Genomic DNA, 113,975 nt, shown 5'->3' with positions numbered 1-113,975 from the left:
GACGCCTTCGGGCACAGGCTTCCGGTCTACACGTTCCGATACAGGGCGGAGGAAGACAAAAATATACTCATGAACGACGGGACGGTCAACATCTTTTTTAACGCGACTATGTATGATAAAATGCAGTCAGAAAATCTGCGTTCATTTTTCAGATATTTATGCGGAAAAAACTCGGACGACAACTTTACAGACAGATTGTCCGCGTTGGTTGAGCGTGTAAAAATGAATGCCCAGTGGAGGCACAGATATATGACAATCGAACAGGAGATTAAGCTGCAGGCAAGATATTTGGCGCAAGATATGGCAAAGGACATGGCTCAAGGTATAGCAAAGGATATGGCTCAAGACATTGCAAAAGATATGGCTCAAGACATTGCAAAAGATATGGCTCAAGACATTGCTAATGAAAAAACTCTTGAAACTGCCAAAAATTTGCTTAAAATAAACATTTCGCCTGAACAAATTGCCATGGCTACAGGGCTTTCTTTGGAGCAGGTTACAAGTTTAAAAACCGACAAAAACTAAATCAATTCTTCAGAGCGTCTGTTTTTCGCATTTCAAAAAACAGGTGATAATATTTTTAATATCACCTGTTTTGCAGTCATTTTTCTACGCTTTTGATCATTTCTTTTCCCCACCATTCGCACAGTTCTTCGTAGGCCTGCGTTTGAAGTTCTGGGATTACAGTTTTTTTTAACTGCTCAAGATTGTTTTTTGCGTAATACCGGCAAGTCTTTCTCAATTCTTCAATTTCGCTTTCTGTAAGAGTTTTGTTTTCTATGTCTTTTTCCTGAACAAAATCCAGAAGAACAGTGCTCGCGCTTGCAGCAGAACAAACTTTTTTCCATTGTTCAAGGCTGTAAATTTTCTTTTCTGACGAAATTCCGGTATCAACACAGTAAGAATACACTTCGTTTTTTATACCAGCATATTTTTTTGCATAAAAGGCAAGAAAAAAATAAATCAAAAAATCTTCCGCAAAAACACAATATACTGGCGGAATTTTTTCAAACGCATTTAAACACAATTCCCGCTCAAAAAGTTTTGCCCATAAAAAACCGCAGTGATTGCGCTGAACCAAAAAGCCATTTAAAATTTCATCTTTGCATAAAAACCCTTCGGAGCCGCCATCTGCTCCAACAAAAACATTGGTTATTTTTTTTGTAATTTCCAGAATTCTATTCTCTGAAAATTTTTTATCCTTTTCAGAAAGATTTTTTAACTCTCGCCTAGTTTTGACTTTTGCCATTCCATGAACAATGTCCGCTCCTTTTTTTTCGGCAATGTCATACAGAGTGCTTAACGCGTCTGGCAAAAGAAAGTCGTCGCTATCAACAAACATTATGTATTTTCCAGCCGCCGCATAAACGGCAGAACGGCGGGCTTCCACAAGACCTTTATTTTTTTCGTGCTGAATAAACCTTATACAAAAATTTGAACTTTTGTGCTTTTTGCAAAATTCCTTTAATATCTGCCCTGTATTCAATTTTTTTTCTTTTAGACGCTCAATTCCTTCGTCGTCAACAACAATGACTTCAAAACCGCAAAAACTTTGAGCACAAATGCTTTCTAAACAGGCAGACAAAAATTTTTGCGTGCCACAGACAGGCACACAGACAGAAATTTTTATCGATTTTTTTTTGAACAAATTGAACATATAAACAATTATATCATAAAAAAAACGGCCTGCTCCTTGCAATATGCAAAAGAACAGACCGCTTGTTGTTAGAAAACTTTAGTTTTCAACTATTCCACTATAATAATCAGTTGCACCAATATTAAACGATGCCGAAATGCTGGCAGCTCCTCTCGTAAGCGTTGAGCCTGCAATATCAAACTCAACAATGGAGTCTTTATTTTTTATTTTTCCGTCGCCGGTATCTCCTGCCTTCCAATAAAATCCATCGTCAACAACCACAATCTTTTTTGGAACAACAGCGCAGAATTTTTCAGGTCCAAAAAAGGCAGTAGTGGCTAAATCGGTTGCGTCAGGAATGTAATAGTAATCCGTATAAGGATTACCATAATAATTGTAGCTAAGCGTTGTTTGCGCATATGTCCAGCCAAATATATTAGTAGAGTCATCTGTTGTATTGATTTGTACCAGCGCGCCACGGCTATAAAAATAATCTGATTGAGTAAAACCAAGTCCCCTAGAAGACTCTTTTACAAGCGCATAAACATGCTCAGTGCCATATCCAAGGCCGTCTCCAAACTGCAAATCCGTTATCGAAATCGAATCATAGGTACCATCATATTTAGAAGAATCATAGTCTTTCAAAATATCACTCGAAGCAAGATTATTTACAAGAGTTGGAGTTTCTATCTCAATAGTGTCAGAAGTTACGGTTCCAGTTGCTTTATAAACATTGCAAGAGCTGTCTGCAAAATAAAAATCATTTCCGTTGACTGCGATATTGGTAAAAGTTCCGGCATTTTCGAGAGTCGAAATACCAATCTGCGTGCTTGCAACTATAGCAGGCTCAGATCCTGTAGAAACAGCATAAACGCCTACCGAAGCGTCTCCACCCGAAGCGTCTCCACCCGAAGCGTCTCCGTCTCCACTCACAAGCAGATATATATAGCTGTTTACACAGTCATAGCACATATCTGAAAGGCTTGTAATTTCTGAAAGTTGGTTTGTTAAATCAGGAGTATCAGAATAAGAACCGGTAGAAACTTTCATCGAGTACTTATTCAAAGTTAAAACATCTCCAGGAACCGCAGTCCAAAGATTGTAATTTTTGTCAAAGCAATAATACTTAGAAGTTAAGTTTCCTTTTATGATGCTTTCTGTGGCCGTTGAATCAGTATAATCATAAATCTGCTTCATAGAATAATTATTGCCTTTTTCGCTACCCCAGACAGCCGCACTACGACTTGGTGTCTTAAAAGTAAAATTAAATTCGCAAAGATAGAGTTTTTCTCCAACAGACGCAAAGCAGCTTATAACATTTTTACCGTCAACGTTTAGGCTGCTAGCCTGCTTAGGATCAAATCCTGTAAGTTCGCTTACACTGTCATCAAAAGACTCTCCGTTCAAATACCATAAACAGTTTTTGATTTCTATGCCTTCAGGGTAGTTAAGTTTAATTTCAAGAGAAGAAGATTCATACGGAATAGCACTGCCAGAAGCATAAACATTATTATCACTGCCGCTTGAATAATACGCCTCAATAGAAAAATTATCGCTTGACTCTGCCGTTATGCCTTTCATGCTTGCAGGTTTTATACGAAATTCGACACCAGCCTCTTTAGGAACACTGATTATCGTATTGTGCTCCGAAACCTTCTTCGAAGCATATTCGCGAAGAGAAAAACTGTCTACACCAGTATTGTTGAACGACGAAAAGAAAGGTGTAGCTATATATGAAGCAAAGTTGTCTTGAACAGTTCCGTCTTCGCTATCTTTTATTGCATAGATATTCAAATTGCCAGAAAACGGCATCTCGCCGGTAACATCAAGACATGCTCCGTTTTTAAGGGTAATATCAATAGAATTAGCCTGCTCTTGACCTACGCTAAGATCGGTTATTTCAAAATTTTTATTTCCGTCGTCCGTTGCAACAAGCCAAGCAGAGCCCGAAAGAACGGTATTAACAGCATTTGTATCAGATGAATTAGCAGTTATAATTGGCGAGGTGCTTTCTCCTAAATAAATCGAAAGATTTTTTGAATTTCCAAGTGTTTTCTTTAATTCATTGAAAGTTTTTATGTCAATTTCAGGAACTTTGTCCATAAAAATATCAACTTCCGGCACGCCAGGCCAGTTTTTTGTCAAAGTTTCCAAAAGCGCCGTAAGATTTTTTCTTGAAGATACAGAAAGACCATTCATCTTCTGGTAGCTTTCAGAATTGTCATTTGTCGCATAGTATTTTTTTACGGACGTACCAGAAAGCTTTATATCAGAATCTGTCGTTTTTATTCCAGAAGCAATTTCCACCATCATTTTGTCGCTTGGAATCTCTATTTTTACACTGTCACTATGATAAAACTCAAGTTTGTACCAGCCTGGAGCAATATCTTTTCCAGTAAGAGTATATACGCTGTTACCGGAAGCTGAAAAAACAAGATTTTTTTTATCAGTTGAATACTCAATATTGCCTGTTTGAATATTTTTAAGTGTAACATGCAAGGCAGAAGCATAATCTGGTATACCGGTTGTATTAAAATAAAGCTCAAGACTACCGCTGAGAGAACTGTCTTTTTTAAGTCCGACAATCACTGTTATATTATTTTTTGCAGTTTCCGAAGAAACTGTAACATCTTCTTTTGTTCCGCTAACGGCTACTGTGCTGTTTCCTTCAGAATAGCTTCCTTCGAGAGTAATATCGTATATTCCAGTCGGAATCAGTTTTGCATTAAGAACACCTTCGCTATAATTAAGGGACGGACTGCTTGAATTTGAGCTAGAATCCGAAGTTTCAGAAGACCATGCAAGCTCAATGTCTTTTTCGCCAGAATCGCTTTTAAAAATTACTTTCCACGAAGTTATTCTATGTAGTTCAAAACTTCCAGCCGAAATATATCGTCCGTTTGCATTAAAATTAATTGAAACAGAAGTGTTTTCTTTAGATTTTTCAGCAGTTTTTGAATCCAGAATGTTCGTACATCCTGCAAAAAGCACAATTATTGCAAAAGCCGCAAGTCCTTGTAAAAAGCGTTTAATTTTCATAGATTTTTCTCCAAACATTTAGTTTTTTAAGATAATTTGACAGATTTTTAGCAGATTTAAGAGTTTTCGTTTAAAACAAAGATGTATTCAATTTCTATAAGCTCCTCGCCAGAACTTATAAAACACGTAAGGCTATTGTTTTCTTGTTCTCCACCTTTTTCTGTCAAAACAACATCATCATTCTGCATCAAGTTAAACTCAAAAGAAGGCTTATCTTTTGCAGAAACAACTTCTTTTCCGTTCATATACCAGCTGTAAGAATACGAATCAAAGTCGAATTCTTTTTCGCACAGAAGAGAAAATTCAATTATTTTATTCTCATAAGTCAATTCTGGAACATTGCCGTCAGAATAATTGTATTCGACTGAACCTTTTTTTGCACAGATACTGAATTCTTTTGTCTCGATTCCAGCAATATCTGCATTTGTTCTTATTTTTTCCAGTTCAACTTTAAGAAAATTATCTCCTGTCTCAAGTTCAACGGAATAAGGCTGAATATTTTTGTATTTTACAAGATTTCCGTTCAAAATTTTAACATTCACTTCGAATTTTGAGCCAGACTTCAAATCTTCTATCGTAAATACAGCAGGCTCAGCAGAACCATTTTTAGGCTCTGTTATCGAAAATGGCTTCAAAAGATTTAAATCTCCGCTCAGCTCTACATCCAAAGTCCAGTCTCCTGCACTGCTCTCTTTGATTGAACGCGCAAAGTCTGCCGGAACAGAAAAACTGACAGAAGAAGTCTCGCTTGCAGCACAAGAAAAAAGCAAAGCACAAAAAAGCGTTGCCGCAATACAAGAAAAAATTCTTTTTATCATAAAGTCCTCCACCTTAAAAATCAAAAACAACCAGTGTAAAGTATAACGTGCAAAGTGTGTATTTTCAATTTTTATAATGAAAAAAAACAGTTAAAAAAAGCAAAAACAAAAGTAATTTTAAACAACTTTAGTAGAATAACGACTTTTTATCAAGCACAAAAAAATTAAAAAAACTGAGCACCAGCCTTGCGCAAAAAAAACGGTGCGGACATAAAAAAAACCGGCAAAAATTCAATTTAAGCCGGTTTTATCATACAAAATATTTTTAAATTCTATTCAAGAATTGTCGCTTCGTGGGAGCCTTTTAGGTCTGTTCCCAAATCGTGCTCAGCGGCTTTTACATAGCCGATTTTATAAGCCTTCATATCTGGAATTCCAAGCTTTTTGTGAACATCTGTCGCAAAATCAGCTGCTTTTTTGTTAAAATGCTCAACAATTGCATCAGCATCTTCTTTTTTAACAGCAAGAACAAGTCCGATTCCCATGTTGTATGTTCCCCACATGCCTTCCGGATCCGCACCGCGGCGCTCAAGCTCCGCAAATATCGCAGGTTTTTCCCAGCTGTCTTTTTTGATTACGCTTACAAGGTTTGCGCCTTTTTTGTACATTCTAGGAACATTTTCGTAAAAGCCGCCGCCTGTAATATGAACCATTCCGTGGATTTTTTCGCCAAATGTTTCCAAAGCATCCATAACTGGACGAACATAAATACGTGTTGGAGTAAGCAAAGTCTCTCCAATCGGTTTTCCGTTAAAATCCTCGTTAAAATCCTTTACGAGCTTGCGGACAAGCGAATATCCGTTTGAGTGGCAGCCTGTCGAAGAAAGACCGATCAAAACATCACCGTCTTCGATTTTGTCGCCAGTAATAACCTTTTCTTTTTCGCCAAAACCTACGCCAAAACCGGCAAGATCGTATTTTCCGTCGTCGTAAAATCCAGGCATTTCGGCAGTTTCTCCGCCCAAAAGCGCACATCCAGCATCAACACAGCCGTCGGCAACACCTTTTACGAGTTGTCCGGCAACCTTTGCATCGAGTTTTCCGCAGGCAACATAGTCCAAAAAGAACGAAGTTTTTACGCCGGAACACAAGATGTCGTTTACGCTCATCGCAACGCAGTCAATTCCAACAGTGTCGTATTTTCCCATCTGAAAAGCAATGTCGAGTTTTGTGCCTACACCGTCAGTGCCAGAAACAGCAACCGGCTGCTTTAAGCCGGCAGGAATTTCAAACATTCCGTTAAAACTTCCCAAATCCGTCAAAAGTCCAGGAATGCGGGTACGTTTTGCATGAACCTTGTATTCGTTTACAGCGTTGTAACCTTCTTCAACATCAACGCCAGAATCTTTGTAGTCAATTGTCGCCATATTTTTCCTCAATAATTTTGGAGCACATTTTTCGTTCTCGACCGCACTTGCGCAGTTCGGTAACCCTCAGTCCTTCGGACCGGCTAACGCCGCTGCTCCACCGCGGGCTAAGACTTTTTTTATCATATCAATTTTTCGGTCTTGTGTCATTATGCGTTAAAATGCAACGTCAAGACCAGAAGCCGCGGCGTCATCCGCAAGCTTTTTGCGGAAAGCCACGAGTTTTTCCTTTAACTCAGGATATTTTATCGAAAGGATTTCTGCCGCAAGGTAAGCCGCATTTTTTGCAGAATTTATTCCGACTGTTGCAACAGGAATTTGCGGAGGCATCTGCACGATAGAAAGAAGCGCGTCCATTCCGCCAAGACCGTTAGAAACTCCGGGATTTACACATTCGAGCGGAACTCCAATAACAGGAAGAGTCGTTTCTCCTGCAATAACGCCTGGCAAAGCTGCCGCAAGTCCGGCTCCTGCAATAATCACTTCAAAACCTTCTTCTTCAACTTTTTTTACAGTTTCGTGCAAAAGCGCGCCTGCACGGTGAGCCGACAGAATAAAAGCCTTGTATTCAATTCCAAATTCTTTTAAAACGTCTGCCGCTTTCTTCATAGTATCTTTGTCAGATTTAGAGCCAAAAAAAATCGCAACTTTCATAAAAAATCACCTCGGATTCATCGTACCTTAAAATCAAAACAAATTCTATAAAAAGCCGTTTTTTGTCAAAACGCGTTTTTATTTTGTAACCGTAATCCAGCGGATTTTATTTTTTGACTCTGGCGCTATGTACTTTTTGTATGCAGAACAAACCTGTTTTGCGCTTACGTTCTGCACCTGAAAAGAGCGTCTTAAATACGTGTCCGGTTTTCCAGAATATTCAAGCGAAGTAATAATATTTGCAGCAACTCCAGTTCCGCTCTGACTCGAATCGAACAACGTCGTAATGTATTTGTTTTTGTATTGCCCGAGTTTTTCCTCAACTTGTTTTTCGTCCGGAAAACTTTCAATCGCCTTATAAATCAATGAATGAATATTTTCCGTATCGCTTATTTTGTAGGCGCTTATCGCTCCGAGCATCTGCTTTCCGCCAAGAACACCAGTTCCAATTGAGTAAACTGCCCCGGCTTTTTCGCGCACCTGATCAAAAAATATATCATCCAAATACATAAGAGAAATCGCAAAAGGCACATAATCCGAATCATATCGCTCTGGACAGTTAAAAAATCCGATTGAATAGCCAGAAGTTCCAGCCTGCTCATTTTTTAGGAAAATATCTTCGCCTTCGACAAAAATTTCTCCAACTTCCGGAGCTTTGTAGCTTCCTTTTTGAATCGCTCCAAAATAAGAATTGAGCTTTTCGACCAGTTTTTTCTGTCCGTCCAAGTCCATATTTGCAACAACGACAAATTTTATTCTTTTCGCATCCAAAAGTTTTTTATGGTGATTTTTTATTTCGTCCAAAGTAATAAGTCTTAACGACTCTTCGGTTACAGAAGTTGAACTTGCATAGGCGGTTTTTCCAAACGCCGTTTTTTCAAGTTCAATTCCAAGCTGGCCGCTCGGATCTGATTTTGAGCGCACAAAAGAATCCTCTTCGTTAAGCATCATCTGCTTAAAATCATTTTCTAAAAAAGCCGGCGAATTTATTGAATCGGCATAGATTTCAAGGACGGCATCAAGGTCTTTTTGAAGGCATTTTATTCCGGCGACACTGTAATCTCGTCCGCTCGAACTGTTCATCGAAAAAGAAATTCCGTACTGCATGTTTTGAATATCTTCGTACGAAAAATTTTTGCTTCCGTGGAACATAAGCTCAAGGGTAAGACCTTCAATTCCTGCCATTTTTGGACTTACAAGCGGAGTTCCGCCTTCAAAAACAGTGCGCAAAACAAAAACCTGTCCGCCGTTCGTCTTTTTAAAAATCACCGGAATTCCGTTTTTTAATTCGTATTTCGAAAAATCTTTTACATTTTCTTCATAATAAGCGTCTTTTTCGTTTTTTGGAGACGAGGCGCAGCCCGCAAGAAAAAATATTCCTGCCGTAAACAAAACAAAAAATGCTTTTTTTATAATCTTCATAATTTTCCTCCGAAAAATGCCTTTTTAGAGCGGATTTTATTTCCACCAGCGGGCATTTTCTGCATTAAGTTCCTGCCAGCCGTCTTTTTCAAATTCTTTTTTATTTTCCCTGTAATATTCCGGATTTACAAAAAGAACGGCAAGCCCTTTTTTATCTTTTATATATTTTTCAACAAAAGAGCGGACATCTTTATTTTCAACTTTTAAAATATTTTCGTCATAAGAAAGAGCATAATCCGCACCAGAAGAAGCCCATTCCGAAGAAAAGCCCCGTAAAAAAAGAGAGGCGGTTTCCATTGAATAGGTCCGGCTGTCTTCAAGCCTGCCTTTTACGCTTTTTATGTCTTTTTCGTCGTATCCAGTTCCGCTTTTGAGCATATCGTCCACTGCCTGCGTGTTCCAGTAGTCAAGAATAAGCTGTGCCCTTTTTTGCGGTGAAATTTTTTCATCATTCATAAAAGCCGCAGAAAAACTTATAATTCCGCTCGCCCGCATTGTCGAATACGAGCCGCCGATATAATCCGCATCGGGAATATTCAATTCTTTATTCTGTATTGCCTTGGAAATAAAATTTCCAGACGGATTTGAAAGAAGATATGACCAGACATCTGCCGCATAAGTGTCATTTTCGTCGCTCTGGGCGTCAGGTCCGCGAAGATAAAAAACAAGCCTGCTTATTCCCTTTGAATTTTGTGGATCGGCGAAGACAAGTTTTTTTGTAGCCGAAAATGGAGTTTTTGACGAAGTTTCGATTTTCTTTCCAGTCTGGGCATTTTTTCCGTTCTGCCAGTCACCGTAAATTTCTTTTACGAGGGAATAAACTGCCTCGTGCTTTACATCGCCTCCGACAAAAAGAGCGGTGTTTGCAGGAACATAATATTCTTCCTGAATTTTTTTAAGGCTTTCCGCAGTCGCATTCTTTATGATTTTTGGATCGCCGGAAGTGTCGGTTTTCCAGGGACATTCAAAAAAAAGATTTTTAAAAACCCCTGCGCCAAAAATTCTTCCCGGCTCGCTCATTCCGCCCTCGATTTCCGACAAAACAACAGATTTTTCGTTTTCGAGCTCTTTTTCGTCAAGGAGCGGAGTGCGGATTGCGTAAGACCAGTATTCAAGTCCGTCTTTTAAAAGTCCCGACGGCACCGTAAAAAAATAATTTACGCGGTCAATCGAAGTCGTTCCATTCCACTCAGAAACACCCATTTTGTTCAAAGCGGCATACGCTTCCTTTTGATTTGCATATTTTGCATTTCCCTTGAACATCATGTGCTCGTAAAGATGAAAAAGTCCCGCATTTTCCGGTGTCTGGGTAACGGCTCCGGCTTTTACGGCAATTTCGATGTAAACAAGCGGAGCAGAATCATTTTCCATTACAAAAAGTTCAAGTCCGTTTTCGAGCTTATACTTAAAAAGTGACGGAACAGAAGTTTTTTGGGCAGGCAAAACAAAAACCGCGCCGCACAAAAAAACAGTCGTTAAAAAAAACTTAAAAAATTTTCGAGTCATATATTCAATATAACAACATTGCGATTTCTTAGATACAGTTTTTTAGGACAAGCCTATTGACACATACCCCATAGAGGTATTATATATTTTCCAGAAAAATATAACAAAATAAGGAAACTATAATGGAATCAAAAGACGAATGCTGCTGTTCAACAAGAACAAAAAAAAGAAGCCCGGAAGAGTTTAAGATTCTTTCAAACAGGCTCAACCGCATCGAAGGCCAAATCCGCGGAATAAAAAAAATGCTCGAAAACAATGCCTACTGTCCGGACATTTTGATTCAGGTTTCGGCGGTGAATGCGGCATTAAACTCGTTCAACAGAGTTCTTTTGGCAGAACACATAAATTCCTGCGTAGTAAACGACATTAAAGACGGAAAAACAGAAACAGTCGGCGAGCTTGTAGAAATTCTTCAAAAACTTATGAAATAACAAAAGGAAAATTTATGGATAAATACATAGTAACAGGAATGTCCTGCGCGGCCTGCGTTGCAAGAGTTGAAAAAGCGGTTTTAAAAGTTCCGGGAGTCAATTCCTGCACAGTAAGCCTTCTGACAAATTCCATGGGAGTTGAAGGAGAAGCCTCTTCCGAAAAAATAATAAATGCTGTCGAAAAAGCCGGCTACAAAGCGCAGAAATTTTCATCAAAAAAAAGCAATTCAACTCAAGGCCAGGCTCCGACCGAAGACAGCGAGACTCAGCTCTTGAAAAAAAGGCTCGTCTGGTCGGTTTTGCTGCTGTCAGTCCTAATGTATTTTAGCATGGGACACATGATGTTAGACTGGCCGATTCCAGCCTGGTTCACCAAAAACGGCGGAAATCACGTTGCAATGGGAATTTTACAGATGATTCTCTCGGCTCTCATAATGCTCGTAAATAAAAAATTCTTCGTTTCCGGATTTAAAAGTCTTATACATCTTGCGCCAAACATGGACACTCTCGTCGCCCTTGGTTCCGGAGTTTCGTTTGTCTACAGCGTTTTTGTGCTTTTTGAGATGACGGATTCGGTTTTACTGACGGACAGCGCGCGCACTCTAAAACTTATGAACGGTTTTTATTTTGAAAGCGCGGCAATGATTGTAACTCTTATAACAGTCGGAAAACTTCTAGAATCAATTTCCAAAGGAAAGACGACAGACGCGCTCAAAAGCCTCATGAAGCTTTCTCCAAAAACCGCAGTTCTCCTAAAAAACGGCGCAGAAAAAACCGTAAAAATAGAAGAAGTTCAAAAAGGCGATATTTTTGTAGTCCGCCCTGGAGAAAACATTCCTGCCGACGGAATCATTATTGAAGGAAGTTGCTCCGTAAACGAATCAGCTCTCACAGGAGAATCAATTCCTGTCGACAAAAAAAACGGCGATAAAGTCTGCGCGGCAACGCTAAATCAGACAGGCTTTATAAAATGCAGGGCCGTAAAAGTCGGAGAAGACACAACTCTTTCGCAGATAATCCAAATGGTAAGCGACGCTGCGGCAACAAAAGCTCCGATTGCTAAAATTGCGGACAAAGTTTCCGGGATTTTCGTTCCGGCGGTAATTTTAATTTCGATTTTTACATTTTTAGCCTGGGTTTTTGCAGGTGAAGAGATTTCATTCGCCCTAAACCGCGCAATAACCGTTCTTGTCGTAAGCTGTCCTTGCGCGCTCGGGCTTGCAACTCCAGTCGCAATAATGGTCGGAAACGGAATCGGCGCAAAAAACGGAATTCTGTTCAAAACTTCCGCAGCGCTTGAACAAGCAGGAAAGTCAAAAATTGTAGTTTTGGACAAAACCGGAACAATCACAAAGGGAGAGCCTCTTGTAACCGACATTTTTGCATTTGAAGTTTCTGAACGCGAACTTTTGGAAAAAGCCTCTTCTCTCGAATCAAAAAGCGGGCATCCGCTTGCAAAGGCAGTGCTAAAAAAAGCCGGAGAAGAAAAAATTGAATTAAAACAAACTTCGGACTTTACAGCCATTCCCGGAAACGGACTTTCGGCAATTCTTGAAGGAAAAAAACTTTACGGCGGAAACTTGAGCTTTATTCAGTCAAAAATTTCCAATGTAAGCGAAAAATCAAAAATTCTTGCGGAAAAAGCCGCAAATCAAGGAAAAACTCCGCTATTTTTTGCAGAAGAAGACAGGCTTTTGGGAATTATAGCCGTGGCAGATGTGATAAAAAGCGACAGTTCAAAAGCCATTGAAGAATTAAAGAATCTGGGAATTTTTGTCGCGATGCTCACAGGCGATAACGAAAAAACAGCCCGTGCAATCGGCGCCCAGGCAGGTGTTGATGAAGTGATTGCAGGCGTTCTTCCAGACAAAAAAGCAGAAAAAGTTCTCGAATTCAAGAAAAAAGGAAAAGTCTGCATGGTCGGAGATGGAATAAACGATGCTCCGGCTCTTACAGCGGCAGACACGGGAATGGCAATCGGCTCTGGAACAGATGTTGCAATCGATGCGGCAAATGTTGTCCTTATAAAAAACAGTCTTCTGGACGTAAGCTACGCAATCCGGCTCAGCAAAAAAACTGTAAAAAATATTCACGAAAACCTTTTCTGGGCATTTTTTTACAATATTCTTTTAATTCCAATTGCCGCAGGCGCATACATAAAACTTTTTGGCTTGGAAATGAATCCGATGTTTGGAGCGGCGGCAATGAGCCTTTCAAGTTTTTGCGTTGTGACAAATGCGCTCAGATTGAATTTTTTCAATTTACGGAATTCAAAACATAAAAAAAGCAAAAAATCCGCTTTAACTGCACAAAATGAGGTTTCTGCGGAAAATAAAAATAAACAGGAGGCCACAAAAATGGCAGAATTAACAGAAAAAACATTAAAAGTCGAAGGAATGATGTGCTGCAACTGCGAAAACCACGTAAAAAAAGCACTCGAAAAAATCGAAGGCGTAGAAACAGCCTCTCCAGACCACAAAACTTCGCAGGTTACAGTAAAACTTTCAAAGGACGTTTCAGAAAGCGAATTTGAAAAGGCGATTACAGACGCCGGTTACACTTATGCCGGTTTAAACTTGTAAATAAGAAAAAAAATCTTTAAAATGTGGACAAAAAATTTAGAAAGCCGGTTTTTATCGCTTATGAAGACGGTAAACGCTGAAGAAAACTTTCATTTTTTTAGTAAAAACTCAACAGGATGTAAGATAAAAACAGCCGAAAATGGCGTCTGTTTTTATCTTTAGAAGTTTGCGTTGCAAACTTACTAATCAACTGCAATTTCTCACTTTGCTACGAAATTGCAATAAAAAGTCAATCCTAAAACTGAAGTTTTAATCTTGACTTTTTATTAGGAGAAAAATAAAAATGAACGAAAAAATCGAAAACAGCACCATAAACAGTGCTCTCTTCACCGACTTTTATGAATTGACAATGGCTCAGGGCTACTGGAAAAACGACATGAATCAGGACGTTGTTTTTGACATGTTTTTCAGAAGACAGCCATTTAACGGCGGTTTTTCAATTTTTGCCGGTCTTGATACGCTTTTAGACGCAATCACAGATTTTACTTTTAGTTCAAGCGATATTGAATTTTTAAGGCAGCAGAAAATTTTTGAACCGGATTTTCTTGAATACCTGAAAACTTTCCGTTTTAGCGGCGATGTTTACGCTTTTAGAGAAGGTTCGGTTATATTTCCTCAGGAACCGATTGTCAGAATCCACGCAAAACTTATTGAAGCGCAGATTGTCGAGGCGCTGGTTTTGAACCACATAAATTTCCAGAGCCTTATTGCAACAAAAACAGCAAGAATCTGGCTTGCAAGCAAAAAAGGCGCAATAATGGAATTCGGTTTAAGACGCGCGCAAGGACCAGACGGCGGAATGAGCGCAACACGCGCAAGTTTTATCGGCGGAGCAGCAGGAACTTCAAACACTCTGGCAGGAAAACTCTACGATATTCCGGTAATGGGAACAATGGCTCATTCCTGGATTATGGCTTTTCCGTCTGAACTCGAAGCGTTCGAAGCATACGCAAAACTTTATCCTCAAAAGGCGATTTTCTTAATCGACACCTACGACACTCTCCGCTCTGGCATAAAAAATGCAATCAAAGTCGGAGCAAAGCTCGTAGAAAAAGGCTACAACTTCGGTGTAAGGCTTGATTCTGGAGATATTTCCTATCTTACGGCAGAAGTCCGCAAAGAACTGGACAAGGCAGGATTTCCGCAGGCAACAATCACAGTCTCAAACGAACTTACAGAAGAAATTGTCGAGACTCTTGTTCAGCAAAACACACCAATCAACAGCTGGGGCGTTGGAACTCACATGGTGACTGGAGGAAACGAGGCCAGTTTTACAGGCGTTTACAAGCTGGCTGCAAGATTTGACAAGACTTCCGGCAAGAATATTCCTGCAATGAAATTTTCAGACAATCCTGAGAAAAACACAAATCCTGGAATAAAAAATGTATATCGTCTGTACGATGAAGAAGGCAATGCAAAAGCCGACATAATCGCAACAGAAGATGAAAAAATCGAAGCCGGAAAAGAATACCGCTACTACCATCCGATGATTGACTACCGTCAGTTTACATTTACGGCTGCAAAAATCGAGCCGCTTTTGCACAAAGTTGTAGAAAACGGCAGCAGGATTGAAGCAAAACAGCCTGCTGGAAAAGTAATCCGCCTTGCGCACGAAACAGCACAACAGCAGCTCGAAACGCTGGATGCTTCTTACAAGCGGATTTTAAATCCTCATATTTACAAAGTAAGCCTGTCAAAAGCAATGAAAAATCTAAAGTTGGACTTTATTGAAAAAAGAATAAAATAGTCCGAATCAATCCACGGTCAAAACAAACAAAAAGTTTTACAACCGTGGATTTTTTTTGTCTTTTTGGAAAAAAAATGAAAACAAAAAAATTTAAAAAAAATTAAAAAATTTTTAAAAATGCTATTGACGTAAATAATTCGTTTTGCTAATATAAATACATCACGCGGGCATAGCGAAGTTGGTTATCGCGCTGGCCTGTCACGCCGGAGATCGCGGGTTCGAGCCCCGCTGCTCGCGTCAAAAACCTTCCTCGATGAGGAAGGTTTTTTTATTAAAAAAAGAAAAATCGGGTATTAGCGCAGCTGGTAGCGCACTAGCTTCGGGAGTTAGGGGTCGGCGGTTCGAATCCGCCATACCCGATATAAAAAAAATCTGTCGTTCTGACAGATTTTTTTTTGCATTTTTTTATTTGGCGCCGGATGGTAGCGGACACGCGGAAGCGTGTGTGTGCAAACACCGAAAGCGCGTAAGACGCTGTAGCCGCGGACAGCCGTTTTTACAAAAATTTTTTGCATAACCGGCAAGTGTTTTTTGAAAGAAAAGTTGTGCGCCTCCTTATAAATAAAAAATTCTTTAGTTTTTTTGGAAAAAGTCGAAAATCTTAAAGACTGGTAAGACAAATTTGGAGAGATTGTCTATGGAAATCTGCTTTTTGACTCGTGAAAAGAATGTCTGCCGCCTTATTATGGAAAGGCTCGAAAATTCTGGCTGCCGTTGCTATCTGCAGGACGACTGGAGTTTGTTGTACAAGAGCATTCAGGATTTTAATTGTCAGATTGATATGATTGTCTGCGATTTTACCCTTATAAGCGGCTGCTGCTTTAATCTTTTTGAATCGATTTTTGAAATGGGAAAGAAAATTCCCATAATTTATTACAATGACCCTTCTTCACCCGACGATGAACGGATAAACCACTGGATAAGCCAAAATGAGCTTTATTACCAGTTTAATTTTCCGAAAAACTGTATTCCGACGCTCAAAAAATTAAATGAAATAATCTGCGATCCGAGCGTAAAACGGCATATTTCGCTTTTGCAGCCGGCAGTTCCGGTCGGATGGGAAAAACTCAGGGGCAGCGAAACTCAGCGCGAAATTGACCTTCTGGATTTTAGATTCAGGAACAATCTTTCGCCTGTGCTTTTTCAGCTTTTTGAATACATGTACAAAAACAGAACAAAAGACATGAGCTTGTCCGAACTCGAAAAAGTTTTGTTCAGAAACAAAAAGAATTTTTTTGACCATAAATCGTCTGTCTATTCGTATATTTCAAGATTAAAAAACCAGATTGAAACTGATTCCGCGACAAAAATAAAAATTTTCCGTTCAAGCCGGGGCTGCTACAGGATGGTCGTTTATTGAAAAATCAGAAACAAAAATAAAAAAAATCCGCACATATCGCGCATATCGGGCATATATAAGAAAGGAAAAACCGTCAATTGACAGCACCACGCTCTGAATGATAAAATTATGTTACTGTTTTTTAAAAAAGTTTATGTTTTTTTGAGCAAGGCTTTTTTAAATACTCGAAAAAATAGTAAAAAAGGACGTTTTTATCATGAAAAAAACAATGCTTTTCATTGGCTCTGTAATCATTTTGATTTTATCTGCCATCACCTTTATTTTTATTCCAGCAATGGCACAGGGAGCAGGTCAGGACTCTCTTGTTTTTGGAAAATACGGAAACAAAAAAATTGAATACAAACAGGGAAGCGAATTTGCAAATGCAGTTGCAAATTACACCGAAATGTACAGAAGACAGGGAATTGACTTAAAAGATTCTGACTACTACACAATCTATAATTACGCTTTTGTTTCGGCTGTTCAGGCCATTGCATATGCAGACAACGTAAAAAAATCAGGCTGGGAACCTTCAAAAGAAAGCGTGGCTCGCCAGATGTACCAGTATTTTACTGATGAAAAAGGCAACTATTCTCCAGAAATCTACAACAGCTACAGCGCAGATGACAAAAGCAAATTGCAGCAGGACCTTACACGCGGCTTAATCTGGAACAGATGCGGCGAAGACTTTTTGGGAACTCAATCTAAATATGCGGGCCATACTCTTTACGGCTTAAAATCTTCTGACGCAGAAAAAGAATTCTTTGAGAAAATGGCTTCAGAAAAGCGCTCTTTTGACCTTGCAGTTTTTGACAAAAAGGACTATCCAGAGTCTCAGGTAAAAGCTTTTGGCGCAGAAAATAAAGACAAGTTCACAAAATACAATTTTTCTGTAATCACAGTAAAAGACCAGTCAAAGGCAAAATCAATCCTGAACCAGCTCGCAAAAGAAGAAATCACTTTTTCAGATGCAGTTTCTGAATATTCTGACAAAGCATATTCTGGAGCAGACGGAAAACTTTCTTCAAATTATGGTTATCAGATTCAGAATATCGTTACAAAAGAAGACGATGAAAAGGCTCTTTTTGCTCTCGAATTGAACCAGACTAGCGGAGTTGTCGAAACTTCTGCCGGATATTCAATTTTCCACAACGATTTGATTAAAACTGAACCAGACTTTACAGATTCAGCTGTTATTGCCACAGTCCGCTCTTACATCAACGAAAACGAAACTTCTTTAATCGAAAACTATTTTATCGAAAAAGCAAAGGCTGTCGCTTCTGACGCTGAAAAGAAAGGTTTTGAAGCTGCCGGCAAATCTAACGGTGCAAAAGTTGTAAAAGTTCCAGCTTTTGCGCTCAACTACGCAAACGACTCAATGCTCGGCTCTCTTCCAGAAGAATTTGCTTCGATTTCTGGCGCTTCTACAAACGAAAATCTTTTGAAAAAAGCATTTGCCCTCAAAAACGGAGATGTTTCTGAACCTGTTGTTTCAGGAGATTCAATTCTTGTAGTAAAAGCAACTGGTACTCAGAAAGACAATTTGACAGATTCGAAAAAAGAAGAACTTGCCGGCGCAGTTAATTCTATCGATTCTTATTCGCTCCAGATGGCATTGCTTTCCAGCGACAAAGTAAAGAACGACGTTGCAAATGTTTTCTTTACAAAAATGATGAAAAACTAAAAAAAATTGAACAATTTACAATCCGGTATGATTGAAACTGAAGAGCCCTGTCTGGTAAAAGCCGGTCAGGGCTTTTCTGTTTTATACAAGAACAGATTTCTTTACTCAAAATACTCTCCGCAAAAGGCAATTGAGCAGACTATAGCTAATCTGGACATTCTGCCCCAAACTCTCATCCTTTGCTTTTCTCCATGCCTGTGGTACGGCTTAAAAGAGCTTTTGGGTAAGCTTCCAGAAAATTCTCTTATTCTCGGAATAGAAGCAGACAAAAAACTTTTTGAACTGGCAGAAAAAAATTTGAACGAAATAAAAAAGAGCTGTCCTCAAGATTCCAAAAAAATTCTGCTCACCTCGCCTTCAAAAATAGAAGAGCTTATAAAAACTCTGCCGCATTTTAGACGGACGGTTTTGATTGAAATGAGCGGAGGAACTTTTTTTTACAAAACCTTGTATTCTCAGACCGCGCTTTTTTCTCAGAATTTTATCGCTTCATTTTGGAAAAACCGGATTACTCTCGTAAAAATGGGCAGGCTCTTTTGTAAAAATTTTTTTAGAAATTTAAGGGAAATTCCCGCAGAGCAGAGCATTCCTCATTCCTCGCCATTTTTTTTAAGACCGTTTATAGTCTTTGGAGCCGGCGAAAGTACAGAAACTTTTCTGTCAAAAATTTCAAAAGAAACGCTTCAAAAATGCACGGTTCTTGCGGTTGATGCTGCGATTTCTGTTCTTTTAAAACACAAAATTCAGCCAGATTTTATAATTGCAGTTGAATCCCAGCTGGCGATTGAAAAAGCATACATCGGCGCAAACAGGACAAAGGCTACAATAATAAGCGATTTGGCTTCAAGGCCGGCAGTTCTCCGCCATACAAATGGAAGGCACCTGTATTTTTATTCGGAATTTTCGGAAAGTGAATTTTTAAAAAATGCTGAATCAAAAAATATTCTTCCTGCAAAAATTCCGCCGCTCGGTTCTGTTGGACTTACAGCAGTCTATCTTGCTCTTTTTATGCGTTTTGATTCAAATGTGCCGGTTTTTGTTACAGGACTTGATTTTTCGTACAGTCTTGGTTTTACGCACGCAAGAGGCGCTCCTGCCCACACGGCAAGGCTGATTTCTTCAAACCGCTTTAAGCCTGTCGAAAACTACGATGCCGCTTTTAAGGCAGACGCAAAAACTGTTCCAGGAAAAAATGGACCTGTAATAACGGACACCGCGCTCAAAAACTACGCTACGCTCTTTGTAAATTATTTTCATGATTCAAAAAAACTCTACGATGCAGGATTTTCCGGCTTAAACTTAGGTCTTCCATCCGTAACCGCAGAACAAATCGAAAAATTCTGCCAGCCGCTCATTCAAAAAAAAGAAGGCGAATTTGACGCCCTGTACGAGCAAAATAAAAAAAACAGTTCCAGTTCCGGCATCAAAATCAAAACAAAAGCATATCTTTTGGAAGAAAAAAATGCGCTTTTGAGAATAAAAGAGCTGCTTTCAAAAGGAGAAAAAGCCCTTCCAACTCCAAAACCAAACCTAAGCGCAGAAATAGAAAATCTTCTGTCAAAAAGAGAATATCTTTATCTGCACTTTCCGGACGGATACAGGTTTGAAGCCGGCAATCTGAGCTTTTTAAAAAGAATCAGCAACGAAATCGACTTTTTTCTAAAAAACTTTGAAAACCTATAAAAAACTAGTCTTCTTTTTCTTTTAGAACTGCAAGGAACGCGCTCTGTGGAAGCTCAACGTTGCCTACCATCTTCATGCGCTTTTTGCCTTCTTTCTGTTTTTCGAGAAGCTTGCGTTTTCGTGTAATATCGCCGCCGTAACACTTGGCAAGAACATCTTTTCGCACAGGATTTACGGTTTCGCGGGCAATTATTTGACTTCCGATTGCTCCTTGAATAGCAATTTTAAACTGCTGGCGAGAGATTTCGTCTTTTAAGCGTTCGCACACTTTTTTTGCGCGGGCAACGGCTCCAGGGCGATAAGCAAGGAAAGAAAGGGCATCCACAGGTTTTGAATTTATCAAAATATCAACTTTTACAAGGTCTGTCGGACGATATTCAATTACTTCGTAGTCAAAACTTGCGTAACCGCGGCTGTAACTTTTGAGCCTGTCATAAAAGTCAAAAAGCACTTCAGAAAGCGGCATTTCGTAAATCAATTCAACGCGTTTTTCGTCAAGATAAGTCATATTTTTTTGAATTCCGCGTTTTTCAGTACAAAGGTTCATAATCGAACCGATAAATTCTGACGGAGTGATGATTGAAGCGCTGATGTAAGGTTCTCTCGCTTCTTTTATTTTTGTTTCCGGGAATTCAGTCGGATTGTCAACAATCATTTCCGTGCCGTTCGTAAGAGTACAATTATATTCTACTGAAGGTGATGTAAAAATAACTGCCTGATCATAATCGCGTTCAAGACGTTCCTGAATAATTTCAAGATGCAAAAGTCCGAGGAATCCACATCTAAAACCGTTTCCAAGCGCAATGGAATTGTCTTTGTCGTAAGTAAGGCTCGCGTCGTTGAGCTTTAATTTTTCCATGCTGTCTTTAAGTTCTTCGTAATCGTTTGAATCCATCGGATAAATAGAAGAAAATACAACCGGCTTAACTTCCTTAAATCCTGGCAAAGGCTCATCTGCCGGATTATCTGCAAGAGTTACAGTATCGCCAACACGGACATCGCTTACAGTTTTGCAGCCTGCAATAATATAGCCAACATCGCCTGCTTCGAGATACGGTTTTTCTTCATAATTTATTTTAAAAATTCCAATCTGCTCAACCTTGTAGTCAGTACCATTGGACATAAAGCGGATTACATCGCCTTTTTTAATCCGGCCTTCCTTAACGCGAATATGAATTATAACTCCACGATATTCATCATAATGGCAGTCAAAGATAAGAGCCTGGGCTTTTCCTTCCGGATTACCAGACGGAGGAGGAAATTTAGAGACAATGGCTTCCATTAAGTCGTCGATTCCTTCGCCGGTTTTTGCACTTACCAGAACCGCATCTTCCGGATCAAGTCCAAGGTCGTGCTCAATCTGTTTTTTTACCGAAGGAATATCGGCAGACGGAAGGTCAATTTTGTTTATAACAGGAACAATAGTCAAATCATGCTCCATTGCCATAAAAAGGTTGGACATTGTTTGACTTTCAACACCCTGACTAGCATCAACCAAAATCAGAGCACCTTCGCAGGATGCAATCGCACGGGAAACTTCATAAGAAAAATCGACATGTCCCGGAGTATCGACAAAGTTAAGCTCATAGTCGTGTCCGTCTTTTGAATGATATGGAATTGTAACCGCCTGACTTTTTATCGTAATTCCGCGTTCACGCTCAATATCCATGTTGTCGAGAATCTGGTTTGTCATTTGACGGTCGTCAATGATTTTTGATTTTTGAATAAGACGGTCAGAAAGAGTCGATTTGCCGTGGTCAATGTGTGCAACAATACAAAAATTGCGTTTATATTTCATTTCTGTCATAGAGTGCCAATTTTATTAGAAATAGTTAGGACTGTCTAGCGGAGCCGCAATTCCTACATTTATATCTAAATATCCTTTTTTTCTATTTTTTGCATATACTTCCGTATACAAGGTTGTATTTTCTTTATCAAAGTTTATGTTTTTTACTTCGACAGGATCGTTTTCCGAAAAACCAGATTCGTCCGCAATTGAACCTTTTACGACCGATTCAATCTGATATTTTCTGCGTCCCTCAGAAAGAGGAGTGAGCTTCATGCCGAAAATTGCCGTAAAAGAGCTTGAAATTACATCGTTTTTATAAAAAGTATACCCAGGATTCAACGGTCTTGAGGAAACATAAACTTTAACCTCATTTTCTGCCGAATCTTCGCCCCGGAGATATTTTACTTTGATTATAAATCCAGAAGAAATTCCAAGCATTTTTTTCTTTAAATCTTCAAGATTTTTTATCTTTGAACCTTCAATCGAAGTAATCAAGTCGCCGGCCTTTAGCCCTGCCCTGTGTGCGTTTCCGCCCGGCATTACATAATTCAATTCAACGCCCAAATCTCTGCCGCCAGCTCTTTTTGTGCGTCCGTTTGCTTCCAGCCAGCTGTGGTCATATTTTCCGCCATTCAACAAGACAGGAAGTTCCGAAATTAAGTATTCGACAGGAATTGCAAAGTTTAGTCCAGAATATTGAAGCATTCCTGCAAAAACAATCGCCTGAACATTTCCATTTTCGTCAACACAAGGACCGCCGCTGTTTCCTGAATTAACGGCAGCATCAATCTGCATAACTGGTCCTGCGCTAAAAAGAGAACGGTCGCTCGCACTTACAATGCCGCTTGTCAAAGTGCGGTCAAGCCCAACCGGAGAGCCAATACAATAAACCTTATCGCCAACCTCAAGGCTTCCGCTCGAACCAAGATTAAACACATAAGGAGCGTCAACTTCGGCTTTTAGCACAGCAAGGTCAACGCCGCTGTCCCAGCCCACAACTTTTGCCGGAATACGGGTTTCTGAATCCTCAGCAAGTTTTACATATAGCCGCGCATAACCTTCATATTTTGGGTTTACGAGGTCTGCAATTACGTGATGGTTTGTTACAATATATCCGTCTTTAGAAATAAAAAATCCCGAACCTATTACACGGTCAGCGTACCCCATTCCGTTTTCAACTTTTATTCCCTTGTCAACCCAGACAGTTACAGTTCCCTTTATCAGTTCTGAAACTTTTTTTCCAGAATTTTTGTCCGAACCAAAAGATTTTAATGCTTCCAGACAAAGGGCATCCAATTCATCGGTATTTTTTTCGAGTTTTTTGCTTTGTGCTCCGCCAAGATATTCCAAAGCATAGCACAATCTTCTAGCTTCCAGCCATTTTTTTTCTTCAATAGCCTTTTTATATTCAGAAACAACATTTTCTTCACATTTTTCGAAAGTTTTCTGGTCTTTTAGCAAAAAAGCGCGCCAATAGGCCTGAACACAGTCAGTTTCGCCAATTTCTTCAATTCTTTTTATTTCTTCTTTTTTTACGTCTTCAATCGTGTAATCTGGCAATTCAAAACTTTCGGAAATTTCGGTCGATTTACAGCCGTTTATGCAGATAAAAAGCAAAGAACAGCCAATGGTTGCAATAATTTTTTTTCTTAATTCAATTTTCTTCATTTTATTCATCTTTTCTTATTTTATTTTTCGGACAAACTGCGTTCCTTAGTAGAATTCGGATTATCCGGTATAATCTGCGCAAAAATACACAGTCCGCTTTTTACGGCGAACATTCTTTTTGAGTCATTTTCTACAATAATATAAACACTTTTGCCTTCGTTTTGGTTAAACGTTTTTAAAATTTTTTCCGCATCGTCTTTAGAACCGGCATTTTCAATCCAGTAAACTTCGGAAACAGAATCTTTTATCACATTCAATTTTTTTTCGTTTTCAAGAATACCGGCAGGTTTTCCATTTTTTATGATTACAGTAACTGGAACATTAGACCATGGCCTGTAAAAAGTGGATTTTTCGACCAAAGAACCGTCTTTTTCCGCCGGACATTTTTCGTAACGAACGTCCCACTTTCCGTCTCCATCCAAATCCCACAAAGAAATTTTTCCTTCTCCGCCGGTGTATTCTTCTGTGTAGTCAGCAATTGTGTCACCGTTCATATCAATCTGAATCATCTTTACAGGCGCATTCAAGGCTTTTGCCAAAAAAATCGGCTCGTATTCCAGTCCATTTTTTTTGATATTTTGAATTTCAGTCCCGTAAGTTTCCGTAAGTTCAAAAAAACCGTCATTATCCATATCGACCGTGCGGCTTTCCGGAAGTCCGTCCTTAAACTGCATCTGCGCATACATTTTTTGATTTTCGTAATAACGTGCAAACACAGGTTTTCCGTCGAGAAAGTTAAAGACAACCACAGCATTTTCGCGCTCAGAACAAGGAATCGAACAATTAGAAGAAGAATCAATCAGTTTTTGAACTGAAATATTTTCAACTTTTTCCAAAACGGAAGGAATAAAAAAATCTGTTCCAGTCAACTTTTTTATATTTTCATCCGCAACAATCGAAAAAGGCGTCCAAAAAAGAGTTTGAGGCACAAGGAAGAAGGAATATTCGCTTTTGTCTTCGCATTTGTAAATGGCGCTGACAACAGCAGGCCAGTTTCCGTATTCAATTTCAATAGATTTTTCTGGAATCTGAAGTTTTACAGGTTCTCCAAAATCACAACTAGCGCTCCAATCAGGCATTTCGTCCTGATTTTCGTCATATATGATTTTTTGAGGACGGCCGCGGGAATATTCAACCTTAAGGTTAAAATCCAGATCGCCGTCGGTATCCTTGTAAATCGTTCCGGAATACTGATTTAAATATTCACCAAGTTCCTGTCTGGATTCTTCTTTTTTTAAGGCTGAAACAAATTTTTGCAAAAACGCAAAATCAATTTCTTTATCGGCAAAAGAATAAAAATAGTCCAAAGCCTTTTCTTCCGGCAAGAGTTCCACGCCTTCTTCAAGAGAAGCAATCAAATAAAAAGGCGAACGCTGATTTTTTGCGTTAAATGATTTAAGCCGCCGGATTTTGTTTTCGCCAGTCGAAAAAACAGCAAGATAAATTTCAAGTTCCGCAGAAAGCGAAGGATTTTTGTAAAGAAGATTTATAAAACTGTCGGCAAGTCTTGCATTTTTGTCGTTCCGGCCGCCAAGCGCATATTCGTGCTCAAAAAAAAGTTTTGGAAAACGGAGATCATCAGGATAAATTCTTCTTGCAGAATCTATTTTATCTCTTGCTTTTTCAAGAAACGTTTCAGTTCCAAGGTTGTAAAAAATTTTAGAACGGATAAATTCGGCATCTGCTGAATATAAAAAATTCTCACCGTCCAGGACCTCAAGCGCCTGCTCAAATTTTCTGGTTGAGCACAAAATGTCTGCATAGAGAATTCTTGCAGTTTCCTTGTTGTAATCGACCCACAGTTCACAATCAAGTGCCTTTTCAATCAAAGGAAAAATTTGATATTTAGGCGCATTTTGGGCGCTTTTTGCAACAGAACGCATATACCAAAGGTCAGAAATAGAATCATCAAAGGCAAGACCAAGTTCTGCGCTCGAATCGGCGGCATTCCAGTTTTTAGAAGCGGCATACTGCTCAGCAACCTTCAAATAACGAAGAGCCGTTTTTCTGTTTGCTTCACCGGCAGAAAGCCCCTGAGCATAAAGACAATTTGAACAAAAAAAAGAGAGGCAAAAAAATACAGCGCAAAAACTTTTTTTTAAAGACGAATTCATAACTATATTTTATCGTCTTTTAAAGCAAAAAAAAAGTCCTTCCATTGTATTGCAAACGGAAAGACTTTTATCAAGTTTTCAAAAAAAACTAGCGTGCTGGAGCTACTGTAATTACCTCAGCATCTGCTGGAGTAAGAACTGTAACTTTGTCGCCAAGGTCAATGTCTTTTACGCGGAAAACATCGCCAATGTTGATTTTTGAAACGTCAATTACAACGCGAGCAGGAAGATCTTTTGGAAGAGCCTTAACCTTGATTTCAGGAATGTGCTTAACCATAAATCCGCCCTTAAGAACGCCGGCAGCAGTTCCTTTGTACTGCAATTTGAACTGGCGTGTTACAGGCTTTTTGTTGCTTACAACAAAGAAATCTGCGTGAAGAACTGAATCTGTGATAATATCATATTCTGTGTCGCGGATAAAAGCATCGTAATCTTTGCCATCGAATTTAATAGTAATAAGAGTTGTGGCAGTAATATTGCGCCAAACTTTGTTAAACTGAACTGAATCTACAGTAACAGATGTTGCTTTTCCTTCTTCGTCATAAATAACAGCCGGTATTTTTCCTGCTGCACGAAGAGCTTTTGCTGCTTTTTTACCTGTCTCGTTGCGTACAGATGCTTCAACTACAAACTGTTCCATTTTATAGAACTCCTCAATTTTGAGCGGTCTTCAAAACAATCATACAAAAGTTTTGCCAGCCCCTCTTAATTTTTATCGGAAAACATATCCGACAGTCCAAAAAGTATCTCAAAAACAGGTCAAAAAGTCAATATATTTTGCCGGGCGGCTTTTTGCAGGCAAAAACCAGGCTGTCCACACTTCCGGCTTTCGCCTCCATTCCTGCGCTGCGCTCCGGAACGCCTCCGGCGGTATTTCCATCCTTGCCGCAAGACACCGGGGACGACAGGATTCGGCATCCAGTCGAAAACCTCCTGTTTTCTCCTTCCTGCCGGCTGCGCTCACTAAGTTGCCTTCCCTGGCAACTTTCGTAAAAACCGCTCCAAGTCTTTGCGTTTTTTACGCCGCTCGCTTCGCTTCGAATCCTTAATCATTTTGGGCAAAAAAAATCTGGATTCCAAAAAAAACATTGAAACCCAGATTACATCATCTGCTGGGACGACAGGATTCGGCATCCAGTCGAAAACTTCCTGTTTTCTCCTTCCTGCCGGCTGCGCTCGCTAAGTTGCCTTCCTGGCAACTTTCGTAAAAATCGCTCCAAGTCTTCGCGTTTTTTACGCCGCTCGCTCCGCTTCGAATCCTTAATCATTTTGGGCAAAAAAAATCTGGATTCCAAAAAAACATTGAAATCCAGATTATATTATCTGCTGGGACGACAGGATTCGAACCTGTGGAATACCGGCACCAAAAGCCGGGGGCTTACCGCTTGCCGACGTCCCAAAAAAATTGACTATAAAAAACTAATCTTCGCCTTCGGCGGCTTCTTCTACGTGTCCGGCATTGTATTCAGCCAAGATTTTATCCTGCAAAGCCGCGCGGAACTCTGGACTGATTGGATGCGCTACATCCTTGTATTCTCCGTTTGCCGTTCTTCGGCTTGGCATTGCAATAAAAAGACCTGTTTTGCCTTCGATAATTTTTACATTATGAACGACAAATACACCGTCAAAGGTTACTGTTACATAAGCTTTAAGCTTGCCTTCGGCCGTTACTTTTCTAATACGCAGTTCTGATACTTCCATATAAGTACTCCTCCGTTGCAAATAATTAAAAAGAAGGTTTTATGCAATTACACAGTTTGACCAACTTTTTTTTAACAATGAATAAGCATTTTCGGCACTTTGTTTTGTTTCAAAAACACCGAAAACTGTTGCTCCAGAACCAGACATATCCGCCCAAAGAGCACCACTGTTTTTTACATCCCGCAAGGCAAGGCCTATTTTTGGGTATTTTTGCAATAACGCAGAAGTAAAACTGTTTACAAAAGTCCAGTCTTTGACAGGACTCCGGTATATGGTTTCTAAATCTGCCAAATTCGGACAATCTAAAATACTGCCCGCCTCATATGTTTTATCAACAAGCGAATAAGCCTCTTTTGTAGAGCTATGAACGCCCGGAAAAACCAGTAAAAAGAACAAATCGTTCCGCGGTAAAATCTGCCTCACAAATTCTCCACGGCCAGTAACGACAGCACAACCACTTTTGTCTTGATCTTCTCCACTGTGAAGAAAGAAAAAAACATCACTTCCAACCTGCGAAGCAACCTTGTCTGCAAGTTCACTGCTTAAATCAATTTTGTTGATTTTTGCCAAAACCTTTAAGAAGTAAGCCGCATCCGAAGAACCACCACCAAGTCCGCCTCCACTGGGAATGTGTTTTTCTAAAAAAATCTTTACGCCAGTAGAACAGCCAGTTAAGGAACAAAAAGAACTGTATGTTTTTGTCAGCGTATTTTCTGCAGGAAGGTCGTTAAAACCAGGCGCAAAAACCGCACAAGTATTTTTTTCCGGCAATACAGAAACAGTAAGTTTATCGTACAGCCTGACAGTTTGAAAAATACTTTCGATATTATGAAATCCGTCTGCCCGCTTTGGAAGAACCTTTAATCCAAGATTTACCTTTGCCGGAGCCAGAATTTGAATATCTGACATAATTTAATTTTATACGTTTTTTTTAGGCTCGTCAATTAAGTTTTAAAAAAATGATTTTTGCGGTAACGATTGCAGCAGCGGCGAGGCCGTTCCGGAGCAAAGCGCAGGAATGAAGCGGCAGCGGAACTGCGGAAAGCGTGACCTGCCGGAAGGCAGGGACCGCCCGTAAAAATAAAGAAATTTTCTAAAGATTTCAATTGACTGACTGGGCTGTAAAAATTTATGATATGGTACGCGTTGAGCGGGGGAAGGCAAAATGTTCACAAGTGACTCTTTCATTGACTCATTTTCGGGCTCTGGCTTTTCGTACTCAGACGAATACGACGACGATTCGACAGATTATGATGATTCTGCGATTTACGACGACGATTCTCTGAACGATTTTGAGGACGACGATATTTACGATGAGTCTTTTGATGATGATCTGGAGGAAGATGACGCTTCGAGCGAAGATTCCTCAATGGACAATAGCTTTAATGACGATTTTGAAGAAATGTAGGAATCGCTTTTAAGGTTATTTTAAGTTAAAACGGGAAGCAGGAAAATATGTCACACACACATATTCTCCGGCCTCCTTTTTTTTTGCCAAATTCTGTTTGCAAAAAAGCAAAATCTGGCAAGCCAAAACTGAACGCTCAAAAAACTTATGCGTTTTCTGACTGAGAGCCTTTTATAAAGTTTCCTGCGTGCCAGAGTTTTTCCAGTTCGTAAAAATTGCGGGCATCTGCCGACATAAGATGCACAAGAACTGAGCCGATGTCGATTACGTTCCAGTCGTCGCCGCCTGCTGTTTTTGTGTGCGTAAGGTGAATCTGCATGTCATTTGCCTTTACGTAATCTTTTATCTGCTTTGCAAGTCCCTGCCAATGTGCTGAACTGTGAATTGTTGCAATTACAAAGAAATCTGCGCAACTCGTGAGTTTTGTAACTTCAATAACCGTAACATCGTCGGCCTTGCCGTCTTCGAGAAGCTGCGCAAGTTCGAGCGCCTGTTCTTTTGATGTTTTTTCTGCCATTCTATTTTCCTCCAGTATTTTTTACGTAGCGTCCGTCAAAGTCTTTTCCAAGAATAATCGTAAAATCGACGTTTGAACTGGATTCGTATCCGTTATCATAGCTGTCTTCCGAGTCTGGTTTTATTTCTTCGTCAACTATGTTTGTGCAGTGAATAAAGTCGCCAAGGTTTTTTGCAATATCCGCGTTACCTATGTGATTTATAATCTGCGTTTTTTCTATATCCTGCCGCTCCGCATTCAAAGTACTCAAAACGTCATATCCGGCACTTTTTAGCAAGGCTGCTGTATTTCGCGCCAATCCCTGAACCAGAGTTCCGTTTTGAATTTCCAGCACGTAAATGCGGTTTACAGACATATCTTCCAAATCCACAAGAGCATTTGAAGCCTGTTTTACAACATCTTTTATGAGCTGACCGTCGTAAAAAGGAAACAAAAGTTCTTTTCCGTCGACCATTCGCCTTGAACCGGTTATTGATTGAGGAATAAGACGCTCATAATCGACATTTGAAATTTCTGAAAAAAGCTTATGCAAGTCTTTTTCTTTTAAATTTGAACTTATCCGCTTTTGATAAAACCGAAAATTGTTTTTGTTGAGGAGTGTTCTTGAATCGCGGTTTATTGCGCTCAAAAACGCAAGAATTACGTTTTGTCTTCTGTCCACAACCTCAGATTCTGTCTCCTCTGGCTTTGTATAAGTCAGATAAGTATTGATTTTGCTTCCGTCAAGAGTTACAGAACCGCTCGGTAAAAGCCATCGCTCTCCGTCGTCTGTTTTTACATCGACCGGCGCAGGAACAAATACTTTCAAGCCGCCGAGCATATCAGTAAGTTCGCTGAAATTTGAAAGGCTCATTTCGAGATAAAATGGAACCGGCTGGCCGATCAGATTTTCAATTTCGGATTTAAAAACATCAATTCCCTTTTCGGTGTAAATCGCATCGATTCGGTCTACACGTCCAAGGCTTTTGAAAATCGCGCCGGTGTTCCCCAAAATGTTTATCAATGCTCCACGCTTTGAAACCGGATAATAAATAAAAACGTCCGAAAAAAGAACCTGCTTTTTGTCTTCGAGAACGATGAGAGTTTTTATTACGCTGTCGTTTTTCAGGCTTTCGTCAACAGTATCAACTTTTAAGGAAAACGCAATAAATGTCGTCACCGCAACAAGAATGACAAAAATCAAAACAAGAAAAAGCCCGCCTTTATTTCCTCCGCCGCTGCGTCCCATTGATTTCATCTCTTTTCTCCCATAAAAACTCAATTTTGCCTTTTGAACAAATTTTACGTTTTACGGCTTTAATTTTGCCTCAAGCTCAGCCATAAGTTCGTAAGAAGGCTTTGCAACTTTTTTTCCGCGTTTTTCGAGATAATCGATATTTTCCTTTAAAACGCAAAGTGTCAATTCGTCCAAAGATTTTGAAAAAAGATTTTTGCGGTATTCGTCGGTTGACTGCGGTCTTCCCGGTTCGATTTTGTCCGCTGCAAAAAGTATTTTTCCCAAATCAGAACTTCCGGCAGCCGCAAAGGTGTGGTTTGCAATTGCAGAAACGACATTTCTGTCTATTACTCCGAATTTCGTCTGAATTAAAACCGCCGCTGCCCTTCCATGCAAAAGTCCAGGTCTGTTCTGTTCAAGCAACGAAACAGGTTTTTGGTCTTCCGAAACGAGCTTTAAAACTTCGTCGGTGGAAAATTCTTTGCACATATCATGCGCAATTCCTGCCAAATAGCCGATTTTTGGCTCCAATCCATAAAGAGCGCACATTTTTTCGGCAGTCCGGGCTGTCCGCACTGAATGTTCGTACCTTGATTCAGAAACCACTGTTTTTACATAGTCTTCAATTTTTAAAATAACCTGACTGAGTTCTTCGGGATTATTCAGATCCACCGTTTTTACAGCCATATAAACCTCGTTTTTTAATATATTCAAAAACGGCATCGCTTACAAGATAACGCCAGGCTTTGCCATTTTGAATGCAACTGCGGATTTCTGAAGAAGAAATTTCAAGCTGAGGATTGTGCACTTTTACATGCGGAAACTTAAAATCTCTGATAGAAAATCCGTTTTTCTCAATTTTATATTCGCCTATCGCCTTGTTCCGGCTCTTTCCGGCATCCTGTTCCAATTCGTTTTCGCGCACGGCAAGAATCAGCCGGCATTTTTCCGCCAGAAGCTCTGCATTTTTCCAGTTTTCAAAATGAGATGCCAAGTCAAAACCAAAAATCAGACCGATTTTGTCCGTAAGCTGGCCTGCATATTTTTTTTCAAGCGCACAAACCGTATCCCAGGTATAAGAAATTCCTTTTTTTTGAATTTCGTAATCTTCCGCTTCAAAACGGGAATCGCTTTTTACAGCAAGTTCTACCATTTTTAAGCGTTCCTCTGCTGGAGCGGCATCTGCCATTTCTTTGTGCGGCGGCAAAAAACACGGAACAAACAGGACTTTATCGTATCCAAGCTCCTGGCAAACGCAGTCGGCAAGAACAAGGTGTCCTATGTGAACCGGATTAAAACTTCCGCCAAGGACAGCTATTTTCAATTTTCGCTTCCTGGAAACTGAATTTCGGCATCTTCGTCAACCGAACGTGTGCTCATAAAATCAGGATTTATGCTGGTTCCTTCTTTTTTATTTGTAAGAAAAGAACCTGAACTTATACGAGTTCCGTCCGAATTGAACTGTTCCGGCGCTCCGTCAAGTTTTGTAACCAAATCAAGGATTGCAAGGCGAATTTCGTTCATTCCGATGTGGGCTGCAACCGAAACCGCAAGAACTTTTGTGTCCTTTTCTGTTTTTTTAATCGTTTCTGCAATCTTTAAAGCGCGTTCCTTTGCACCTTCAAGGTCGATTTTATTGCAGAGAACTATATGCGGTTTTTTGAGCAAATCGGAAGAAAAGCCTTCAAGTTCGCGGCAAAGTGTTTCGTAAGCCCCGAAACAAGAATCATCCGAACAGTCGATCATAAAAAGAAGTCCGGCTGTACGGCTTATATGCTTTAAGAACTGGATTCCAAGCCCTTTTCCATCAGAAGCTCCTTCGATAATTCCAGGAATATCCGCAATAATCACATCGCGCTCGTCGCTCGCCTGCAAAACTCCGAGATTCGGAATTTTTGTCGTAAACGGATAAGGCGCAATTTTCGGTCTGGCATTTGTAAAAGCATCCAAAAGAGTTGATTTTCCAGCATTTGGAAAACCGACAAGTCCAATGTCCGCCATAATGCTCAGTTCTAGGCGAAGTTTTTTATATTCGCCTTCCTGCCCCTTGTTCGCAATGCGAGGAGCCTGGTTTGTAGGAGTTTTAAAGTGAACGTTTCCCCAGCCGCCATTTCCACCGTGGCAGGCTACAAAATTTTCTTCACTTGATTCAACGGTAAATTCTTTTAAAAGTTCGTTTGTTTCAAAATCCCTGATGGCAGTTCCTGGCGGAACAGCGATTTCTATATCTTCACCGTCACGGCCGTACTTGTTCCAGCCTTGACCGTCGCCACCAGACTTTGCCCTAAAAAAATGCTTGTAGCGAATATTCGCAAGAGTGCGCACATTTCTTTTGCAGATAAAAACTACATTGCCGCCATCTCCGCCATCTCCGCCATTAGGACCGCCTCTTGGAATATATTTTTCGCGTCTGAAAGAAATACAACCGTTTCCGCCTTTTCCAGCCTGACATTCAATCACGGCTTCGTCAGCAAATAAATTCATGTGCACCTCCAAAAAGAATTTTTTTTATAAAAATCAATAAATACTAAAAAACCCGGACACAGAAAACTGAAATCCGGGCTTGATCAAGTTTATTTTTTATTAAACGTAATCTTTACAGCATTTTGTGCTGAAGTTTATTTTGCTTCTGCAACAACAACATTTGCATATTTTCTGTTGTTGTGTTCGTCAAACATAACTACACCGTCAGCTGTTGCAAACAAAGAATCGTCACCAGCTTTTTTTACATTGTTTCCTGGGAAGATTTTTGTTCCACGCTGTTTAATAATAATAGAACCAGCTGTTACAGCCTGTCCACCATATACTTTAACGCCCAAGTGTTTTGGATTTGAATCGCGACCGTTTTTTGCGCCGCTACCACCTTTACTGCGTCCCATAGTAAGCCTCCGCTCAAATTTTCAATTTAGTTTCCCGCTTCGGCAATTTCTTCAAAACTAATATTTTTTGAATAATCTTTTGAAAGCGAATTAAAACCAACTCTCAAAAAATCTGCCGTAAATTTCAAGCAACATTCCGTTTCCAGACTGCTTTTTTTTACTTCCACACAAAAAGCGAGATTTCCGCGGGAAGATGTGTCAGCTTCTAAGGTAACATCTTTATTCCGTGAAAGAAACTGCATAGCCGTCTTGAGCAATATTGTAATCGCAGAACAAACTATGTCGCTTCCCTTCCTGGAAAAATCAGCATGTCCGTTAGCTTTGCATTTTTTTAACACGCCGTTTTTGCCGGTAAAAAGGGTTACTGCTGTCATAGGCTAAAATTAGCCCTGGATATTTTTTACACGAATATTTGTGTATTCCTGTCTGTGTCCGATAAGGCGATGATAGTCTTTCTTAGCCTTGTATTTATAAACAAGAACTTTCTTGTCGCGGAAGCTGTTTTCTACTTCTACTTCTACTTTTGCACCATTAACGTATGGAGTACCAACTTTTACTGCATCTCCATCGCTAACCAAAAGAACTGAATCAATTGTGATTTTAGCACCGTCTTCAGCATCGATTTTGTCTACCTGAATGAGTGCGTCTTTTTCAGCCTTGTACTGTTTACCTTTGTATTCAAAAAGTGCGTACATTAAATACCTCTTCTACGCCGCAAAGTGTAACGGAAACTCTAACGACTAATATAAAAATTATGAGTACTAGATTTTATCAAATTTTTTGGAAATTGGTCAATAACACCAAAAAATCAAATTACAGTTTATAATGGCTTGTGCTCAATGTATGTCCGTCGTCGTAAACATCAAACCAAATTTCTTTTTTAGAATTCAAATTAAGGGCATCATAGAATTCCTGAATATTCGAAACTTTTTTATCGTTTACGGCAGTAATAACATCTCCGTTCTGGATTCTCATAGCAGCCGCCGGAGATTTTTCCAAAACATTCATTACAACAACACCCTTAACTTTTTTGTCTTCAAGGTTGAGTTCCTTTTTAAACTCGTCAGACAAAGGAGCGGCAATAAAGCCTGGCCAAAGTTTTGTATTGTCCTGAGTTATTTTGTCCGTGCGCTCTTCAATTTTTACAGAAAGCTCAACGATTTTGCCGTTTCTGATTACTTTGAAAGCAGCTGTTTTTCCGGCAGGAAGATAGCCAACTTCGCGCATAAGTTCATTTTGATTTTTTATAGCCTTTCCATTTACTTCGATAATAAAGTCGCCGGCCTGCATTCCGCCTTTTTGTCCAGGAGAATCGAGGAATACCTGGGAAGCAAGAGCTCCGTTTTTGCCGGCTACGCCAAGTTCTTTTTTATAATCATCTTTTACATCGAGAAGACTTACACCAAGCCAGCCGTATGTAATTTTTCCGCTCGAAATAAAATCTTCGATTGATTTTTTAAGAGAGTTAATTGGAAGAGAAAAACCAAGTCCCTGACTTCCGCCGCTCGAAGAAGCAATCCATGTGTTAATTCCAATAACTTCTCCGTAAATATTTACGAGCGGACCGCCTGAATTTCCCTGGTTGATTGCAGCATCAGTCTGAATAAAATCGTTCATATTTCCAATCTGATCGCCAGAACGTCCTGTTGCGCTTACAATTCCCTGAGTAACCGACTGACTGTATCCAAGAGGCGCGCCCATTGCAAGAACAATGTCGCCAACCTTTACATTGTCGCTGTCGCCAAGAGCCGCAACTACAATATTTGAATCTTTTTTTGCCTCAAAAGAAACAAGGGCAATGTCAGAACGCTCATCTGCGCCAACAAGTTTTGCATCAAATTTCTGTCCATCGTTTAAATTAACGGTGATTTTTGTCGCCTTGCCCGCAACGTGATTATTTGTAAGAACATAAACAGTATCTCCGGTACGGCGAACAATTACGCCAGAACCAAGACCTTTCTGTTCGTATTCACGGGTGCGGTCTTTTTTGTCAGAACCGTTTGGATTTCCAAAGAACCAGAACGGAAAATCATCAAAAGGATTTGTCTGAGTGACAGTTGTTTTTTCTGTAACGTCAATCTCAACGACAGAAGGAAGAACTCCGGCAGAAATTGAATTAAAAGAATTCTGCAAAGCTTCAATCACATTCAAACTGTCTGCTGGAATTGCAACTGCCGGTTTTGACTCAGCAAATACCGTATCGGCAGTTCCCTCAACCTTTATTTTGCTGCACGAAAAACTAACGGCCGCAAAAGCAAGAACTGCGGCAGAAACACCGCAAACTATTTTAGATGTAATATTTTTCATATTTTCAAGAACCTCCAAAAAAAAGCAATTTTTTTTCGATATTGTCTATATACAAATATAATCAAAAAAAATCTGGATAGTTACAAAAAAAAACTAGCAAACAAGGTCGTCGCAAAGTGTAAGAATTTCCGTATGGTCTTCAAAAACAGCAACCGTATGCTCTTCGTGGCAGCTCCACTTTCCGTCATTTGTAAGGACAGTCCAGCCGTCATCTGCCGTATGGACATCTGCCGTTCCCAAATTTATCATCGGCTCAATGGCAAGAACCATTCCCGGCTGGATTCTCGGATTCGGACCGCTCATCGGGCAATTTGGAATGCTCGGATCTTCATGAACGCCAAGACCTACTCCGTGCCCGCAATAATCGTAGACAACTCCATAACCGTATTTTCCGTTTGCAACATCGTTTACAGCATTTGAAATATCGCGAATTCTGTTTCCAGCAACACAGGCTTCGATTCCAGCGCGCAAACTCTCCCTTGTCGCCTTTACAAGTTTTTTATATTCGCTTTTTACATTTCCAACCTGAACAGTATGACAAGAATCAGAAATATAACCGTCAAGGTCAATTCCAATATCAAGAGAAACCAAATCTCCGTCGTGAATAATCTTCTTTTTTGAAGGAACTCCGTGAATAACCTGCTCGTTTACGCTGATGCAGGCTGCTCCTGCAAAATCTTCGGAATACCAGGCAGGAACTCCTCCGATTTTTTTTATAAATTTTACGACTAAATCATCAACGTCTTTAGTGCTCATCCCCGGCTCAACCTGAGGAACAACTTCTCTAAAAAGGTCTGCAAGGGCATGACAACTTTTGCGAATTCCATCGATTTCTTTTTCATTCTTTAAGCGAATCATTATATTTTCCTTCTTGTTGTTATTTTATTCTGACAGCTTCTTCTTCACAAATTCTGGCAGTCCGTTCATCTCCAATACGGCGGTAAGCAGCGGCCATCTTATGCAAAAAAAACGAGTCATCACTATTTCCAAAATTTAATTCAAGAGCGCGTTCCCAGGCGTCCAGGCACAGTTCATCAGCAACATTTCCTTCAAGGCGATATTTTAAGACAGTCCGCGCCAAATCCATCACTTCTGGAAAAAAAAGTCTGAAATACGAAAAACTGTATTCCATGCGGATAATCTGCTCCAAAAGAACAAAGGCATCGTAATATTCCTCGTGCAAGACAAGTTCTTCGCAAAGAATAAAACCGTAATCCATAAAATCTTCGCGGGTAAACCAGTCTGAAAGCTTAAAACGTGAATGACTTTTACAGGTTTCGACAAATTCGCGCACCGCATCTTCTTCGCGGGAATGCAAAAGGTCAAAAAATATCAGTTTTGCCCGGCTTTCTTCATCATTTCTCTGCAAAAGCCAGGTTCTATAATCAAAAGAATTAGAAGACCGGGTTGAATGAGAACGGTAACGATAAAAATAAGACTCGTCAAAAAGCGAACGCTGCCTTACATCAGATAAAATTTCGTACGCTTTAACAAGTTCACGAAAAGCCGCTCCGTCCGAAAGATTTCCGGCAGTGTCAGGATGTAAAAGTTTTGCTTTTTTTCTATAGGCACGGCGGATTTCTGCGACAGTTGCGCCAGGCCGAACACCCAAAATTTTATAACAGTCTTCCAAAGTTCTTCAATTATATTCACAATCAAATTTTTTTACAATTAAAGAATTTATTATAGAAAGAGTTAAAAAACGCAAGGCTTAAAAATTTCTTGTTCGCCCTGTAAAAAACACATTTAAAATAAAAAAGACTGCCAAAAAAGGCAGCCCTTATTTTACTTTGCCAAAGTTTTAAGAAGTTCGTGGTTTGTACGAACTCTCTTTGAATTTTTCTTGCTGTTAGCTCTGATAGTTTTATTCCAGCGGAGCGGTCTGATTCTTCTCGCAAGTCTCATAAAATACCTCGTTGAATGGATTTTTTGCCATTATATCAAAAAAAATAACAACTCGACAAGTATAAAATTCTTTAAAGACTGAATTTTTTCATCTGCTTGACAAAAAGAAACCTTGCATAGAAAATTAAAAGATGTTATTTAATAATAAAAAAGTTAAAAAATCTGTTATTTTTCTTACAGCAGCATTATGTTTTTTTTCGTGCTCGCTCAATTACGAAACTGAAAAAAACTCTGAAGAATCAGTTCCGGAATTTTCTTTTACAGGAGCGGTTTTTAACAGATACAAAGACAATAAAATTTCAATTCAACTTGAAGCAGACAAACTAGAACAATACAAGGCGGACGGCTCTTCTTACGCCCAGTCTGCGCAGTTTAAAACTTACAAGGACGACGGCACCCTTGATACAGACGGATATTGCAGCCTGCTTGCTTCCAACACGAATGACGAAAAATATTCGCTTTTTGACGGAATTTCGATAAACGTTTACAGCCAGGATTTAAAAATCACAGCACAGTCGCTGCATTTTAACGGCAAAACAGAACAGCTCACTTCCGGCCGGAACGAACAGGTTACGATTGCAAGAAAAGGCACAACTGTAAGCGGAACGGGATTTTCCGCAAGCGGAGTAAGCCGAAAATTCAGCTTTGAAAGACAGGTTTCCGGTTCTGTAGTTGACAAGGAAGACGACGGAGACAAAGAATGAAAAACCTCATTTCGATAATTTTTGCCTTGGTTCCGGCAATGATTTTTTGCGAAGAAATCACTTTTACGGCAGATTTTATGTCCGGAACGGCAGGCAGCAAAACTGACACGACAACCCTCGAAGGAAACGCAACAGTCCAGACTTCCAGCATGAACATAAGCGCCGACGCGATCGAACTTTCGGGCGAAGATTTCAGATTCATTACGGCAACAGGAACGGTAAGCGGAAGCATAACAGAAAGCCAGATGGATTTTACCTGCGGAAAACTAAAATACGACAGGCAGACAAAAGTCGCCCAGCTCGAAGATGCGGTTCACCTTGTGGACGTTGCAAATGAAGTGACTGCGGATGCTCAAATTATCGAATACAACCAAAACAGCGAAACCGCCGTCATGCAAATTGAAATAACCTTGACGCAAAAAGACAACGTCTGCACCTCGGCATTTGCGATTTACAAAAAAAGCGAACAGAAGCTCGAAATGAGCGGAAATCCAAAAATTCAGCAGGGAACAGATTCTTTCAGAGCGCAGGAAATCACCTTAAACCTCGAAACCCAGGAAATTACACTCGACGGACGCGTAAAAGGAACCGTTTCGGACAGCAAACCGGCAAAAACAGAAACTGACACGGAATCAGCCGAATCAGAAACCGCTTCTCAGACCGAAAATCCGCCGTCAGAAAGCGAAATTTCTTCTCAAACAGAAAACTCTCCGTCAGACGGCGAAAGTTCCCCGCAAAACGAAAACTCTCTGTCAGAAAGCAAAAATTCCGCGCAAAACGAAAACCCTTCTCAAATAAAAAACATCCAGGAAGACAGCCAGCAAACTTCCGAAAAAAACACAAAATCAGATTCGGAAAACGATCCTTCCGCAAAAAGCTAAAATAAGGAAAATTAAAAACTAATGTCAGAAAACAGCAGCGAAAACAATATCGAAGAAAACACAATTTCCTCTCAGACCGAAAATCAGCTGTCAGACAGCGAAATTTCCGCACAGACCGAGAATCAGCCGTCAAACAGCGAAATTTCCGCACAGACCGAGAATCCGCCGTCAGAAAGCGAACTTCCCTCTCAGACTGAAAATCAGCTGTCAGACAGCGAAATTTCCTCTCAGACCGAAAACTCTCAAAAGATCCACACGCTCAAAGTCAATTCACTTTACAAATCATTCGGCAGAAAAAAAGTTGTCCAGGGCGTCGATTTTCAGATGCACACAGGAGAAGTCTTGGGACTTTTAGGACCAAACGGAGCCGGAAAAACAACATCTTTCTATATGATTGTAGGTTTTTACCAGCCGACAAGCGGAGAAATTTTTCTGGACGACGAGCGAATCACCGACCTTCCAATGTACAAACGCGCCAGACTCGGGATTTCTTATCTTCCTCAGGAACCTTCCGTTTTTAGAAAACTCACGGTCGAAGAAAACATCTGGTCAATTCTCGAAACCCGACAGGATTTAACAAGGGCCGAAAAAAGACAGCGCCTCGAGGAACTGATCGAAGAATTTTCAATCGGAAGAATCCGGAAACAGCCGGCATTTACGCTTTCCGGAGGAGAACGCCGCCGCACAGAAATTGCCCGTTCCCTCGCAATTGAACCAAAATTTCTTCTTTTGGACGAACCTTTTGCCGGAATCGACCCGATTGCAGTCGCCGACATCAAGGCCATGATAAAACTTCTTGCGAAAAGAGGAATCGGAATCCTCATAACCGACCACAACGTCCGCGACACCCTCGAAATTACCGACCGCGCGATAATCATTTCGACAGGTCAAATTCTAATCCAAGGAAGCCAGCAGGACATTATCGACAGCCCGGTTGCAAGAGAAATCTATCTCGGCGAAAATTTCCATATGTAGGATAAAATTCCGGAGCGCAACTTCCTCTCTAACCGTCCCTGCACAATTCCGCTTCCGCTACATCTTTTTGCCTTGCAAAAAGACGCGTTCGCGTTGTTCCGGCACGGGCTAAGTTTTTTCTAAAAAACACAAAACAGAGTTTTTATTCTGAATTGTCTTTATTTTTTCAAAAAAGCAAAAAAAATCCTGCCCCGTAAGACATTTTCATTCTTCGGTGCAGGATTTATTTTTATCTTGCGTATTCAACAATTCGTGTTTCGCGAATCATCGTCAACTTTATGCGTCCAGGATAACGCAAATCGGTCTCAATCTGTTTTGCAATCTTCTGCGCAAGCTCTTTAACTTCGCCGTCAGGAATCTTCTCGTTATTTACAAGAATACGAAGCTCACGTCCAGCCTGAATTGCATAAGCCTTTTCAACACCCTGGAATTTTTCTGCAATTTCTTCAAGGTTTTCAAGACGTTTTACATAATTGTCCGCAGTTTCTTTTCTTGCGCCCGGACGAGCCGCAGAAATAGCATCTGCAATCTGAACAATAACAGCTTCGAGTGTCGCAGGCTCACAATCCTGATGGTGGGCGGCAATAGCATTGATAACTTTCTGGTCTTCGCCAAACTTTCTTGCCATTTCTGCGCCGACTTCTGCGTGGTTTTTATCGCTGTCGTTTTCCGCGCCCTTGCCAATATCGTGTAAAAGAGCCGCACGTTTTGCAAGCTCGCGGTTTGCTCCGACTTCTCCTGCAATAAGGGTCGCGATTTCTGCAACTTCTTTTGAGTGCGTAAGAACGTTTTGACCGTAGCTTGTGCGGAAATACAAACGGCCCAAAGCACGGACTCCATCCTGGTTCATATTGTGAATTCCAAGATCAAAGAGCGCCTTTTCGCCTTCTTCGTAAATTTTCTGCTGAACTTCTCTTGTTACTTTCTGTACAATTTCTTCGATTCTTGCAGGATGAATACGACCGTCTGTCACAAGTCTTTCGAGGGCCTGCTTTGCAATTTCCTTGCGGACAGGATCAAAACAACTGATTACAACGGCTTCCGGAGTATCATCAATAATAATATCCACACCTGTCAAAGTTTCCAATGCGCGGATATTGCGTCCTTCACGGCCGATAATACGGCCTTTCATCTCATCGCTTGGAAGAGAAACTGTCGCAACTGTAACATCGCTCGTAACCTCGGTTGCAAGCCGCTGAATTGTTTCTACAAGAATTTTCTGGGCTTTTTTATCTGCCGTCAACTGAGCTTCCTGCTCAATTTTGTTCAAAAGAGCCTGAGCGTCATGGCGCGCGTCATTCTCAAGATTTTTGATGATTAAATCTTTTGCTTCCTGCGCAGACAAGCCAGAAATTCGTTCCAGCTCACGGCGATAAGTTTCTTCCTGAGTTGCAATCTGCTGCTCACGTTTTACCATAGAGTTTTCGCGTTCAGCAAATTCCTGCTCTTTTTTGTCCATTTCGCTATTGCGTTTGTCAACGAGTTCTTCTTTTTTGGCAACTCTTGCTTCGTAAACCTGAATTTCCTTCCGGCGTTCACGATTTTCCCGTTCCTGCTGCTGACGTTCCCGAAGGAGTTGATCTTTTGTTTCTAGCAAATATTCTTTTTTCTGGGCTTCTGCTTCTTTTAATGCGTCCTGTTTTACACGTTCAGCTTTCTGCTCTGCCGAAGATAATTGAAATTTGGCATATAACCAACGAATAATCCATCCAAGAACTATACCAGCAACAGGAAGACTTACGAATAATACAACATTCATAAAATTCTCCTATGCTTCTATTAAGGAGTTGGATTTTTACTGCGGATAAACGTCATCATCGTTCAAAATTCCACAAAAAAGCCGTCCCCAAAATATCCTTTATATTTTAATCTAAGAATATTTATATGTCAAACAAATAAATCCGAGTGTGCAAAAATCCGGGAAAAAGTTAATTAAAATCAATTGAATTCATGTATCTTTCCTGAAATTCAGGAACTGCGGCAAGGTTTATCTGAATCGAATGTTTTTTAATTTCCATTGCCTTTTTTCTCAAAGCTTTAGAAAAAAGCATTGCGGACGCTCCTGCAAGGGCCGCATTTCCGAGTGGAACACAGCAATTTTTAAGTTCGTCGGGAATAAGGCCTATTGCGCAGGAATCTTCTATATCAAGATGCGAACCAAAACCGCCTGCAATACAAAAAAGCGGAAGAAAAGGAGAACGCTCAAGCATATAGCGCAAGCCTGTATAAACCGCGGATTTTGCAAGCTGAAGATTTCTAATATCCTGCTGGGAAAGATAAACGGCAGGTGTCAATTGAATGCAAACAGAACCGTCGCCAAGCTTGGAAACATTTTTCCGTATTACGCCAGATTTATCGATAAAATTGTTTTTTAAGAACGTGCTTCCGGCACTAACAAGTCCGGAACCGCAAATTCCTTTCGCATTGCCACCGCCGATTACAGAGCAGCAGAGTTTTCCGTTTTTATATTCGATTTTTTCAATCGCACCGTCAACAGAACTCATTCCGCAGCTGATATTCGCCGCCTCAAACGCAGGACCTGCGGCCGCCGAAGTGCACAGAATTTTTGCAGGCTGTTCTTCAGTCTTTGGAATAAAAAGAGCAATTTCTGTATTTGTGCCAATATCCGCGAGCAAGAGCGGAGTTTGAACAGGAGTGTCCCAGCAAGAATTTTCATTGCTTTCCGGAGAAGGAAAACCTGCCGAAAGCATTGCACAGACAGTATCCGCGCCAATAAAAGCCCCGACACAAGGAGGAAAATAAACCGGCGTATCGGAATCAACGGAACTTGCGGCAAAAAGCTGTAAAATTTCCGGAGTCGGGAGATCCAGATTTGAACATTTTTCGTTGATTTTTCCACTGCGAACCTTATCCCAGCTTGCCGTAAAGCCAAAATGAGAAACTGGAGTAAAAGGAGCGGCGGCAAGACCTTCGACTGGAAACGCGCAGACAAAACTGAGCATTGTCGTGTTTCCGGTAATTACGATTTTAGAAACATTTAATTGAATTCCGCGCATTGTTTTTTGAGCGGCAAGCGCCAGCGCGTGGGCAAACATTCTTTCTAACTGGGAGATAATCGCATAATGAAGGGCTGATTCTCCGGTTTCTACGACAGCAGAAGAACCTGTCAAAGGAGGCCGAGTTGCAAAAGAAATACGGCGGATAATATCGCAGCCATAGCGGGACTGAAGATTTTTTTCCGCAATGACAGAAAGGCATTTTTTTGAGGAAAGCGACCAGATTTTTACAGCAACAGTTGTCGTTCCGACATCTACTGCAATTCCAACATCTGTGATATTAACCTGTTCCGGCTGTTCTTCTGGAATTTGCGGTAAAAACCCCTGTGTTTCAATCTGCATCGATCTGTCCCATAACCATAAATAAATAATAAAATCTGTATTTTACAGGATAAACCAAAAATCTCTTAAATGCAATTTTTTTCTTAGTTTTGAATCCTAATTTTTTGAAAGGCGGAACTTTACTTCCAAAATATTGTCGCTCGAACCGCCTCTCGGCATGTGCCGCCAGTTTGCGCAGACTTCCGGTGCGTAGCCTTTTTTTCCATAACCAAAATCGTAGGAAATACCAAAGGCAAATCCATTTCCAAAATTTGTGCTTTCGATATAATCTTCAATGTCCTGCAAACTAACAAAATCTGTGCGTCTGCCAAGACAATACTGAATAGTTGTGCAAAGGCCTGCAAGTCCAGGATAGATTTTAAAACCTGCAAAACCGCAGTAATCCCAAAGAATAAAGTGCTCGCTGCCTTTCCAGCGTGCGTCCATTATAGAATCCATTCCAAAAACAAGTTTTACAGGTTCGGCAACTGGGAAATCAACGGAAAAATCTCCGCACAAAATAACCTGGCTTTTCTGGTCAAAATCAGAAAGCAAATTTTTTAAATCTTTGTCACCGTAAAAAACGTAGCCAGAACCGACACCAAATTCAAACTGTGGCTCGGCAAAAACTGCAAATACTGAAAAAAAACATGCAAAAAGGAAAAAATATTTTTTCATAAAGATATTATCGGAAAAAAGACGTAAAAGGTCAATTTTTTAGTTTTCAAGAAAATCCTAGCCCGTGCCGGAGCAACGCCGAAGGCGTCTTTTTGCAAGGCAAAAAGATGAGCGGAAGCGGAATTGCGCAGTGGACGGATTGACGGTTAGTTGCGCTCCAAAATAAAAAAGCTGGAACTCACTTTACACAATTTATGTATATTTTTACAATGTGCTTTGTACCGGGGTGGGAAAAACTTTCCCTGAGATTACACCCGCAGGACTTCGTATGAGGTTCCAACCTGATCCGGATAATGCCGGCGGAGGAAGATATGCTTAGACACATCTTTAAAATTTTTCTTTTTTCTATTTTAGTTTCTATTGGTTTTTCTGGCTGCTCTAAAAAAGCAGGTGATTCTGCACGTCAAAATGAAGTTGTTGTTTACACTTATGACAGTTTTTGCGGTGAATGGGGTCCTGGAGCGGCAATTGCTAAAAAATTTACGGAAAAAACCGGATTAAAAGTTACTTATGTTGATTGCGGCGACGGAGTTGAAGTTCTTTCGCGCGCGGCCCTCGAAAAAGGCAATGTCCAGGCAGACGTAATTTTGGGTCTGGACAACAACCTTGCAAAAAAAGCGGCTGAACAGGATATTCTCGAAGCATACAAACCGGCCGGTTCTGAAGCGATTTCTGAGGAGTTGAAAAAAGCTCTGGGCTCAAAAAATCTTTTGACTCCTTTTGACTATGCTCCTTTTGCAATCGTGTTCGATACAAAGGCAGATGTTCCTGCTCCAAAATCGCTCGACGACCTTACTAAACCTGTCTACGCAAAAAAAATCATTTTGATGAATCCACGGACTTCCACTCCTGGACTTGGTTTTGCCGCATGGACTTGCGCTGTAAAGGGCGAAAAAGTTCTTGACTACTGGAAGGCCTTAAAACCAAATATTCTTACGATGGCTCCTGGCTGGAGCGCAGGTTACGGTCTTTTTACAAACGGAGAAGCTCCTCTCGTTTGCAGTTACACAACAAGCGCGGCTTATCACTACGAATATGACAAAACCGACAGATACCAGGCTTTGATTTTTGATGACGGACACATTCTTCAGGTTGAAGGCGCCGGACTTGCAAAAAATGCTCCGAACAAAAAAGGCGCCCAGAGTTTTCTGGACTTTTTAATCAGCGAGGACGCACAGAACGAACTGCCGCTTACACAGTGGATGCTTCCTGCAAACAAAAATGTAAAACTTCCGCAGTCTTACATTGACGGAACTCCTTCTCCTAAAAAGCTCTTGTCTTACGATACAGAAAAAGCCAACGTCGCTATCGAACAGATTATGGCTGTTTTGGGCGAATAAAATTTTAGAAGGTTTTTGAAAAGATGAACGCAGTCCTGTCTGCAAATGTTTTTTTTCGCATTGCCGGTTTTTCGGTCTTTCAGGCACTGCTATCGACTTTTACGGCCCTTTTAATCGGACTTCCGGCTGCTTTTTTTTGCGGCCGGAGAAAATTCTTTTTAAAAAACTTTTTGCTTTCGCTTTCTTCTGTTCCGTTCTGTATTCCTTCGCTTTTAGTCGCTTTGGGCTACGTTAGTTTTTTTGGAATGAACGGAACTTTGAACAGTTTTTTGATGTTCATTTTTGGCAAGGATAAACCGCCTGTCACTTTTTTGTACAGTTTTCTTGGAATCATAATCTGCCACGGTTTTTATAATTTTCCGCTCGTAATGAGCACTGTAAGTTCTGCCTGGGAACGGCTTTCGAGAGCAGAATCGGACGCGGCAATGCTTTTAGGAGCCGGGAATTTTAAGATTTTCCGGTCAATTACGATTTTTCAGCTTTTGCCTTCAATAATATCAGCCTGTATTCCAGTTTTTTTGTACTGTTTTTTTAGCTTTATGATTGTGCTTCTCTTTGGCTCAGTCGGAACAACAACCCTCGAAGTTGAAATTTATCAGCAGGCAAAGGTCAATTTAAATTTTGGAGCAGCATTAAAGCTCGGCTTTCTGGAAACGACGATTGCCCTTTTTTTGGTCACGATTTACACGTTTATTGAACAAAAATCGAAAGGTCTAAAAGGCATTTTTTTTAACGGCGAATCCCTCGAAAAAACGAAAATCTGCGGATTTGAAAAAATTTTTACATCCATTCTTTTTTTCCTGATTTTTTTGTTTTTTATCTGCCCTCTTTTTTCGATTTTTTACAACGGATTGAGCTCAAAACGGCTTGATTCGAATTTTACTTTCTATAATTTTATTCATCTTTTTAACTCGCAAAGTTTTTGGAATGCTTTTTTATGGACGTTTATAACAGCCCTGCTCTCCGGATTTTTGTGCGCGGCAATTGCCTTTTTTTACGCAGCCGTTCTCAAGATTTTTGATCCGACAGGCCGTTTTTTTATTTTCAGGATAATTCCGATTGCGCCAATGGCAATTTCGAGCGTTGTAGTTGGAGTTTTGATTACGATTCTTGTCCGAAAAGGAAATTTTTTGATTCTTGTTTTTGCTCAATCACTTTTAAACTGGCCGGTTGCGTTCAGGCAGATTTATGCAGAACTTGAAAAACTTCCTCGGACAACAGTTGAAGCTTCTTCGATTTTAAGCCGCTCTCCGTTCGACACGGTTTTTAGAATTTTTATTCCAGTTTCAAGACGTTCTTTTTTTAGGGCGACAGCTTTTTGTTTTGCCCTGAGTGCCGGTGATGCAACACTTCCGCTCGTGCTTGCAATTCCCCGGTTCAATACGCTTGCGCTATACACTTATCGTCTTGCAGGAAGGTATAAATTTAACGAAGCCTGCGCTTCTGGAGTAATACTTGGAATTTTATGCGCGGTGATTTTTTCGCTCGGCAAACTAGCCTCTAGCAGAAAATTTAAAAAACAGGAAGGCTCAGAAAATGGCATTCTTTAGTGCAAAAAATTTAAAAAAAGAGTGGGAAAATTTTTCCCTAGATGTTTCCTTTGAATGTGAAAAATCCACAATGACGACGATTTTGGGACCTTCCGGCTCAGGAAAATCTTCCGTTTTGCGCCTGATTTGCGGTCTTGAAAAGTCGGAAAAGGCAGAAATATGCCTTGACGGAAAAGACATAACAAAGACCGCTGTGCAAAACCGAGGAATCGGCATGGTTTTTCAGAGCGCGAACCTTTTTGGGCATTTGAGCGTAGAAGACAACGTTTCGTACGGACTTGTCTGCCACGGAACTAAAAAAAAGGAAGCCAGAAAAATGGCTTGCGACTTCTTAAAAAAATTCAACCTTGAAAATTTTGGAAAACGCTCTCCAGAAACTCTGAGTGGCGGCGAAGCGCAGAGAGTGAGCCTTGCAAGAACCTTGATTGTAAAACCGCAGCTTGTACTTTTTGACGAACCGCTTTCGGCACTGGACGCGCCTTTAAGAAAAAAACTCGCCGCAGAAATCCGCAGACTGCAAAAAGAAATAGGCTTTACAGGAATAATGGTTACGCACGACCTGGCCGAAGCAAAAGCCGTAAGCGACAAAATTATTTTAATGAAAAAAGGCCGCATAATCTGGCAGGGAGATGCCAAAGACTTTAACGAAAATATGCTGGAATAAACCAGCGACAATAAGCCGTCTTGAGCGAACGCGACTAACGGCGAATTGGAGTGTTTTTGGAAAAAAGGTTCAATTTTTAGACAAAAAAAACGTTTATGAAACTTTACCGTCAATCAATTGAACCTGCGTAGGAAAAACCAGCGACAATGAGCCGTCTTGAGCGAACGCGACTAACGGCGAATTGGAGTGTTTTTCCGGGAGCAGGTTCAATTTTTAGACAACTAATTTTTTATGAACAATTTTTTATCAGTCTGAAAATTGAAAACCAATTGTAAATCAAAACCCCTCTCATTAAAATTACGGCTTATGGAAGTAAAAGGCAGACAACTTTTTCAACTGCTCGTTCCTCTTATGGTCGAACAGCTTTTAAACTCATTTATGGGAACAGCAGACACCGTAATGATTACAAAATGCGGTTCGGCTGCAATTTCGGCAGTTTCTCTTGTCGACTCGATAAATGTAATGGTTGTTTTGATTTTTTCAGCAATGGCTACTGGCGGAGCAATTCTTTGCAGCCAATATCTCGGTCGAAAAGACATAAAACAGGCCTGTCACGCTGGCAAGCAGCTAATTCTTTCTGTAACCTTTGTTTCTATTGTTGGAACTGCAATCCTGATTCTCTTTAAAAAATCAATTCTTTCGCTTATTTTTGGTTCTGTAGAAGCGGAAGTCATGTCAAAATCCGAAATTTATTTTTTTATAACGGCGCTTTCCTACCCTTTTATTGCAATTTATAATTCGGGAGCAGCAATTTTTAGGGCGGATGGCAATTCAAAACTTCCGATGGTTGTCTCTACAATTTCAAATATTCTGAATATTGTCGGAAACGCCATTTTTATTTTTGGATTTAACATGAGCGTTGCAGGAGCAGCCTTAAGCACTTTAATTTCGAGAATTTTCTGTGCTGTTGTAATTTTGATTCTGTTAAACCGGACAAAACAGCAGATCGCGATTGACTCTTATCTTGCAAAACCAGATTTCCGCGAAATTTCTCAGATTTTGAGAATCGGAATTCCTTCAGGAATCGAAAACGGAATGTTTCAATTTGGAAAACTTGCAATTCAATCTTCGGTTTCGACCCTCGGAACAGCCGCAATCGCCGCAAATGCGCTCACTTCGGTTCTGGAAAGTTTTTCAAGCCAGGCTCCAATCGGAATAGGAATTGCGCTTATGACGCTTGCAGGCCAGGCTTACGGCGCCGGCAACTACAAGCTTGCAGAAAAATACATTAAAAAACTCACTTTTTTCAGTTTTATCGCAGTGGCAATTTCTTCGGTAATTGTAATCGGAATTGTAAAACCGCTCACTGTTCTTTCTGGAATGGATGCGGACGTTGCGCTTTTGACAATCCAGCTTTCTGTTTTTGTGCACGTAATAAAGCCTTTTGCCTGGAGTTTTTCTTTTATTCCTCCGTACGGAATGCGTGCAACCGGAGATGTGCGTTTTCCAATGCTGGTTTCGACAGTCACAATGTGGACTTGCCGGGTTGCGCTCACGATTTTCCTTATCCGCGTACTAAAAACAGGTCCGCTTGGAGTTTGGATCGGCATGAGCAGCGACTGGGTTATCCGTTCCGTAATTTTCTTCTTCAGATTTAAATCTGGAAAATACATTCACAGAACGGCGGTATAAATTCAAAAATTTTTGATTTTTTTATCTATAAACTTTGCGGACAGTTTCTACTTTTATCATGTTTGTATGGCCGCTGTTGACTCCAACCTGTCCGCCGGTCAAAACCACTGTATCACCGATTTTAAGGTTGAGTATTTTTACGGCACGCTGAATTGCATGGAACAAAAGAACGTCGAGAGAATCATATTCCTCGCACAAAAGCGGAATTACACCCCAGGAAAGAGCCAGTTTGCGGTAAACCTTTTCTGATGTAGTTGAACCGATAATCTGCACAGGCGCGCGAAAACGGCTTACCATTCTTACTGTCAAACCGCTCACAGAATTTACAACAATACACTTTGCGCCAACATCAATTGCCATCTGACAGGTTGAATGAGAAATTGCGTCAAGAATATTGCGGTTTACAAATTCCGTATAATTGAAGCGTTTTTTGTAATTTATGTGCTGTTCAGTATATTCTGCAACGCTGGACATTGTCTTAACTGCTTCGACAGGATACTTTCCAGCGGCAGATTCTCCAGAAAGCATGATTGCAGATGTTCCGTCGTAAACCGCATTTGCAACGTCAGAAATTTCGGCACGGGTCGGACGAATATTGTTAATCATAGACTCGAGCATTTCCGTTGCAATAATAACACGTTTACCGAGAAGACGGCATTTTTGTTCGATTTCTTTCTGAACGACAGGCACTTCCATAAATGGAATTTCGACGCCCAAATCTCCGCGGGCAACCATAATTCCGTCAACAACAGAACAAATTTCTTCGATATTTTCAACGCCGGCACGATTCTCGATTTTTGCAATAATATCAATTTCTTTTCCGCCGTTAGCGTTTAAAAATTCACGGACATCCTGGGCATCCCTTTTTGTAGAGACAAACGACGCGGCTACAAAATCAACGTCCTGCTCAATTCCAAACAAAAGGTCGCTCTTGTCCTGTTCGCTCAAAAAAGCGCTGTTTAAAAGTTTTCCAGGAAAGTTCATGCTTTTTCTGTCAGAAAGCGCGCCGCCAACCTTAACTTCTGTAATAACATCGTGGCCTTTTACGTCTGTAACTTCGCAGATTACAAGTCCGTTATTCACAAGAATTCTGTCGCCAGGTTTTAAATCATCGGCAAATCCCTTGTAATTTACAGAAACCTTGCTTTCGTCGCCTTCGATTTCGTCAGTTGTAAAAGTAAAAGTCTGGCCTTCATTTACGACAATTTTATGTTCTTTGAAAGTTCCGATTCTGTATTCAGGTCCTTTTGTATCAAGCATAATCGCCAGAGGAATTTTTAATTCGTTGCGAACTTCTTTAATAAGATTGATTTTTTTTAAATGCTCTTCGTGTGTTCCGTGCGAAAAATTAAGCCGGGCAACATTCATTCCAGCCTTGCACATGTCAATAAGAACTTTTTTAGTCTCGCTCGCAGGTCCAATCGTACAAATAATTTTTGTTTTGCGCATTTTTTCCACCTTTCCAAATTTTGAGCAAGTATACAGAACTTTAAGGATTTTGAAAATAGAAAAATGAATTTGTAAAGTCGCGCAGTTACGGTTAAAAAGGCAATTTTCAGCCCGGACATTAGCCAAGCCGAAGGCTGTGCGAAGCACCGCGCGTGAGCAAGTGGCGGTTGGCCGGTTTGAACAAAAAATCTGCTCCATAAATAAAAAATCCCGGCGCTGTTTTTTTTTACGGCCAGGATTTTTTGTAAGTTTTTTTATTTTTTACAGACGGATTGTTTCGACCATGTAGCGGATACACGTGCCTGTCTTGTTTTCGACCTGTTTTTCGACTACGAACACAAAATTGCGGCCGCTTTTGTCGCTGAAAATCCGGTTGATTGTGTAGCCTGTTACGCCTTTGCGCTTTATGTCAGGATTTCCGACAATGTTGTGGCTGATCACGTTGCCGTTTTCGTCCTGCTTTTCCACTGCGATAAAGAACGAAGACTTGCAGTTTTCTCCTGTGCCTTCGACATTTTTTATGAGTTTAATATGGTAAAAAATGCTGCGTTCTGTGCTTGAACCTTCAAAATCCTTAAAAACGATTTCGCCGGTTGAAGACGGAATTTCGCGTGTAAAAAGGAGATTGTCGGCTTCTGATTTTTTTAAATTGTATTTTTTGAGAACCCAGCTTGCTTTTTTGAGAAGTTCCTCGTAAACTTCGCGGCCTGTTTTTTTTGCAGTTGCTTCAGATGGATTTATGCGGAAAACTTCGCCGTCAATCCAGTCGTTTTTTTCAATATCAACGCAATAAATTTCTGCGTAGCCCTGAAAAGTTTTATCTGTTTTTCCGTATTCTGCAAAAACGTAAGTTTTGCCGTCTTCGGAAAGTCCGAGATCAACAAAAGCCGCAGCATCTCCAGCAAAAGAAAGTGAAACCGTTGCAAAAATTGTGAATAAAATCAAAAGATGCTTTTTCATTTTTTTTCTCCCATTCAATGCGCATAAAAAGGCTGATTTTTGTATGCTGTCCGTTCCTGCTTTTTTTAAGCGCCTGTTATGTTCTATATTTATTTTCGGATTTTAAATGCTCTCTCTTTACTTAATTTTTGTTTGCTTTTAATATTTTTTTATGACTTTAAAGACTCGCAACCGAATGATGCAGATTTTCTTTTATTTTTCGCTTGTCTGCATTGCAAGCGCCCTCTTTTTTTTCATTATCGCGCTTGTAAACAAAGCTATTACTCCACCGCCTAATCTGCGGATTCCAGCGTTTATGGAAAAAATCGGATTTTTAAAATACAGTTTTATTGCGACGATGATTTCAATTTCGCTGGTTGTTTTTTTTGCGCCGGTTACTGTTTTTTATGCGCTTAAACTTTTTGAAAACACTCAGTCAAACGAAATTATTTTTTTTCTTGCTTTTTTGACCGGCTGTCTTTGCGAAGGAGTGCGCTTTTTAACTCCGCTTTTTGGTTTGTGGTCAACTTTTTCCGACCTTCTGTTTTTTTGTGGAAGAATTATTTTTATCGGGCGGCTTTTGTGTCCGCTGAGTTTTCTTTTTGCGGCCCTTGCAAGTTCTGCAGAACAGCGTCAGGACATTGAACGCAATATTACGATTCTTTTTGCAATAACTGTTGTTTTTGCGATTATTGCGCCTATCAACACGGCAAGAATCAGTTCCGCTGGAACTGTCACATGGGGATTTCCAAGACTGTTTTTTTGTTCACGGCTTGCATTTACTGCCTTGAGTTTTATTTCGTTTTGGATTATGGCAATCGATCAAAATACTGATGAATATAAAAAAATTGCCTTTTCAATGCTGTTTATTCTTTCGGGTTACGGATTTCTGGTAATTTCGGACAACTTCGTCTTTATGATTTTGGGACTTCCGCTTCTTCTTTTGGGAACGTACGGATATTTGAGGGCTTTGCATTCACTTTACATGTGGAGATAAAAAAACTGGGAAAGTCCGCCGATTACAACGGGAATCAGAACATTGTCGTAATCCTTTAGAGGCAATCCTTCAATCAAAGTTGCAACAAGGGCAAGAAAAAAACACAAAATTGAATTGTTCAAGACAAAAAAGCCCGAAATAAAAACTGCGGCAAAACAGGTAAGGCTTCCAGCCGCGGTCTTTCCTCCTGTCAAAGGAACTTCGACCCTGCCAAATGTTTTTCCTGCAAGGCTTGCAAGTCCGTCGCCAAAGGCAAGAGAAAATATTCCGACTGTAGAAAATGGTTCTTTCCAAAGAATCGAACACAAAACGATTCCCAAAACCAAGGTTACCGGACCAAGAACAAATTTATTGTCGTCACGTTTTCGGGCGGCAGCGACAGTTATTGAACTTATGAGCGGAACACAGACACCTTTTAGCCTTAAAATTTCAGAAATTGAATACAGAACGGCGGCACAAACAAGGCAAATTATCGCCGGAATTTTGTAAAAATGAATAAAAAGCGGCACAAATGCCGTACAAATATGAATTGTTTTTCGGAAAACTTCTTTTTTGAGCGAAATAAAGTGTTTTTTTAAGTCAATTCCAATTCTAGTGCAAAACATTTTTCAAAAATCCCGGATTTTAAACTCTTTAGTTTTAACGGTTTTATTCTATTTTAACACTTTTTCTCCGACCAAAGTGCGGGGAATGTCTGTATAAATTGCAGGTTCGAATTCCGCCATCGAAGCCGAAATATATTTTGAATTTTGCAGGGCAAGGTTACTTCCACCAAGCCGAACCATCGTTTCCTGATTTCTTGTAAGAGCATCCCAGGCACGAATTGATTCGACAAAACATTCAAAACTTTTTCCGTTCATCTGGCTGTTGCCGGTCTGACGAGCAATTTTATTCAAGACAACCCCGAGGTTGTTGTTTGTTTTTAAAATCATTTCTACAAGCTGAGAATCTTCTTCCTTAGCCTGAGGAAAAAGAAGCGCGTGATGCGCTTTTTCTTCGTTTAAAAGGCTTAAAAGACGGTTGTAATAACCTTGAGCCGCAAAATTATCTCCGCGGAGAGCAAGAGTGTTCCCGGCCGCGAGAAGAAGGTTTTGATCTGCATCTTTTTTTTCTAAAGCCTTTATAAAAAATGTGAGCGCATTTTCGTAATTCTGCTTGTTATAATTTATAACACCGATTCTGTAATTTACAGTCGGAGTTGAATTTTTATTTAAAACTGAATACTCATAATTTTTCAAGGCAGCATCCATGTCGCCAGAAATAAAGTATTCAATATCTCCCATATCAGCGTATAAAATTCCTGTATTTAAATCGCCTTCAAGTCCGTTTTTTTCGTTTTCGCTTTGAAAAAGGTCAATTCCGCGGGTATATGCTTCCTGGGCTTTTATGTACTGGCTTAAATCAGTGTAAAGTTCGCCCAAAAGACGGCAGGCATCGATTTCGCTGTAAACGCTTTTTTTTGTGCGGACAGCAAGCTTGTCAAAACAATCAAGGGAAGCCAGGAGTTTTCTTCTTGCAGATTCAAAATTTGAATTGCGGATAAAATAACGCGCAAGATTGTAATGGGCAAGAGGATTTTTTGAATCCTTTTTTTCTGCAATATCAAGCATTGCCTTTACATCTTCAATTTTTGCACGTAAATATTCATCGGAACGGCTCAAATTTCCATAAAGCTTGTCCAAAAGATAGCCCGAAAGTTCAGTCCAGTCTTTTGCCTCCAGAGATTTTTCGCGCGGATAAAAACGGTTTTTAAGCTCTATGACATTCTTTAATTTGTCAGTGCGAATAAAATAGCGGAGCATTCTCGACATATAGAGGTCTGTAGCTCCATAAAGCTGAATCAAATCTGAATAAGTCTGCCTTGCCTGCTCATATTTTGCAAAATCTGTTTCGCCCCATTCAAGAAAAACATCTCCCAAAAGCAAAATTCCGTCAGAATCGTTTATGTGCCAGTCTAAAATTTCGCGGCGGACAATTTCTTCAGAACGCTCATAGTTTGCACGGTCATAAAGTTCCATTTCCGCCCAGTCGAGTCCTGCATTTTTATCGTGCTTAAAAACTCCAAGAATATTTTTGTACATTTGAGCCGCACGCTCAAACTGCTTGTGTTCGCGGTAACCTTCGGCATATTTAAAAAACCATTTTTTTATAGGTTTATATTGAACCGCATCAATAAATTTTGATTCTGACTGAGGATATTCGTTGTTTTGAAGAAGGGCATAACCCTGCTTGTAAATAATTTTTGCCATTATCGGCTTGTAAACGAACAAAACTCCCGCCTGAAAAAGCAGAGAGACCACAAAAGCAATCACAATTCCTGCAATCGTGCCCGGAATAATTCTGTTTTTTAACTGATACTGAAAAGACTGCTTGTACGCTTCGTACTGGGCAAAAGAACGCCTCTCGTAATCCCTTGGAACGTCAATCGAAATGTCGAGCATTTTTTCCAATTGAGAAGCAATCTGCCTTGCAGGCGCCTTGTTGAGAATTTTTTGAATTATTTCAAAAACAGCGTCGTCGGTAAATTCGTTTTTTACGACCAAATCTTCAATCGCAAGACGGAGGTTGAGCGGATAGTCGGAAAGATTTTTTCTAAAAACCGCATATTCTTCTTCAGTAAGAGTGTTTTTTGGCCTTCCGTTCTTTGCCTGAGAAAAATCAACATTATCAACCTTTGGCCGTCCACGCTTGTCAAAGGCGGCGGTCTGAGTGTCCGAAAATCCAGGAATTTTAAAATCATCGTCAAGAAGAAAGTCATCGTCCGGCAAATTTTTACCGATTCCAGGCAATGAAGTTTCCGGAAATTCATCTCCACCAGGAAAAGAAGCGCTTCCTGCTCCAAAATCAATATTTTCGTCGCTTCCAAGTTCTTCGATTGAACTCGAAAAATCTTCCGCAGGAACATCGGCCGAAGCGTCAACAGAACCGGAAAGCCCTTTTAAAATTTCGGCAGCCGCAGTGTTGTTTTCTTCTTCCGTAGTCTGAGCGCCAGAATTTTCCAAAAAATCAGAATTTTCCGAACTTGCAGAATTTTCCGGACTTTCCATAGAAAATGAATCAAAATCCGGGAGGCTAAAGTCGTTCAAACTAGCGTTTGGACTGGCGTCTGGATGGGTGTCCGGACTAGCGTTTGGACTGGTGTCTGGACTAGCGTTTGGACTGGAATTTAAACCTCCGTTTAAATTTTCATCAAAATTTTCGTCCGCTTTTTGAGCTTCTGAAAACCCAAGAGGATTTTCAATATCCTTGATTTTATCATCAAGCTCAAAATCCGAAGAATCTGGCGTATCTTCAAGATTTTCAGCGTTTTTAAGCTCATTTTGTTCTTTTTGTGCGGAATTTTCGGCTGGCAAAGGAGAAAAACCGTCTTTTTCGACAATATCTTCCGGAAGGTCGGCATTTAAGTCGATAGCTTCGCCGTTAAAAGCAAAATCGTCATCGTTTTTTGAAGCAGCAGGTTCTGTTCCAAAGTCCATATCTTCCGGCAAGTCCGGCATTTGCATGTCTTCAAAATCGTCAGACTTTTTGTCCGGCTTAGAAAGATTTTCTCCAAAAGACTCGTCAAACGGAACATTTTCCTGTTCAGCCTCAGTTTGCGCGCTTTCTTCAGGAGCGGATTTTAAAAGCGCCTCCAAATCAAGATCTTCCAAAGGAATTTCTTCCGGCTCTTTTTTTTCAGGTTCATCAATAAATTCGCTCAAATCCGGCTCATCGTCCGACTGCGAGGCATTGGCATTTAAAATCGAATCCAAATCTGGAACCGCATCGTTTTCTTGTGCCGGAGAACCTAAATCCGTATCTTTATTTTCTTCGCCAGAGTCAACGGCAGATTCGGACTCTTCAGGAGCTGCATCCGTTTTTTCGGGAAGACCGAGAACAAAATCTTCAGAATCGTCTGCTTCAGAAATTCCTTCCGGGAGAGAAACAACGGCAGGTTTTTCACCGCGCTGGGCACGAATTTTAACTTCGTCACCGACATTCCGCATATCACTGGCAAATTTCTTTAGTTGATTTAATCCCGGCATTTCGTTTTTTTACTCCAGACAAAAATTGGCAGTTTTCTCTAAAAATTCTAGAGCCCTGATTACAATTCAAGATTCTATTCTACACTCATTTTCGGAAAATCAGAACCCTTGCTTTAATAATTTGGGTGGCTTTTTTGCGCCGGCAAAAAACCGGGCTATCCGGAGTTCCGCGCTAACCGCGCTGCATTGGCGTTTGCAGGCAACCGCCAACGGTTCCCGCCCCTTCTATCCCTGCCACAAAACTTAATTTTAAAAATCTAAACTACATTCAAAAAATACCGAAAATTCCAGTATGAAAAAGTTTGCTGTTTTTACATTTTTTGCATTTTTTGTTTTAATTAGCGCTTCTGCAAAAAAAGATGAACCAAAAAAAGACACTTACGATTACGACAATCTTGTAACTTCTGTAAGAGGAGTGCGTTCACCTTTGATAAGCGACGAATACATTCTCTTTACAGCAGAAAAAAACGCCCGTAACGTAGGAATTGCCTTCGATTTTGAAAATTTCAGCAAAATTCACGCATTTTCGATGCGCAAGCTTTTCGACTACGAAGGCGAACAGACAAATTCATGGTATTTTTACGTCCTGAAAATTCCTCCAAAAACACAAAAAATTTCCTATAAGCTCGTAATCGACGGACTGTGGACAATCGATCCGACAAATCCAAACACTCAATACGACTCAGAAAACGGAATAGAGTTTTCGTGCATAGAAATTCCGCAGACAAAAAAGAATATAACCGAAAAAACGCCCGACGGATTTACAAAATTTACCTGTAATTTTGAGCCAGGCAAAAAAATCAGGCTGGCAGGCACATTTACAAATTGGGACAGCTGGATTTACGAAATGACAGAAACAACACCAGGAAAATACGAAATTTACCTGCCGCTGCCGCCCGGAACCTACTATTACGCCTATTTTACCGGCCTAAAACAGTTTATCGACACAACAAACCCGGCAAAAGCCTACACCACCGACGGAAAAACAGTATCTTCGATTGTGGTTAAATAGAAAAAACGAATATTTTTATATAAACAGGTCAATACTTTAAAAAAGTGATAAAATTTATTCTGTTCAAAAAAGAGGAAGATAAAATTCCAAGTCTGAAAAAAAAACATGGATACAAACATTTCAAGAATAATAATAAGAAAAGCGACACAAAAAGACAGCGTAGCAGTCCAAAGAATTTACGATAATATTCACACAGAAGAGGAAAACGGACGAGCAACAATCGGCTGGATAAGAGGAATCTACCCTGACGCACGCACAATCAAAGATGCTCTTGAAAGACAAGATCTTTTTGTCGCAGAAACTGATGGGAAAATTATCGGAACAGTCATATTCAACCAACTACAAGTAGACTCATACAAAGATGCTCCGTGGCAGTATGATGCGCTGGACAGCGAAATTATGGTTATGCACACACTTGTCATAGACCCGTCAGAAAAAGGCAGAGGGCTTGGAAAAGAGGTTGCAAAATTCTACGAGCAATATGCTCTTGACAACGGTTGTCACTATCTAAGAATAGACACAAACGAAAAAAATTCCACCGCCCGCTCATTCTATAAAAAACTCGGTTATAAGGAAATCGGGATCAAAGGTTGCACGTTCAACGGAATAAAAGGCGTAAACCTTGTACTGCTTGAAAAGAAAATATAAATTCCACGGTGATGCTCATACACAAATTCCGTGCAAAACGAATTTTCTCTCCATATTTTCAACACTTTAAAAAAGTGATAGACTCGAAATGTTTTAGAAAGACAAAACGCAACCTTATAAAGGTTTCTTTTTTTCTTTCAAACTTTTTTTCTTCCAAATATAAATCCGCATTCAAATCTGTGGATAAAAAACGAGGTCTAAATTATGTACCCATTTCAGAACATTGAACCAAAATGGCAAAAATTTTGGGACGAACACAAAACTTTTAAGGCTGTCGAAGACGAATCTTTTCCTAAAGAAAAACGCCGCTATATTCTTGATATGTTCCCTTATCCAAGCGGTGCGGGACTTCACGTAGGCCATCCTGAAGGCTATACAGCTACTGACATTTACTCAAGATTTTTGCGAATGAACGGATTTAATGTGCTTCATCCGATGGGTTACGACGCGTTCGGCTTGCCTGCTGAAAATTATGCAATCAAAACAGGAACTCATCCTGCAGAAACGACTTTTAAAAACATTGCTCACTTTACCGAACAGATTAAAGCCCTCGGTTTTAGCTATGACTGGGACCGCGAAATCAAAACCTGTACTCCTGACTATTACAAGTGGACCCAGTGGATTTTCCTCCAGCTCTACAAAAAAGGCCTGGCTTACGAAGCCCAGACTCCAATCAACTGGTGTCCTTCGTGCATGACAGGTCTTGCAAATGAAGAAGTTAAAGAAGGCCACTGCGACCGCTGCGGCGCTCAAGTTACGCACAAGGTTATCCGTCAGTGGATTCTTAAAATTACAGCTTATGCAGACCGTCTTTTAAAAGACTTGGACGAGCTCGACTGGCCGGAAAGCGTAAAGGCAATGCAGCGCAACTGGATTGGACGCTCTGTCGGTGCTGAAGTTGACTTTGCCGTTGCTGACAAAGACGGAAAAGCTACCGACCAAAAACTCACAGTTTACACGACAAGATGCGACACTCTTTTTGGCGCGACTTACATGGTTGTTTCTCCTGAGCATCCTTTAATCGAAAAACTTACAACGGCGGAACAGAAAGAAGCTGTTGAAAAATACCGCGATGAAGCCGCAAAAAAATCTGACCTTGAACGCACTGACCTTGCAAAAACAAAAACCGGTGTTTTCTCAGGAAGCTACGCGATAAATCCTGTAAACGGAAAACTCATTCCAATCTGGGTTGCCGACTACGTTTTGATTTCCTACGGAACAGGCGCAATCATGGCAGTTCCTGCACACGACACACGCGACTGGGATTTTGCAAAAAAATTCGGACTTCCAATCATTGAAGTTTTAAAATCGGAAGTTGACGTTCAGAAAGAAGCATGGACTCAGGATGGAATTCACGTTAATTCTGAATTTTTGGACGGTCTTAACAAAAAAGACGCGATTGCAAAAATGCTCGATTTCCTCGAAGAAAAGAAAATCGGCCACAAAGCTGTAAATTACAAGCTCCGCGACTGGGTTTTTAGCCGACAGCGTTACTGGGGAGAGCCAATTCCGCTTGTTCACTGTCCAAAATGCGGAACTGTTCCGGTTCCAGAAACAGAACTTCCTCTTGAGCTTCCAAACGTAAAAACTTATCAGCCTACAGGAACCGGCGAAAGCCCTCTTGCGGGAATTGAATCTTGGGTTAACTGCAAATGTCCAAATTGCGGAGCAGATTCAAAACGCGAGACAAACACAATGCCTCAGTGGGCAGGAAGCTGCTGGTACTACCTGCGCTATCTCGACCCGAAAGACAGTTCAAGTTTCTGCACTTCGGATAAAGAAAAATACTGGATGCCTGTAGACCTTTATGTCGGCGGAGCGGAACATGCGGTTCTTCACCTTTTGTATGCGCGATTCTGGCACAAAGTTCTTTATGACTGCGGAGTTGTCTCGACAAAAGAGCCGTTCCACCGCCTTATCAACCAGGGAATGATTACTTCTTTTGCCTTCCAGAGAAAATCAAAATCTCTCGTTGCCGTTGATGCAGTTGAGGAAAAAGACGGCAAATATTACGCAAAAGACGATGGAGAAGAACTTGAGCGCGTTGTTGCAAAAATGTCAAAATCGCTCAAAAACGTCGTAAATCCTGACGAAATGATAAAAACTTACGGGGCCGACAGCGTGCGCATGTACGAAATGTTTATGGGACCTCTCACAGTTTCTAAACCATGGAACACTCAGGGCTTGGTTGGAATCAACCGCTTCCTCGACAAAATCTGGAATTTGTCAGAAAAGCCGATGAACGACATTGATATTACAGGAAAACTCGACAAAGACCTTGCTTCCCTGCGCAAAACTTACGCAAAAACCGTAAAAAAAGTAACTCAGGACACAGGCAACCTCGACTTCAACGTTGCAATCAGCCAGATGATGATTTTTGTAAACGAAGCTGCAAAATTCGACAGCCTGCCAAAAGCAATGTGGGAAGGATTTGTCCTCATGCTCTCGCCTTACGCTCCTCACCTTGGAGAAGAACTCTGGCAGAAACTCGGACACACAAGCACAAACGCCTACGAGAAATGGCCGACATTCGATGAAAGCTACTGCAAGGACGACACAAAAGAGTTCCCGGTTATGATAAACGGAAAGCTCCGCGCAAAGTTTGAAGCCGCAGCCGACTCAGACAATGCGACACTCGAAGCCCTCGCAAAAGAAACAGACGGCTTTAAAAAGTTTACAGACGGAAAAACAGTAGCAAAAATCATTGTAGTTCCAGGAAAACTCGTAAACGTCGTTATAAAATAAAAAAAGTCGCCTTAGCGCGGCTTCTTGCGATAAAAAAAATCTGTTTGCCTAAACGCAAGCAGATTTTGGACGAACCTATCAAAGTTTATCTTCCCATGCATCCAAGAATTCCATCATAAACTGCTGGACATCTCCAAACCATTTTTTTTGAAATTCGCAGGCTTCAACTCCTATGTAGCGGAAATGCCAGCTTTCCCAGCGATAACCTGTTATATCTTCATATCCGTGCGGAAAACTCAGGCTCCAGCCGTATTTTGCGGCATTTTTGTAAACCCACTGCCCCGGAACTGTATCTGCAAAAGCGTCATCAACCGGAGCAAAATCCAAGGCCATTCCAAGCTGATGCTGGCTTGTTCCTTCGCGCGCACTTTCGCGTTCCGCCTCTTCAAGTCCGTCAACTTTTACCCAATATGCAAAAAGATTTTTCTGATATTCGTAGGAACGGTAAGTTGAACTTACAGTCAGCGTAATTCCATCATTTTTTGCAGCCTGAGCAAGAACTTTTAAAGCCTCATAACTTTCTGGACGAAGGCTCAAATTGTTTTTATTGATTGCAAATAAATCGTTTTTTTCAAGGTGAACTAAATTCTTCGGTTCATAATCAGCACCAACCGTATGATTCTTGTCGATTAAATAAAAAGGACTTAAATCTTCCGAAGAAAAATTTTTTCTGCTTTCGAGAACGCGATGCAAATCTGCCAGAAATTCTTCAGGATTCCCATTTGGAATTACATTTTTTGCACGTTCGCTCATCGAAGAAAGAACCCTGTTCAATTTTGCAAGATCTGGATTTTGAACCTGCAAATTTTCGGTTGCTGCAGGTTTGTTTTTTTTCTGTCCGCAAGAAACAAAACTTCCACAAAAAAACATCAAAATTGCGCACAAAGAAGAGAAAACTGATTTTTTCATAAGAGCTAAATAACCTCGGTTACAGAATGTATAAAATAGAAAGTATCGCTAAAACCTGTGTCATCTAGAGCCTGGCGCACAACTGGCGAAGGATTCATGATGTAAAGACGGTGGTCAAATTCTTCAGCTTCGTTAAAGCCACCCATTATAAGACCGACTCCAGCAGAATCAATCGCTTCAACAGAAGAAAGATCAAGCACAAGGTTAGAATCGACAACAATTGTATAAACCTTGCCTTTTAATTCGTCAAGAGTATAAGAATTTACGACGCCGACAAGTTCATAAAGAACGTAATTTGCACCGAATTTTTCAACAACTTTTAAGGCATCCATTTAGATTCTTCCTCCGTTAATTTTTATTTGCAAGACGCTTGATTACAAGAATCGAAACGTCGTCATCAAGTTCTTTTGCAAGAAAATCAGCCGCAGAATTGTATATTGTGCGTGCCATTACATTTGCCATGTAGGAAGTATTTTCTGTAATCGAACGCTGGATTCGCTCTTTTCCGTAAGCTTCGCCACGGAGAGATTTTGAATCGATAAGACCGTCGGTACAGGTAACGATAACATCGCCCGGATTCAACTTTACTTTTTTTACTTTTATGAGTTTTCCAATATCCTTTGCAAAACCAAGGACACGGCCTTCACCTTGAATTTCAATTACGTTGTTATAAGATTTTGTATACAAAAACAGGGCTGGAACTCCGCAGTTGATGTAATACATTGTGTCATCATTAAAATCAAGCAGCGCAAAGACGCCTTCAAAGAACGTTCCTTTTGGCAAATTGTAGCGAATAAAACTGTTTACTTTTTCAACAAGAAGTTTAAAATCGCGGGTTTCCTGCAAGAACGTGCGGATAATCGACTTAATAATTACCATGCTCATCGAAGCAGAAATTCCTTTTCCGCTCAAGTCGCCCAAAACAAAAATATGACGCGAATCTGAAAGGCGGATTAAATCGACAAATTCGCCTCCAATATTGTGCGCATGCTCCATAATGTAGCCGGTATCGTATTTTGGATTTTTTATCGGATCCATATTTTCCTGAATGGAAGTAATAATCTGGCTCGACATACGGATTTCGCGGTTTACAGTTCCGACAATTGCCTGATTTGAAATATTGCGCATGTAATAACCGAATACAAAAAAGTAAGAATAAAATTTTGTAAACGTGTTAAAGTCGTAGTCAGCGTAGATGTTTCCGCCGGCTTTTTGACCAAGAGTAATAAGACCGACAATGCGGCGGCCTTCTGCAAGAAGAATTATGGCTTCCGAAGAAGTGTCGGCAAAAAGTTTTAACAGTTCATGTTTGTTGCGCTCAAAAAGATGTCCGTTATCAACCTGACTTTTTAAAACAACCATGCGGTTTTGGTTGAGCATTGCGTCAAAAACAGCATTTTTTATGTCGAGAGTGAGTTCCGGACTCCCGTTTTGCTCATAAATCGTCTTGAGAATATTTTCGCTTTCTACAAAAACGTGCATCTGCGAAAGACCGAGGTTGTGAATAAAAATATTCTGCATATCGTGAACAATTTTTTCCGGATCTTCAGCATAATCGAGTTTAGAAAGCTGTTCTTCAAAAACCTCAGCATACTGGAAAGAGCGGAAATACTGTTTTCGTGCAAGGAATTTTGAAATTTGATAAGAAATTATAATACAGACTACGATTACAACGCCGATTTCTAAAAAGAAGATTAAGTGCGACATGGCGAATTCCGGCCATAAACGCGGAAAGAAAATTCCAACGACAGCGGCAGGAATAAGATAGCAGGAAATAAAAGTAACAAAGACACCGACTACATATTTAAAGTCATAAAGAAAGTTCTGGTGCGAATTATAAGAAAGAAGTACCTGAATAACCGCAACTGCAACAAAAATAAGAGAAGAAAACATCGGAACGCGTCCGCAGGCCTGCTTGATTACCCAAAAAGAAATCCAGCCGGCAACAAGTGCAAGCACGTTCAAAAGAGACTTCTGCATGTTAAGACGGTCATCGCGGTTTTCTGCACGCAAAATCATAATTAAAACAGAAAGCGCAGGAAGCCCAATCAAAAGAATCGTCCTAAAAACTTCAAACCAGGTTACAGGAAAATAGTTTGTAAGCTGACCTTTAAAAAGCGGTTTAGAGTCAACGCTCAAACCAAGAAATTCTGTAACAGTAATTCCAGTAACCTGAGTAAATACAAACCACACAGAAACAAGGACCAAACCCCATTTTACCGTCTTTACAACAGTCGGGCGGTTATAAGAAGGAAACAAAATACAGTAAATGCAAAAATCAAGTGAATAAACAGTTGCCGCAATAAGCCCAAGACGGAAAAACATGAGAGGCATACGGTCAGATGCATAAAAAGTAGACCAGAGCATGAGAGCTATAGCAACACAAGAAACTGCAAGGTAGACGCACATTGTCGTAAGAGGATTATTTACGTTTTCCGCAGAACGATGATCGATATAAAATGCAAGACCAACGGCAAAAGCCGCCATTACAAGGTTTAGAACAACATAAATCATAACAATTTCTCCTTATTCTCCTTAACCCTAGCCCTGAATTTTTGCAACAAGCATTGTAAGGTCATCGTGAAGGCGAGTATCTGCGTTATAACTAAAAACAAGATCCGTAATATCTTTTATGAACTCGCGCGGCTCTTTAGAAGCACTTTTTTTAATCGTATCGGTAAATAACTGGGTATCGCCCAATTCAACCTTGTCCGCATTCATAACTTCCGAAACACCGTCACTTGCCATCATGATAAGGTCGCCAGAAAAAAGACGCTGTTCGCTCACTTCAACTTCATCAATAGGAATAATTCCGACAATCGGACAGTTTGAAGAAAGAGATTTTATCCTATAACCGTCCGGAGAACGGGTTACAATAATCGGATCGGACATAGAAGCGTTTACATAGCGAATTGTCATTTTTTGAGTGTCGATAATTCCAATGAACAAAACAGTATATTTATCCTGAAGGTGCATGTCCTTAATGGATTTGTCGATTGCCATAATCATGCCCGGCAAATCTTCCTTGTTTTCCTTGATTTTTACGGTATTCATTACAAGTCCCATGACAAGGGCTGCGGCAAGACCTTTTCCGGAAACGTCACCAAGCATTACAAGAGTTTTGTGCTCATCAATCGGAAGAACCGTATAATAGTCTCCCGAAACGTTTATCAGCGGACGGAAATATGCGGCAAGTTTAACCCTCTCGACTTCCGGCATTCTCTGCGGCAAAAAGGCGCGCTGAGTTTCTGCAAGCTGTTCCCATTCCTTTGAAAGTTCAGAAATTTCAGAAAGGCTGGAAATAGTTTCTGCACGCAACTGAAAACGTCCCAATTCTTCGTAAAGCCTTGGAAAAACTTCCATATCAAAATATTTTGTGTAACGGCAAAAAACAAAAAAATGAAATCCCTTAGACGAAATAAAAAAACCGCGCGACTTACGGCTTTTAGAAACAATACCGAAATTCTCGCCCAAAAAGAAAGTTCCTTCTCCCCAGTCAATCGAATAATTTCTTTCGAGCAGTTCCATTCTCGCAGGGTCTGAACTAAGCCGGTTTGGAGAATTGTAGAGAACGTAATTTGTCATACGGTTAATGTACAAAACAGAACAGTCGGCCTTTACTTCCAAAACATCTGCGATCAAGTTATAAAAATCTTCCATTGAATAACACAGACGCAGCTTATCGGTAAATTCCGTCAAAAAAGCAGTTTCTCCGCTTCTCATCGTGCTTTTTTCAAGATGCAGACGAACCATCGAATAAAGCGTACTTGCAATCATGATTAAAACACAGAACAAAACCGCAGTTACGGTCGTAGGAAAAGTATTTGAATAATCAACAAAGTCGTTAATTTTAGTCTGTGGCACAAGAAAAACAGCCAGAGAAAGAAATATCAACGAAAGAAGAATATAAACCAGAGTAAGACCAATTCGTCTACGCGCTTTAAACATACAACCCTCTTTTCGACCAGACAAAAAGCCCAGAGTTTCTATTTAATTACAGAGCAACCTCAAAATATAAATTTTCAGAAGTTTTCTATCGTCAGTATCGGCAGATTCTTACAGAATCATAACTTACACAAGCATCGATTTTGGAATTTTATAAGCTGAACCGCAGTTGTGGCAGACAATTTCCAATGGATCAGGATCGTTTGCAAGAATATCGGCAAGTTCTTTTTTTGGAAGAGCCTTAATCTGCCGTGCATAATACTCTGCGCTACAAGGACAGTCAAAAATAATTTCGCGGTTCAAAACCGCAGTCGGCTTAAATTCTCTGAAGAGTCCGTAAATCACGTCTTCCATGTCGCCACCGTCGCTAAACCATTTTCCAATTGACGGCATTGCGCTAAAGGCATTTTCAACCCTCATAAGAAGTTCTTCATCCTCATCGTCTTTTGAGTCAATGTCGTTTTCAACCTGCTCGGTTTTTACAGAAGATTTTCCGCCTGCCTTTGGAAGAGCCTGAAGAAACATTCCACCTGCCCCAATTACGCGTCCCTGTCTGTCAAACTGAATGCTAGTGTTAAAAGCGGTGTGAATCTGCTCGCTCTGGGCAAAATAATGGGTCAAATCCTTTGCAATGTTTTTGTAGAGAATTTCTGTCATTCCAACCTGAGGAGCCTTCATTCCCTCGCCCATTCTTCGGACAGTCAAAGTGCCTTCTCCAAAAAATGGAGCAAGATCCCAGTTTTCAAGAGGTTTTTCGACAGGAATTGGATTTTGAAGCAAATGTCCACGCACATATCCAGAAGAATCCGCTTCAACACCAAAACCAACGGCAGGACCGTTAGACTCGTAGTGAAGCGAAACGCGTTCCCTGCCTTTCATCGTAGGAATCATAAGCGCCGCACAAAGTTCAGCCTGACCAAGCACGAGAGTTTCAAGAATTCCAAGATGCTGGTTGGCTCGCATTTGGTTTACAAGCCGGGTTCCATTCAAAAAAGCGCCGCGCACACGGCCGTCAGCCATAACAAAAATAGTCATTTCGTCTTTGTGAATAGACTGCAAATGTTTTAACAATTCTTCATCTTTAATTTCTTCTCTAATCATAAGATGTATTATATCAAGAACAAATTTCTTCCGCATCACACAAAAGATAAATAACATTCGGTTTAAATAAAACCAAAGCATTTTTTTAACAGTTTTTTGCAAATAATTTTTTATAAAAACTTCAAAGTCTTCAAAAAAGTGATACACTATAAAATAACGAGGTAACTTTTATGCTTAACACAAACAACAACATGGCAATTCTTAAAAAAAATATCCTTGCCGAAATTGTAAAATTGCAGTTAGAAGGAAAACTTTCAGATTCAAAAACAGTCAGCCAGATTGAACTTATTCCAGAAAAAGTTGTTCCAGACGGAACGATTCCTGTGACAGGCTCGCTCGAAAACGACAGGAGCATTGTCCGCGCCCGCATCGTTGCAGACCTCGGGTTTTCACTCGAAGACTACAACCCTCAAAAACCGCTCGCAGATTACGTAAATCAGGCATTCGGCCGCCAAAAACCAACCTGGCCGGTTTTAACAATGTACAAAAACGCCTGCAACGCCTGTGCAAAACCTCATCACTTTGTGACAGACGCCTGCCAGGCCTGCCTTGCCCGTCCATGCAAGATGAACTGCCCGCGTCAGGCAATTGAAGTTACCAGCAGGGCAAAAATAGACCCTTCAAAATGCATAAACTGCGGTCTCTGCCTAAAAAATTGTCCATACCACGCAATCATAAAAACAGTTGTTCCTTGCGAAGAAGCCTGCCCGGTCGGAGCGATTACAAAAGATTCGGAAGGAAGGGAGCAAATCGACTACGAAAAATGTATTTTCTGCGGAAAATGCATGGCAAACTGTCCGTTCGGCGCAATGATGGCAAAATCCCAGCTTTTTGACGTTATAAAAAACATAATGGAAGGCAAAAAAGTAGTCGCCATGTACGCGCCTGCAATCGGAGCTCAGTTCAAAGGTCTAAAACCCGGACAACTCGACGGCGCTCTTTTAGAGGCAGGATTTAGCAAAGTCTGGGAAGTTGCCGCCGGAGCAGACATGACAGCCGACAACGAAGCCGAAGAATTTTCAGAAAGAATGGAGAGCGGAGACAAAATCATGACGACAAGCTGCTGCCCGGCCTATGTGCGCGCCGTTCAAATCCATATTCCTCAGCTGGCAAAATGTGTTTCCGAAACAAAATCTCCAATGATTTACACAGCAATGCTTGCAAAAAAAGCCGATCCGGACTGCGTTACAGTTTTTGTCGGTCCTTGTCTTGCAAAAAAACGCGAAGGCATGGATTCGGACACGGTGGACTACGTTCTTACAGTTGACGAAATAAGCTCTCTCTTTGCGGCAAAGCAAATTGAACCTTCAAAAGCCCCGGAAAAACCAGAAAAATACGTTCCTACAGTTTCCGGCAGAAATTTTGCAAAAACTGGCGGCGTTGCACAAAGCGTAAAACTTCGACTCAAAGACCAGTCAATTCTCCGCCCACTCGTAATCAACGGACTAACAAAAGACCAGATAAAAATTCTTTCAAATTACGGCAAAATCAGCGCAGGAGAACTTCCTCAGCCGGAAAACTGCCCTAATTTAATCGAAGTTATGGCTTGCGAAGGAGGTTGCATTGCAGGTCCAGGAGTAATCACAAATCCAAATCTTGGCAACGGACTTTTAACGCTTTATGCAAATTCCGGCTCAAAACCAGATGCCGACGGAATTCCGCAAAAGGCAGACATGGAAAAAATCGCAAAAGAGCAAATTTAAAATCTGGACGAAGACTTCCTAAAGTACCGCACATTTTTTTGCTCCGAAGTTCCAGTCCAGCCAAAAACCGGCTTTTCGCGGTTCCGCTTCCGCTGCATTTTAAGGCTGCGTTTTCGCAAAAGCGCAACCGCAGCCTTAAAACGCCTTGCGCCGCTACAATCCGGCGTACATTTACGGAGTTTTTTATGAAAATATTCAAAAACCTAAATTCTCAAAAAATAAAAAAAATTCTGACAGTTTCAATTATTTTAACATCAGTTTTTTCAACATTTGCAAAACAAAAACAAGTGCGCATAGGAATTCTAAACGGACCTTCTGCAATTCCCTGCGCTTATTTAATGGAAAACAAAAACAGTCCCGAAGTCAAAAACCTCGCCTTTGAAAACTTCGCTTCTGTTCAAACCGAACTTCCAAAACTCTTAAAAGGAGAGCTTGACATAGGTTTTCTTCCGCCAAACATTGCGGCAAAAGTTTTTAATTCTTCAAACAAAAAAATCGTCTGCCTTGGAGTTACAGGAAACGGAAACCTTTATCTTCTCTCAAAAACAGGCTTTCCGCAAAATTTTTCTCTGGAATCGCTCAAAGGAAAAACAGTTCAATGCGCAGGACAAGGCGCAACTCCCGAATTCATTTTTAAATATCTGCTTTCAAAAAACGGACTGCAAAATCAGGTAAATCTGGATTTTTCAATTCCAAACGCAAACATCGCCGCAGCCTTAATCTCGGACAAAATCGAATTTGCCCTCGTTCCTGAACCATTTGCAACTGTCGCCCAGACAAAGTCTCCGCAGGTCAAACGCATTTTAAATATTCAGGCAGAATACGAAAAACTTACAGAAAAAACTTTTCCAATGACGCTTTTAGTTGCAAATGCGGATTTTGCAAAAAACAACAAAAAGCTCATAAAAAAAATTGCCGCCCTCTACGCAAAATCAAACGAGTGGACTGTAAAAAATCCAAAAGAAGCTGGAATTCTTGCAGAAAAAGCAAATTTGGGTTTAAAAGCGGCTGTCGCAGAAAAGTCAATTCCGAACGCAAATTTTATCTGGCAGGATTCGCTGACGGCAAAAAAGCAAATCGAATCAATTCTTTCTGTTTTTTTGCAGGAATCTCCGCAGTCAATCGGAGGAAAACTTCCTGACGACGATTTTTATTTTTCTCTAAAATGAACAAAAAAACTGTAAATTTAATTTCAATCCTGACTTTCGCATTTTTGTGGCAAATTTTTGCCGTTCTTGCAAAAACCCCTCTCGTTTTTCCGACATTTACGGCAACAGTTTTTAAACTTTTTGAACTGTGCGCAACACAAGAGTTTTGGCAGAGCACGCTTTTTTCTTCGCTCCGCGTTTTTGCAGGATTTTTTATCTCTGTTTTTTTGGGAATTATTGCCGGAGTTCTTTCCGGAATTTTTCCGCTTTTTAAGGCATTTATAGCTTTTCCACTTTCCTTGATTCGTTCAGTTCCGGCAGTTTCGTTTATTTTGCTCGCAGTTTTTGTATTTAATTCGGATTTTGTGCCGGTTTTTAGCGCAGTTTTAATGGCTTTTCCGGTTATGACCGCTGCTGTAAGTTCGGGACTTGATTTTAGCGAAGACGACAAAAAACTTTTTTTTATGGCAAAAGTCTTTAAGCTCACAAAATCTCAAAAAATCCGTTTTATCGTCCTTCCAAAACTCCAGAATTTTGTCGAAAGCGGAATTTTTTCAACTTTTGGAATGAGCTGGAAAGTTGTCGCCGCCGCAGAAGTCTTGAGCATTCCCAAAAAAGCGCTCGGAGCAATTTTGCAGAACGCGCAGGTTCAACTCGAAAGCTCAACTCTTCTTGCAACGACAATTATGCTCGTTTTTCTTTCGTTCGCCTTTGAAAAAATTTTGCATAAAGCGTCTGGCAGACTTTTTTTAATCCTGACTTCTCCAGATTTTTCAAAAAAAGTACAAAAAAACAAAAAAACAAAATCTTTTCAAAAAAAATCTTGCGAAAAACTAAAATCCGAACAAAATTCAGATTCTGTCAAAATCCAAAACCTTACGATAAAAAAAGGCAATAAACTTTTATTTGAAAATTTCAATTATGAATTCAAAAAAAATAAAATTACGGCAATTCTCGCGCCAAGCGGAAGCGGAAAAACAACGCTTTTGACGCAAATTGCGCTTACAAATCAGGAAGTTTCGTTTTTGTTCCAGGAACCGCGGCTTTTGCCTTCTCTCACGGTTTTTCAAAACGTTTTTCTGCCGCTTTTTAATATTTACAAAGCAAAAAAAGCAGAAGAAATTGCAGAAAAATATTTAAAAGCCACAGGATTATTTGAGCGCAAGGACGAAAAAACTCAGAATTTGAGCGGCGGCGAAAAGCAGAGAATTGCAATGGCACGCTCGTTCGCTTTTCCGTCAAAAATTTTGCTTTTGGACGAAGCTTTTCAGTCGCTGGACGAAAAAATCAAAAAATCCCTCGGACAAACCCTAAAAAAACTCTTGAGCGAAAGTCCAAAAACCGTAATCTTTGTAACGCACGAAAAATCCGAAGCAAAGGAAATTGCAGACATAACCGTCGAAATGGAAGGTGAACCTTTAAAAATCAGTTCAAGTTTTTCTTAATAACATTTATACTTTAACGGAAAAATTTTATTTTAAGGTAAAAACGAATGGCAAATTTTATTGACGAAAACACAGTTTTTATTCTGGACAGTTACGGTTTAATTTTTAGAGAATATTATGCTTTTTTTAGCCGGCCGCTGACGGATTCAAAAGGACAGAACATAAGCGCAGTTTTTGGTTTTTTTAGAAATTTAAGCATCTTAATAAAGAATTTTAAACCAAAGTATTTTATTGCGGCAATGGACAGCCGGACGCCGACATTCCGCCATCTTGCCTACAAAGATTACAAGGCAACAAGACAAAAAACTCCAGAAGATTTAAAAGCGCAGTTTCCAATGATTGAAGAATGCTTAAAAGTGCTTGGAATTCCGGTTTTGAGAGTCGATGGTTACGAGGCAGACGATGTAGTTGCAACAATTGCAAGACAGTGCGACAAAAAAGGACAGCATTGTCTAATTTTGAGCGCGGACAAAGATTTACAGCAACTCACAAACCAAAATATCCACATGCTGAAGCCGGACAAGGTAAAAACCTGGGCAGAAGCAGATGCTCAGGACGTCGAAAACGAATGGGGCTTAAAACCAGAAAAAATACTTGATCTTTTAAGCCTTACTGGCGACAGTGCGGACAATGTTACTGGAGTAAAAGGCATCGGACCAAAAACTGCGGTAAAACTTTTAAACGAATACGGAAGCCTCGAAAAAATTTACGAAAACGCTGGCTCGATAAAAGGAAGCATTGGCGAAAAAATCCGTTCAGACAAAGAAAACGCCTTTCTTTCAAAAAAACTGATTACTCTCGAAGAAAATGTTCCAATTGAAGAGCTAAAGCCAGAATGCGAAGACTGTCTTGAAAGGTTCAACATAGAAAAACTTAATCTGGAAGAATTTTGCAACGAAATGATAAAACGCGAACTTCCGGCCCTGGCAAAAATTTATTCTGAACTCAGCGGAAAACCAGCAAAACCCGAGAAAACTTCCCCAAAAAGCGAAAAAGTTTCCGAACCAAAAGAGCAATTTTCGCAGGTTGCAACGGAAATCAAAAAAAATGAGGGCGATTATTCCGCCTGCACAGATTTGCAGACATTAAAAAATTTTGTGGACGAAGCGATTAAAACAGGAACAGTCGCATTTGACACAGAAACCGACAGCCTCAACACGCGAGAAGCAAATTTGGTGGGATTCTCTCTTGCATACAAAAAAGGAAGCGGAATTTACGTTCCTTTGATATTGAACGAAGATCCTCTCTTTGCTCCGCCAATAATCTCAAAAAAAGACGCGTTTGAACAGTTAAAACGAATATTTTTTTCGGAAACGACCGTCGTAATGCACAATGCAAAGTTTGACATTGAAGTGCTTTTTTGCAACGGACTTAATCTTTTAGGAAAAAATGCGTTAGGGATCGCCGCGAGCGCCCCCGTCGAGCAAGAGCCCGACCCGGCGCAAAGCGCCGGGAAACGCCCAAATTTTAAACTTTGCGACACTATGGTTGCGGCCTGGCTTTTGGAACCTGACAGAACCGGAAAATCTCCTTTTGCGCTGGAAACTCTGGCGGAACAAAAACTGGGGCTTAAGGGCACGGAATTTGAAGAGATTGTCGGAAAAGACCAGACTTTTGCAGATGTTAAAATCGACGTTGCGGCAAAATACGGAGCGGAAGATTCTGATTTTACACTGCAGCTTTGGCAACTTTTTGAAAATGAGTTAAAAAGCTCAAATCTCTGGGAACTTTTTGAAAAAATGGAAATGCAGGTTCTTCCGGTTCTTGCAAAAATGGAAATCGACGGAATTCATTTGGATTCTGACTGCCTTGCAAACTACGCAACTGAACTAAAAACCCAGATTTTAAAGGCAGAAAAAGAAATTTACGCCCAGGTCGGACACGAATTCAATATTGCTTCGCCAAAACAGTTGAGCGCGGTTCTTTTTGACGAAAGAAAACTCAAGCCGGGCAAAAAAACAAAGACCGGATACTCGACGGATACGGACGTCTTGGAATCTTTGCGCGAATTTGACTGCGTTCCGGGAATGATTCTGGATTATCGGGCAAAGGCAAAACTTCTTTCGACCTATGTTGAAACTTTGCCGCAAATGGCAGATTCGTCCGGAAGAGTTCACACAACTTTTATGCAGACTGGAACTGCAACAGGAAGACTTTCTTCAAAAGACCCGAATTTACAGAATATTCCGGTCCGCTCGGAAGAAGGACGAAAAATTCGTTCGGCATTTACAGCGCCTCAGGGAAAAGTCTTGATTTCGGCAGATTATGCTCAGATTGAACTTGTAATCCTCGCCCATTTAAGCGGAGATGCAAACTTGTGCAAGGCGTTCAACGAAGGAACCGATGTTCACAAGTCGACGGCCGCCCTGATTTACGGACTTCCGATGGAAAGCGTGACGGCAGAAATGCGTCGAAATGCAAAAACCTTAAACTTTGGTTTAATGTACGGAATGGGCGCTTTTTCGCTGGCAAAGGACTTGAAAATTTCAAGAACCCAGGCCGCGGAATTTATCGCAAACTATTTTATGGTCTATTCAGGCGTGCGGAATTTCTTTGACAAAAACGTTGAACAGGCAGAAAAAAACGGTTTTATCGAAACGATTATGGGACGCAGACGGTGGATCCGCGGAATAAATTCCGCCAACAAAATGGAAAAAGAAGGCGCAATCCGCATTGCAAAAAACAGTCCAATCCAAGGAAGCGCGGCCGATATTGTAAAAAAAGCGATGATTGACGTTTCCAAGGCGCTCGAAGAAAATCCGACAGGAGCAAGGCTTTTGCTTCAGGTTCACGACGAATTGATTTTTGAATGTCCAGAAGGCCAAAAGCCGGTAAGCGACACAATCGCCCTTATAACCGAAAAAATGGAACACGCAGTTCAGCTGAATGTTCCTTTGAGAGTAAGCGTGGAAAGCGGAAAAACCTGGGGCGAATTCCACTGATTTATTAAAATTTACGAATTTTTATGAAAAAAATTGTAAAACTTTCTGACAAAAATTTTTTTTCAAAATTGATTCCTGACTCGCCGGAAATAATCTGTCTTTGCGGACAGATGGCGGCAGGAAAAAACTTTGCCACTCAAAAGCTCTGCTCGCAAACTTCGGATAAAAAATGCGTTTCCATAGACCTCGACAAGACAGTGCATCTTGCAATCGAAAAACTCACGCCGCAAATTCTCCAGACCTTTGAGAAAGACGCAAAAAAAGCAAAAATCGAACTGCAAAACAAAGACGGCAGCCTCAACAGGCGTGAGCTCGGCGCCCTGATTTTTGCGCGCCCCGACTTGCTAAAAAAACAGGAAGACCTCGTTTATCCGGAGACTGTCCGCCTTGTAAAAGAATTTATCGCTCAGAATAAAGACAAAACCGTTTTTCTAAACGCGACAGTCCTTTACAAGACGCCACAACTTTTGGAGCTTTGCTCAAAAATCTATTTTGTCACTTCACCATTCATAAAACGCCTTGTACGCGCAAAACGCCGCGACAAAATGCCTCTCAAACAGATAATAAGACGTTTTAAAACCCAGAACAAGCTTCTTTCCGAATATAAAAAAACAAAACTTCCACTCATCTTCATAAAAAACTAAACATTTTTTTTGAAATTCCGATAAAAACTATAGTGAAAAAATTGCACTGTATCGGGAGCTAAAATATTATGGAACAGAAAAAAACTTTATGGATTGTCGCTGCATCAGGTGTATTTTTATTGGTAGTCGCAGGCGCCGCCCTTTTGCTTTCCTTTCAAAAAACAGGCACATCTCAAACTTATTCGAATCCTGCTGACGGCTGGGTTTCTTCTGCAAAAGTTCCGGATTCATCAATTTTTGCAGAAAACAATCAGGCATTAAACAGCAGCTCGCAGACCGCAGAGCAGAATGCAGTTCAGCCTTTGCCGCAGTCAGACGCAAATACAATTGCACAGACCGGATTTGAACCTCAGAACCAGTTTGCTCAAAACACAAACCAGCAGAACGAAAGCGCTACTCCAAACGAAAATCCAATCAATGCAAAAAATGTAACCGTAATTACAGACAGCGCCCTAGTTTACGGAACAGGAACAACCACAACAATCGACTTAAATGCGCTCAAAACAAATCCAAATGCCGTTTCTCAGGTTACGCCGAAAAACACTTACACGGCAGACCAGATAAACGAAAATAACAGAAGCGAAAAATCAGAAAAAACATCTGCTCCGCAGGCTAAAACAGAATCAAAGCCAAAAACAGCTGCAAAAACAACCGCCGTTTCAAAAACACTTCCAAAAAAAGAAACTCCGGCAAAAACAGTTACAGCAACTGCAAAAACATCTTCAAAAACCGCAAAATCAGCAAAAACCACGGCGCAAAAACCGGTTTCTTACTGGATTCAGGTGGGCTCATACGAAGCAAAAAAATCCGCGGACGAAGCGCGCACAAGCCTCGAAAACAACAAAATTCCGAACGAAGTGTTCACTTACAACGACGCAAAAGGAAAATTGTTCTACCGTGTACGCGTTGGACCTTACACAACAAAAAGCGAAGCCGAATATTGGCAAAAACGCATTGCTTCGACAAACGAATTTGCAAAAGTAAACAGCTATATAGTTCAAAATTAAGGGCGGCTGGGGCAATTCTTGCCCCACCATGCTTTCCGGGGCTACGACCAAACGCAGGCGTTTGTTTGCCTCCGGCACCCCTCCAATCATTGCCGCAGAATAAAATTCCCGCTTTTGTTCAAAAATATTTCCAAAAAATTGTCAAAAATTAACATTCATCTCAACTTATATTGTGATGAAAAAATTATTTCTATTATCTTTTATTCTTCAAATATTTTTTCCGTTTTTCGGAAAAGAGTCGCAATTCAACTTTGAATTAAAATCCAGCGGAAATTTTTATTTTTCTGCAAACGAACAAAATTCTTTTTCAGGCTCAGGCGGAATTCTGCTTAACTTCGGCTCAATTTTTTTGAGAGGTTTTGTTTCTGTTCCAAAAAGCGAATTTTCAGAAATTTCTTCTGCCTTTAAATCGAAAAATTTTAATTCAATTTTTTCAGACAGACGCTGGAGCGCAAATTCAACTCTTTTTAAAAACACAATTCCTTTAACGCTTGCCGCAGGTTCAATCAGTTTTTCAAAATCGATTGGACGCTTAAAAAATCCTGTGCCCGCAATTTCGTCAAATCCTGTTCAAAAAAGTTTTCCGGTTTCGGCAGGAATCGGTTATTCACTTCCGGGAATTTCTTCAACCGAAAAGCCGCCCGCCTTTTTCTGCAGTCTGGATTTTTTTAAGAAAAACATTCCGGTTTTAGTCCAGGCGGCATTCCGAAACGAAGACCGGGCGGCTTTTTTTAGCTCAAAAACAAAAATTCATTTTTCAAAAAAAGTATTTTTACAAAGCCACATAACTTTTTCTTCAACAATTCTGGAAAACAATTCTGCGTATCTTAAAAAAAACAACTGTGATTTTACAAGCCAAAGATGCAATTCATTTTTCTGGGAAAACTTTTTTATTTCGCCCTTTTTTAAATTCAATTTTTATTCATGTTTTCAGCAAAATCCTTACGGAATCAACGTTTTTTATTTTAATTCAAAAGTAAGGCTTTCTGCGCAAAATTTTATTCTGGACGCTTCGTTTTTTGCAATTCCTACGACAAAAATTTCTCCAAAAGCAGTTCCGCTCATTTCGTCAGATTCTTCAATTATCAAAACGGTTGAGCAGGCTTCCTTAAATCCGCAGCTTGTTTTTCTTACGAACGGCGGAAATTTGCTCAGGTTCGGCGTAACTGCCACAGAAACTTGGAAAATTGCCGGAACAAGCGAAGTTTCTTCGATAAATACTGCAAAAATTGCGGCAGGTTTTATCTTTGAAAAACCAAATTTCTCGTTCAAATCAAATTTTACCGGCGGAAACCTCCTTATTTCTGGAAATCCGCCTTCAAAAAGTTCAATTCCAAATAAATTTTACGAAATTCTGTTTGGAATATCAAAAACTTCTCCGGCTTTTTCAGAAAATTTTACCGTAAAAGGAAGGCAATATCCGTCTCAAACCGAAAATGACAGCGTAAAACAGGAATTTTCGCTGGATTCTTCAATATCTGTCGGAAAAAAGCGCAGCATAAAACTTTCAGGTTCGCTAACTTCAGTTTTATCAAACGGAACAAAAGACAGCAGCACTTATTCTCTGTCCGCTGTCTGGAAAATCAAAAAAAAGCACTTTTCATCATCAATTAAAATCACATTCAAACAAAAAAACTAACAAAAAGTGATTATTTTTTAAGGGCAGGCTTCTGTTTTTAAGGAATTAAAGTAATTTTTACTTTTTACCAATTGAATAACGTACAAATTTCAGTTATATTGTTTTAATCTACCGTTATCTTGAAATCATTATATATGATGAATTTTTAAACGGTTTTAAAATTGTAAACTTTTTTTTGAGAGGTAACAATATGGCTTTTGATATTACTAAAGTACGTAATATCGGTATCAGTGCCCACATTGACTCAGGCAAAACAACAACTTCTGAACGTATTTTGTTCTATTGTAACAAAATTCACGCTATTCACGAAGTTCGTGGTAAAGACGGTGTTGGTGCTGTGATGGATAACATGGAACTGGAACGCGAACGCGGTATTACAATCCAGTCAGCTGCAACACAGGTTCAGTGGAAAGACACAACAATCAACTTGATCGACACACCGGGACACGTTGACTTTACAGTAGAAGTTGAACGCTCTCTTCGCGTTCTTGACGGTGCAATCATGATTCTCTGTGCTGTAGCAGGTGTTCAGTCACAGTCTATTACAGTAGACCGCCAGCTCAAACGCTATCATGTACCTCGCGTTGCATTCGTAAACAAATGTGACCGCCAGGGTGCAAATCCAGTTCGTGTATGCGGTCAGCTCCGCGACAAGCTCGCCCTCAACGCACACATGGTTGAACTTCCAATCGGTCTTGAAGACAAACTTGAAGGTGTTGTAGACCTCGTTGGAATGAAAGCAATTTACTTCGACGGCGAAAACGGTGAAAACCTCCGCTATGCAGATATTCCAGCTCACATGAAAGACGATGCTGCACGCTACCATCAGGAATTGATTGAAGAAGCAGCAAACTTCGATGACGCTCTTATGGAAAAAGTTCTCGAAGGCGAAGAACCAACAGAAGAAGAACTCATCGCTGCAATCCGCAAAGGAACTCTTGCAGAACAGTTCGTTGGTGTATTCTGCGGTTCAGCTCACGTAAACAAAGGTATCCAGCCACTTCTCGACGGCGTTGTTCGCTACCTTCCTGATCCAACAGAAGTTCACAACTACGCTCTCGACCTCGACAAAAACGAAGAACAGGTTGAACTTTTCAACGTTCCAGACAAGCCGGCTGTTGCACTCGCATTCAAACTCGACGATGGTCAGTTCGGTCAGCTCACATACATCCGTATTTATCAGGGACGTATTCCAAAAGGATGCGAACTCACAAATACCCGTACAGGAAAAAGATTCAAGGTTGGTCGTCTTGTACGCATGAACTCTGCCGAAATGGAAGATATTAGCGTTGGCGAACCAGGCGACATCTGTGCATTGTTCGGTGTTGACTGTGCTTCAGGCGATACTTTCTGTGCAGAAGGAATCAACGTAGCAATGACTTCTATGTTCGTTCCAAAACCTGTAATTTCTCAGGCTATCAAACCAAAAGACAAGTCAATGGCTGCAAACTTTGCTAAAGCCCTCAACCGCTTTACAAAAGAAGACCCTACTTTCCAGACAGAACTTGATCCAGAATCAAACGAAACAATCATCAAAGGTATGGGTGAACTTCACCTTGCAGTATACGTTGAACGCATGAAGCGTGAATACAAATGCGAAGTAGAAGTAACTCCACCAAAGGTTGCTTACCGCGAATCAATCCAGGCTCGTGCAGACTTCAACTACACACACAAAAAGCAGACTGGTGGTTCTGGTCAGTACGGACGCGTTGCAGGATTCATGGAACCTCTCGCTGACAAAGACTACGAATTTGTAGACGCAATCAAGGGTGGCTCAATTCCTAACGAATACATTCCTTCTTGTGATAAAGGTTTCCGCCGTGCAATGGAAAAAGGCTCTCTTATCGGAGCTCCAGTTGTTGGCGTAAAAATAACAATCAACGACGGTCAGTATCACCCAGTTGACTCTTCTGATATTGCATTCCAGACAGCTGCTATCGGTGCATTCCGCGAAGCTTACGAAAAGGCAAAACCAGTTATCCTTGAACCAATCATGAAGGTTTCTATCGAAGGACCTACTGAATTCCAGGGAAATATGTTCGGTCTTATCAACCAGCGCCGTGGTGTAATTCTCGAATCAACAGATGAAAACAACATCTCAACTGTAAACGCAGAAGTTCCACTTTCAGAAATGTTCGGATTCTCAACAATCCTTCGTTCTTCTACACAGGGAAAAGCTGAATTTACAATGGAATTCCTTAAATATGGAAAAGTTCCAAACGCTGTAGCTGATGAACTTATCAAAAAACATCAGGAAGCAAAAAAGAACGGTTAATTCGATTTAAGTAACTCAAAAAAAGTCCGGTATTTTGCCGGACTTACATTTCCTATAGGAGAAACACATGGTAAAACAAGATCTTTACAATAAAAGCCCAGTTCGCCTTTTTGATGCTGCAACAGAAGGTGGTCTTAAAGAAGGTGGCCTCGGTCTCGTTACTTCTAAAAAAGGTTTGGGAAAAACATCAGTGCTTGTTCAGTTTGGAATGGACACTTTGTTAAAAGACGAACAGCTTGTTCACGTAACTTTTGACCTTCATTCTTCAAACGTAATTTCATGGTACGATGGAATTTTTGCAGAAATTGCAAAAAAATCAGCAGGAAACAGCGCAGAACTCAAAACAGATGTAGTTTCTAAACGCACAATCCTCAACTTCTCTCTCGATAATTTCTCTGTTACAAAAGTTGTAAACACACTCAAAGCTCTTTCTGCAGCAGGAATTGCTGTAAAAGGCGTTGTAATGGACGGAATCGACTTTACAAAAGTTTCAGAAGACGATGTAAAGGCAGTTGCAGACTATGCACAGTCAGAAAAAGTAACTGTATGGACTTCTGCAACATCAGAAGGCGCTAAACTTGCAGACGTAGTTCCTGCAAACTTGGAAAAATACTTCGATGTTGTTGTAAACCTCGCTCAGACAGGTTCAAACGTTGCTGTAGATGTTCTTAAACTCGGCGACAAAAAAGACGTAGAATCTGGTCTTAAGCTTGACTCAAAAACATTGCTTATTTCTAAATAAACATAATCTTTTGAAGCAACAAAAAGCCCGTGGCATCCGCCACGGGCTTTTTGTTGTATTTTCGCGAGCCAGTAAAATCTTATTTCCACGGACACAAAAACGAACTTAATTTTCTTTGACCGAGAGATTCTTTATCATCCGCAATCAATTCATCCCACGGAACAGAAGTGCGCTTTTCTTTATCTTCCAGATACTCAGGATGCTCTTCAAACCAATCATATTTGTAAAGACGCAGACGGCAGGCATTCGTACAGCTGAGCGTAATTCCATTCAACCCTGGAATCAGCCCGAATGTAAGAATTGTCAGAACACAAAGCACAAGATTATGCAAAAGCATTAAAAACGAAAAACCTGCATTGTCAAAATATACAATAAACGATTTTTTCAAATTTTTTCCAAAAGTATTGTCTTCCTGCAAAAAATACAACGGAACAAACCACTGCAAAGCCATAACAACAATAAAAAAGAACCAGGCAAGAACCGCAGCAAGCAAAATGCTCATCAAACTTCCGTTTTTAAGATACATTCCAAGATAAAAACTAAAGGCAATTCTTACAACCAAAACCAAAACCGCAAGCAACGCTCCAAAAATAAAGCCTGTCAAAAAGCATTTTTTTAAGGAAGCAAGGAACAAGCTCCATTTAGGCGAATTAAAATCGGCAATTTTACGCGCATTTGCTCCCCATGCAAACAAAACGCTCATCAAAACTCCGGCACACAGAACAAAAACTGCGTTTGGAAGATAAGGATTTATTGCAGCAGAAGCAGAAATTGCAAAATAAGAGCCGACTCCAATTGCGACAGGCAAAACATTTGTCAAAATAAGATAAAAAAGATTATCCCAAACATCGCAAAAATTTTTTTTCAAAAAAAATCCGAACATTTTTTCTCCAGCAAATTTTATTTTTAATCAGAACAGTTTTAATCCTAGAATAATCCAGAGATTTTTCCATCATCGTCTACATCGATATTCAAGGCAGCAGGCAACTTCGGAAGACCAGGCATTGTCATAATATCTCCGGCGAGCACAACGACAAAGCCTGCACCGCTGTAAAGCTGACAGTCGCGCACAGGGAAAACATAATCCTTTGGAGCGCCAATCAATTTTGGATCATGACTGATAGAATTTTGGGTTTTTGCAATACAAACAGGAAGTTCCTTAAAACCACGCTCCTCGTATTCACGCAACTTTTTAAGAACGCTAGGAGGAAATTCAACGGATTTTGCACGGTAAATTTCTGTGGCAATAACGCGAACCTTGTCTGCAAGCGAAAGATGAGATTCGTAAAGGTAATGAAACTTAGATTTTCCAGATTCGGCAATTTCGACAACTGCATGGGCAAGATCGGTCATGCCTTCTCCACCTTTGCCCCAGCCTTCGCACAAGACAGCCTTTGAGCCTTTTTCCGCGCAAAGTTTTTTCAAAAGCTCGATTTCCTCTTCAGTGTCCGTAACAAATTTATTTATTGCAACAACGGAAGGAACTCCGAATTTAGAAATATTTTCAATGTGAACGGCAAGATTTTCAAAACCTTTTCTCAACGAGTCGGTATCTGGCGTAGAAAGATCGGCTTTTGCAACTCCGCCGTGCATCTTGAGGGCGCGGACAGTAGCAACAATTACAACTACGTCAGGGCTCAATCCAGCAGTGCGGCACTTAATGTCCATAAATTTTTCTGCGCCAAGGTCAGCGGCAAAACCTGCTTCTGTAACGACATAGTCGCCGCAAGCAAGGGCACTGTATGTTGCATTGATAGAATTAGTTCCCTGCGCAATATTTGCAAATGGTCCTCCATGAACAAATACCGGATTTTTTTCCAAGGTCTGCACAAGATTAGGACGAATCGCATCTTTTAAAAGAGCGGCAATCGCTCCAGTACATTTTAATTCACCAAATCTTACTGCCCTTTTATCGTAAGTCTGACAGATTGTAATATTGTCAATTCTCTTTTTTAAGTCGGAAATCGAAACCGAAAGGCAGACAATCGCCATAAGTTCCGATGCAACCGAAATTACAAAATGATCTTCTCTCGGAACACCGTCTGTTCTTCCGCCCAAACCAATTGTAATATTTCGCAACGCCCGGTCATTAAGGTCAACACAGCGCTTCCAGATAATTGTGCGCGGATCAAGGTGGAGCGCATTTCCCTGCTGAATATGATTGTCGATTAAAGCCGCAATCAGGTTGTTCGCAATCGAAATCGCATGAATATCGCCTGTAAAATGCAGATTGATTTCTTCCATTGGGACAATCTGTGCATAACCGCCGCCGCACGCACCGCCTTTAATGCCAAAACAAGGTCCCAAAGAAGGCTCGCGCAAGGCAATGACAGCTTTTTTGCCAATTTTATTCAAACCGTCGCCCAAACCAATCGAAACAGTAGATTTTCCTTCGCCGGCAGGAGTCGGGGTTACGGCCGTAGTCAAAATCAACTTTCCGCGATTTTTAGGATCAAGAACTTTTTTCTGAAATTTGCGAAGTTCAGGCATGGTAATTTTTGCTTTGTATTTTCCGTAAAAATCAAGACAATTTTCGTCAATCCCAATTTTTTTTGCAACATCTGCAATCGGAGCCATTTCATTTTTCTGAGCAATTTCAATATCTGAAAACATTTCAAAACCTCGCAAAATAATATTCTCACATTCTAATAAAATTCTACCGTATTTACAACAAACAAAAAAAACAATAACAATCTGTTGTTTTTCAAATTTACTACTTGTTTTTTCTGTAAAAGGTTATAATTCATTCAATGATTTACGATCAAAATTCAATTTTAAGCCTAATTTCGCACATTCACTCTCAAAGCCAAAATTTTCTGCAAAAAAAACTTTCTGCTCTTGGCCTTACAAAACTTGCAACTAGCCACGGAAACATTCTTTTTTGCCTTAGCCGCACAAAAAGCCTTTCTCTCAGCGAACTTTCTCAAAAAATAAACCGCGACAAATCCACAACAACAGCCCTCGTAAAAAAACTCGAACAGTCAGGCTTGGTTGAACAAAAAAAAGATCCGCACGACAGCCGCAAAAAACAAATCCAACTGACTCAAAAGGGAAGCCAATATAACGAAAAAACAAACGATTTATCAAATGAGCTTATGCAAAACAGCTGGAAAAATTTTACCGTCCAAGAAAAAACACAGCTTGTCTCTCTCTTAAACAAGCTGTCGGCAAATCTGGAAGAATAATAATCAGTTAAAATAAAAAATTCAGCGCTCAAAATCAAAAAAAACGGCGGTTAATTTTCTTGTGCCTTATGACAACAAGTTTAACCGCCGTGTTTTAAACGTCCAAAAAACTTACTTCACCTTTCCGTCTTTGTATACTTCTACGGTCAGGAATTTTCCGTTTGCTCCGATTTTCTTTCCGTCGATTTCTACAAAACCTGACTTTGTGTGCAGTCCCATTTCTGCAAACTTGTCGGCCTTTACAAAGCAAAGCTCTTCTTCCGGCGCGCTAAATCCTTCTGGTTCAAGAATTGTTCCAACTTCAAACTGAGGTGCAAAAATAACTTCGCAGGTCTCTTTGTCAGTAACAGCCGGGTCAGAAGCGGCAAGAAGCATTCCATTGCTACGAACTCCGCGGAAATTTGCAGGCTTTAAGTTGTAAACCAAAACAATGTTCTTTCCTAAAAGCTCTTCCGCCTTATAGAACGGAACAATCGAACTTACAATCTGCCGAGGCTCTGAGTCTCCTGTGTTGAGAGTTAAAATATAGAGAAAAGCACCACCCGGATGCTGCTCAACTTTTTCAATCTTGCTTACTTTTAAGATTACACGTCTGCTGAATCTTTCTGCAGGAGGAAGTTTATCAATCTGCTCTGGAGTAAGTTTTTTTTCGGTAGTCTTTTTCTGCAATTTTGATTCGTCAACACCTTCAACGCTTGCTAAAAGACGCTCAAGCTTGCCAGCTTCGATTATGCGCATAAAACTTCCAAGACGCGGTCCCTGGTCTTTTCCGATAATAACTTCGTAAAGAGCGGTAAAGAGCTGTTTTGCGTCAATTCCAAGAGAAGTTGCAACTGCGTAAATTGCTTCCTGACAATCCCTGTCTGTCTGGAACGAAGAAATTTTCGGAAGAACTTCATCGTGAACTTTTTTAACAGCATCTGCCAATGCATGCGGAAGTTTTGCTGTTGTTCCGTCATTGCGGATTTTAAAGCAGAAGTCCGGTGCGCAGTCAGGGGCGCTTTCGTTAATCCAGTACCATGCGCAAACACAGCGGCGGCGCAAAACTTCTTCCTGTTCAGGTTTTACATCTCCAAGGCTCTTGATTACAGCATCAATGTCGCCCGAATAAGTCTGCAAAAGTGTTGTCAAAAGGCGGAAACCAATCTGATAAGGCTCAACTTTCGGGAATCCCGGTTCAACCTGGCTCAGTTCATAAATGCGCTTTTCGTGGTTGATTATTGATTCGCGCTTTTTCTCGTCTTTTTCCTTAGGAAGCTCTTTTCCCCAGGCAATGCGTTCAGTACGGTCATAAGCCTCGTAAACAGTAACAACGTCAAGGTCAAAACTAATAGAAAATTCGTGGTCTACCTTGTTCTGAGCAAAAATGTAGCGCAAAACTTCCGGCTGGTAAACTTCGAGAGCGTCAACCAAAGAAATTACCTTTCCCTTTGAAGAAGACATTTTTCCAGGAACGCCCTTAAGTTTTACAAAGTCGTATTTCATTGTGACAGGAGCGTCCCAGTTATAAAGGCGCTTAGAAACAAGTTTTGCAGTATCATAAGAACCGCCCGGAGAAATGTGGTCTTTTCCGCCCGGTTCAAACACAACTTTTTCTTCGTTCCATCTCATCGGCCAGTCAACACGCCAGCCGAGTTTAAATTCTTTTGAAGTGCGCAAGTCGCCTTTTTCCACATGGCCGCAACTTGTACATTTGTAAGTAATTCCGTATTCACCGTCATAATCCAGAATTTCGGTTGTGTCTTTGTTACAGTTACAGCAGAAAGCGGCAACAGGCCAGTAAACATCTTCCGGCTTCATTTTGTGTTCGTCGTCACGGTAAGTGTTAAGGCATTCTTTAATTACATCGCGATGCTGCATTGCAGTTTTCATGCCTTCAGCGTAGCGGTTTGCACGGTAACGGCTCGCCTGATACAAAAATTCAGGATGAATTCCAACGCGAGGAAGCTGGGTCTCAATGTCCTTTTCGTGATGGCGCGCATAGTTTTCGTCACGCTCAAAAGTATCAGGAACCATAGTGATTGGATAGCGCAGATATTTTTCCAGAACTTCCGGTTTAGGCATATTTCCCGGAACTTTTCTAAACACATCGTAGTCGTCCCAAGAATAAATAAAACGCACATTCTTGCCACGGTCGCGGAGAGCACGGACAATCAAATCAACAGTAATAATTTCGCGGAAGTTTCCAATATGAACAGTTCCGCTCGGAGTAATTCCCGAAGCGCAGGTATAAAGGTCAAGTTCGCCTTTCTGCTTGATAATTCTTTCTGCCTGCTGGTCAGCCCAATGGCAGAGTTCTGAAATGTTTCTTTCTGACATTTTTCGTTCCTAGAAAAAAATATATATCTTCCACCGTTTTTTATTCGGGTGGCTTTTTGCTTTGCAAAAACCGGGTCTTTCAGGGTTACGGCGTCCCGGCGCCTCCAGTATTTTTGCTGCGCAAAAACACACGCTTTGCGTCCCTTACAGCCCCTGCCACAAAAGCAGGAATTTGCCAATATTCACCTTAATTTTACAAGAAAAAAGCGGTTTATACAATAAACCGCTTTTTTCAGTTCAACTTACAAAATTACTTTTCAAGCCGTTCAGACTTTCTTTTTAACAGGAAGTTTACGACAGAAATAACAATCATTACCGAAGCATTTACCAAAAGAATGCAAATTGCTCCTACAAGTCCGATTTTGTCGGCTACGATTCCAACTATCTGAGGAGTTACAATTCCTCCAAGAGCAGCGATTGCCAAAAGCATAGAAGTTCCAAGGTCAGAACCTACAATTGCATCAGAAGCATTGGAAACTGTGGTCGGATAAATTCCTGCAAAGAACAGACCAAGTCCGATAATCGCAAAAGTAATAATTCCCAAATTCTTTGTCGAAATCAAAAGAATAAAGAAAATGGCAGTTATAATACAGTCAAATAGAATTATATTCTGTTTTTTTATTTTTCTCGAAATATATGCTGTCAAAAGACGTCCAAACAAAACTGCAAGCCAGGTAAACGAAACCAAAGAATTTGCAAATGCCGGCGACATAATTCCTGTGTTTTTAAAATATGTTACAAACCAACCATTTACGCAGTTTTCAAGTCCCAGATAGAAAAACAGAAGAAATCCCGAAAGATAAAAAAGAGGCTGCTTCCAGAACGGAGATTTTTTTGCAAGGCTTTCTCTTTCTGTTTTTTCAGCGGCAACAGTTTTTGGAGTCAAATCCAAGGTCAGCATATAAACCGCAGAACAGAACGAAGCAATGGCAAGTGTGTAAACAATTGCGCGCCAAGTAAAATCAAATTTAAAGAACAGCGACATTACCATTGGAGCCAAAAATGCACCGATTGCAAAAACCATATGCAAAATATTGAGCGCAACCGGAGTTCCATCAGAATTTTCATTGATGTAAGCATTGTTTATAACGCTGTAACAGCCGCGGCTTATTCCAAGAAGAATAAAAAGCAAAAGCATTACAGAAACATGCGGTAAAAAGGAAAGTCCCAAAAGCGACAAAGGCATAAAAAGCGAAGTTATGAATATCGAAATTTTTCTTCCTACAAGTCTAGTCAAAAACGGATTTACAAAACTTGCAAGAAAATTTCCGATTGCAAAAAACGAAAGCAGAGAACCTGCAACTGCAAAACTGATTTTTGCCTCATCGATTACATAAGGCAAGATTGCGCCGACAATCAAAACGACTGAACCATTTACAAAAAACGAAAAATAGTTTGGCAAAAATTTTCTAAAATTTACTTTTTTTTCCATTTTTCTATCCCAATGTCTCCATGTAAAAATGTGATATTATAATTCAATTTATTCTATCATTTTTCAGAGAATGATTCAAACTCAATAAAAAGATATAAAAAATAATTTTGATTTTATAAAATATACTCAATATAATTATTCCGAAAATATCTCAACAAGCAGGACAAACCCTTTCTTTACGCTTACCTGCGCGGTTTGCTCCGGCAAAACTTCATTGCTCGTCGTGTAAATGTATTCGGGACTTACTTTTCCATTTTTTAGCGGATACTTTGCGCCCAAAATATTCAGTCCTTTAACTTTTCCGCAAACAGGAATAATCGAAAAATATCTGCAATTTTTATTCACAAAAACGGGATTTTTTCCAACAATCTGCATTTTTGAAAAATCATCGAGGACAAAAGCGCTGCACTTCCGCTCAAAAAGCCAGATAAGCGCAGAAACATTGACCATAGAATGGTCAAACCGGCCGCCAGTCATTCCAGCGAGCATAAAATTTCTAAAGCCCCGTCCAAACGCTTCTTTTACGGCAAAAAACGAATCCGTGTCATCTTTTTCACAAGGAAGAACAATTGTTTCCGAATTTGTATCAGGTTTTTCAAAAGAATCAAAATCTCCGACAATCAAATCCGGCTCGATTTTCAGCTCTTTTGAATGAGCAAGCCCGCCGTCACAAAAAACAAAAAAATCATCAGGAAGCAAATTTTTTTTTATCTGCTCATAATTTTGAATTTTTGCAGCCCCGAAAATCACGCAACGACTTTTTTTTAAAATATTTTTTTTCAAACCATTCATCTTTCGCCGAAACTTTATTCAAAAATCGGATAACATTCAAAACCGGCATTGCGCAATTCGTTTCCGATTGAGCCTGCCTTATTTTCATCAACTACGACAAGATAATATTTTGTTCCGCTCGGGCGTATTTCTTCGGTAATATGAGGCGAAAAACCTTTTTCTTTCAATTTTAAAACCAAACCCTCTGCATTCGCCTTGTCCTTAAAAAGTCCAAGCTGCTGACGAAGAATTTTCTCATTTTTTGAATCGTTTTCGCTTTTTTCTGAATTCTCATTTTTTGACTGATTTTCCGTTTCAGAACTCTGAACACTTGCAATTTCTGGAACGGAATCTGTTTTTCTTGGAACAAAATACCAAAACGGAGCCGGCAAAGTCTGAATTTCACCTTTTACGATTGCCGATTCCAGACTTTTGGGAAAAGATTTTTTTAATTGAGCTGAATATGTTTCTTCTCCGGTTATGTGCCACAAAGTAAGCAAAACCTGAGGCTGAACTGATTTCATTGAAGGCAAGGATGAATAAGTTTTTAGAATTGCAACAGGTTCTGTAAGCTCAGCAGAAGTTTTTGCCTGGCACAAAATGCTCCACTGTTCATAAAGTTTTATAAAAGCGATTATTTCGGAATCAGAAGAATTTCTGACGGCAGAATTAAGATAATTTTGAGCAGTCGCCCAATCTCCTGCGCTCAAGGCGCAACGCACCGCGTCAAGAACCAGCTGTTCGCTCGATTTTTTCTGCATTCCTTCGGCATCGCCTGCGGCAATTGCCGCCGCCTGAACATAAAAATTCATCGCTTCCTGAAAATTTCCGCTCTGCTCCAAAACGCCGGCCAAAAAAGCATAGCCCGAACGTTTTTCTGCAAGATTTTGCAATGCCGGAACATTTTTTTTAAGATAGATAACAGACTGCTCGAGAGTTTCTTTGCGTGCCGCCTCTTCAGCAATTTTTCTTGCAGTATTTGAATTCTGGGCAAAAACAAAAAAAACGAGGTTAAAAATAAAAAATACTGTAAAAAAACGCTTCATAACTTTCCTCACAAACAGTTTTTCAGGTCGCCGGAAAATTATTTTTCTGTCTTGGCGTTATCAGTTTCCGCAGCAGGTTTTGGAACAGAATTCACGCTGCTGTCGTCTTTTACAGCTTCTTTTGGCCTTGCAGATTTTTTTTCGACTGGACGGCGGATTTTAAAATCAAAAATAGTCTTTTCTTCTTCATGCTGCGCTTTTTTTTCGGCTTTTTCGGCAAGCGATTTTTGTTTTTCCGCTTTTTTTGTTTCCTTTTCGTTTATTTTTTCTGCCGCCTGAGAAATTTCTTTTTTCGACATTTTCTTTTTGAACAGGGCAAAAGGCAACATTACGACAATTCCTGCCAAAAACGACGCAAGAACCGTCAAAAAAACAGGCACGTTGTGAAAATTATAAAAAACAAGGTTTACGTCGCATTTATTCACATCTTCAAGGTTAAAACCGCAAAAAATCGTCACGATTACAAGAAGAATTATTGTTCCAATCAATTTTAAAGGCATATTTTCCTCCATGTAAAAAAGTTTGCAACACAAACTTTTAATTCCCTAATTTATCATAACTCCCTTAAACGTATTCCCGTTCAAGGCTGTCAATTTTACAGTCACAAATGAGCCTATCAGTTTTTTGTCGGCTTTGAAGGCGACTCTCTCGTTTTGCTCAGTTTTGCCCAAAAGTTCATTTTCGTCGTCGCGGCTCACAATATCGGCAAGAACAGTTACGGTCTTTCCAACGCGGCCGCTCATAACTTCGGTCGTATGCTTTAACTGAAGGTCAATCACTTTTTTTAAGCGTTCTTTTTTTACGGCAACATCAATCTGATTTTCAAAACTTGCAGCTGGAGTTCCTTCTCTTGGATTATAATAGTACATAAACGCGCTTTCAAATTTTATTTCGTTCATAAACGAAAGAATGTCTTCAAACTGCTCTTCCGTTTCGCCCGGGAATCCAACCATTAAGTCCGTAATAAGTTCAACGTCCGGCATGGCGCTGCGCAGTTTTTTTACAAGAGCCAAGAATTCTTCGCGGGTGTTTTTTCGGTTCATTCTCCGCAAAATCTCGTTGTTTCCGTGCTGGGCGGCAATATGAAAACCGTGGCAGACATGACTGTCGTTCGCAATCATCTCAATCAATTCGTCGCTAAAATCGTTCGGGTTTGAGGATTCAAAGCGAATCCATCGAATAGAAGAAGCTGTCTCGTCAAGATGAGCGCTGATTTTTTTGAGAAGCTTAGGAAAATTCAACTCTCCGCCTTCTACAGACTCGTCTTTGCAACGGTAAGCGTTTACATTCTGTCCCAAAAGCGTAATCTCTTTTACGTTGCGTTTGGAAAGAAAATCAATTTCCGAAAGAATCTGCTCAACCGGCCGGCTCACTTCGCGTCCGCGCACATACGGAACAATGCAGTAAGTACAAAAATTGTTGCATCCGTGCATGATCGGGACAAAGGTGCTAAACGCCTGTTCTTCGTAACTGATTTTTGGGAAAGTATATTCAGAATCTTCTTCGATTTTAAAACCTTTTTTATGTTCTTCCGCGGCAGAAATTATGTCGCCAAATTTGCTTTTTCCAAAAGTTCCTACAACAAAATCAATAACCGGAAAATCTTTTTTAACGCTGTCCAAAAGACGTTCGGCCATGCAGCCCATCAGGACAACATAAAACGGAACAACACCGTTTTTTTCAACAAACTCAACGGCTTTCTGCATTTCTTCAAGGCGGGTTTTAGCACCAGGCTCTTTGTGACGAATTTTTTTTACGCCGGAATAATATCCGAGCCGGCCAAAAATACGATTTTCGGCAGAACCGCGCACAGAACAGGTATTTATAACAACCATGTCCGCAAGTTCCGGCTCCTCCGCCTTCGACCAGCCTCGGCTAATAAAAAGCTGCTCAATTGCGGCAGATTCCGCAATATTCATTTCACATCCATAAGTTTCAAAAAAATAAGTCATAATCCTAATTATTTTAGTAAATTTTCATCAACTTGAGAATACTAAAAAAAATACGTGGCAGAGCGCACAAAAAACACTCAAAACCACGTATTTCCTTCCAAAACACAATTTTTATTTTAATCAGCAGCTTCCAAATTCTGCGCAAGCATAAGCGTCATGAAAATGAATGCTTTCGTAATTCGTGCATTCAACCTTAAACCAGGCAAATCCCATTTTTTTAAGTCCAAGATAAACTTCCCGAACCATATCTTCTACAAAACGCGGATTTTCGTAAGCATGTTCGGTCACAAACTTTTCATCCTGACGCTTCAAAACAGAATAAAGCGGTGTCGAAGCGCAATTTTCAATCATTTCGATGATGTCTTCAATCCAAAAAAAATCCGAATACAAAACTTTTACTTTTACGCAGCCGCGCTGGTTATGAGCGCCAAATTCGCTTATCGCCTTGCTGCAAGGACACAAAGTTGCCACAGGAACTTCAATTCCAACAAAAAATTTAGAATCCACTCCTTTTTCCAGCCTCTCGCTTTCGCCTTCGTAAGTGCAATTGTACTGCATAAAACCGCTGGCACCGGTTACAGGGGCATTTTTTTCAATAAAATACGGAAAACTTATCCTTCCAAAAGCTCTCTGCGCATCAAGTTTTGCACGAATTTCTTCGAGCATTTCCAAAAAATTCTTCATCGAAATGTCAGAATGATATTTATGGAAAACTTCTATGAACCGGCTCATGTGGGTGCCCTTAAAATCGTGCGGCAAATTAACAAAAAGATTCACACAGGCAGTTGTATTCTGCACTTTGTTGTTTTTATCCAACACCTGGACAGGATATTTTACATTTTTTACACCAACTTTCTGTAACGGCACTTCCCTGGTGTCAGGCGAGTTTTGAACATCAATCATATTCTTTACCATAATTTTTTATTTGGGCACTACCGGCAGAGCCGGTCGCTACGTTCCGGGTTCCGCTTCCGCTCCATGGGGCTGTAAAAAACTTATCAAAAAGCAAGAACGGTTTTAAACCAGCTTTTTATTTTTAAGACAGCCCCACGCTGCGCGCCCTGCACATCGCTAGTGCAAGTGCGGGTTCCGAAAACGGAACCCGCCGACAATTGCTTCGCAATTCTCGTTTTATTTTACTGAAGCTGCTCACTTCGTTCCGCAGCTTCAAGAGTATTGGCGGGATTTCGCTTCGCTACACCACGCGGGATTTCGCTTCGCTACACCACGCCGACAATTGCTTCGCAATTCTCGTTTTATTTTACTGAAGCTGCTCACTTCGTTCCGCAGCTTCAAGAGTATTGGCGGGATTTCGCTTCGCTGCACCACGCCGACAATTGCAGAGCAATTGTCGTTTTATTTTACGTCGGCAGCGTTTTCCGCTGCCTCCAATGTATTGTACATGAGCATGGCGATTGTCATTGGGCCTACGCCGCCTGGAACCGGGGTTATAAAGCTTGCTTTTTCTTTTATTGCTTCAAAATCTGTATCGCCAATCAAGCGGAAACCGCTCTTTTTTGTCGCATCTGGAATTCTGTTTACACCTACATCGATTACAACAGCTCCTTCTTTTACCATGTCGGCTGTTACTGTATGCGGATGTCCAGAAGCGGCAACGATAATATCAGCCTGCTTTACGATTTCTGCCATATTTTTTGTTCCAGTATGGCACATTGTAACTGTACAGTTTATTTCGCGTCTTGCAAGCAAAAGAGTTACAGGTTTTCCGACTATATTTGAACGTCCGATTACAACGGCATGTTTTCCAGAAGTTTCGATTCCCATTCTCTTGAGCAAAACAATAATTCCGTGCGGTGTGCATGGCAAAAATGCCTTTTTTCCAATTACCATTTTTCCAACATTCACCGGATGAAAACCATCAACGTCTTTTTCAGGACTGATTGCCATAATCACCTTATCTTCATCAATATGCTTAGGCAAAGGCAACTGAACCAAAATTCCATGAACAGAACTGTCTTTGTTCAGTTTGTCAATCAAAGCCAAAAGTTCCTCTTCTGTCGTATTTTCTGGTAAAATTTCGGAGCGGTCGGTCATGCCGGCTTCTGCAAGTGCCTTGCGTTTTCCAGTTACATAACTTACTGATGCAGGATTTTCTCCAACGAGGATAACGGCAAGACAAGGCGTTATTCCTTTTGCCTTCAATGCGGCAACTTTTTCTGCAACACCAGCACGAACTTCAAGCGCAATCTGTTTTCCATCAATAATTTGAGCACTCATTTTTTACCTCCAAAAACTCCGTAAAATTTTTCGTAACCTAGCGGCACAAAGACGGTTTTTGTACTGTTAATTAAATATTGAAAAAAAAGCCTTATTAGGTTAATCTTTTCGATAAAACTATATATATTTTTTAGCAATTTTTCTATTAAATTTGGAGCATAAGATGAAAAAATTCATTGCAATTTGTTGCACTGTTTTTTTATTTTCAACTGCGGTTTTTAGTCAGGAACAAGACGAAGATGATGACAGATTTGCCGTTGAATATAGAATGAACGAACCTGGCGATCAATTCATAAATATTGGACTTATGGTAACATTTCCGCTCAATTTTGGCGGCGATTTTCCGCTCTACCGCGAAGGTCAGCTTTCGACTGGAGGAGCAGGAACAATCGGTTACCACAGATTTTTAACTTCATGGTTTGCAGTCGGTCTAGATGTAAGCTTTGGATACAATCCGACAATCGGCGAGAATATGTTTACTTACGTACCGTTCGTATTCTGCTTTACCGTACAGCCAACTATAAAAAAATTTGAATTTCCAATCACAATGGGAATCGGAGCAGCTGTCGAAAGTTATCTTAACCGCACGTATTTTCCAGGTCTTACACTTAAGCCGGAAGCAGGAATTTTTTACCGCGTAACTCCAAGCTGGTCATTCGGCATAAAAGGAAATTTTATGTATCTGCCTCAGTGGTATGAAGATTCAGAAAACAACGACCACGGCAATTTTTCTTCTGTCGTAATAGCAGCAAGATACCACTTCTAAAAAAACGGAAATAAAAAAATGAAAAAACTTTCAAAAAGCATAATTTCAGTATTTATTTTTTCTGCCATCTCACTTTTTACTTCGTGCAACGGTGTAGTTTTTGACACAATCCGCGAAGAAGTAAAACTTTCGGACGCACAGATTCAAGGCACGATTCATTCTCTTATCCGCGTAACCGACAGTTCTGATTCAAAAGAATATCTTTACTTGTCGGCAAACCCTGTCGTATGGAAAAAAGATATAGACAATGCCGTAAAAAATGGCGGAACATACGTGGCAGACGAAACAGATCCGACAGACTACACAACTTCCGAACACGGACACTGGAGCACAACTTCAAGACCGGGAAATAATTATGTAAGACTTGCCGCAAACCGCAATGGAGAAATCTATTCTCTCTCGTCAATTGTAAAAGAAGTTACAGACGACGGCGAAATGGAAGAAATTTCAAAGGAATTAAAATACCTCGACACTTCAGACAAAGACGCACTCTGGCAGACTGTTACTTTTGACGACGAATCCATCACAAGCGAAATAAGTTTGGCTTCATCGATTTTCTGTACAAACACTCCAAAAAACGAAAACCGCTACGCTTTTATAAGAATCGATGGAAAAATTTACAAGCTCGAGGGAGGAAAAGCAACCTTAATAGAAGAAAGCAGTGAATATAATTTTACGTCAGGAGACAATTCAACTTCAATCTACTCAAGTGCAAGCGGAGTTTCTACTTTTGACGGAATCCACTTCTTCTTTACAGAGTCTGCCGCAATCACTTCCAACGAATCTTATAATTCAGGCGCAACAATGATTTACTACGCAAGCAGCACAACAGTCTACTACAGGGCGGCCGGAGATTCAGGATGGACAGCGGTATCTTGCGACTCAAGCGCAATCCGTTCCATTGCCGTTACAAAAGACAAACTTTTGCTTGGAACTACAAGCGGTTTAGACAATACAGCTCTTAACGGAGGAAAGCCGACAGGTTCTGCGACAACAATCTCTGCCAACGCAACTTCGACCCTGTCTTCTTCGTACACTGTTCCGATACTTTTGACAATCGACCCGACAAAATCAGACACAGCCACAGATATTTACGCCGCATCGAATTTTGAAGGAAACCCTTCTAGCACTTCTGCCACACGCAAAAATGCAAGTTTGTGGTCTTATTATCCAGCAAGATCAAAGTGGAACCGCGAATAATTTTGTGCTAAACTCTCTTTATGAGTGATTTGTTTGACGCTTCAAAAACACAAAAAGAACCTTTGGCTGCAAGGCTCCGTCCCAGAAATTTGGACGAATATATCGGTCAGGATCATATTGTCGGAAAAGGCAGGCTCCTGCGCCGCGCAATTGCAGCCGACCAGTTAACCTCTGTAATTTTTTACGGACCGCCCGGCTGTGGAAAAACAACTCTTGCAAGAGTAATTGCAAATCACACAAAATCAAACTTTATTACGCTAAATGCCGTTTTGACCGGAGTCGCAGAAATTCGCTCAGCAATAAAACAGGCAGACGATTATTTTAAGCTTTACGGAAAACGTACAATTCTGTTCGTTGATGAAGTTCACCGCTGGAACAAGGCCCAGCAGGACGCTCTTTTGCCTTGGGTAGAAAACGGAACGATTATTTTAATCGGCGCAACAACAGAAAATCCGTTTTTTGAAGTAAACAAAGCCCTTGTTTCGAGAAGCCGTGTCTTTCAATTAAAGCCGCTCACAAAAGAAGACCTTTTTAAGGCCGCAAATTTTGCCTTAAACGAAGTTGAACGCGGATACGGACACTGGAACGTTGAATTTGAAAAAGGCGCTCTTGAGCATCTCGTGGACACTGCAAACGGAGACGCACGCTCTCTTTTAAATGCCCTGGAACTTGCCGTAGAAACAACGCCGGAAAAATGGGATCCTTACAACGCAAATCCTGTTCCAGCCTGGGGTTCGACGATTTTTATCTCAAAAGAAACCGCAGAGGAATCGATTCAAAAAAAAGTTGTCCTGTATGACCGCGATGGCGACTATCACTACGACATAATTTCCGCATTTATAAAATCATTGCGCGGAAGAGATCCGGATGCGGCAATGTACTGGCTTGCAAGAATGGTGCGCGCCGGAGAAGATCCGCATTTTATTTTCAGGAGGATGCTTATTTCCGCCTGCGAAGACACCGGACTTGCAGATCCAAACGCAGTCTGCATTGTCGAAAACTGCGCCCAGGCTTTTGACCGTGTCGGGCTTCCAGAAGGACGGTATTTTCTGGCTCACGCAGCGCTCTATCTTTCGACCTGCCCAAAATCGAATTCGAGCATGGCATTTTTTGACGCGCTTTCGAGCGTTGAAAAAGAAGATGCCGAAGTTCCAAACCACTTAAGGGATTCTTCGCGCGATGCAGAAGGTTTTGGACACGGAAACGGCTATCTTTATCCGCACGCTTACCGCGACCACTGGGTTGCCCAGCAGTATCTTCCGTCGGAACTTGTCGGAAGAGTATTTTACACGCCGACATCCCAAGGATACGAAGCAAAAATAAAAGAAGACGTCTTGAGCCGCCGGGAAATTCAAATTTCTGCGATTTTGGAAGGAATTGAACCCGAAAAACCGGAATCTGACGTTTCGTGCGGAATGCATCCTCTTCCTCATTTTGCAACAGACTTTGACAATCCAATCGGTGAATGGTGGATAAATAAAAACTTTGACAAAAATTCGACCACAAAACCAGAAAACCTGACCTTTACTCCAAAAAATGAACGCCGGGAAACAGCCCTCGACCGTGCGGACAAATCCTGGAAAAGCAGGCTCGACTCCAACCGGGCGGAAATTCTTACAACAATCCGCAACGCAATGATTCAACTTGCGGATTTGAGCCGGCACACAAGAAGCCTTGTCTGGAATGCGGACGACGGACTTTTAATCTGGGAAGTAAGCAGAAAAACTCCGGAAGGCGTAACGGCTGGACTTTGCTCAAACCTGCGCGGACTTGAAATTCTTGAACAGTATGGCCGCACTCTCGACGATTTGGACCGCCCTGTTTTAAAACTCCGGCCGGAAAGCCTCGAAAATTACCTGAGCATGCAGGTTTTTGCAAAAATTCTTGAAGAATACAACGAAAACGGAATGATTTTTGACAGAATTTTCTTCAGAGATCCATTTAACTGTCAGGACAGCGTGGACGTTCTTGCAAGCGCGCTCAAAAATCTTCCGAAAAACCTTGTGGCAGACGGCCAGCAGATTGTAATTTCGCAAAGAATTCCTTCAAAAGGACAGAAAATCTGGGAATTGATTTACAACCAGGTTTTGACAGAGAGCACAAGAAACGCTTACGAAGTAATCTTAAAAAAAATGGAAAACGCCGAAAAAGAATTTTTTGGCAACGAAGAAAATCCACTTTTTGACTGGAACGAAAATTCAGTAAAAACCGCCTTTGAAGAACAGGGATTTTGTGTAAAATCTGCAACAAAAGTGATTACAGAAAAAAGGCGGATTACAGAAACAGAAATAAACCGCTGGTTCGATGCAGAAAACTCTTCTTACGGTTCGGCAATGGCAAGAGAAATCGGAACGGAAGATTTGGCAAAAATCAAAAATCTTTTGACCGCTGCCTGCCAGAACACGCTTTTTAACTGGAATACGACAATTGAATTTTTGACGGTAAAAATTCAGGCAGATACAACGCAAAAAAAAGGTCTTTAAGTTAGGAAGATTTTTTGATATATTAGAAAAGCGTTAGTGCATGGAGTTGTGGCAAAGCCAGCCACCGCAGGGAGCGCAACTTTGTTGTGCGACCGAGGAGGCCGAGGGTTACCGAGCAACGTAACGCACGACCCGAGCGCAAGCGAGGGGACGCCCATTTTACAATAATTTTTTGGAGAAAACGATGAATTTTATTTTTTTAGGACCTCCAGGAGCTGGAAAAGGAACTCTTGCAAAGGAAGCAGCAAAGGCTTTTAACATTCCACACATTTCGACAGGCGACATTTTCCGCGAGAACATTAAAAACGGAACTGAACTTGGCAAAAAAGCAAAGGCGATTATTGACGCCGGCGGTTTGGTAAGCGACGAAATTACAATCGGTCTTGTAAAAGACAGACTTTCTCAGCCGGACACAGCAAACGGTTATATTTTGGACGGTTTTCCACGCACAATTCCTCAGGCAGAAGCGCTCGAATCTTTTGCAAAAATCGACGCTGCCGTAAATTTCGACATTGCAGACGAAGCTGTTGTTGAGCGTCTTGGTGGCCGCGTATGCTGCAAAGACTGCGGACAGATGTACCACGTCAAGTTCAATCCGCCAAAAGTTGAAGGAAAATGCGACAAATGCGGCGGAGAACTTTACACCCGCGACGACGACAAAACAGAATCAATTCAGAACAGACTCGTAGTTTACAGAAAATCTACAGCTCCGCTCATTGATTTTTACAAGGAAAAAGGAAACCTCGTAGACATCGACGCGCGCCCAGCTCCAGAAAAAGTTCTCGAAGAATTCAAAGCAAAATTTAAAAAATAAATTTAAGAGGGCTTAAGCCTCAAAAATTATAGCCGCTTAAGCTCAAACTACTTATTGCCGTACAGTTTGTTCTGTACGGTAATAAAAGTTTTAGACATTTTTTTTCAAACAAAAAACCAACCTTTTTATGTCACTCAACTGTAACGAAATCGATTTAATCTTAAAAGAACTGGATTTGACAGGCTCGTTTATTCAGGAAATTGTACAGCCTTCATTTGATTCTATTGCGCTTTATACTTACAAACCCGGCGTTCCAAAAACAGTTTTTATCTGCCTTGCCGCAGGCGAATGCAGGCTCAACGAAGTAAAAAGAAAAATTCCCAAAAACGAAAAACCTCTGCGTTTTAACGAAATTCTTCGCTCAAGAATAAAAGGCGCAAAAATTACAGAATGCAGACAGCTCGGCAAAGAACGGATTATAAAAATTTCAACATACCGCGAAGGTCCGGTTTACGTAATGCCTGCCGCCCAGGAAAAATTTGCAAAAAAGAAAAAAATCCAGGCCGAGGAAGACGGAATTGAAGAATTAAATCTTTACATAAGGCTTTGGTCAAACGCAGGAAATATTTTTTTATGCAATAAAGAAAATGTGATTTTTGACAGTTTTTACCGCCGTCCTGCAAAAGGCGAACTTTCGGGCGAAATCCTCGTTTTGCCGGAAATTAAAAATTTGACGGATTTGACGGAAAAAGAAAAACTCGAAGAAGAAAAACTCAGCCTTCAAAAATTTCCAGTCCGCGATTTTAATCAAATCCAAAATTCTTCGGAAAATTTAAAAGGCTTAAAAGACAAAAAAAACAGCGGACAAACCTCAAAAGAACTTTCATTTAACGAAAAAGTCGATTTATTCTATTCTCAAAACGCTTCACGGACTTCGACCGAAAAACTGCTCGAACAGGCAGAAAAATGGTACAATTCGCACAAAACAAGGCTCGAAAACGCGCTCGAAAAACTTGAGCAAAAACGAAGCGATTTTTTAAATGCAGAACAATGGAAACACTGGGGAGATTTAATTCTTTCCTACAGCTATATGTTTACAAACGGGCAGGCTTCTTCCGGCTACCTCGATTGCGAAGACTTTGAAAACGGCAAAAAAGTCCACATAAAAATCGACCCGAAAAAATCAGCGCACGAAAACGCCGCAAAATACTACGAAACTTACAAAAAACAAAGCCACGGTCTCGAAGATTTGGAGCACGACATACTCCTCTCAAAAAAACAAATTTCCGAACTCGACCAAAAATACAATTCAATGCTCGCAGAAAAAAATCCCGTCAAACTCGAACAGCTCCTGCGCAAACAGCAAAAACCGCGGCAGCAGGAACAGAGCGAACGGCCGGGACTTTCTTACGAATTAAAAGGCTGGACCATTCTTGTTGGACGCGATGCCACAGAAAACGACGAGCTTTTGCGCCATTATGTAAAAGGAGCAGATTTGTGGTTTCATACGCGCGATTATCCGGGAGGCTATGTCTTTATAAAGGCAAGGTCAGGAAAAACAGTTCCGCTCGAAATTATGCTCACCGCCGGAAACCTTGCGGTTTATTACTCAAAGGCGCGCAAAAACGCAGAAGCCGACCTCTATTACACACAGGTCAAACACCTTCGCCGCGCAAAAAACGGCCCAAAAGGACTTGTTCTGCCTTCCAACGAAAAAAATCTTCACATAAAAATGGATTCTGCAATTTTAAGGCAGCTGGAAGAAAATCAGAGCGAATTTTAACTTTCGGGCGTCCGGGCTGACCTTGCCAGGACAGCCCGCCGGGTCTTTGCGTTATAAAATTGCCGCGCAATTTTTCCGTTCAGCCGCGCAAGCGCGTCCGAACCGCTTTCGCGGCTAACAGCCCCTGACGCAGTTTTTTCCGCAAAGCACAGATTTTTTCAAAATATAGATTACAAAACATTTTTCTGTTAAACTCAAAAACCATGAAAATCAGCGAAATCTTAAACTCTAAAAAAGTTACCATATCTTTTGAAATTTTCCCTCCAAAAAAACAGGAGGCTTTTGATTCAGTAAAAAAAACCGCGCTTTCTTTAAGTTCTCTCAAGCCGGATTTTATCTCAATAACGTACGGAGCAGGCGGTTCAACACAGACAAACACTTCTGACCTTGCACAGGCTGTCGAAAATTCAGGAACAGCATCTCTTGCCCACTTAACTTGCGTCCGCTCGACAAAAGAACAGCTTTTGCAGACAATTCAAACCCTCAAACAAAAAAACATAAACAACGTGCTTGCCTTGCGAGGAGACTTGCCAAAAGACACTTTTGAAGGCGAAAACCTTTTTCCTTCAGGATTTTTCCACGCTTCCGACCTTGTCCCGCTCTTAAAGCAAAACGGATTTTGTGTAGGAGGAGCATGTTATCCGGAAGGACATCCGGAAAGCTCAAACCGCGACACAGACATCGAAAACTTAAAGCACAAAGTCGAAGCTGGAGTCGATTTTTTGACTACGCAGATGATTTTTGACAACGATATGCTTTATTCATTTTTGTACCGCCTCCAGTCAGCAGGAATCCACGTTCCTGTTCTAGCAGGAATTATGCCGATTACAAACGCAAACCAGGTAAGCAAAATGGTAGACCTTTCAAATGCATACATTCCGCGCAAACTCCTGTCTTTTTGCGACCGTTTCCGGCACGACAGCGAAGCTATGAAGCAGGCAGGAATCGCTTATGCCACCGACCAGATTATAGATTTAATTTCAAACGGAATCCGCGGAATTCACATTTACACGATGAATAAACCAGAAATTGCAGAATCAATCGTAAAAAACGTAGATTCAATCATAAAAGCTGTAAATAAATAAGTTTTTCTGCAACCTTTAAAAAAATTCAGTGTCTAATTAAAAGAACGCACATTTCAATATATTTTAGGACTAAAAAATGAACTTTTACAAAGATTTCGTTCAGGACGAGACAGTATACACTGATTACGAAGATTTAAAGAAAAATTTTAAACTTAAGATTCCAGCAAATTTCAATTTTGCCTACGACATTGTAGACCGCTATGCGCAAACTGTTCCTTCAAAGCTTGCAATGGTTTGGTGCGACGACACTCTCGAAAGCCATCATTTTACTTTCAGCCAAATTTCGGAACGTTCAAAACAGACCGCCGAATTTTTAAAGCTCCACGGAATCAAAAAAGGCGACACGGTTATGCTTATTTTGCGCCGCCGCTACGAATTCTGGTTCTTTCTGCTTGCACTGCACAGAATCGGAGCAATTGCTGTTCCTGCAACAAACCAGCTTTTAACAAAAGACATTGAATACCGGACAAATGCCGCCGAAATCAAAATGATAGTTTCGTACGAAGATGACGAGGTTCAGACAAGAATTGAATCTGCCCTCAAAAATTCACCGACAGTCAAAAATATTGTAACAGTCGGAAAAAATCGCGACGGCTGGCTCAGCTACTACGACGAAATTGAAAATTTTAAAGCCGAAGATTTTGATTCAGAAAGCGACCGCCCGACAAAAAACAGCGACACAATGCTCGTTTACTTTACTTCCGGCACAAGCGGAAACCCAAAAATGGTTCAGCACAACTTTACCTACCCTCTCGGACACATTGTTACTGCTAAATACTGGCAGAACGTTATGGACGGAGGACTTCATCTTTCGGTCGCAGAAACCGGCTGGGCAAAGGCTATGTGGGGAAAAATCTACGGACAGTGGATCTGCGGTTCTGCGGTAATGGTTTACGACATGACAACTTTTTCGCCGTCAAAAACAATCGAAATCATTTCAAAATACCGAGTTACAACTTTCTGTGCGCCGCCGACAACTTTCCGCTTCATGGTTAAAGCAGACATAAAAAAATACGACCTGTCAGCCTTAAAGCACATTGTGACGGCAGGAGAAGCCCTTCCTCCGGAGCTTTACGAGAAAGTCTACGACGCAACAGGCCTCGAAATGCACGAAGCATTTGGTCAGACAGAAACAACTGTTCTTGCAGGGAACTTTCCTGGAATGAAAATAAAACCAGGCTCAATGGGAAAACCTGCTCCTGGCTATGATTTGGAAATTGTCCGGCCAGACGGAACAAGATGTCCTCCAAACGAAGAAGGCTCGATTGTCCTCCACCTGCACGGTCAGCGCCCGACAGGACTTTTTTCCGGCTACTACAAAAATGAAGAACAGACAAAAAAAGTATTTAATGGAGACGACTATTACACCGGCGACGTTGCATATTACGACGAAGACGGATACATTTGGTTTATAGGACGCAAAGACGACGTGATAAAAACTTCCGGCTACAGAGTAAGCCCTTTTGAAGTAGAAAGCGTGCTTCTTTTGCATCCAGCGATTCTTGAATGCGCGGTAACTGGCGTTCCAGACGAAAAACGCGGCCAGGCAATAAAGGCAACCGTTGTTTTAAACAAAGGCTTTGAACCTACAAAAGAGCTAAAACTCGAACTTTTTGAGTTTATGAAGTCAAAGACGGCGGCATACAAACATCCTCGCATAATCGAATTTGTCGAAAGCCTTCCAAAAACAATTTCCGGCAAAATCCGTCGCGTAGAACTGCGGGAAAAAAACTGATTTTAATCGGCGTACAGGCAAAAACAGCACAGTCTTTTCCTGTTGCGCCCAGTTAATGTCTTGTTTAATTGAATAAGAACTTTTTTTATGATAAAATTAGTGCCGTTTGTGAGAACCCCTTGCAGAGGCGACACAAATTTAGTTTTTTGTTTTGCAGGAGCTTTTTATGAAGGTCGTTGTAATTGGTGCCCAGTGGGGTGATGAAGGAAAAGGCAAAATCGTTGATTACCTTGCCGAAGATGCTGAATACGTTGTTCGCTACGCAGGCGGTCCAAATGCAGGTCATACAATCGTAGTTGACGGAAAACAGTTTGCTCTTCATCAGGTTCCGAGTGGAATTCTTTATCCAAACAAATCTGTATTTTTAGGTGCTGGAATGGTTATCGATCCAGAAGCGCTTTTTAACGAACTCCAGATGCTCAAAGACAACGGAATCAACTGGGAAGGACGCGTTTTTATTTCTGACCGTGCACACATCATTCTTCCACGCTACCGCAAAATGGACAAAGAGCGCGATTCTCAGCGCAAACGCCCGATTGGAACAACAGGCCGCGGAATCGGAATCGCCTATTCAGAAAAATCACAGCGCGATGGCATTCGTCTTGCAGACCTCGACTGGAAACAGAAAATGGATGAGTTTGAAGGCGAAGATTTAGAATTCATCAACAAATACAAAGACCAGCTTATCAAAATGCGCGTTGACCTTACTCAAAAAATGTACGAATACCGCAAAAGCAACATTCTTTTTGAAGGTGCGCAGGGAGCAATGCTCGACATTGACTCAGGAACATATCCTTATGTTTCTTCGGGAGCTTCATGCTCTGCCGGAGCCGCAACAGGTTGCGGAATCGGTCCTCATGATTTAGACAAAATATTAGGCGTTTTTAAGGCTTACGAAACACGCGTAGGAAACGGTCCAATGCCGACAGAATTCAACGATTCGGACGAAGCAGAAAGCGAGCTTTGCCGCAAAGTACGCGACACAGGACGCGAATACGGAGTAACAACAGGAAGAGCGCGCCGTTGCGGTTATCTCGACCTTGTCGCATTGCGCTATGCCTGCCGTGTAAACTCAATCGACAGCCTCGTTTTGACACACCTCGACATTTACGATCCAATGGAACAGATTGAAGCCTGCATTGCCTACGACATCAACGGAAAAATCGTGACAGACTTCCCGGCAAATGTTGAAGACATGGAAAACGCAAAACCAGTTCTCCAGAAATTTACAGGTTGGAAAAAATCCCTCAAAGAAATCCGCAAATATTCAAAACTTCCAAAAGAAGCACGCGAATATGTTGAGTTTATCGAGGACTACTGCAAAACTCCAGTCGGAATAATCTCCGTAGGATACGAACGCGACGAGACATTCATCCGCAAAAATCCATGGAAAAAATAATTAAAAACTGATAAACAAAAAAATGGGCGTCAAAGATAAAAATTGTCTTTGGACGCCCATTTTTTATCGACATTCGCGGTAAATAACAAAAAATCTTAACCAGCAAAATTTTACAGAATATATTTTTCTATAAAGTCTGCAACACCGTCATCGTTGTTTGTTTTTTCCGTCACAAAATCCGCAATATTTTTTATGTGCTCGTTTCCGTTCACCATTGCAACTCCGTAACCGCATTTTTCAATCATGCTTTCGTCATTCATGCTGTCGCCAAAAGCAAGAGTCGTGCTGTGGTCAATGCCGATAAAAGAAGAAAGCCATTCAATCGCCTCGCCTTTTCCACAATCCGGTGGCAAAATTTCCAAAAAATAAGGTTTGCTCGTAAAAATTACAGCTTTTTCACCAAGGCTGGCCTTCAATTTTTTTTGCAGTTCCTGAATTTTCTCAGGTTCTCCGGGAATCAGCATTTTAAAAAATGAATTCTGGTTTTCAAGCAAAAATTTTTCAAAATCTGGAGCTTCCTCTCCATTTAATCCGCACATTCTGACATCGCGCAAGGTCCAGTCCGTCTCCTTGCTGTAAAAAACCTTGCCGTCAGAATAAACTTCTGTTTCAAAACCTTCTTCAACAGCAATTTTATGCGCTTCCAAAAGGACTTCTCCGCTCACAGTTTTTTTGTAAATCTGAATGCGCTTGTGCATGTCAAAAATAGAGCAGCCGTTTATTGCAATTACATATTTTCCGCTTTCCAAGGCAGCAATATTCAGTCTGCTTACAAAAGGCTTGATTCCGTCTTCTGCCCTGCCGGAACACAAAACAACGTAAATTCCGCGCTGGGCGCATCGCTTTAAGACTTCGACATTTCTGTCGCTTATCTTGCGCTCGTCGTTCAAAAGAGTGTCGTCCAAATCAAGGGCGATAAGATTTACATGCAGTTTTCCGGCGTTTTTCATAGCTGTTATTTTCTCCAGGACTTGTCTTGCGTTTATATAAAAATCTCGCGGACTTTTTCCTTAAACTGATTTCCGCGGTCAAATTCGTTCGTAAACATTCCAAAACTCGTAGAGCCAGGACTAAAAACCACCACCTTTTCGCCAGAACAATTTTTTGACAAAATATCGTTTTTTAGAGACCTAAGCATTTCATCAAGATTTTTAAAAGGTCCGTTAAACGAAATATTCGCCCTGTTAAAATCGCAGATCATCTTGTCGCTGGCACTTCCTTCAAGCATATAAATCGAAGAAGGTTTAAAAGCCGTATTTTTAGAAATCGCATCGGCAACAGGACTTAAATCAAGTCCCTTGTCCGTTCCGCCAGTCAAAAAAACAACAGGTTTTCCAAAAGCCTGGGTTGCTTCTGCCGCCGCTTCCGGCACAGTCGCCGCACTGTCGTTGTAAAATTTAAAAACACAGGAATTTCCCGACTTATATTTGACCGTGTACGAATGAAAAAATTCAAGACGATGTTCAATTCCGTGCCATTTTCCCAAAATCTCGACAGTCTGCTCCGGAGCAACACCCATAAGCTCAAGAACAAGGGCGGCATTTAAAACATTAAGACGCATATGTTTTCCGGGAACAACAAGTTCCTTCAAAATTGTGTCAGTTGTCTTTCCGTGCCCTTGCGCATAACGGCTCAAAAGTTTTTCCGGCAGACGGCAGATTCCATTTCCGTTCTTATCCTGCCATACGCCAAAAACGCCTTCCGGCAATTTTGACTTAGAATATCTCAAAACCTGGGCCTTTGTTTCTTTTGCAAAAATATTTCCCCAGTTGTCAATCAAAGTTCCGCCGTCACAAGCCGCATCGTCATCAAAATCAAGAATCGTAAAATCGTTCTTAGTCTGGTCAGCGTAAATCAGTTTTTTGTCAGCGACATAGGCAAGCATCGAATGATAAAAATTCTGGTGGTCAGGAATAATTTTCGTAATGATCGCAATGTGCGGTTTTAGAGCCTTTCTTCCGTGCAAGTCGGCAAGCTGCCAGCTCGAAAGTTCAAGGACAACAGGAGTAGTTCCGCTCGTTTTTTCAAGAAAAGTCAGCGGACTTACAGTAATATTTCCGCCAAGGAAGGCTTCAAAACCAGCTTCCCTCAAACCGTAGTAAATTGCGCTAACAGTCGAGCTTTTTCCCTTAGAACCGGTAACCGCAATAATCGGCGCCTTTGTAAAATGCAAAAACAGGCTGATGTCCGTTTCAATCGCCTTTGCAGCAGCCAAAAATTTATTTCCGTCGTATTTTACACCTGGATTTTTAATTACACAGTCCGCATTTTCAAAATCTTCGATTTTATGCTCGCCAAGACGGTATGTAAGCCGGCTTTTATCAAGATCCCGGTCTTCCGAAATCGATTTTATTGTCGGAGCAAGCTGTTCAGCCGTCTTCATGTCCGTAACAAGAACGTAAGCTCCATGTTTAAGCAAAAAACGCACGCTCGCTTCGCCGCCACCGTTGAGGCCAAGCCCCATAACAACAACGTGCTTTCCGGCAATATCCTCGATTTTGTCAAAAAAACAACCTTCCGGATAAATTTTCGGAACCGGAGGAAGAGGTTCATTCAAATCAGCCATTTTTTGCCTCCAATAAAATTTTTAAGACGGGCGTTTCCTGCCATTTTGGCAGGTCGCGTGTTGCGTGGTTTCATTCCGGTGCAAAGCCCCGGAACGGCACAGCCGCCACTCCACCCGCTAACGCAGAAATTTTTCTAAAAAAATCAGCGCGATGTCTTTAATTTAGAAGCCGCTTCAAATTTTGACAGGGCTTCGTCCATCAAAAGTTCGGTCAGCGCAGTAAAATCAAGACCAAATTTTGCGCACATCTTCGGGAACATCGAAATTTGCGTAAAACCAGGCATTGTATTTATTTCGTTCAAATAAATTTCAGAAGAATCCCTGTCCATAAAAAAATCAACACGGCTCAATCCGCACAAATCAAGAACAGCAAACGCTTTTTTTGCCAAATTCCGAATTTCTTCCAATTTATCATCTTCGAGCCGCGCAGGAATCAAAAGCTCAGCGCCGTCAGGATCATTGTATTTTGCATCGTAATCATAAAAATCATGCTTAGGAGCAATTTCTCCAGGACCATAAGCCGTCAAAACCTCAAAACTTTTCTGTCCATCACAGATTGTAGGATTTCCAGTTACAGAACATTCAATTTCGCGGGCGTTTACAGCCTTTTCAATAAGAATTTTATCGTCCCAATTAAAAGCATCAATAATTGCGCTGTTCAAATGACGCAGGTCAACGGCAAGATTAGCTCCGTCAGACGAACCTGCAGAACAAGGTTTTACAAACATCGGAAAACCAAGCTGTTTTTGGGCATTTTCCAAAATTTCATCGTATTTTTTCCAGTCAGCAAGGTCGCTTCTTCTTACGCAAATTCCAGGAACAACAGGAATTCCGGCATTTTCAAGCACAGCCTTTGTTTTTTCTTTGTCCATCGTAATTGCAGAACCCAAAGGACTACATCCGACGTAAGGAACGCCAATCATTTCAAAAAGCCCCTGAATCGTTCCGTCTTCGCCAAAAGTTCCGTGCAAAACCGGAAAAACCACATCGCACGGAATTTCGCATCCGTTTACGACAAAGGCTCTTTCCTTTCCGCCGCCGGGAATTGCAAAAACCTCATTTTTTGTGTCTTCGGTTATTTCAAAATGAGATTTTTCATCGTTTCTGATTCTTTCTAGCTCAGTTTCCGGCTGCAAAAACCATTTTCCGGTCTTTGTAATTGCAATCAGGGTGATTTTATGTTTTTTGTCGATATTTCTAGCAACAGAAGCCGCAGAAACCAGAGAAACCTCGTGTTCGCCAGACTTTCCGCCGTAAATAACAGTCACATTCATTTTTATTTTTTAACTCCTCTAATTCGCCTTGTAGCCCATTTCTGCAAGGGCCTTTTTTGCTTCAGAAATTTCATCGTAAGGATGAGGCCCGTCTTTATAAATGATTGAATTTTCATGGCTTTTTCCAAGCAAAAGAACAATATCGCTTTTTTGGGCCATTTTAAAAGCCTGACGAATTGCCGACGGACGGTCAGCAGTTATAAACAAATCCTTATTCAAAATTTTTCCTTCTTTTTTTGCACCAACAGCAATCTGTTCAAGAAGAGCAACGCTGTCTTCACCACGCGGATCTTCATCGGTCAAAATCACAACGTCGCAAAAACGAGCGGCAATAGCGCCCTGCAAAGGACGTTTTTTTAAATCGCGTTCACCGCCAGAACCAAAAAGACTTATAATTTTTCCAGAAGCGCGTCTTTTTAACGGCGGAAAAATAGTCTCAAAACTAGAAGGAGTATGGGCGTAATCCACGATAACTTCAAAAGGCTGGCCTTCATCAATTTCCGTCATGCGGCCTTTTACAGGCACAAGTTCAGAAACCTTTTCTGCAACTTTTTCGAGCGGAGTCGAAGTCAGACGGCTCACGGCAATCAAAGAAGCCATAATATTGTATGCGTTAAAAGCACCAGGAAGAGAAGCCTTGATATGTATTACGCCTGCGGCAACAGGTTTTGAATTTTTATCGACAAGATTCGGCTCAACAATGCTAAAAGAAAGCCCATAAGCCGCGCTCGCAATGTTACGGCCAACAAGATAAGGAATGGAAGGAGGAACAGGAGGAAGAGGCTTTTGTTCTTCAAGACCAGCAACAGCCTGTTTTCCGGCCTTGCCTTCCGTTGTAAAACCAATAACCGGCTGTTTTGTAGCTTTTATAAAGAAAGAGGCAGATTCGTCCTCGAGATTTACAATTCCAAAAGAAGGAACAGTAACTTTTTTTCCGAGAATAGTTTTTTGGTGAGAATTTTCATCAAGTTTTCTAAAAAGATTAGCCTTGTCGTCGCGATACTGCTCAAAAGTTTTATGAAATTCAAGATGCTCGAGAGTAACGTTCATAAAAACGCCACAGTCAAAATCAATATTTCCAGTGCGGTTGAGCTTAGGAGAAAGACCATGGCTTGAAGTTTCAATTACAGCATATTCACAGCCGTTCTGAACCATTTGAGCAAGATAATTTTGAATTACAGGAGCTTCAGGAGTTGTAGTATGCTGAGGATTAGCAAGGGCTTCATCGCCAACAGAATATTGAACGGTAGAAATAAAGCCAGCCTTATGACCGTTAAGACGCAAAAGCTGCCAGATAAAACTTACAGTTGAAGATTTGCCTTCAGTGCCAGTAACACCGATAACGCCGAGTTTTTTAGAAGGATAATCAAAAAAACAGGCTGCAACAGGCGCCATAACCTTACGGCTGTCCTTTACGCGCAAAAAAACAGGTTTATTCTTGGAATTTTGAAGGGCGTCATGAATTTCCAAAGCCGTTTTTTCATCAAAATCGTCCTGAAAAATAACAGCAGCCGCGCCTTTTTTAATGCAGTCACTGATAAAAATATTACCAGTAGTATGAGTTCCCGGAAGCGCAAAAAAAAGCGACCCCACAGAAACATCGCGACTGTCAAAAGCAAGGTTAGAAATTACACAGTCCGAAGAAAGGATACATCCAGTTTTTCCGTCACCTTCCACGGAAATATAGTCAAAAGAGCCCAAAAGCTCCGAAAGATTCTTAGCCATAATATTTTTATTTTACCGCTAAGAAATGGTTTCTTCAATGGGAAAAATAAAGTTGAAAAGAAAGACGTGTGTAAAAAAAAAGCTTCGGCAACAAAATGTTACCAAAGCCGTTGAGTTTTGATTTAGGCCGGTTCATATACAACCAGTTCCAGAGCGGTAATTGGTAAAAAATTATCTTGAATTATTCATACTTGATTCCGAAATAATCCAAAATCGCTTTCATTGCATCCTGGCCGGTGAGGCAGGTATCCCGTAAATAGACTCGTTCAGTTTTCCAGTTCTTAATGCCACGGTAATAATACATTTTAAGTTCCTCTGTAATTATAAAAGGAACAATGTTATGCTTAAGGCATTCTTTAAACATAATCAGACGACCAACACGACCGTTTCCATCCTGGAATGGGTGAATAGATTCAAAACGCACATGAAAATCCAGAATATCATCAAAAGTGATTTTTGTTTTTGAATTATATTCTTTAAGCAGGGATTTGATAGCACCGGCTACTTCTACAGGTTTTGTAGTTTCACTCCCACCTACTTCGTTTTCCAACATTTTATAATCCCCTACCCTGAACCATGATTTCTGGCTGTCTGTTGTACCGGATTTCAAAATAAAATGAAGCTGCTTAATGAAACTTTCCGTAAGTTTTGTATGAGCACCTTCAATTATAAGGTCAATACAACGAAAGTGATTTACGGTTTCAACAATATCATCAACCTTTACAGCTTTATCTGTAACACCAAGAGTTTTTGTTTCAAAGATATAACGGGTCTGGTCATGAGTAAGATTTGAGCCCTCAATGTGGTTTGAGTTGTAAGTAAGGTCAATCTGGATTTTATGGTAAATACCGCCCTTAAGGCCGGCCTCTTTTTCTCGTTTTAGAAAGGTCAGAAGAGTTTCTTCTGCAGAAGAATGCCGAGGCTTTCGCTCCGGTTTTTGTGCGGTAGATGGAATCTTCCAGATTTTTCCTTCCAAAAGAGCACCTTCAACACGCCCATGCGCACAATAATTGCGCACACTGCGCTCGCTGATTTGCCAGTTTTGAGCCGCTTCTTCTACAGAAATGTAATAAATCTTACTCATAGGAAAAATTATAGCATGGTATCGGCAAGATACAAAGGCAATACACGCTTAATTTTTACAAAGTTATTTTGCCGATAAAAACCAACTTGCCGTTTCTTTTTCATTGGTTCAAACGCATCGTAATTCAGTTTTTTCTGATATTCATCTTTTCTAACTGCATCTGCAACAATAATGCGACAGGTAAGTTGAACACCGCGTCCTGACATTATGACTTTAAGATTCGGGATCAACTTTTTCAGCTCCGGAATATTATTTATGAAAAACTCGTGGTCTTTCCGGGGAATGAACTCCGCAATGTAAAGGATTATGAAATCACTAGAATCGTACTTTTATTTTGAGCGGAGCGGAAGTTTTTTTTGTTCAACTATTTTATTTACCAAACAAATCGGAGTGGGAACCAGTTGCTGTGGCAGAAAGAATAAGTTCGTTTTCAAAAATCTGATACATCAAAAGCCAGTCGGGTTCTATATGGCACTCCCGAAAGTCATTAAGATTTCCTGTCAGCCGGTGGTCTTTGTATTTTTGCGGCAGCAGATTTCCGGAAGCAAGAAGGTTCAAAACTTCAACAAGTTTTTCTAAATTCCTGCCTCTTTTCTTCATCAGTTTGGCGTCACGTTTCATTCGATTTGTATAGACAATCTCGTACAAATCAATCCTCCAGCATAGAAGAAACCGCCTCTTGTGCAGTTTTAAAAGGTCCGTGCAGATTTGTACGATTTCGGCTGTCAGAAACCGCCGTTTCCAATGAAAGCGGATCAGTCTTATGCCTTACATCAAAAGGAAGTCCATTGTTTTCTATTGAAGAAGCAAGAAAAATACGGACAGCCGTTGAAGTGTCCATCCCCAGCGATGAAAAAAGGGCATCCGCTTTTGCCTTTAAGGAATCGTCCACACGCAATTGAAGTGTTGCCATAACATACCTCTTAATTACAAATTAAGACATTTTTATTGAGTTGTCAACACAAACATCTCTCACAACTGAATGTATGCCCCTGAACTTTCTTCACAAACTCGTAGTCGATTGTGCGACGCAAACCTTCCTCAAGTGAAACTGGAGCGGCAAAGCCCGTCTCTGGAACTCTTGACGACTTGAAGTAAGTATTCGTGCAAACAACTTTGCTTACAGAACTTTTTTACACGGATTGAGTTGATTGCGTATCCGTCAATTCTAGCCTAAATTATTCTAAAATAGCGCATTTTATAGAGCACTAAAATTTATTAGATAAAATATCAAATAAATAATCACAAACCAACCGTCAAACGGGTGGTTTGAACACAGCCTATAAGGCTCGGTTCCCAAGCTGAGACTTAAGTCCCGGCTTTCACTGACGTTCAAGTCTATTGCAGATTGACTCGTCGCAGCCCCTGAAGGGGCGTTCGTACTACTTACTACCCTTGAAAGGGTCTTCGTATTCTTTTGTCGTAAGTTTATCCATCGCTATATCGTGGGCTTCCTGCTCTGCGATATATTTCCGAATTGTAGCCTCGTTGAGCCCTACCGTGCTCACGTAATATCCCTCACTCCAGAAATGCCTATTACCGAATTTGTATTTCATATTCGCATGCTTGTCGAAAATCATCAGACTACTCTTGCCTTTCAGATACCCCATGAATTGCGACACGCTGTACTTCGGTGGTATACTTACGAGCATGTGTATGTGGTCTGGCATGAGATGACCTTCGATTATCTCGACTCCCTTGTAACTGCAGAGCTGCCTCAGTATCTTGCCGATACTTTCCTTGTACTGACCGTATATTGCCTTGCGGCGATATTTCGGCGTGAATACTATATGATATTTACAGAGCCATTTTGTATGGCTCAGCGTGTCTCTGATATTTGCCATTTACTTTCCTCCTTGGCGTTACGCAATAGACTTGAACAACCTATTGTACACCTTCGAGGAAAGTTTTTTTTGCTATAAGCATTTCCCCACCACCCGCATAGCAGGTGGTTTATTGTGAAAACATTCCGCTTCGCTACATGTTTTCACCGGCTCACGAGCCGTAAAGAAACGACCACAGCATAAAATATGCAAATGGTCGTTTTTTTTAATAGAATCTTATAAATTAATAAACAATTTGATACAAAGTGATTGTAGCACAGTCAGAGCCATAAGCACCACTACTATCTTTTGAATAAGTTGCTTTTAGTGTATGTGTTCCTGCTGACAAAGTTGTTTCTATAGTTCCACTCTTGTCTCCAGAAACGGCATTTAATATCGTATTACTGTCAAGGGTTACAGTAAGTTTATCATAACCAGATTCACTGCTTACAGACCATGGAATAGAAACATTTACACTTTCTGGTAAAGTAATTGTCCATGTGGTAGTTGCAGATGTATTATTCCGCCCTTGATTATTTGAAAGGATACAATAAAAGTGCAGTCGAAAAATACCTAAAATTTTACGAAAATAAAGAGAGGTATTTCGAATGCAAAGGTACAGCAAAGAATTCAGGGAAGAAGCAATTTCGCTTTCAGATGAGATTGGACCAAAGAAGGCAGCACAGCAGCTGGGCATAAACTACGCAACCATAATTGACTGGAGAAAGAAAAGAAAAACAAAAGAAAAGAAAGAAAAATCAACAGAAGAACCAAAAACTGTCGAGGAACTGCAGAAAGAAATTGCAGAATTGAAAAAAGCCAATGACATACTGAAGGATGCCCTCGGTTTTTTCGCACTAGACCGG

At 40.7% G+C, this 113,975-nt stretch carries 92 protein-coding genes, 3 tRNA genes and 2 pseudogenes; 40 read left to right on the top strand and 57 right to left on the bottom strand.

Annotated features, from left to right (window positions below; all coding sequences use genetic code 11):
• Positions 1–525, top strand: a pseudogene (locus tag B5D47_RS08890) (Rpn family recombination-promoting nuclease/putative transposase); the annotation flags it as partial.
• A 76-nt stretch (positions 526–601) separates the two neighbouring features.
• On the opposite strand, the gene B5D47_RS08885 reads toward B5D47_RS08890, so the two are convergent.
• The 7 genes from B5D47_RS08885 to B5D47_RS08855 all read right to left on the bottom strand — a co-directional run bounded on the left by B5D47_RS08885 (position 602) and on the right by B5D47_RS08855 (position 10,442).
• Positions 602–1,657, bottom strand: a complete 1,056-nt coding sequence (locus tag B5D47_RS08885; RefSeq protein ID WP_078931474.1) for a glycosyltransferase family 2 protein — start codon at positions 1,655–1,657, stop codon at positions 602–604.
• A 78-nt stretch (positions 1,658–1,735) separates the two neighbouring features.
• The gene (locus B5D47_RS08880) at positions 1,736–4,675 is read right to left on the bottom strand and encodes a hypothetical protein (RefSeq protein ID WP_078931473.1); all 2,940 of its coding nucleotides are present in this window, start codon (positions 4,673–4,675) and stop codon (positions 1,736–1,738) included.
• A 56-nt stretch (positions 4,676–4,731) separates the two neighbouring features.
• The gene (locus B5D47_RS08875) at positions 4,732–5,493 is read right to left on the bottom strand and encodes a hypothetical protein (RefSeq protein ID WP_078931472.1); all 762 of its coding nucleotides are present in this window, start codon (positions 5,491–5,493) and stop codon (positions 4,732–4,734) included.
• A 272-nt stretch (positions 5,494–5,765) separates the two neighbouring features.
• Positions 5,766–6,860, bottom strand: coding sequence for a phosphoribosylformylglycinamidine cyclo-ligase (purM, locus tag B5D47_RS08870; RefSeq protein WP_078931471.1), 1,095 nt, complete (start codon positions 6,858–6,860; stop codon positions 5,766–5,768).
• 156 nt (positions 6,861–7,016) lie between these two features.
• Complete coding sequence (gene purE / locus B5D47_RS08865; RefSeq protein ID WP_078931470.1) at positions 7,017–7,514, bottom strand: 5-(carboxyamino)imidazole ribonucleotide mutase; 498 nt, start codon at positions 7,512–7,514, stop codon at positions 7,017–7,019.
• A 78-nt stretch (positions 7,515–7,592) separates the two neighbouring features.
• Positions 7,593–8,936: a M16 family metallopeptidase gene (locus tag B5D47_RS08860; RefSeq protein ID WP_078931469.1), complete on the bottom strand. Its 1,344-nt coding sequence runs from the start codon at positions 8,934–8,936 to the stop codon at positions 7,593–7,595.
• 36 nt (positions 8,937–8,972) lie between these two features.
• Entirely contained in the window at positions 8,973–10,442 is a 1,470-nt protein-coding gene (locus B5D47_RS08855; RefSeq protein ID WP_078931468.1) for a M16 family metallopeptidase, read from the bottom strand.
• A gap of 122 nt (positions 10,443–10,564) precedes the next feature.
• Between B5D47_RS08855 and B5D47_RS08850 the strand changes: the two genes are divergently transcribed.
• The 8 genes from B5D47_RS08850 to B5D47_RS08810 all read left to right on the top strand — a co-directional run bounded on the left by B5D47_RS08850 (position 10,565) and on the right by B5D47_RS08810 (position 19,908).
• The gene (locus B5D47_RS08850) at positions 10,565–10,873 is read left to right on the top strand and encodes a metal-sensing transcriptional repressor (protein WP_078931467.1); all 309 of its coding nucleotides are present in this window, start codon (positions 10,565–10,567) and stop codon (positions 10,871–10,873) included.
• Positions 10,874–10,887: 14 nt separating this feature from the next.
• Positions 10,888–13,455 (top strand): heavy metal translocating P-type ATPase, encoded by a 2,568-nt coding sequence (locus B5D47_RS08845; protein WP_078931466.1) that lies wholly within the window; start codon positions 10,888–10,890, stop codon positions 13,453–13,455.
• A 283-nt stretch (positions 13,456–13,738) separates the two neighbouring features.
• Positions 13,739–15,202 (top strand): nicotinate phosphoribosyltransferase, encoded by a 1,464-nt coding sequence (locus B5D47_RS08840; RefSeq protein WP_078931465.1) that lies wholly within the window; start codon positions 13,739–13,741, stop codon positions 15,200–15,202.
• Between the two features lie 163 nt (positions 15,203–15,365).
• Positions 15,366–15,439 (top strand) — tRNA-Asp (locus B5D47_RS08835).
• A gap of 50 nt (positions 15,440–15,489) precedes the next feature.
• Positions 15,490–15,562, top strand: a tRNA-Pro gene (locus B5D47_RS08830).
• A gap of 277 nt (positions 15,563–15,839) precedes the next feature.
• Positions 15,840–16,562: a hypothetical protein gene (locus B5D47_RS08820; protein WP_078931463.1), complete on the top strand. Its 723-nt coding sequence runs from the start codon at positions 15,840–15,842 to the stop codon at positions 16,560–16,562.
• A 196-nt stretch (positions 16,563–16,758) separates the two neighbouring features.
• Positions 16,759–18,225, top strand: a complete 1,467-nt coding sequence (locus B5D47_RS08815; protein WP_078931462.1) for a peptidyl-prolyl cis-trans isomerase — start codon at positions 16,759–16,761, stop codon at positions 18,223–18,225.
• Between the two features lie 27 nt (positions 18,226–18,252).
• Positions 18,253–19,908 (top strand): 6-hydroxymethylpterin diphosphokinase MptE-like protein, encoded by a 1,656-nt coding sequence (locus tag B5D47_RS08810; RefSeq protein ID WP_078931461.1) that lies wholly within the window; start codon positions 18,253–18,255, stop codon positions 19,906–19,908.
• Positions 19,909–19,912: 4 nt separating this feature from the next.
• Here B5D47_RS08810 and lepA read toward each other — a convergent pair whose 3' ends face one another.
• The 7 genes from lepA to ispE form a co-directional block, all read right to left on the bottom strand.
• Entirely contained in the window at positions 19,913–21,715 is a 1,803-nt protein-coding gene (gene lepA / locus B5D47_RS08805; protein ID WP_078931460.1) for a translation elongation factor 4, read from the bottom strand.
• Positions 21,716–21,730: 15 nt separating this feature from the next.
• Entirely contained in the window at positions 21,731–23,374 is a 1,644-nt protein-coding gene (locus B5D47_RS08800) for a S1C family serine protease (protein WP_143592651.1), read from the bottom strand.
• A gap of 11 nt (positions 23,375–23,385) precedes the next feature.
• Positions 23,386–25,479, bottom strand: a complete 2,094-nt coding sequence (locus tag B5D47_RS08795) for a tetratricopeptide repeat protein (protein WP_078931459.1) — start codon at positions 25,477–25,479, stop codon at positions 23,386–23,388.
• An 88-nt stretch (positions 25,480–25,567) separates the two neighbouring features.
• Positions 25,568–26,119 carry a 50S ribosomal protein L25 gene (locus B5D47_RS08790; protein WP_078931458.1) on the bottom strand — a complete coding sequence of 184 codons (552 nt, stop codon included), beginning with the start codon at positions 26,117–26,119 and terminating at the stop codon, positions 25,568–25,570.
• A 686-nt stretch (positions 26,120–26,805) separates the two neighbouring features.
• Positions 26,806–26,878 (bottom strand) — tRNA-Gln (locus B5D47_RS08785).
• A 20-nt stretch (positions 26,879–26,898) separates the two neighbouring features.
• Positions 26,899–27,180, bottom strand: coding sequence for a septation regulator SpoVG (gene spoVG, locus B5D47_RS08780; RefSeq protein ID WP_078931457.1), 282 nt, complete (start codon positions 27,178–27,180; stop codon positions 26,899–26,901).
• 39 nt (positions 27,181–27,219) lie between these two features.
• Positions 27,220–28,089, bottom strand: a complete 870-nt coding sequence (gene ispE, locus B5D47_RS08775) for a 4-(cytidine 5'-diphospho)-2-C-methyl-D-erythritol kinase (protein ID WP_078931456.1) — start codon at positions 28,087–28,089, stop codon at positions 27,220–27,222.
• Between the two features lie 256 nt (positions 28,090–28,345).
• Here ispE and B5D47_RS08770 point away from each other — a divergent pair, with 256 nt between their 5' ends.
• Positions 28,346–28,588 (top strand): hypothetical protein, encoded by a 243-nt coding sequence (locus tag B5D47_RS08770; protein WP_078931455.1) that lies wholly within the window; start codon positions 28,346–28,348, stop codon positions 28,586–28,588.
• A 145-nt stretch (positions 28,589–28,733) separates the two neighbouring features.
• Here B5D47_RS08770 and rsfS read toward each other — a convergent pair whose 3' ends face one another.
• The 11 genes from rsfS to B5D47_RS08715 all read right to left on the bottom strand — a co-directional run bounded on the left by rsfS (position 28,734) and on the right by B5D47_RS08715 (position 37,140).
• Complete coding sequence (gene rsfS, locus B5D47_RS08765) at positions 28,734–29,105, bottom strand: ribosome silencing factor (protein WP_078931454.1); 372 nt, start codon at positions 29,103–29,105, stop codon at positions 28,734–28,736.
• 1 nt (position 29,106) lies between these two features.
• Positions 29,107–30,342: an LCP family protein gene (locus B5D47_RS08760; protein ID WP_234969988.1), complete on the bottom strand. Its 1,236-nt coding sequence runs from the start codon at positions 30,340–30,342 to the stop codon at positions 29,107–29,109.
• A 51-nt stretch (positions 30,343–30,393) separates the two neighbouring features.
• Complete coding sequence (gene yqeK, locus B5D47_RS08755) at positions 30,394–31,008, bottom strand: bis(5'-nucleosyl)-tetraphosphatase (symmetrical) YqeK (RefSeq protein WP_078931453.1); 615 nt, start codon at positions 31,006–31,008, stop codon at positions 30,394–30,396.
• Positions 30,980–31,645: a nicotinate (nicotinamide) nucleotide adenylyltransferase gene (nadD, locus tag B5D47_RS08750; RefSeq protein WP_078931452.1), complete on the bottom strand. Its 666-nt coding sequence runs from the start codon at positions 31,643–31,645 to the stop codon at positions 30,980–30,982. The genes yqeK and nadD overlap by 29 nt, the downstream gene beginning before the upstream one ends.
• A complete protein-coding gene (obgE, locus tag B5D47_RS08745) occupies positions 31,642–32,805 on the bottom strand; it encodes a GTPase ObgE (protein ID WP_078931451.1) in 1,164 nt (387 codons plus the stop codon). The genes nadD and obgE overlap by 4 nt, the downstream gene beginning before the upstream one ends.
• Positions 32,806–32,939: 134 nt before the next feature.
• Positions 32,940–33,200 (bottom strand): 50S ribosomal protein L27, encoded by a 261-nt coding sequence (rpmA, locus tag B5D47_RS08740; RefSeq protein WP_078931450.1) that lies wholly within the window; start codon positions 33,198–33,200, stop codon positions 32,940–32,942.
• Positions 33,201–33,226: 26 nt separating this feature from the next.
• Positions 33,227–33,574: a ribosomal-processing cysteine protease Prp gene (locus B5D47_RS08735; protein WP_078931449.1), complete on the bottom strand. Its 348-nt coding sequence runs from the start codon at positions 33,572–33,574 to the stop codon at positions 33,227–33,229.
• A 9-nt stretch (positions 33,575–33,583) separates the two neighbouring features.
• The gene (rplU, locus tag B5D47_RS08730) at positions 33,584–33,895 is read right to left on the bottom strand and encodes a 50S ribosomal protein L21 (protein ID WP_078931448.1); all 312 of its coding nucleotides are present in this window, start codon (positions 33,893–33,895) and stop codon (positions 33,584–33,586) included.
• A 118-nt stretch (positions 33,896–34,013) separates the two neighbouring features.
• Positions 34,014–35,507 carry a Do family serine endopeptidase gene (locus tag B5D47_RS08725; RefSeq protein ID WP_078931447.1) on the bottom strand — a complete coding sequence of 498 codons (1,494 nt, stop codon included), beginning with the start codon at positions 35,505–35,507 and terminating at the stop codon, positions 34,014–34,016.
• A 93-nt stretch (positions 35,508–35,600) separates the two neighbouring features.
• The gene (map, locus tag B5D47_RS08720; protein WP_078931446.1) at positions 35,601–36,365 is read right to left on the bottom strand and encodes a type I methionyl aminopeptidase; all 765 of its coding nucleotides are present in this window, start codon (positions 36,363–36,365) and stop codon (positions 35,601–35,603) included.
• A gap of 19 nt (positions 36,366–36,384) precedes the next feature.
• Positions 36,385–37,140 carry a J domain-containing protein gene (locus B5D47_RS08715; protein WP_078931445.1) on the bottom strand — a complete coding sequence of 252 codons (756 nt, stop codon included), beginning with the start codon at positions 37,138–37,140 and terminating at the stop codon, positions 36,385–36,387.
• Positions 37,141–37,543: 403 nt separating this feature from the next.
• On the opposite strand from B5D47_RS08715, the gene lptC reads away from it, so the two are divergent.
• From lptC to lptB, 3 genes are all read left to right on the top strand, one after another.
• A complete protein-coding gene (gene lptC / locus B5D47_RS08710; RefSeq protein WP_078931444.1) occupies positions 37,544–38,116 on the top strand; it encodes an LPS export ABC transporter periplasmic protein LptC in 573 nt (190 codons plus the stop codon).
• Positions 38,113–38,997: an LptA/OstA family protein gene (locus tag B5D47_RS08705; RefSeq protein ID WP_078931443.1), complete on the top strand. Its 885-nt coding sequence runs from the start codon at positions 38,113–38,115 to the stop codon at positions 38,995–38,997. The genes lptC and B5D47_RS08705 overlap by 4 nt, the downstream gene beginning before the upstream one ends.
• Before the next feature lie 63 nt (positions 38,998–39,060).
• On the top strand, positions 39,061–39,972 hold the full coding sequence (gene lptB / locus B5D47_RS08700; RefSeq protein WP_407701154.1) for an LPS export ABC transporter ATP-binding protein: 912 nt from the start codon (positions 39,061–39,063) through the stop codon (positions 39,970–39,972).
• A gap of 229 nt (positions 39,973–40,201) precedes the next feature.
• Here lptB and rny read toward each other — a convergent pair whose 3' ends face one another.
• The 3 genes from rny to B5D47_RS08685 all read right to left on the bottom strand — a co-directional run bounded on the left by rny (position 40,202) and on the right by B5D47_RS08685 (position 43,988).
• Positions 40,202–41,731: a ribonuclease Y gene (gene rny / locus B5D47_RS08695; protein ID WP_078931442.1), complete on the bottom strand. Its 1,530-nt coding sequence runs from the start codon at positions 41,729–41,731 to the stop codon at positions 40,202–40,204.
• Positions 41,732–41,900: 169 nt separating this feature from the next.
• A complete protein-coding gene (locus B5D47_RS08690; protein WP_078931441.1) occupies positions 41,901–43,331 on the bottom strand; it encodes an ASKHA domain-containing protein in 1,431 nt (476 codons plus the stop codon).
• Positions 43,332–43,427: 96 nt separating this feature from the next.
• Positions 43,428–43,988, bottom strand: a complete 561-nt coding sequence (locus B5D47_RS08685) for a hypothetical protein (RefSeq protein ID WP_078931440.1) — start codon at positions 43,986–43,988, stop codon at positions 43,428–43,430.
• A 311-nt stretch (positions 43,989–44,299) separates the two neighbouring features.
• Here B5D47_RS08685 and B5D47_RS08680 point away from each other — a divergent pair, with 311 nt between their 5' ends.
• The 4 genes from B5D47_RS08680 to B5D47_RS08665 all read left to right on the top strand — a co-directional run bounded on the left by B5D47_RS08680 (position 44,300) and on the right by B5D47_RS08665 (position 49,174).
• Positions 44,300–45,328 (top strand): thiamine ABC transporter substrate-binding protein, encoded by a 1,029-nt coding sequence (locus tag B5D47_RS08680; protein ID WP_078931439.1) that lies wholly within the window; start codon positions 44,300–44,302, stop codon positions 45,326–45,328.
• A 23-nt stretch (positions 45,329–45,351) separates the two neighbouring features.
• Positions 45,352–46,878, top strand: a complete 1,527-nt coding sequence (locus B5D47_RS08675) for an ABC transporter permease (protein ID WP_078931438.1) — start codon at positions 45,352–45,354, stop codon at positions 46,876–46,878.
• Positions 46,865–47,542 carry an ABC transporter ATP-binding protein gene (locus B5D47_RS08670; RefSeq protein ID WP_078931437.1) on the top strand — a complete coding sequence of 226 codons (678 nt, stop codon included), beginning with the start codon at positions 46,865–46,867 and terminating at the stop codon, positions 47,540–47,542. The genes B5D47_RS08675 and B5D47_RS08670 overlap by 14 nt, the downstream gene beginning before the upstream one ends.
• Before the next feature lie 306 nt (positions 47,543–47,848).
• A complete protein-coding gene (locus B5D47_RS08665) occupies positions 47,849–49,174 on the top strand; it encodes an MATE family efflux transporter (protein WP_078931436.1) in 1,326 nt (441 codons plus the stop codon).
• 21 nt (positions 49,175–49,195) lie between these two features.
• Here B5D47_RS08665 and pyk read toward each other — a convergent pair whose 3' ends face one another.
• Together pyk and B5D47_RS08655 are read right to left on the bottom strand one after the other, a co-directional pair.
• On the bottom strand, positions 49,196–50,623 hold the full coding sequence (gene pyk / locus B5D47_RS08660; RefSeq protein ID WP_078931481.1) for a pyruvate kinase: 1,428 nt from the start codon (positions 50,621–50,623) through the stop codon (positions 49,196–49,198).
• Positions 50,624–50,884: 261 nt separating this feature from the next.
• Positions 50,885–51,583 carry a DUF2259 domain-containing protein gene (locus tag B5D47_RS08655; RefSeq protein ID WP_078931435.1) on the bottom strand — a complete coding sequence of 233 codons (699 nt, stop codon included), beginning with the start codon at positions 51,581–51,583 and terminating at the stop codon, positions 50,885–50,887.
• A 151-nt stretch (positions 51,584–51,734) separates the two neighbouring features.
• On the opposite strand from B5D47_RS08655, the gene B5D47_RS08650 reads away from it, so the two are divergent.
• Positions 51,735–52,559 carry a hypothetical protein gene (locus B5D47_RS08650; RefSeq protein WP_143592650.1) on the top strand — a complete coding sequence of 275 codons (825 nt, stop codon included), beginning with the start codon at positions 51,735–51,737 and terminating at the stop codon, positions 52,557–52,559.
• Here the strand turns inward: B5D47_RS08650 and B5D47_RS08645 are convergent.
• Both B5D47_RS08645 and flcA read right to left on the bottom strand, forming a co-directional pair.
• On the bottom strand, positions 52,544–53,164 hold the full coding sequence (locus tag B5D47_RS08645) for a diacylglycerol/polyprenol kinase family protein (protein WP_078931433.1): 621 nt from the start codon (positions 53,162–53,164) through the stop codon (positions 52,544–52,546). The two genes, B5D47_RS08650 and B5D47_RS08645, sit on opposite strands and share 16 nt — an antisense overlap.
• A gap of 48 nt (positions 53,165–53,212) precedes the next feature.
• The gene (gene flcA / locus B5D47_RS08640; RefSeq protein WP_078931432.1) at positions 53,213–56,584 is read right to left on the bottom strand and encodes a periplasmic flagellar collar protein FlcA; all 3,372 of its coding nucleotides are present in this window, start codon (positions 56,582–56,584) and stop codon (positions 53,213–53,215) included.
• A 292-nt stretch (positions 56,585–56,876) separates the two neighbouring features.
• Here flcA and B5D47_RS08635 point away from each other — a divergent pair, with 292 nt between their 5' ends.
• From B5D47_RS08635 to leuS, 3 genes are all read left to right on the top strand, one after another.
• Positions 56,877–57,596, top strand: coding sequence for a glycogen-binding domain-containing protein (locus tag B5D47_RS08635; protein WP_234969986.1), 720 nt, complete (start codon positions 56,877–56,879; stop codon positions 57,594–57,596).
• Between the two features lie 105 nt (positions 57,597–57,701).
• Positions 57,702–58,244, top strand: coding sequence for a GNAT family N-acetyltransferase (locus B5D47_RS08630; RefSeq protein ID WP_200806569.1), 543 nt, complete (start codon positions 57,702–57,704; stop codon positions 58,242–58,244).
• Between the two features lie 204 nt (positions 58,245–58,448).
• The gene (leuS, locus tag B5D47_RS08625; protein WP_327192273.1) at positions 58,449–60,989 is read left to right on the top strand and encodes a leucine--tRNA ligase; all 2,541 of its coding nucleotides are present in this window, start codon (positions 58,449–58,451) and stop codon (positions 60,987–60,989) included.
• A gap of 78 nt (positions 60,990–61,067) precedes the next feature.
• Here leuS and B5D47_RS08620 read toward each other — a convergent pair whose 3' ends face one another.
• The 5 genes from B5D47_RS08620 to B5D47_RS08600 all read right to left on the bottom strand — a co-directional run bounded on the left by B5D47_RS08620 (position 61,068) and on the right by B5D47_RS08600 (position 66,944).
• Positions 61,068–61,898 carry a M15 family metallopeptidase gene (locus tag B5D47_RS08620; RefSeq protein ID WP_078931430.1) on the bottom strand — a complete coding sequence of 277 codons (831 nt, stop codon included), beginning with the start codon at positions 61,896–61,898 and terminating at the stop codon, positions 61,068–61,070.
• A gap of 5 nt (positions 61,899–61,903) precedes the next feature.
• A complete protein-coding gene (locus B5D47_RS08615; RefSeq protein WP_078931429.1) occupies positions 61,904–62,230 on the bottom strand; it encodes an STAS domain-containing protein in 327 nt (108 codons plus the stop codon).
• A 16-nt stretch (positions 62,231–62,246) separates the two neighbouring features.
• On the bottom strand, positions 62,247–64,412 hold the full coding sequence (locus B5D47_RS08610) for a PP2C family protein-serine/threonine phosphatase (protein ID WP_078931428.1): 2,166 nt from the start codon (positions 64,410–64,412) through the stop codon (positions 62,247–62,249).
• Between the two features lie 27 nt (positions 64,413–64,439).
• A complete protein-coding gene (locus B5D47_RS08605) occupies positions 64,440–65,846 on the bottom strand; it encodes a PP2C family protein-serine/threonine phosphatase (RefSeq protein ID WP_078931427.1) in 1,407 nt (468 codons plus the stop codon).
• Positions 65,847–65,969: 123 nt separating this feature from the next.
• Positions 65,970–66,944 (bottom strand): Hsp33 family molecular chaperone HslO, encoded by a 975-nt coding sequence (locus tag B5D47_RS08600; protein WP_078931426.1) that lies wholly within the window; start codon positions 66,942–66,944, stop codon positions 65,970–65,972.
• Positions 66,945–67,114: 170 nt separating this feature from the next.
• On the opposite strand from B5D47_RS08600, the gene B5D47_RS08595 reads away from it, so the two are divergent.
• The 9 genes from B5D47_RS08595 to B5D47_RS08555 all read left to right on the top strand — a co-directional run bounded on the left by B5D47_RS08595 (position 67,115) and on the right by B5D47_RS08555 (position 80,489).
• Positions 67,115–68,647, top strand: a complete 1,533-nt coding sequence (locus B5D47_RS08595; RefSeq protein ID WP_078931425.1) for a monomeric [FeFe] hydrogenase — start codon at positions 67,115–67,117, stop codon at positions 68,645–68,647.
• A gap of 185 nt (positions 68,648–68,832) precedes the next feature.
• Positions 68,833–69,816, top strand: a complete 984-nt coding sequence (locus B5D47_RS08590) for an ABC transporter substrate-binding protein (protein WP_143592647.1) — start codon at positions 68,833–68,835, stop codon at positions 69,814–69,816.
• A complete protein-coding gene (locus B5D47_RS08585; RefSeq protein WP_078931424.1) occupies positions 69,813–71,240 on the top strand; it encodes an ATP-binding cassette domain-containing protein in 1,428 nt (475 codons plus the stop codon). Before B5D47_RS08590 ends, B5D47_RS08585 begins: the two co-directional genes overlap by 4 nt.
• Positions 71,241–71,287: 47 nt before the next feature.
• Complete coding sequence (gene polA, locus B5D47_RS08580) at positions 71,288–74,182, top strand: DNA polymerase I (protein WP_078931423.1); 2,895 nt, start codon at positions 71,288–71,290, stop codon at positions 74,180–74,182.
• A 23-nt stretch (positions 74,183–74,205) separates the two neighbouring features.
• Positions 74,206–74,826, top strand: coding sequence for a dephospho-CoA kinase (locus B5D47_RS08575; RefSeq protein WP_078931422.1), 621 nt, complete (start codon positions 74,206–74,208; stop codon positions 74,824–74,826).
• Positions 74,827–74,894: 68 nt separating this feature from the next.
• Complete coding sequence (locus B5D47_RS08570) at positions 74,895–75,833, top strand: SPOR domain-containing protein (protein WP_078931421.1); 939 nt, start codon at positions 74,895–74,897, stop codon at positions 75,831–75,833.
• Between the two features lie 175 nt (positions 75,834–76,008).
• The gene (locus B5D47_RS08565; RefSeq protein ID WP_078931420.1) at positions 76,009–77,472 is read left to right on the top strand and encodes a hypothetical protein; all 1,464 of its coding nucleotides are present in this window, start codon (positions 76,009–76,011) and stop codon (positions 77,470–77,472) included.
• Between the two features lie 190 nt (positions 77,473–77,662).
• Positions 77,663–79,747, top strand: a complete 2,085-nt coding sequence (gene fusA / locus B5D47_RS08560) for an elongation factor G (protein ID WP_078931419.1) — start codon at positions 77,663–77,665, stop codon at positions 79,745–79,747.
• A 67-nt stretch (positions 79,748–79,814) separates the two neighbouring features.
• Positions 79,815–80,489, top strand: a complete 675-nt coding sequence (locus B5D47_RS08555; RefSeq protein WP_078931418.1) for an ATPase domain-containing protein — start codon at positions 79,815–79,817, stop codon at positions 80,487–80,489.
• Positions 80,490–80,568: 79 nt separating this feature from the next.
• Here the strand turns inward: B5D47_RS08555 and B5D47_RS08550 are convergent, their stop codons facing one another.
• Positions 80,569–81,372 (bottom strand): hypothetical protein, encoded by an 804-nt coding sequence (locus tag B5D47_RS08550; RefSeq protein WP_078931417.1) that lies wholly within the window; start codon positions 81,370–81,372, stop codon positions 80,569–80,571.
• Between the two features lie 44 nt (positions 81,373–81,416).
• Entirely contained in the window at positions 81,417–83,102 is a 1,686-nt protein-coding gene (locus B5D47_RS08545) for a formate--tetrahydrofolate ligase (protein WP_078931416.1), read from the bottom strand.
• A gap of 137 nt (positions 83,103–83,239) precedes the next feature.
• Between B5D47_RS08545 and B5D47_RS08540 the strand changes: the two genes are divergently transcribed.
• Positions 83,240–83,674 (top strand): MarR family winged helix-turn-helix transcriptional regulator, encoded by a 435-nt coding sequence (locus tag B5D47_RS08540; protein WP_078931415.1) that lies wholly within the window; start codon positions 83,240–83,242, stop codon positions 83,672–83,674.
• Between the two features lie 111 nt (positions 83,675–83,785).
• Here the strand turns inward: B5D47_RS08540 and B5D47_RS11690 are convergent, their stop codons facing one another.
• The 9 genes and pseudogenes from B5D47_RS11690 to folD form a co-directional block, all read right to left on the bottom strand.
• The gene (locus B5D47_RS11690; protein WP_234969991.1) at positions 83,786–84,343 is read right to left on the bottom strand and encodes a hypothetical protein; all 558 of its coding nucleotides are present in this window, start codon (positions 84,341–84,343) and stop codon (positions 83,786–83,788) included.
• 33 nt (positions 84,344–84,376) lie between these two features.
• A pseudogene (gene lysS, locus B5D47_RS08535) lies at positions 84,377–85,993 on the bottom strand (lysine--tRNA ligase); the annotation flags it as partial.
• A 250-nt stretch (positions 85,994–86,243) separates the two neighbouring features.
• Positions 86,244–87,425 carry an MFS transporter gene (locus B5D47_RS08530; protein ID WP_078931414.1) on the bottom strand — a complete coding sequence of 394 codons (1,182 nt, stop codon included), beginning with the start codon at positions 87,423–87,425 and terminating at the stop codon, positions 86,244–86,246.
• A gap of 135 nt (positions 87,426–87,560) precedes the next feature.
• Positions 87,561–88,217: a thiamine diphosphokinase gene (locus tag B5D47_RS08525; protein WP_078931413.1), complete on the bottom strand. Its 657-nt coding sequence runs from the start codon at positions 88,215–88,217 to the stop codon at positions 87,561–87,563.
• Positions 88,218–88,231: 14 nt separating this feature from the next.
• Entirely contained in the window at positions 88,232–89,242 is a 1,011-nt protein-coding gene (locus B5D47_RS08520; RefSeq protein ID WP_078931412.1) for an SPOR domain-containing protein, read from the bottom strand.
• Between the two features lie 38 nt (positions 89,243–89,280).
• Positions 89,281–89,742 carry a lipopolysaccharide assembly protein LapA domain-containing protein gene (locus B5D47_RS08515; protein WP_078931411.1) on the bottom strand — a complete coding sequence of 154 codons (462 nt, stop codon included), beginning with the start codon at positions 89,740–89,742 and terminating at the stop codon, positions 89,281–89,283.
• Between the two features lie 45 nt (positions 89,743–89,787).
• Positions 89,788–91,194 carry a tRNA (N6-isopentenyl adenosine(37)-C2)-methylthiotransferase MiaB gene (gene miaB, locus B5D47_RS08510; RefSeq protein ID WP_078931410.1) on the bottom strand — a complete coding sequence of 469 codons (1,407 nt, stop codon included), beginning with the start codon at positions 91,192–91,194 and terminating at the stop codon, positions 89,788–89,790.
• Between the two features lie 120 nt (positions 91,195–91,314).
• Positions 91,315–92,109, bottom strand: a complete 795-nt coding sequence (gene folE2 / locus B5D47_RS08505; protein WP_234969984.1) for a GTP cyclohydrolase FolE2 — start codon at positions 92,107–92,109, stop codon at positions 91,315–91,317.
• A gap of 441 nt (positions 92,110–92,550) precedes the next feature.
• Positions 92,551–93,432: a bifunctional methylenetetrahydrofolate dehydrogenase/methenyltetrahydrofolate cyclohydrolase FolD gene (gene folD, locus B5D47_RS08500; protein WP_078931409.1), complete on the bottom strand. Its 882-nt coding sequence runs from the start codon at positions 93,430–93,432 to the stop codon at positions 92,551–92,553.
• Positions 93,433–93,595: 163 nt separating this feature from the next.
• On the opposite strand from folD, the gene B5D47_RS08495 reads away from it, so the two are divergent.
• The 8 genes from B5D47_RS08495 (at position 93,596) to purA (ending at position 104,637) form a co-directional block, all read left to right on the top strand.
• Positions 93,596–94,198, top strand: coding sequence for a TP0733 family outer membrane beta-barrel protein (locus B5D47_RS08495; RefSeq protein WP_078931408.1), 603 nt, complete (start codon positions 93,596–93,598; stop codon positions 94,196–94,198).
• A gap of 18 nt (positions 94,199–94,216) precedes the next feature.
• On the top strand, positions 94,217–95,398 hold the full coding sequence (locus tag B5D47_RS08490; protein ID WP_078931407.1) for a hypothetical protein: 1,182 nt from the start codon (positions 94,217–94,219) through the stop codon (positions 95,396–95,398).
• A gap of 20 nt (positions 95,399–95,418) precedes the next feature.
• Positions 95,419–97,881: an AAA family ATPase gene (locus tag B5D47_RS08485; protein ID WP_078931406.1), complete on the top strand. Its 2,463-nt coding sequence runs from the start codon at positions 95,419–95,421 to the stop codon at positions 97,879–97,881.
• Positions 97,882–98,065: 184 nt separating this feature from the next.
• Positions 98,066–98,695: an adenylate kinase gene (locus B5D47_RS08480; protein ID WP_078931405.1), complete on the top strand. Its 630-nt coding sequence runs from the start codon at positions 98,066–98,068 to the stop codon at positions 98,693–98,695.
• Between the two features lie 127 nt (positions 98,696–98,822).
• Entirely contained in the window at positions 98,823–100,418 is a 1,596-nt protein-coding gene (locus B5D47_RS08475; protein WP_078931404.1) for an NFACT RNA binding domain-containing protein, read from the top strand.
• A 203-nt stretch (positions 100,419–100,621) separates the two neighbouring features.
• A complete protein-coding gene (gene metF, locus B5D47_RS08470) occupies positions 100,622–101,503 on the top strand; it encodes a methylenetetrahydrofolate reductase [NAD(P)H] (protein ID WP_078931403.1) in 882 nt (293 codons plus the stop codon).
• A gap of 76 nt (positions 101,504–101,579) precedes the next feature.
• Positions 101,580–103,238 carry an AMP-binding protein gene (locus B5D47_RS08465; protein WP_078931402.1) on the top strand — a complete coding sequence of 553 codons (1,659 nt, stop codon included), beginning with the start codon at positions 101,580–101,582 and terminating at the stop codon, positions 103,236–103,238.
• 166 nt (positions 103,239–103,404) lie between these two features.
• Positions 103,405–104,637 (top strand): adenylosuccinate synthase, encoded by a 1,233-nt coding sequence (gene purA / locus B5D47_RS08460; RefSeq protein WP_078931401.1) that lies wholly within the window; start codon positions 103,405–103,407, stop codon positions 104,635–104,637.
• 110 nt (positions 104,638–104,747) lie between these two features.
• Here purA and B5D47_RS08455 read toward each other — a convergent pair whose 3' ends face one another.
• The 9 genes from B5D47_RS08455 to tnpA form a co-directional block, all read right to left on the bottom strand.
• A complete protein-coding gene (locus B5D47_RS08455; RefSeq protein ID WP_078931400.1) occupies positions 104,748–105,587 on the bottom strand; it encodes a Cof-type HAD-IIB family hydrolase in 840 nt (279 codons plus the stop codon).
• 32 nt (positions 105,588–105,619) lie between these two features.
• A complete protein-coding gene (gene murD / locus B5D47_RS08450) occupies positions 105,620–107,203 on the bottom strand; it encodes a UDP-N-acetylmuramoyl-L-alanine--D-glutamate ligase (protein ID WP_078931399.1) in 1,584 nt (527 codons plus the stop codon).
• Positions 107,204–107,346: 143 nt separating this feature from the next.
• Positions 107,347–108,477, bottom strand: a complete 1,131-nt coding sequence (locus tag B5D47_RS08445) for a D-alanine--D-alanine ligase family protein (protein WP_078931398.1) — start codon at positions 108,475–108,477, stop codon at positions 107,347–107,349.
• Between the two features lie 18 nt (positions 108,478–108,495).
• Entirely contained in the window at positions 108,496–110,202 is a 1,707-nt protein-coding gene (locus tag B5D47_RS08440) for a Mur ligase family protein (protein WP_078931397.1), read from the bottom strand.
• Positions 110,203–110,383: 181 nt separating this feature from the next.
• On the bottom strand, positions 110,384–111,286 hold the full coding sequence (locus B5D47_RS08435) for a Fic family protein (RefSeq protein WP_200806568.1): 903 nt from the start codon (positions 111,284–111,286) through the stop codon (positions 110,384–110,386).
• 8 nt (positions 111,287–111,294) lie between these two features.
• Entirely contained in the window at positions 111,295–111,492 is a 198-nt protein-coding gene (locus tag B5D47_RS08430; protein WP_078931396.1) for a hypothetical protein, read from the bottom strand.
• Positions 111,493–111,655: 163 nt separating this feature from the next.
• Positions 111,656–111,934: a type II toxin-antitoxin system YafQ family toxin gene (locus B5D47_RS08425; RefSeq protein ID WP_078931395.1), complete on the bottom strand. Its 279-nt coding sequence runs from the start codon at positions 111,932–111,934 to the stop codon at positions 111,656–111,658.
• A gap of 1 nt (position 111,935) precedes the next feature.
• The gene (locus B5D47_RS08420; RefSeq protein WP_078931394.1) at positions 111,936–112,199 is read right to left on the bottom strand and encodes a type II toxin-antitoxin system RelB/DinJ family antitoxin; all 264 of its coding nucleotides are present in this window, start codon (positions 112,197–112,199) and stop codon (positions 111,936–111,938) included.
• Between the two features lie 469 nt (positions 112,200–112,668).
• On the bottom strand, positions 112,669–113,130 hold the full coding sequence (gene tnpA / locus B5D47_RS08415; protein ID WP_078931393.1) for an IS200/IS605 family transposase: 462 nt from the start codon (positions 113,128–113,130) through the stop codon (positions 112,669–112,671).
• Positions 113,131–113,717: 587 nt separating this feature from the next.
• Here tnpA and B5D47_RS11800 point away from each other — a divergent pair.
• Positions 113,718–113,975 (top strand): transposase (locus B5D47_RS11800; RefSeq protein ID WP_078931392.1); only part of this gene is annotated, 258 nt, incomplete at its 3' end.

It is taken from the genome of Treponema berlinense (assembly GCF_900167025.1).
Lineage (GTDB): Bacteria > Spirochaetota > Spirochaetia > Treponematales > Treponemataceae > Treponema_D > Treponema_D berlinense.
The sequence above is the reverse complement of the archived record's forward strand: the minus strand, read 5'-3'. Positions and strand labels throughout refer to the sequence as shown.

What these genes read in the sequence shown, in the direction of transcription:
- B5D47_RS08885 (WP_078931474.1), bottom strand. Translation starts at nt 1,657, where the DNA reads ATGTTCAATTTGTTCAAAAAAAAATCGATAAAAATTTCTGTCTGTGTG.
- B5D47_RS08880 (WP_078931473.1), bottom strand. Translation starts at nt 4,675, where the DNA reads ATGAAAATTAAACGCTTTTTACAAGGACTTGCGGCTTTTGCAATAATT.
- B5D47_RS08875 (WP_078931472.1), bottom strand. Translation starts at nt 5,493, where the DNA reads ATGATAAAAAGAATTTTTTCTTGTATTGCGGCAACGCTTTTTTGTGCT.
- purM (WP_078931471.1), bottom strand. Translation starts at nt 6,860, where the DNA reads ATGGCGACAATTGACTACAAAGATTCTGGCGTTGATGTTGAAGAAGGT.
- purE (WP_078931470.1), bottom strand. Translation starts at nt 7,514, where the DNA reads ATGAAAGTTGCGATTTTTTTTGGCTCTAAATCTGACAAAGATACTATG.
- B5D47_RS08860 (WP_078931469.1), bottom strand. Translation starts at nt 8,936, where the DNA reads ATGAAGATTATAAAAAAAGCATTTTTTGTTTTGTTTACGGCAGGAATA.
- B5D47_RS08855 (WP_078931468.1), bottom strand. Translation starts at nt 10,442, where the DNA reads ATGACTCGAAAATTTTTTAAGTTTTTTTTAACGACTGTTTTTTTGTGC.
- B5D47_RS08850 (WP_078931467.1), top strand. Translation starts at nt 10,565, where the DNA reads ATGGAATCAAAAGACGAATGCTGCTGTTCAACAAGAACAAAAAAAAGA.
- B5D47_RS08845 (WP_078931466.1), top strand. Translation starts at nt 10,888, where the DNA reads ATGGATAAATACATAGTAACAGGAATGTCCTGCGCGGCCTGCGTTGCA.
- B5D47_RS08840 (WP_078931465.1), top strand. Translation starts at nt 13,739, where the DNA reads ATGAACGAAAAAATCGAAAACAGCACCATAAACAGTGCTCTCTTCACC.
- B5D47_RS08820 (WP_078931463.1), top strand. Translation starts at nt 15,840, where the DNA reads ATGGAAATCTGCTTTTTGACTCGTGAAAAGAATGTCTGCCGCCTTATT.
- B5D47_RS08815 (WP_078931462.1), top strand. Translation starts at nt 16,759, where the DNA reads ATGAAAAAAACAATGCTTTTCATTGGCTCTGTAATCATTTTGATTTTA.
- B5D47_RS08810 (WP_078931461.1), top strand. Translation starts at nt 18,253, where the DNA reads ATGATTGAAACTGAAGAGCCCTGTCTGGTAAAAGCCGGTCAGGGCTTT.
- lepA (WP_078931460.1), bottom strand. Translation starts at nt 21,715, where the DNA reads ATGACAGAAATGAAATATAAACGCAATTTTTGTATTGTTGCACACATT.
- B5D47_RS08800 (WP_143592651.1), bottom strand. Translation starts at nt 23,374, where the DNA reads ATGAATAAAATGAAGAAAATTGAATTAAGAAAAAAAATTATTGCAACC.
- B5D47_RS08795 (WP_078931459.1), bottom strand. Translation starts at nt 25,479, where the DNA reads ATGAATTCGTCTTTAAAAAAAAGTTTTTGCGCTGTATTTTTTTGCCTC.
- B5D47_RS08790 (WP_078931458.1), bottom strand. Translation starts at nt 26,119, where the DNA reads ATGGAACAGTTTGTAGTTGAAGCATCTGTACGCAACGAGACAGGTAAA.
- spoVG (WP_078931457.1), bottom strand. Translation starts at nt 27,180, where the DNA reads ATGGAAGTATCAGAACTGCGTATTAGAAAAGTAACGGCCGAAGGCAAG.
- ispE (WP_078931456.1), bottom strand. Translation starts at nt 28,089, where the DNA reads ATGTCAGATATTCAAATTCTGGCTCCGGCAAAGGTAAATCTTGGATTA.
- B5D47_RS08770 (WP_078931455.1), top strand. Translation starts at nt 28,346, where the DNA reads ATGTTCACAAGTGACTCTTTCATTGACTCATTTTCGGGCTCTGGCTTT.
- rsfS (WP_078931454.1), bottom strand. Translation starts at nt 29,105, where the DNA reads ATGGCAGAAAAAACATCAAAAGAACAGGCGCTCGAACTTGCGCAGCTT.
- B5D47_RS08760 (WP_234969988.1), bottom strand. Translation starts at nt 30,342, where the DNA reads ATGAAATCAATGGGACGCAGCGGCGGAGGAAATAAAGGCGGGCTTTTT.
- yqeK (WP_078931453.1), bottom strand. Translation starts at nt 31,008, where the DNA reads ATGGCTGTAAAAACGGTGGATCTGAATAATCCCGAAGAACTCAGTCAG.
- obgE (WP_078931451.1), bottom strand. Translation starts at nt 32,805, where the DNA reads ATGAATTTATTTGCTGACGAAGCCGTGATTGAATGTCAGGCTGGAAAA.
- rpmA (WP_078931450.1), bottom strand. Translation starts at nt 33,200, where the DNA reads ATGGGACGCAGTAAAGGTGGTAGCGGCGCAAAAAACGGTCGCGATTCA.
- B5D47_RS08735 (WP_078931449.1), bottom strand. Translation starts at nt 33,574, where the DNA reads ATGACAGCAGTAACCCTTTTTACCGGCAAAAACGGCGTGTTAAAAAAA.
- rplU (WP_078931448.1), bottom strand. Translation starts at nt 33,895, where the DNA reads ATGTACGCACTTTTTGAATACAAAGGTAAACAGTACAAGGCTGAAAAA.
- B5D47_RS08725 (WP_078931447.1), bottom strand. Translation starts at nt 35,507, where the DNA reads ATGAAAAATATTACATCTAAAATAGTTTGCGGTGTTTCTGCCGCAGTT.
- map (WP_078931446.1), bottom strand. Translation starts at nt 36,365, where the DNA reads ATGATTCGCTTAAAGAATGAAAAAGAAATCGATGGAATTCGCAAAAGT.
- lptC (WP_078931444.1), top strand. Translation starts at nt 37,544, where the DNA reads ATGTTATTTAATAATAAAAAAGTTAAAAAATCTGTTATTTTTCTTACA.
- B5D47_RS08705 (WP_078931443.1), top strand. Translation starts at nt 38,113, where the DNA reads ATGAAAAACCTCATTTCGATAATTTTTGCCTTGGTTCCGGCAATGATT.
- rny (WP_078931442.1), bottom strand. Translation starts at nt 41,731, where the DNA reads ATGAATGTTGTATTATTCGTAAGTCTTCCTGTTGCTGGTATAGTTCTT.
- B5D47_RS08690 (WP_078931441.1), bottom strand. Translation starts at nt 43,331, where the DNA reads ATGCAGATTGAAACACAGGGGTTTTTACCGCAAATTCCAGAAGAACAG.
- B5D47_RS08685 (WP_078931440.1), bottom strand. Translation starts at nt 43,988, where the DNA reads ATGAAAAAATATTTTTTCCTTTTTGCATGTTTTTTTTCAGTATTTGCA.
- B5D47_RS08680 (WP_078931439.1), top strand. Translation starts at nt 44,300, where the DNA reads ATGCTTAGACACATCTTTAAAATTTTTCTTTTTTCTATTTTAGTTTCT.
- B5D47_RS08675 (WP_078931438.1), top strand. Translation starts at nt 45,352, where the DNA reads ATGAACGCAGTCCTGTCTGCAAATGTTTTTTTTCGCATTGCCGGTTTT.
- B5D47_RS08670 (WP_078931437.1), top strand. Translation starts at nt 46,865, where the DNA reads ATGGCATTCTTTAGTGCAAAAAATTTAAAAAAAGAGTGGGAAAATTTT.
- B5D47_RS08665 (WP_078931436.1), top strand. Translation starts at nt 47,849, where the DNA reads ATGGAAGTAAAAGGCAGACAACTTTTTCAACTGCTCGTTCCTCTTATG.
- pyk (WP_078931481.1), bottom strand. Translation starts at nt 50,623, where the DNA reads ATGCGCAAAACAAAAATTATTTGTACGATTGGACCTGCGAGCGAGACT.
- B5D47_RS08655 (WP_078931435.1), bottom strand. Translation starts at nt 51,583, where the DNA reads ATGAAAAAGCATCTTTTGATTTTATTCACAATTTTTGCAACGGTTTCA.
- B5D47_RS08650 (WP_143592650.1), top strand. Translation starts at nt 51,735, where the DNA reads ATGACTTTAAAGACTCGCAACCGAATGATGCAGATTTTCTTTTATTTT.
- B5D47_RS08645 (WP_078931433.1), bottom strand. Translation starts at nt 53,164, where the DNA reads ATGTTTTGCACTAGAATTGGAATTGACTTAAAAAAACACTTTATTTCG.
- flcA (WP_078931432.1), bottom strand. Translation starts at nt 56,584, where the DNA reads ATGCCGGGATTAAATCAACTAAAGAAATTTGCCAGTGATATGCGGAAT.
- B5D47_RS08635 (WP_234969986.1), top strand. Translation starts at nt 56,877, where the DNA reads ATGAAAAAGTTTGCTGTTTTTACATTTTTTGCATTTTTTGTTTTAATT.
- B5D47_RS08630 (WP_200806569.1), top strand. Translation starts at nt 57,702, where the DNA reads ATGGATACAAACATTTCAAGAATAATAATAAGAAAAGCGACACAAAAA.
- leuS (WP_327192273.1), top strand. Translation starts at nt 58,449, where the DNA reads ATGTACCCATTTCAGAACATTGAACCAAAATGGCAAAAATTTTGGGAC.
- B5D47_RS08620 (WP_078931430.1), bottom strand. Translation starts at nt 61,898, where the DNA reads ATGAAAAAATCAGTTTTCTCTTCTTTGTGCGCAATTTTGATGTTTTTT.
- B5D47_RS08615 (WP_078931429.1), bottom strand. Translation starts at nt 62,230, where the DNA reads ATGGATGCCTTAAAAGTTGTTGAAAAATTCGGTGCAAATTACGTTCTT.
- B5D47_RS08610 (WP_078931428.1), bottom strand. Translation starts at nt 64,412, where the DNA reads ATGATTTATGTTGTTCTAAACCTTGTAATGGCGGCTTTTGCCGTTGGT.
- B5D47_RS08605 (WP_078931427.1), bottom strand. Translation starts at nt 65,846, where the DNA reads ATGTTTAAAGCGCGTAGACGAATTGGTCTTACTCTGGTTTATATTCTT.
- B5D47_RS08600 (WP_078931426.1), bottom strand. Translation starts at nt 66,944, where the DNA reads ATGATTAGAGAAGAAATTAAAGATGAAGAATTGTTAAAACATTTGCAG.
- B5D47_RS08595 (WP_078931425.1), top strand. Translation starts at nt 67,115, where the DNA reads ATGCTTAACACAAACAACAACATGGCAATTCTTAAAAAAAATATCCTT.
- B5D47_RS08590 (WP_143592647.1), top strand. Translation starts at nt 68,833, where the DNA reads ATGAAAATATTCAAAAACCTAAATTCTCAAAAAATAAAAAAAATTCTG.
- B5D47_RS08585 (WP_078931424.1), top strand. Translation starts at nt 69,813, where the DNA reads ATGAACAAAAAAACTGTAAATTTAATTTCAATCCTGACTTTCGCATTT.
- polA (WP_078931423.1), top strand. Translation starts at nt 71,288, where the DNA reads ATGGCAAATTTTATTGACGAAAACACAGTTTTTATTCTGGACAGTTAC.
- B5D47_RS08575 (WP_078931422.1), top strand. Translation starts at nt 74,206, where the DNA reads ATGAAAAAAATTGTAAAACTTTCTGACAAAAATTTTTTTTCAAAATTG.
- B5D47_RS08570 (WP_078931421.1), top strand. Translation starts at nt 74,895, where the DNA reads ATGGAACAGAAAAAAACTTTATGGATTGTCGCTGCATCAGGTGTATTT.
- B5D47_RS08565 (WP_078931420.1), top strand. Translation starts at nt 76,009, where the DNA reads ATGAAAAAATTATTTCTATTATCTTTTATTCTTCAAATATTTTTTCCG.
- fusA (WP_078931419.1), top strand. Translation starts at nt 77,663, where the DNA reads ATGGCTTTTGATATTACTAAAGTACGTAATATCGGTATCAGTGCCCAC.
- B5D47_RS08555 (WP_078931418.1), top strand. Translation starts at nt 79,815, where the DNA reads ATGGTAAAACAAGATCTTTACAATAAAAGCCCAGTTCGCCTTTTTGAT.
- B5D47_RS08550 (WP_078931417.1), bottom strand. Translation starts at nt 81,372, where the DNA reads ATGTTCGGATTTTTTTTGAAAAAAAATTTTTGCGATGTTTGGGATAAT.
- B5D47_RS08545 (WP_078931416.1), bottom strand. Translation starts at nt 83,102, where the DNA reads ATGTTTTCAGATATTGAAATTGCTCAGAAAAATGAAATGGCTCCGATT.
- B5D47_RS08540 (WP_078931415.1), top strand. Translation starts at nt 83,240, where the DNA reads ATGATTTACGATCAAAATTCAATTTTAAGCCTAATTTCGCACATTCAC.
- B5D47_RS08530 (WP_078931414.1), bottom strand. Translation starts at nt 87,425, where the DNA reads ATGGAAAAAAAAGTAAATTTTAGAAAATTTTTGCCAAACTATTTTTCG.
- B5D47_RS08525 (WP_078931413.1), bottom strand. Translation starts at nt 88,217, where the DNA reads ATGAATGGTTTGAAAAAAAATATTTTAAAAAAAAGTCGTTGCGTGATT.
- B5D47_RS08520 (WP_078931412.1), bottom strand. Translation starts at nt 89,242, where the DNA reads ATGAAGCGTTTTTTTACAGTATTTTTTATTTTTAACCTCGTTTTTTTT.
- B5D47_RS08515 (WP_078931411.1), bottom strand. Translation starts at nt 89,742, where the DNA reads ATGCCTTTAAAATTGATTGGAACAATAATTCTTCTTGTAATCGTGACG.
- miaB (WP_078931410.1), bottom strand. Translation starts at nt 91,194, where the DNA reads ATGACTTATTTTTTTGAAACTTATGGATGTGAAATGAATATTGCGGAA.
- folE2 (WP_234969984.1), bottom strand. Translation starts at nt 92,109, where the DNA reads ATGGTAAAGAATATGATTGATGTTCAAAACTCGCCTGACACCAGGGAA.
- folD (WP_078931409.1), bottom strand. Translation starts at nt 93,432, where the DNA reads ATGAGTGCTCAAATTATTGATGGAAAACAGATTGCGCTTGAAGTTCGT.
- B5D47_RS08495 (WP_078931408.1), top strand. Translation starts at nt 93,596, where the DNA reads ATGAAAAAATTCATTGCAATTTGTTGCACTGTTTTTTTATTTTCAACT.
- B5D47_RS08490 (WP_078931407.1), top strand. Translation starts at nt 94,217, where the DNA reads ATGAAAAAACTTTCAAAAAGCATAATTTCAGTATTTATTTTTTCTGCC.
- B5D47_RS08485 (WP_078931406.1), top strand. Translation starts at nt 95,419, where the DNA reads ATGAGTGATTTGTTTGACGCTTCAAAAACACAAAAAGAACCTTTGGCT.
- B5D47_RS08480 (WP_078931405.1), top strand. Translation starts at nt 98,066, where the DNA reads ATGAATTTTATTTTTTTAGGACCTCCAGGAGCTGGAAAAGGAACTCTT.
- B5D47_RS08475 (WP_078931404.1), top strand. Translation starts at nt 98,823, where the DNA reads ATGTCACTCAACTGTAACGAAATCGATTTAATCTTAAAAGAACTGGAT.
- metF (WP_078931403.1), top strand. Translation starts at nt 100,622, where the DNA reads ATGAAAATCAGCGAAATCTTAAACTCTAAAAAAGTTACCATATCTTTT.
- B5D47_RS08465 (WP_078931402.1), top strand. Translation starts at nt 101,580, where the DNA reads ATGAACTTTTACAAAGATTTCGTTCAGGACGAGACAGTATACACTGAT.
- purA (WP_078931401.1), top strand. Translation starts at nt 103,405, where the DNA reads ATGAAGGTCGTTGTAATTGGTGCCCAGTGGGGTGATGAAGGAAAAGGC.
- B5D47_RS08455 (WP_078931400.1), bottom strand. Translation starts at nt 105,587, where the DNA reads ATGAAAAACGCCGGAAAACTGCATGTAAATCTTATCGCCCTTGATTTG.
- murD (WP_078931399.1), bottom strand. Translation starts at nt 107,203, where the DNA reads ATGGCTGATTTGAATGAACCTCTTCCTCCGGTTCCGAAAATTTATCCG.
- B5D47_RS08445 (WP_078931398.1), bottom strand. Translation starts at nt 108,477, where the DNA reads ATGAATGTGACTGTTATTTACGGCGGAAAGTCTGGCGAACACGAGGTT.
- B5D47_RS08440 (WP_078931397.1), bottom strand. Translation starts at nt 110,202, where the DNA reads ATGGCTAAGAATCTTTCGGAGCTTTTGGGCTCTTTTGACTATATTTCC.
- B5D47_RS08435 (WP_200806568.1), bottom strand. Translation starts at nt 111,286, where the DNA reads ATGAGTAAGATTTATTACATTTCTGTAGAAGAAGCGGCTCAAAACTGG.
- B5D47_RS08430 (WP_078931396.1), bottom strand. Translation starts at nt 111,492, where the DNA reads ATGTCAGGACGCGGTGTTCAACTTACCTGTCGCATTATTGTTGCAGAT.
- B5D47_RS08420 (WP_078931394.1), bottom strand. Translation starts at nt 112,199, where the DNA reads ATGGCAACACTTCAATTGCGTGTGGACGATTCCTTAAAGGCAAAAGCG.
- tnpA (WP_078931393.1), bottom strand. Translation starts at nt 113,130, where the DNA reads ATGGCAAATATCAGAGACACGCTGAGCCATACAAAATGGCTCTGTAAA.